This is a genomic window from Pseudomonas sp. PA-7-1E (assembly GCF_021605325.1).
In the GTDB taxonomy this organism is placed as follows: domain Bacteria; phylum Pseudomonadota; class Gammaproteobacteria; order Pseudomonadales; family Pseudomonadaceae; genus Aquipseudomonas; species Aquipseudomonas fluorescens_BV.
The window spans coordinates 1-111,580 of record NZ_WKFA01000018.1 but is presented as its reverse complement, the minus strand read 5'-3'; the positions used below and the strand labels follow the sequence as shown (position 1 = coordinate 111,580).

Below are 111,580 nucleotides of genomic sequence, written 5' to 3'. Positions count from 1 at the left end.
ACACGAATTGCTTGATTCAGTTGTTAAAGAGCGGTTGGTTAAGATCTTTCGTCTCAACCGAGGCGCGCATTCTACAGCAGCCTCATTTGCTGTCAAGTGGTTATTTTCAGAAGTTTTCGAAGATTTCCTCAACAACTTCAACCACTTGCGCTTGCGATCTCTCGTAAGCGGGAGGCGAATTCTACAGCGTTACACGCCGCTGTCAACACCTCTTTTTCAACTTCCTTTTGGCTTCGATGAACTGAAGCAACTTGCTGCCGAAAACTGCATAACTCATTGTTTAACAAGGAGTTTTCCGTTTCGACTGCGCCGGAAGTGGGGCGAATTATAGGCTTCCAGAATCTGCCGTCAACCTTCTTTTTCACATTTCTGTCATATAAGTCAAAAAAGCCCAATAACGCAAAGGCCGGCCCCAAGGGTCCGGCCTTCTGTCTACTGAGCCTTACAGACTAGGAAAGGCGAATTGCGACGCTTCATGGCTGGCCCGCTGCGGCCAACGCTGGGTGATCGCCTTGCGACGGGTATAGAAACGCACCCCGTCCGGCCCATAGGCATGCAGGTCGCCAAACAGCGAACGTTTCCAGCCACCAAAGCTGTGATACGCAACCGGCACCGGCAGCGGCACGTTAACACCCACCATGCCGACTTCAATCTCATCACAGAACAGACGCGCAGCTTCGCCATCGCGGGTGAAGATACAAGTACCGTTGCCGTATTCGTGATCGTTGATCAGTTGCATCGCCGCTTCCAGGCTATCCACCCGCACTACGCACAACACCGGGCCAAAGATCTCTTCTTTATAGATACGCATCTCAGGGGTGACGCGGTCAAACAAGCTGCCACCGAGGAAAAAACCTTGCTCATGCCCGGCAACACTCAAGCCACGGCCATCAACGACCAGCTCAGCCCCCGCCGACACACCGTCTTCTATATAGCCACTGACTTTATCTCGCGCCTGCCCCGTCACCAACGGGCCCATATCCAGCCCGCAAGAAGTGCCCGCACCAATCTTCAACGCCTTGACCTGTGGCACCAGCTTGGCAATCAATGCATCCGCCACCTGATCGCCCACGCACACAGCCACCGAGATCGCCATGCAACGCTCACCGCAGGAACCATACGCCGCGCCCATCAGGGCACTCACAGCGTTATCCAGGTCTGCATCCGGCATCAGCACCGCGTGGTTTTTCGCCCCGCCCAGCGCCTGCACACGCTTGCCACGTTTGGTCGCTTCGGAATAGATGTACTCGGCAATCGGCGTCGAGCCTACAAAGCTCAAGGCTTTGACTTCAGGCGCTTCGATCAATGCGTCCACCGCGCCCTTGTCGCCATGCACCACGCTGAGCACGCCTTTGGGCAGCCCGGCTTCCTGCAACAGCTGCGCGATCAACAGCGTCGAACTCGGGTCGCGCTCTGAAGGTTTAAGGATGAAACAGTTACCGCAGACAATCGCCAGCGGGTACATCCACAACGGCACCATCGCCGGGAAGTTGAACGGAGTAATACCTGCCACCACGCCCAATGGCTGGAAGTCCGACCACGCATCAATGTTCGGCCCTACGTTGCGGCTGTATTCACCCTTGAGAATCTCCGGCGCCGAGCACGCGTACTCCACGTTCTCGATCCCACGCTTGAGTTCACCCGCGGCGTCTTCCAGGGTCTTGCCATGTTCTTCGCTGATCAACTGCGAGATCCGTGCTTCGTTCTGCTCCAGCAGTTGCTTGAAACGAAACATCACTTGGGCACGCTTGGCCGGCGGCGTATTGCGCCAAGCCGGAAACGCCGCCTTGGCTGAGTCAATCGCCTGTTGAATGGTTTCACGACTGGCCAAAGGCACCTGGTGAATCACATGCCCGGTAGACGGGTTATAGACGTCGGCACTACGACCGCTGTCGTTGACCAGTTCACCGTTGATCAAATGCTGGATAAGGCTCATGCAGGGCTCCTGAAAAATTGTTCTATATAGAAGGAGAAATCAGTCGATCTTGTTCAGCACTTCGCCGACCGCGTCAAACAGACGGTCCAGGTCCTGCGGCTTGCTGTTGAAGGTTGGCCCGAACTGCAGGGTGTCGCCGCCAAAACGCACATAGAAACCGGCCTTCCACAACGCCATGCCGGCCTCGAATGGACGCACGATGGCATCTCCATCACGTGGGGAAATCTGAATCGCACCGGCCAGGCCGTAGTTGCGAATGTCGATCACATTCTTGCTGCCCTTCAAACCGTGCAGCGCATTCTCAAAGTGCGGCGCGACTTCGGCTACGCTCTGCACCAGGTTTTCTTTCTGCAACAGGTCCAATGCCGCCAAGCCCGCCGCGCAAGCCACCGGGTGCGCCGAGTAGGTGTAGCCGTGGGGGAATTCCACTGCGTATTCCGGCGTCGCCTGGTTCATGAAGGTCTGGTAGATCTCGCTGCTGGCAATCACCGCGCCCATCGGGATCGCGCCGTTGGTGACTTGCTTGGCAATGCACATCAGGTCCGGGGTCACGCCGAAGCTGTCGGCACCGAACATCGAGCCGGTGCGGCCAAAGCCCGTGATCACTTCGTCGAACACCAACAGGATATTGTGCTGGTCGCAAATTTCGCGCAGACGCTTGAGATACCCCTGCGGTGGCACCAATACCCCAGCGGAACCGGCCATAGGCTCGACAAATACGGCCGCAATGTTCGACGCGTCATGCAGCTCGATCAACTTGAGCAACTCATCGGCCAGCGCGATGCCGCCCAGCTCCGGCATACCCCGGGAGAAAGCGTTGCTGGCCAGCAAGGTGTGAGGCAGATGGTCAACATCCATCATCGCCTGGCCAAACAGCTTACGGTTACCGTTCACACCGCCCAGGCTGGTACCGGCAATGTTAACGCCGTGGTAACCACGGGCGCGACCAATCATCTTGGTCTTCGTGGCCTGGCCTTTCAGGCGCCAGTAGGCCCGCACCATCTTCACCGCCGTATCGGCACATTCAGAGCCCGAATCGGTGAAGAACACATGATTCAGGTTGCCTGGGGTCAGGTCGGTGATTTTTTCCGCCAACTGGAAGGACAACGGATGACCGTACTGGAAGCCTGGAGAGTAGTCCAAGGTGCCCAATTGCTTGGCGACCGCTTCCTGGATTTCCTTGCGCGTATGCCCGGCGCCACAGGTCCAAAGGCCCGACAACGAATCATAGACCTTGCGCCCCTTGTCATCGGTCAACCAGCTACCTTCGGCGGCCACGATCAGGCGTGGATCGCGCTGGAAGTTGCGGTTGGCGGTGTAAGGCATCCAGTGCGCATCCAGCTTCAATTGGCTGGCCAGGGACGATGGGGCGTTTTCGGGCATGTTCATCAGCAAAACCTCGCAGGGCAAAAGGCAGCGTCGGGATTGAAAAAGCGTTGTTGCAGCTAAATTGCCACGGGGATAAAGTCGGTGAAATCCAACTCTTCTAACCTTCAGTCAGGACTTCACTAAACTATGAGCAGCCGTCGTCCCGACCCTTTGGCCCAAGTCAGTGACTTCGATATTCGCCTGCTGCGCATCTTTCGCAGCGTAGTGGAGTGCGGCGGCTTCTCGGCAGCGGAAACCGTTCTCGGCATCGGGCGCTCGGCCATCAGCCAGCAGATGAGCGACCTTGAGCAACGACTCGGGCTACGGCTCTGCCAACGCGGCCGCGCCGGTTTTTCCCTGACGGAAGAAGGCCGCGAGGTCTATCAATCTGCCCTGCAACTGCTGAGTGCCCTGGAAAGTTTTCGCACCGAGGTCAACGGCCTGCACCAACATTTGCGCGGCGAGTTGATCATTGGCCTCACCGATAACCTTGTCACTCTGCCCCATATGCGCATCACCCACGCATTGGCGCAGTTGAAAGAACGCGGCCCGGACGTGCAGATCCAGATCCGCATGATCGCCCCCAATGAAGTGGAGCAAGGCGTACTCGACGGTCGCCTGCACGTCGGTGTGGTGCCCCAGGCCAGCGCACTGTCGGGCCTGGAATACCAGCCGTTGTACAGCGAACGTTCCTTGCTCTATTGCGCGGTCGGCCACCCGCTGTTTTACGCCGACAACAAGCAACTCGACGACGAGCGCGTCGACAGCCAGGACGCCATCGCCCCCACCTTCCGCTTACCTGCGGAAATCCAGGCCCATTACCAGGCGCTCAACTGCACCGCCAGTGCGTCAGACCGTGAAGGCATGGCGTTCCTGATTCTCACCGGGCGTTATATCGGCTACCTGCCCGATCACTACGCCAGCCTGTGGGTACAACAAGGCCGACTGCGTGCGCTGAAACCGGCTACACGTTTTTACGATTTGAGCCTGGCATCGGTCACGCGCAAGGGCCGTCGCCCTCATTTGGTGCTGGAAAGTTTCCTGGAAAGCCTGGCCGCCACCCGCTGATTCGGGCCTCGCGCAAAAAGCTGAGCATATGGACAGCTTTTTGCAAGGACTCAAGGACCTTGAACCGTCCGCCTTGAGTTGACCCGCCATGCCCCCAGAATCCTCCAGCCCCAGCGACCTGATCTACGGCCTCAACGACCGGCCGAAACCACTGCCCGCTTTCCTCGCGGCGCTGCAACATGTATTGGCGGCGTTCGTCGGCATCATCACGCCGCCTCTGATTATTGGCTCCACCCTCGGCCTCACCGCCCACTTGCCCTACCTGATCAGCATGGCGTTGATGGTTTCCGGCGTAGGCACCTTCATCCAGGCACGCAGGCCGTTTGGTATCGGTGCCGGCATGATCTGCCTGCAAGGCACCAGCTTTGCGTTTCTCGGCGCGGTGTTGTCTGCAGGCTTTCTGGTGAAACAACGCGGCGGCAGTCCGGAAGACATTCTGGCGATGATTTTCGGCGTGTGCTTCTTTGGCGCGGCGGTACAGATTGTATTGAGCCGCTTTATCGGCCAGCTGCGCCGCGTGATCACACCGCTGGTGACCGGCATTGTGATTACGCTGATCGGCATCAGCCTGATCAAAGTGGGTATCACCGACCTCGGCGGCGGTTTCAATGCACCGGACTTCGGCGCCCCCGCCAACCTGGCGCTGGGCCTGTTCGTGGTTTTGACGATCATCCTGCTCAACCGCTCGAACACGCCCTGGGTACGCCTGTCGGCCATCATCATCGGCCTGGCCCTGGGCAGCCTCGCGGCGTGGTTCAGCGGTAAACTTGTTCCCCAGGCTTTGCCTGACCTGCCATTGGTCAGCCTGCCTACACCATTCCGCTTTGGTTTCAACTTCGACTGGAGCGCCTTCCTGCCGATTGCGCTGATTTATCTGATCAGCAGCATCGAAACCGTCGGCGACCTCACCGCCAATTGCATGATTGCCCGCCAGCCTATCAGCGGCCCTTCTTATATAAGCCGGCTCAAGGGCGGCGTCCTCGGCGATGGGGTGAGCTGCATGATCGCCGCCACTTTCAGCGCTTTCCCCAACACCACGTTTGCGCAGAACAATGGTGTGATCCAGCTCACCGGCGTGGCCAGCCGTTACGTCGGTTTATACATCGGCGTGTTGCTGTTCTGCCTGGGCCTGTTTCCGCTGATTGGCGCCGTGCTGCAGCAAATCCCCAAGCCGGTGCTGGGCGGCGCGACCCTGGTGATGTTCGGCAGTGTGGCCGCAGCCGGCGTGCGCATTCTCGCCCAGGCACCGCTGGATCGACGCAGCATGCTGATTATCGCCACCTCGTTCGGTGTTGGCCTGGGTATCGCCGCGCAACCTAACCTGCTGCACCTGATGCCGACACTGGTGCAGAACCTGTTCGACTCCGCCATCACCAGCGGCGGTATCACCGCCATCCTCCTGTGCCTGTTACTGCCGGAGGCCAAGGCAAGTACCACCGCCGCAAACCACACCCCGGAACGCGACAGCCTGGAACCGCTTTGACGGTTTTATTGCATCAGGACTTGTCTGAGGCTTGAGGGTGGGTTATCTGTGCACACGTCGTCTCTATCGATCAGCACGGAAACCTCCATGAGCCTCGAAGTTCCTGCCCACAGCAACCACGGCGGTAAACCCGCCAGCCGCATTCGGCAAAAGAATGAACAAGCGATTCTCCAGGCTGCTGAAGATGAATTCGCGCGCCATGGCTACAAAGGCACCAGCATGAACACCATCGCTGCCAGCGCCGGGCTGCCCAAGGCCAACTTGCACTACTACTTCACCAACAAGCTGGGCCTGTACATCGCAGTGCTGAGCAACATCCTCGAACTCTGGGACAGCACCTTCAACGCGCTGACCGCCGAGGATGACCCGGCCGTGGCGCTCGCTCGTTACATCCGCACCAAGATGGAATTCTCGCGCCGCCAACCCCAAGCCTCGCGGATCTTCGCCATGGAGATCATCAGCGGTGGCGAATGCCTCACGGAATATTTCGGCCAGGACTATCGGGCCTGGTTCAGTGGCCGTGCCGCAGTGTTCCAGGCGTGGATCGACGCCGGCAAAATGGACCCCGTCGACCCCGTGCATCTGATCTTCCTGCTGTGGGGCAGCACCCAGCACTACGCTGACTTCGCCACCCAGATCTGCCGCGTCACCGGTCGCACCAAGCTGACCAAGCAGGACATGGAAGATGCCGGCACCAACCTGATCCATATCATTCTCAAAGGCTGCGGCATCAAGCCAGCCCTATAAACGAAGCGATTTATGTCTTTTACGCTCACCGGTTTTTGCGAGTTTCGTGAAGAAATACGCAAGAGCCGCTTTATCACCTTGGCGGCGCCGATTACCAGCCCGCAGGACGCCCAAGCGTTTTTCGAGCAACACAGCGACCTGAACGCCACGCACAACTGCTGGGCCTGGAAGCTGGGCGATCAATACCGCAGCAGCGATGACGGCGAACCCGGTGGCACCGCCGGGCGCCCGATCCTTGCGGCCATCGAGGCCCAGGGCTTTGATCAGGTGGCCGTATTGGTGATCCGCTGGTACGGCGGCATTCAACTGGGCACGGGTGGCTTGGCCCGTGCCTATGGCGGCGGGGCCAATAAATGCCTGCAAAATGCCGAGCGCATCGAGCTGATCAGCCGCGTACCTCTGAGCTGCGCCTGTGGCTTCTCCGAGCTGAACCTGGTGAAGCTGCGCGTCGCTGAACTCGGCGGGATTGTGGTGGAAGAAACCTTCACCGCCAACGGTGTAGAGCTGCAACTCGCCCTGGGGGAGGCGCACATCGACACCCTGCAAACCCAGCTCGCCGACCTGAGCCGTGGGCGCATCCTGCTCGAACGCTGAAACTGCTACTGTTATGCGCTGAACTCCATGAACCGCGATTTCAAAGGAAGCCTTTCATGTCTACGCCAAAAACCGCACTGATCATCGGCGCCTCGCGCGGGCTGGGCCTTGGCCTGGTCAAGCAACTGCTCCAGGACGGCTGGGACGTGACCGCCACCGTGCGCGATCCGAACAAGGCTGATGCCCTGAAAGCCGTGGGGCCGGTGCAGATCGAGAAGTTGGATATGGACGACCAGCAAGCCGTGATCGCCCTGGCCCAACGCCTGAAAGACCGCACCTTCGACCTGCTGTTCGTCAACGCCGGCGTCAAGGGTCCGGCCAACCAGGAGCCCGGCCACGCGACCCTGGCGGAAGTCGGCCAGTTGTTCTTCACCAACGCCGTGGCGCCAATCAACCTGGCCCAGCGCTTTGTCGGGCAGATCCGCAAAGACACCGGCGTGCTGGCCTTCATGAGTTCGGTACTGGGCAGCGTGACCATTCCCGACGGCTCGGACCTGGCGCTGTACAAGGCCAGCAAGGCCGCCCTCAATTCGATGACCAATAGCTTTATCACGCAACTGGGCGAGCCCAAGCCGACGGTGCTGTCGCTGCATCCAGGTTGGGTGAAGACCGACATGGGCGGCGAAAATGCCCACATCGACGTCGAGACCAGCGTGCGCGGCCTGGTGGACCAGGTAAATGCCTACACCGGCAAAGGCGGCCATCACTTCGTCGACTACAAGGGCGACACCATCACCTGGTAACCACCCTCAACTGTAGGAGCGAGCTTGCTCGCGAAGAACGCCCAAGCACTGCGTTAAACCAGACTGCCCGCGTCATCATTGACGATTTTCGCGAGCAAGCTCGCTCCCACAGAGGTAAACTGCCCACCTCGCCCTCCCCGGCGACCCTGGATCAGCAGACAGGGCAACACTGAGCTGGCAAACCTGAACCCATCATTCAGAGGAGCCGGCCAATGCCTGCGACCCGTATCTGGTTAAAAAACCCCCTCGCGATTTTCACTGCCAATGGCCTCGATGCCCGTGGCGGCCTGGTGCTGCAAGACGGTGTCATCACCGAAGTGCTGGCCCAAGGGCAAGCGCCTGCACAACCCTGCGCACAGGTGTTCGATACCCGCGAGCATGTGGTGCTGCCTGGACTGATCAATACCCACCACCACTTCTATCAAACCCTGACCCGCGCCTGGGGCCCAGTGGTCAACCAGCCGCTGTTTCCCTGGCTGAAAACCCTGTACCCGGTATGGGCGCGGCTCACCCCGGAAAAACTCGCCCTGGCCAGCAAAGTCGCCCTGGCCGAATTGCTGCTCTCGGGCTGCACCACGGCGGCCGATCACCACTACCTGTTCCCCGATGGTTTGGAAAACGCCATTGATGTGCAGGTAGGCAGCGTGCGTGAACTGGGGATGCGCGCCATGCTCACCCGCGGTTCCATGAGCCTGGGCGAAGCCGATGGCGGCCTGCCGCCGCAGCAAACGGTGCAGCAAGGCCAGGTGATTCTCGAAGACAGCCAGCGCCTGATCCGCGAATATCACCAGCGCGGTGACGGTGCGCAGATCCAGATCGCCCTGGCGCCGTGCTCGCCGTTTTCCGTCACCCCCGAAATCATGCAAGCCAGCGCCGAGCTGGCCAACCAGCTGGACGTGCGCCTGCACACCCATTTGGCGGAAACTCTGGATGAGGAAGATTTCTGCCTGCAACGCTTCGGGCTGCGTACCGTTGATTACCTCGACAGCGTCGGCTGGCTCGGCCCGCGCACCTGGCTGGCCCACGGCATTCACTTCAACCCGGACGAAATCGAGCGCCTGGGCGCAGCCGGCACCGGCATCTGCCATTGCCCAAGCTCGAATATGCGCCTGGCCTCCGGCATCTGCCCCACTCTGGACCTGCTCGCCGCCGGCGCCCCGATCGGCTTGGGCGTGGACGGCTCGGCCTCCAACGACGCTTCGAACATGATCCTTGAAGCCCGCCAGGCCCTGTACATCCAGCGCCTGCGCTACGGCGCGGAAAAGATCACCCCCGAAGGCGTATTGGGCTGGGCCACCAAGGGCTCGGCGCAGTTGCTGGGGCGCACAGACATTGGCGAGTTGGCCGTCGGCAAGCAGGCGGACCTGGCACTGTTCAAGCTCGATGAGCTGCGCTTCTCCGGCAGCCATGACCCCATTTCCGCACTGCTGCTGTGCGGCGCGGACCGGGCAGACCGAGTGATGATCGCGGGTCAATGGCGGGTGATTGATGGTCAAGTCGAAGGCCTGGACCTCAAGGGCTTGATCGCCGATCACAGCCAGGCCGCGCGCCATTTGATCGCGGGCACCTAAGCCAGGCGCCAATCAAAATGTGGGAGCGGGCTTCTGTGGCGAGGGAGCTTGCTCCCGCTGGGGTGCGTAGCGCCCCCAAAAACCGGCTCCCACATTGGGTCTGCGGCGCCTTTCAAATCGGGTTACAGCCCCAACAGCGACAGCATGATAAAGGTCGCAAACAACACAAAATGCGTCATCCCTTCTATCGCATTGGTTTCACCATCGTTGAGGTTGATCGCGCTGACGATCAGCGTGATAAACACCATCACCGTTTGCACCGGCGTCATCGCCATCTGGAACGGCTGCCCGGTGTAGAGCGCCATGGCTTCCATCACCGGCACCGTCAGGATCACCGTGGACAACGAAGCCCCCAGCGCGATGTTGACCACCGATTGCATGCGGTTGGCCAACGCGGCGCGCAATGCCGTGAGGATTTCCGGAGCGGCCGAGATAGCCGCCACCACAATCGCGGTAATCACTGGTGGTGCGCCTGTGCCTTCCAGGCCCAGGTCGAGGGTCTTGGACATCACCTCGGCCAGCGCGCCAATCACGATCACCCCAAACACCAGGGTCGCAATGGAAAACGTCAGGCTGACAGACGGCGCGTGCTCGTCTTCCGGCTGTTTCTTACGGCGTTTCTCCGGGTAGCTGTAGCTGAAGAAATAACTGTGCGGCCCCACCTGCATGCGCAGGAACAAGGTGTAAAGCACCACCATCGCGCCAATGGTGAAAGCCGAGTAAATTTTCCAGTCCGCTTCGGGGATAAATTCCGGTACCACCATCGACACCCCCATGGCGGTAAGAATCATCACACTGTAGGTGCGCGCCGAGTCATCGTTGTAGGACTGTTCGCCATGCTTGATGCCGCCCATCAGCGCGGCCAGGCCGAGGATACCGTTGATATCGAGCATCACCGCTGAGTAGATGGTGTCGCGCACCAGGGTGGGCGATGGCTCGTTACTCATCATGATCGCCAGGATCACCACTTCCACCAATACCGCGGCGAGGGTCAGGATCATGGTGCCGTAGGGGTCGCCGACTTTTTCCGCCAACTGTTCGGCGTGATGGGCCACGCGCATCGACGCCATCACGATAAACGCGATCAGCGCAAAGCCGGCCAGCAACGCAACCAGTTGGCCGCTGTGGAGCATCCAGTGCTCCAGCGGGTAGGCGGCGATGGCGGCAATCAGCGCCAGCAGCATGAATTTTTCTTGCTTGAGGGATGTGAGCATTCCGGGCCTTTTCGTACAGCGAATCAGTCATTGATGGGGTACAGACTGCGCCGAGCCGCTAACGTTTCGTTACACCTTAGTTCAGGCCGCCCTTGCGTGAGTGACGGAAATACTCTCCTGCTGGTCAGGTTTTGCCGATTATTTCAGCCATGGCCTGTAGAATGCCGCCATTGCACCTGATGAGATTTTAAAAATGTACGATTGGCTCAACGCCCTGCCCAAGGCTGAATTGCACCTGCACCTGGAAGGCTCGCTGGAGCCTGAGTTGCTGTTCGCCCTGGCCGCGCGCAACAAGATTGCGCTGCCATGGAACGACGTCGAAACCCTGCGCAAAGCCTACGCCTTCAACAACCTGCAAGAGTTTCTCGACCTGTATTACAAGGGCGCCGATGTGCTGCGCACGTCCCAGGACTTCTACGACCTGACCTGGGCTTACCTGCTGCGCTGCAAAGCCCAGAACGTGATCCACACCGAACCCTTCTTCGACCCGCAAACCCACACCGACCGTGGCGTGCCGTTCGAAGTGGTGCTCAACGGCATCGCCGCTGCGCTTAAAGACGGCGAGCAGCAACTGGGCATCACCAGCGGTTTGATCCTCAGCTTCCTGCGCCACCTGAGCGAAGACGAAGCGCAGAAAACCCTCGACCAGGCGCTGCCGTTCCGTGACGCGTTCGTGGCCGTCGGCCTGGACAGCTCGGAAATGGGCCACCCACCGAGCAAGTTTCAGCGCGTGTTCGACCGTGCCCGTCACGAAGGCTTCCTGACCGTGGCCCACGCCGGTGAAGAAGGCCCGCCCGAGTACATCTGGGAAGCCATCGACCTGCTGAAAATCCAGCGCATCGACCACGGCGTGCGAGCCATTGAAGATGAACGCCTGATGCAGCGCATCATCGACGAACAGATCCCGCTGACGGTATGCCCGCTGTCCAACACCAAGCTCTGCGTGTTCGACGACATGGCCCAGCACAACATCCTCGACATGCTCGAGCGTGGTGTAAAAGTCACCGTGAACTCGGACGACCCTGCCTACTTCGGCGGTTATGTCACCGAGAACTTCCACGCGCTGCACACCTCCCTGGGCATGACCCAGGACCAGGCCAAACGCCTGGCGCAGAACAGCCTGGATGCGCGGCTCGTGAAACCGTAACTGAATAGACTTGGACTCAACCTGTGGGAGCTGGCTTGCCTGCGATAGCGGTGTATCAGCCAGCCTCTTATTGCCTGACCTACCGCTATCGCGGGCAAGCCCGGCTCCCACATGGCCCCATCAGCTTCAAGCCTGGGTGAGTTCTTCCAGGGTCTTGCCCTTGGTCTCCATCCCGAACAGCCACACCACCAGCGCCGCCACCGCAAAGCACAGCGCGCCCAAGGCAAATACCCCGCCCTGCCCGGTTATCGGGAACACCAACCCGGTCACCAACGGCCCCAGCAACGAACCAACCCGCCCAATCGCCGACGCAAACCCCGAGCCGGTTGCACGTGCCGAGGTGGGATACAACTCCGGCGTGTAGGTGTACAGCACCGCCCACATGCCAAACAGGAAGAACTGCATCAACAACCCCGAGGTGATCAGCAGGCCCACGTTGCCGCCAAACACTGCGCTCTGCCCATACAGAAACGCCATCACCCCGCCGCCCAGCAGGGTCACCACGCACACAGGCTTGCGTCCCCAGCGCTCCACCAACCACGCGGCCATCAAAAAGCCTGGGATTCCGCCCAGGGAAATGATCACCGTGTAATACACCGACTGAGTCACGGCAAAACCCGATTGCTGCAACAACGCACTCAACCACGACGTCAGCCCGTAGAACCCAAGCAGGGCGAAGAACCACACACTCCAGATCATCATCGTGCGTTGGCGGTACTGCGCCGACCACAGCTGCTGGAACGCGGAGAAAAACGTCCCCGGCGTACTCTCTACCCGTGGCAAAGCAACTGGCTCCGGCAAGTCGGCGCCGCCCAGGGAATCGCGCACCTTCTGCTCGATGCCAAGCAAGACCTTGTCCGCCGCCTCATGGCGCCCAGCCTGTTCCAGCCAACGCGGCGACTCCGGGATAAAGAAACGGATGGCCAGCACGAACACCGCCGGTACCGCCAGCACCAGGAAGATGTCGCGCCAGCCAATCACCGGCAACAAGAAGTAAGACAATACGCCCGCAGCCACAAAGCCCAACGGCCAGAAACCATCCATCAAGGCGATATAGCGCCCGCGTCTTTTGGCGGGGATCAGCTCCGACAGCATCGACTGGGCAATGGGAAACTCCATGCCCATGCCAATGCCCAGCAGGATCCGAAACAACGTCAGCGTCTCCACCGTCTGGGCCGTGGAACACAAGTAGCTCGCCAAACCCCAGAGGACGATGCTCCACTGAAACACCGGTTTGCGACCGAATCGATCAGCAAGCATCCCGGACAGCGAAGCGCCCACCACCATGCCGAAAAAACTCGAACTGGCCAGCAACCCGGCCTGGGCCGTGCTCAGGCCAAACTCGGTTTTGATCGAGCCCAACAGGAAGGTCATCATCGCCAGGTCCATGGAGTCAAAGAAAAACGCCAGGGCGATGATGATGAAAATGATTCGGTGGTAACCGCTGATGGGTAACCGTTCCAGGCGTTCCGCCGCGCTATAACCCTGCCTACCCATGCCACACCCCTCGTATGAAAAATCCCTCTTGCGAGTGTGCGGCATCGTTTGCGCCGGCTATTGCTGGATGCGACCTGACGACAGCTGAGAACGACGCCAGCGCCTGTAGGAGCGAGCTCGCTCGCGAAGATCGTCAACGATAACGCGGGGTTTCTGGATAAAACGCGGCGCACTCGAGTTTTTCGCGAGCAAGCTCGCTCCTACAGTTTGGCGATGCGGGCTATGTGCTCAAGTCCCACATCAGTAACAGACAAGGCCCGTGACTCGTTGATCACGCTGATCCAGTTCGCCTGCAGAAACAGTTGCATCAAGCCCGCCCCCAACGCACCGCCCAGGTGGGGTTGTTGCTGGCTCCAGTCGAAACAGTCGCAGGCCAGCGGCGATGCCAATGCCTGGGTAAAAATGCCCAGCTGCGCCAATGCCTGCACGCCATTGGGCGTCACCTCTGTACGCGGCTCATGGCGCTCGATCCACCCGGCCTCAAGCATCCGTTGATACAACTGCGCCGCCAGCTCGCCGCCGAGGTGGCCATGGCACCAGCGGGCACGGCGCAGCAATGGCGGTGCGCGCAGCGCCGTTGGCAAAACATCAGGTGTGCTGCGGGCCGCGCTGGCCATAGTGGTGCTGGCCAGCGCATCAATGGCGGCACTGACATCGGCCGCCGCTACACGAAACAGGCGCTGGCCCCGCCGCGCCTCGATCCGCAACAGGCCGCTGCCGGACAGCCGCGCCAAATGTGCATTGGCTGACGCCGGCGACAGCCCGGCCAGCGTCGCCAGCTCTTCGGAAGTCTTCGCCGAACCGTCCATCAAGGCCCAGAGCATGGCCGTGCGTTTAGGCTCGGCGAGCAAGCTGGCGATCTGACTGATGCAAGGTGCTGCTCCCATGTATTCACTCCCTGTTAAACCATTTTTCTGCTGCGGTTGACGCCCAAGTATAGGTGCGCAGGCAGTAGGTTCCCCGGTGTCTGACGGTGCAAATCAGGACAAGATATGAGTGAAACTTCCGAGCGTGGCGCAGGCTATTGACGAGAAGCCATTCGTCCCGGTCGCTGGGCCGTCAATGTCGCACAACGGGACACGAGCATGTCCCGCAGCAGATTGATGGGTTTACTCAATTGCGCACGGTGGGCGCACAGCAGGTTGAGCGGGGTGCGCTCACCCTGCAGTTCCGGCAGGATCAGACGCAAGCGCCCGGCCAGCACATCGGTGCTCACATCCAGCCAGGACTTGTAGGCGATGCCCATGCCCGCCACCGCCCAGCGGCGCACCACATCGGCGTCATCGCTGAAGCGATCGCCGCTGACCGTCAGGCCCACATGGCGCTTGCCATCGTAAAAACCCCAGTGGTCGTGGACGCGGCTGCCGAGCATGTACAGCAGGCAATTGTGCTGGGCCAATTGCTCCAGATGGCGCGGCTCGCCATGCCGGGCGAGGTAACTGGGGGCGGCGCAGAGTACGCGAATATTGTCCGGAGCAATGGGCAGCGCAATCAGGCTGGAGTCTTCGGGTTCGCCGTAACGCAGGGCAATGTCCACGGGCTGGCGGAACAGGTCGGCGATGCGATCACCGAGCAACAGGCGCACGTTCAGTTGCGGATGCTCCTGCTGGAACGCATCCAGCCACGGCAACAGTTGGTTGCGGCCGAAATCCGAGGGTGCCGACAATTGCAGCACACCACTGACATGATCCTGGCCACTGGCCAATAGGCGCCGCCCTTCATCCAGCGCGCTCAGTGACGCCCGCGCGTACGCAAGGAAGCCCTCGCCTTCGGCTGTCAGGCGCAGGCTGCGGGTGGAGCGCGCCAGCAAGCGCGTACCCAGTTGCTGTTCGATACGCTTGAGCGCGGCACTGGCCACCGCCGGTGACAGGTCCATGACCCGCGCCGCAGCCGACAGGCTACCCAAGTCGGCGGCCCGCACAAACAACTGCAAATCATCAAAACGCAGCATGCATTTCCGCTCATTATCAATATTTGGTTGAAACAGCCTGCTGTTTTAGCCGCTTTTATCGGCGTGGGAAATAGCCAATCATCTGCCCATCCCGTTAGCCCGTGCCCGGAGTCGACTATGTCCACCGCTTTTAATGTCATCGCCACGCTGATCGCCAAACCCGGCCAGCACGCCACCCTGGAAACCCTGCTGCGCGGCCTGCTGGAACCGACCCGCCTGGAAGCCGGTTGCGAGCAGTACGACCTGCACCAGGACCTGCAGCACCCCGAGACCTTCTACATGCTCGAGCGCTGGAGCGACGACGCTGCACTGGCCGACCACGACCAGAGCGCGCATATCCAGAGCTTTCGCGCCAAGGCCGCCGATGTGATCGAACACTTCGAACTCAAGCGCCTGAAATTTCTCGCCTGATCCCGCCTTTTTTTGTAGGAACGAGCGTGCTCGCGAAAACCCCAACGACGAGGCGCGAAACCAGAAACACCGCGTCATCGTTAACGATCTTCGCGAGCAAGCTCGCTCCTACCTTGACCGTATTCACTTGGAGTCATCATGAAAGCCATCGCCTACTACGCCTCACTGCCGATCACCGATCCAGAATCCCTGCAAGACATCGAACTACCAGCCCCCGTGGCCGGCCCCCGTGACCTGTTGGTGGAAGTCAAAGCCATCTCGGTCAACCCGGTGGACACCAAGGTGCGCCAGAACGTCGCCCCGGAAAATGGCGCCGCCAAGGTGCTGGGTTGGGACGTGGCGGGTGTGGTCAAGGCGGTCGGCAGTGACGTGACGTTGTTCAAGGCCGGCGACAAGGTGTACTACGCCGGTTCCCTGGTACGCTCAGGCGGCAACAGCGAATTGCACACAGTTGATGAGCGCATCGTCGGCCATATGCCCCAAAGCCTGGGGTTTGCCGAAGCGGCCGCATTGCCGTTGACCGCTATCACTGCGTGGGAGCTGTTGTTCGAACGTTTGCAGGTGACTGAAGGCAAAGACGATCAAGGCCAGAGCCTGCTGATCGTCGGCGCTGCCGGTGGTGTGGGGTCGATCCTGACTCAGTTGGCCAACCAGCTCACCGCGTTGAAGGTCATCGGCACCGCCTCGCGCCCCGAGACTCACGCATGGGCCAAGGCCTTGGGAGCACACGTGGTGATCGACCACAGCCAGCCGCTGAGCGAAGTGTTGAAACAGGCCGGGCACGGGCAAGTGACCCACGTCGCCAGCCTGACCCAGACCGAGCAACACCTGGACCAACTGGTCGAAGCACTGCAACCCCAAGGCAAGCTGGCGTTGATCGACGATCCCAAGGCCCTGGATGTGAGCAAGCTCAAGCGCAAGAGCCTGTCGCTGCACTGGGAGTTCATGTACACCCGTTCGATGTTCGAAACGCCAGACATGATCGAGCAGCACAACCTGCTCAACCGCGTGGCCGAACTGATCGACGCCGGCACCCTGAAAACCACGGTGGGCGAGCACTTCGGCGTGATCAATGCGGCGAACCTGCGCCGCGCCCACGCCCTACTGGAAAGCGGCAAGGCCAAGGGCAAGATCGTGCTGGAAGGGTTCTGAAAAAACGGCTGTCAGTGTCGTCTGTTATCCACGTAGGTAACGGACGACACCATTAGTCCGAGAGTTGATCCTTGTCATATTTATGCGCCCGTTCAGGTTTATATTGGCCGCCTTTGCCACGATTCTTTTACGTGAGGAAGTCAGCAATGAAAATCCTGATAAAAGCGTTAGCAAAATCCCCCGGCAGCCAATGGCAAGTTCGTCTCGACGGCGAGGCCATCACCTTTCGCAGTGAAGCCGAGGCCCGCGCCTTCGCCGACACGCTGCAGACCCGGATCCAGGCGCCCCATCGCTTCCCCCTCAACCAGCAACGTTCCGCTGGCTAAACCGAACTTCAGACCTGCGCCTGTACGGCCCTTGCCCGTTGCAGGCGCTGGGTCGCCATGGCAATGGTCACCGCCAGCACCCCGCAGAGGCTGATGACCATGGCCATCGGCATCGCCGTGCCGTCGTGCAACACACCGACCAACGACGCCGCCCCTGCAGCCACACTGAACTGAATGCAACCGAGCAACGCCGATGCGCTGCCGGCCCGAGCCCCCTGCCCGCTCATGGCACAGGCCGAGGTATTCGGCAAAATACAGCCCAGACTGGCGATACAGATAAACAGCGGCACCAACAACGGCCATAGCGCTTCAGTGCGCAACGCGGCAATTCCCAACAGCGTCAACGCGGCCGCCACGTACACCCACACGGTACGCGACAACAAAAACGCCGGGCCGCGCTTGGCCAGCAAGCGTGCGTTCAGTTGCGCCACCAGGATAAAGCCCGCGGCGTTGGAGCCAAACAACCAGCCGTAATGCTCGGCCGGTACGCCATAGAGCTTGATAAACACGAAGGGGGAACCGGCGATGTAGGCAAACATCCCGGCAATCGAGATGCCGCCGGTCAAGGCATAGCCCAGGTACACCCGGTCTGACAGTAGCGAGCCGTAGCGGCGCAACGAGCCCGACAACGGCTGGCGCGGCTGATCGGCCGGGAAGGTTTCCGGCAACCCGACCGCCACGGCGATGGCCGCCATCACGCTGAACAACGACAACGCCAGGAAAATCGACTGCCAGCCCCACACGCCGACCATCAGGCCACCGGCCAACGGCGCCAGGATCGGGGCCAGGCCGGTCACCAGCATCAGTTGCGAATACACCTTGGCCGAACCCACGGCATCGCATTTGTCACTGACCACCGCCCGGGAAATCACCATGCCCGCACACCCGCCAAGGGCCTGCACGAAGCGTGCACCGATCAGCCATTCCAGGGACGGCGCATACGCACAAGCGAAAGACGCGAGGGTAAACAGGGTGACGCCGCTGAGCAGCGGCACGCGCCGGCCAAAGCGGTCGGCCAGCGGCCCGTAGATCAATTGGCCAATAGCCAGGCCCGCGAAATACACCGCCAGGGTCAGCTGGATATGTTTTTCGTCAGTGGCGAAGGCCGAGGCCATTGCCGGAAAGCCCGGCAGGTAAAAGTCGATCGCCAACGGCGCGAAGGCGCTCAAGGCGCCCAGAATCAGGATTATGCGAAGGTTCATCAGACACCCAAGTGAGTCGGCAGCTCGACAGTCTAGCCGCGCTTGGGTGCCATGAACATTACGTTAGGTGGCTAACGATCAGAAAAATCACGCCAGCTTGACGCTGTAGCCTTCCTCGGCAATCAGGTCGATCACTTGGTCAGAGGACAGACTGCTTGCCACCCGCACTTCCTTAGCCTTCAAGTCGACTTCCACACTTGCCGCCGAATCCTGGCTCTGTACCGCCTGGGTCACCGCTTTAACGCAATGGCCGCAGGTCATTCCTTCAACGCTGAATATTTGCATGACATGACTCCTTTGATGAGGTTGAGCCCAGTGTCGAGCTTGCCATGATGGCAAGGTCAAGTTCTCAGTATTTCTGCCGGGCTGGTATTCGGCGGCGGCGTCGTCCAAGCTTCAACCTCCCTAGCTGTGAACCATGGAGCATTCGCCATGCGCTGGTCGTTTTTTGCCCTTGCCGGCCTGATGAGCTTGCCTGCCGCTGCGCCCCAGGCCCTGGCAGCTGAAGATTATGCGGTGCTGATTATTTCCCGCGAACGCCTGGAAGTGCCGACCCACTGCGAGATCGGCCTGTATATCCAGGACCAACTGGCCGGGCGTCTGTTCCAGGAGCAGGCCACCTCCTTCAACCTTCCCCCCGGCGATGTGTCGCTGCGCCTGAAAGTGTTGCCGAGTCAGGCCCCCGGCTGTCTGCCAGGCATGCTCGCGCCTCCCGCGCAGAACATCACCTTGAAAGCCGGCGATGTACGCAAATTACGCATTGCACTGGGCCCGGACGGCATGTACCTCAAAGCGGCGAAACTGGAATACTGAGTAACCCCACGATCGTTCCCACGCTCTGCGTGAGAACGCCTCATCGGACGCGCTGCGTCCCGGGTACAAGGCACTACTTCAACGCCAGGGTGACGCGGAGCGTCACGGGCTGTATTCCCACGCAGAGCGTGGGAATGATCGGCGCAGAGCGGGGGAACGATCGGGCTTGACCTTCCCCACAGGTTAAGGTTGATCCTAGTGGCAACTTCTTCTGGAGGACTGCCCCATGAATGGATCCACCACCTTTGACCTGCCCATCGGCGGCATGACCTGTGCCAGCTGTGCCGGGCGGGTCGAACGCGCGCTGGGCAAAGTGCCTGGCGTGCAACGTGTCAGCGTCAACCTGGCCAATGAGCGCGCGCACATCGAAGTACAGGGCCAGATGGACCCCAGCGTGTTGATCGCCGCCGTCGACAAAGCCGGCTACACCGCCAGCCTGCCCCAAAGCGAAACCGCTACCGACGCCGATCAGGCCCGGCGCCTGCGCCGCGAGCGCTGGTCGCTGGTGGCGGGCATTTTGCTGGCGCTGCCCTTGGTGCTGCCGATGCTGGTAGAGCCCTTCGGCCTGCACTGGATGCTCCCCGCCTGGATACAGTTTGCCCTGGCCACGCCGGTGCAATTCATCCTGGGTGCGCGCTTCTATGTCGCCGCGTGGAAAGCCGTGCGCGCGGGTGCCGGCAATATGGACCTGCTGGTGGCGATCGGTACCAGTGCCGGCTACGGCTTGAGTATCTATGAATGGCTCACCGCCGCCCCAGGCGTGACGCCGCACCTGTACTTCGAAGCCTCGGCGGTGGTGATCGCCCTGGTGCTGCTGGGCAAATACCTGGAAAGCCGCGCCAAGCGCCAGACCGCCAGCGCCATCCGCGCCCTTGAAGCCTTGCGTCCGGAACGTGCGATTCGCGTGCAGGACGGCCGTGAAGAAGACGTCGCCATCAGTGCGTTGAAGCACGGCGACCTGGTGCTGGTCAAACCCGGCGAACGCTTCCCGGTGGACGGTGAGGTGGTGGAAGGCCAGAGCCATGCCGATGAAGCCCTGATCAGCGGCGAAAGCCTGCCGGTGCCCAAACAACCCGGCGACGCGGTCACCGGTGGCGCCATCAACGGTGAAGGCCGCCTGCTGGTGCGCACCCTGGCCCTGGGCGCGGAAAGCGTGCTGGCGCGCATCATCCGCCTGGTCGAAGACGCCCAGGCCGCCAAGGCACCGATTCAGAAACTGGTGGATAAAGTCAGCCAGGTGTTCGTGCCGGCCGTGCTGGTATTGGCGCTGATTACCGTAGTGGGCTGGTGGCTGTATGGCGCATCCCTGGAAACCGCCATCATCAATGCGGTGGCCGTATTGGTGATCGCCTGCCCTTGTGCCCTGGGCCTGGCCACACCGACCGCGATCATGGCCGGCACTGGCGTCGCCGCACGCCACGGCATCCTGATCAAGGACGCCGAAGCCCTGGAGCGCGCCCATGCCGTGAGCGCCGTAGTGTTCGACAAGACCGGCACCCTCACCTCCGGCGCGCCCAACATTGCGCATTTGGCGGCCGTGGATGGCGATGAAGCCCTGTTATTGCAACAGGCCGGCGCCCTGCAGCGCGGCAGTGAGCACCCACTGGCCAAGGCCGTGCTGGATGCTTGTCGCGACAGAGGCTTGGACGTGGCCGATGTGAGCGCCAGCCAATCCCTGACCGGGCGCGGCATTGCCGGTACGCTCGACGGTCGGCCATTGGCGCTGGGTAATCGCCGCTTGCTGGAAGAGACCGGCCTGGACGCAGGCGATTTAGGACCGCGAGCCAAGGAATGGGAAGCCGAAGGCCGCACCTTGTCCTGGCTGATCGAACAAGGCGCGCAACCCCGTGTGCTGGGGCTGTTTGCCTTTGGCGACACGCTCAAGCCCGGCGCGTTGCAAGCCGTGCAACAACTCAAGGCGCAGCACATCAGCAGCCACCTGATCACCGGCGATAACCACGGCAGTGCACGGGTGGTGGCCGAGGCCTTGGGCATCGACGATGTGCATGCCGAAGTACTGCCCGCCTATAAAGCCGCTGCCGTGGCCGAGCTGAAAAAAACCGGCGTGGTGGCCATGGTCGGCGACGGTATCAACGATGCACCAGCCCTGGCCGCTGCCGATATCGGCATCGCCATGGGCGGCGGCACCGACGTGGCCATGCACGCCGCCGGTATCACCTTGATGCGTGGCGACCCGCGCCTGGTGCCGGCCGCCCTGGAGATCAGCCGCAAAACCTACGCGAAAATTCGACAGAATCTGTTCTGGGCCTTTGTGTATAACTTGATCGGCATTCCCCTGGCCGCCTTCGGCCTGCTCAACCCGGTACTGGCTGGCGCCGCCATGGCCTTGTCCAGCGTCAGCGTGGTGAGTAACGCCCTGTTGTTGAAAACCTGGAAACCCAAGGAATTGGAGGATCAACGCCCATGAACATCGGCCAAGCCGCCCGCACCAGCGGGCTAAGCGCGAAGATGATTCGCTACTACGAATCCATTGGCCTGCTGAAAACCGCCCACCGCACCGACAGCGGCTACCGGGTGTACGGCCACGACGACCTGCACACCCTGACGTTCATCAAGCGCTCGCGAGACCTGGGGTTTTCACTGGAAGAAGTCGGCAAGTTGCTGACCCTGTGGGAGGACCGCCAGCGGGCCAGCGCCGACGTAAAAGCCCTGGCGCGCCAGCACATCGACGAGCTGAACCACAAGATTCGCGAGCTGGGGCAACTGCGCGATACCTTGCAGGACCTGATGGAGCACTGCCAGGGCGATCACCGGCCCGATTGCCCGATCCTCAAGGAGTTGGCAGCGGGCAACTGCTGCGCCTGACAGACAGCACGCAATGATCGTTCCCACGCTCCGCGTGGGAATGCCGCTTTCGACGCTCCGCGTCACGCTTTAGGACGCAGAGCGTCCAGGGATGCATTCCCACGCAGAGCGTGGGAACGATCAGCGTCGCTGTAAGTTACTGCATCCAAGGCGGCGGCGGTGGCTCGTCCGGCACTTTGCTTGGTGGCGCATCATCCGCCGCGCGAATCGCCTGGCGACGCTCTTCATCCAGCCGCGCCGCTTCGATTTCGCGGATCACACCGCCCACATCCGCCAGTTCTTCCGGTTCGTCGAACTCACCGGTCAATACACTGGCCGGGTGCAAGGTGCCGGCTTCATACAGCGCCCACATTTCCTTGGCGTACTTGGTTTTCTTCAACTCCGGGGCAAAACGCCCGAAGTAGGAAGCCATGTTGCCAACGTCGCGCTCCAGCATGCTGAACGCATGGTTGTTACCCGCCGCATCCACCGCCTGGGGCAGGTCGATGATCACCGGGCCCGTAGGCGTGAGCAGTACGTTGAACTCGGAAAGGTCACCGTGCACCAGGCCGGTGCACAGCATCAGCACGATCTGGGAGATCAGGAAGGCGTGGTATTCGCGCGCCTGGTCCGGCTCCAGCACTACGTCATTCAGACGCGGCGCCGCATCGCCGTATTCGTCGGCCACCAGTTCCATCAACAGCACGCCTTCGAGAAAGTCGAACGGCTGGGGCACACGAACGCCCGCACCGGCCAGGCGAAACAGCGCCGCCACTTCCGCGTTCTGCCAGGCATCTTCGGTTTCTTTCTTGCCGAACTTGGAGCCCTTGGCCATGGCTCGTGCCTGGCGGCTGTTACGGACCTTACGGCCTTCCTGGTATTCGGATGCCTGACGAAAACTTCGTTTATTCGCCTCCTTGTAAACCTTGGCGCAACGCAATTCATTGCCGCAGCGCACCACATAAACAGCTGCTTCTTTACCACTCATCAGAGGGCGCAGCACTTCGTCGACCAGACCGTCTTCGATCAGGGGTTCAATGCGTTTAGGAGTCTTCATCAGCTTTTATTGTGGGTCCTGTATTACCAAACACGCGTGTGGAACTCGTTATACGGCAATCGGCTCGCCGGGGGGAGAGGCTACTGACCTCTGACCCCTTGAGAATGCATTCAATGGGCCAATTTTGTCGGCAATCAGCGTTCGATAATCGCCGTCACGCCTTGGCCACCGGCGGCACAAATGGAAATCAGCCCACGGCCCTTGCCCGCCGCATCCAACAATTTAGCCAAGTTGGCGACGATCCGCCCACCGGTGGCGGCAAACGGATGGCCCGCCGCCAGGGAACTGCCCTTGACGTTGAGCCGGCTGGGGTCGATCGACCCCAGCGGTGCGTCCAGGCCCAGGCGGGTCTTGCAATAGTCGGCGTCTTCCCAGGCCTTGAGCGTGCACAGCACTTGGGCGGCGAAGGCCTCGTGGATCTCGTAGTAATCAAAGTCCTGCAAGGTCAGGCCGTTGCGCGCCAGCAAGCGTGGCACCGCATACACCGGCGCCATCAACAGGCCCTCGGCGCCGTGGACGAAATCCACCGCCGCTGCTTCGCCATCGCGCAGGTAAGCCAGGATCGGCAGGCCGCGCTCCTTGGCCCACGCCTCGCTGCCCAGCAGCACCAGAGAGGCACCATCGGTCAGCGGCGTGGAGTTACCGGCGGTGAGCGTGCCCTTTTCGCTGCGCTCGAAGGCCGGCTTGAGGCTGGCGAGTTTTTCCAGGGTCAGGTCGGGGCGCAGGTTGTTGTCGCGGGTGAGGCCGAGAAAGGGCGTGAGCAAATCGTTGTGCCAGCCTTCGGCGTAGGCCGCCGCCATCTTCTGGTGGCTCTCCAGCGCAAGCTGGTCCTGCTCGGCACGAGGGATCTGCCAAGTCTGGGCCATCAGTTCGCAGTGCTGGCCCATGGACAGACCGGTACGCGGTTCGCCGTTGCGCGGCAGTTCCGGCTTGAGGTGATGAGGACGAAGTTGTAACAGGAGTTTTAATTTATCTGCCAGGGATTTGCTGCGGTTGGCTTGCAGCAGGATCTTGCGCAGCCCTTCATTCACACCAATCGGTGCATCCGAGGTGGTGTCCACCCCGCCGGCAATGCCGCATTCGATCTGGCCCAGGGCAATTTTATTGGCCACCAGCAGCGCCGCCTCAAGCCCCGTGCCGCAAGCTTGCTGAATGTCGTACGCAGGGGTTTGCGGTGACAGGCGCGAACCGAGCACGCATTCACGCGTCAGGTTGAAATCACGGGAATGCTTGAGCACCGCGCCGGCGGCCACTTCGCCCATGCGCAGGCCGTGCAGGTTGTAGCGCTCGATCAGGCCCTCCAGCGCGGCAGTCAGCATCGCCTGGTTGCTCGCCGTGGCGTAGGGGCCATTGGATCGGGCGAAAGGAATGCGATTACCGCCAATGATCGCTACACGGCGCAATTGAGTCATGGAAAGCTCCCTTGTGGTGGTGGGTGGAATCATCAAGCCTAGCCTAGGCTCAATCGAACGACTGCCACCCCAGGGTGGTCAACCTTTGAACCCCAGCCTTCGGAGAGCGTTCCATGTCTGACCGTTATATCGACTTCGCCAACTCAAGCCTCGGCCATCGCCTGGTCGCCGCCATTGGCCTGCCGTCACCGGTACGCCTGGAACGCTGGCAAGCCGGGCGCCTGCGCCCGGTCGAAGGTGCGCTGCTGCTGGGCGGTGGCGCATTGGCTACCCAGGTGCTGGCATTTGCCAACCGACTCACCGACGCCGTCTACAGCTACGGCGCCGAAGCCTCGACAGCACCCGCGTGGATTCCAGGACACGGCCCCAAGCTCAAGGCGGTGGTGTTCGATGCCAGCGGTTTGCAGCACACCGACCAGCTCAAGCAGCTGCGCGAATTCTTCCAACCACTGCTTAAAAACCTCGACCACAGTGCCCACTTGGTGATCCTTGGCCGGGCGCCGGAAAGCCTCAGCGATCCGTTCGCCGCCAGCGCCCAGCGCGCCCTGGAAGGGTTCAGCCGCTCTTTGGCCAAGGAGTTGCGCAGCGGTGGCGTGCTGCAGTTGCTGTACGTGGGCGACGGTGCCGAAGGCCAGTTGGAGGGCGCGCTGCGGTTTTTTCTCTCGCCCAAAAGCGCTTATATATCGGGCCAGGTGATTCGCCTGTCAGCTTGCGACACACCGGTGCAAGACTGGACGCGCCCCTTGGCCGGGCGCAAGGCGTTGGTTACCGGCGCCGCTCGAGGCATCGGTGCCTCCATCGCCGAAACCCTGGCCCGCGACGGCGCCGAGGTCATTCTGCTCGATGTGCCCCAGGCCAAGGCCGACCTTGAAGCCCTGGCCGCACGCCTGAATGCACGCACGGTGGCCCTGGATATCTGCGCCGAAGATGCCGCACGCCAACTGATCGAGCACCTGCCAGACGGGCTCGACATCCTGGTGCACAACGCCGGCATCACCCGCGACAAAACCCTGGCCAACATGACCCCGGAATACTGGGACGCAGTGCTGGCGGTCAACCTCAAGGCTGCGCAAGTGCTGACCAAGGCCCTGCTCGACAGCGGCACCCTGCAGGACAATGCACGGGTGGTGTTGCTGGCTTCCATCAGTGGCATCGCCGGCAATCGTGGGCAAACCAACTATGCCGCAAGCAAGGCCGGGTTGATCGGCCTGGCTCAAGCCTGGGCGCCGCTGTTGAAGGAGCGTGGGATCAGCATCAACGCCGTCGCGCCAGGGTTTATCGAAACCCAGATGACCGCGCATATTCCCTTCGCCCTGCGCGAGGCCGGGCGCCGCATGAGTTCCCTGGGCCAAGGTGGCTTGCCCCAGGACGTGGCCGAAGCCGTCGCCTGGCTGAGCCAGCCGGGTTCCGGTGCGGTCAGCGGCCAAGCGCTGCGGGTGTGTGGGCAAAGTCTTCTGGGAGCGTAAGCATGCAATGGCAAACGTTGGACAGCACCCCGCCCCTACTGCCGCTGTATTGGCGTGCGGCGCTCAAGCGCAAGATCACCGGCAGCTCACTGCCCGAATGTGGGTTGCGCTGCCGGATGAGTATCAACCCCAGCGCCGTTGCCGCGTACCGCAAGGTGTGCGGTTTTGCTGACAGCCCGATGCTGCCGGCGACTTATCCGCATATCCTCGCGTTCGGCCTGCAACTGCAACTGCTGACGGACAAGAGCTTTCCGTTTCCGTTGCTGGGGTTGATCCACCTGCGCAATCGCATCCGTATTCATCGCCCGTTGGGTGGCGTGGGTGACGTGAGTGTCGGTGTCTACGCACGTAATCTCAGCCCCCATCCCAAGGGGGCCACCTTTGACATCGTGACGGTTGTCGAGGATGCCCTTGGGCTCTTGTGGGAGGGCGAAAGCCAAATGCTATGTCGGGGCGTAAAGGTTGAAGGCGAAGCTGCGGACAGCGGATCGCAGACTCCAGGAACGCTTACCGAACTGACGCGCTGGAAAGCCCCCCCTGATATTGGCCGACGCTACGCCCGAGTGTCTGGCGACTACAACCCCATCCACCTCAGTACCCCGACCGCGAAGTTGTTCGGTTTTCCCCAGGCCATCGCCCACGGGTTATGGAACAAGGCGCGCACTCTCGCGGCGCTGGCAGAACACTTACCGGCCGCCAATATTGAAATCGACGTCGCGTTCATGAAGCCGGTGCGCCTGCCCAGTGAAGTGATATTGATGAGCAGCGCGGCCGGTTCCAGCGGGACGTTGGAACTCAAAGGCGCTGGGGATATACAACATATGTTGGGGCAGTGGCAGCCGACTGCCTGAAAACCCTGATTAATTGTATATATACACCCTAAGTTATAGCGGACCTTACGAGGTCCGTCTTTATTTACAACACTTTGATTTTACTAATATAAAAATCCTGAAACACCCTTCCATTACACCTTTGGTATTAGTCATTAAGCCGACGATGGCCGGATGTATATAAATCGTTAATACCAAGTTGAGCGTTGCGTGAAAGAGTGCCCTCGCCTGAGATAGCCACACGGACAAACCTATCGTTATCCGAAGAAGTAACGAAGGTTTGAAACAACCAAGGTTGTACCAGGTGCAAGGAACTCAATCATGAAAACTCAAGTCGTGTTTTGGAAAGCAAGTACCGCGCTGGCCCTGATTCTGGCAATGAGCCTGGGCGGCTGCAGCAGCGGTGGTGGCGGGCATAAATCCAGCGTGGCGGCGTCATCGCCGGATGCAGGTGCAGGTGCCGGAGGCGGTACTGGTGGCGGTGATGGCGGTACAGGCGGTGGTACCGGTGGTGGCACAGGCGGCGGTGACGGCGGCGGCACCGGCGGCGGCACCGGCGGCGGTACTGGCGGCGGCACTGGCGGCGGAACAGGTGGCGGAACAGGTTCGACAACCACCCCACTGGTCACCGGCCAGATTGCCGGCACCCTTGGCACCACTGTGGGCAATGTCGGTACAGCGGTCGGTAACCTGGGTTCGACGTTGAATGGCGTACCCATCGTCGGCGCAACCGCTGGCGGCCTGGTCACCTCGGCAGGCACCGCCGTTAACAGCATCGGCACTGGCGTAACCGCCGGCTTGGGCTCACTGGGCACCAACACCAACTCCTTGGGCACCACGGTGGCAGGCGTAGGTAACGGCGTGGCCGACCTGGGCGGCGGCCTCTCGACCACCGGCCAAACACTCTCAACCACTCTCGGCGGAATACCTGTGGTCGGCGGCGCGACAGGCGGAGTGGGCACTGCGGTAGGTGGCGTCGTGGATAAAGTCGGCACCACCGTCACCATGCTTGGCGATACCCTCAGTACGGCCAGCACCACCGGCCCGCTGGGTTCGTTGACCAACACCTTGGGCAGCAAAGTCGTGGTGCCTGTGGTGTCGCTGGTGGAAAACACCACCGGCAACCTGGGTAACGCAACCGGCCTGGGCACTCCACTCAATGGCGTACTGGATAAGGTCGGCTCGACCGTCACCAGCTTGGGTACTCAAGTCGCCAGCACGGGCGGCACGGGCAACCCGGTCACCGGCGTTGTCGGCACCGTACTCACTGGCGTCGGTGGCACACTGGATAAATCAGGTGGTTATGTCGCCCCAACCGGTGGCACCTCGGCTCCCGGCATTCCGGAACTGGTGGGTGGCCTGGTGGCTAACGTGGGTACCGGCCTAAACGTGGGCAATACCAACGGCACAGTCAGTGCAACGGGTGTGACCGGTGGTGCAGTCGGCGGCACCGTTGCGTCGCTGGGCACTGCGCTGGGTGGCACAGGTGTAGCAAACACCGCAGCTACCGCACCGGTCGCCACCGTAGCGGCCAATGTCGGCGCAGCGCTCAACCCTGTGACCAGCGGCGTCACCAACCTGACCCAAACCATCGGCACCACTACCGGTGTGGGTGCTCCGGTCAATGGTCTGGTGACTCAAGTCGGCGGCGCTGTGAGCAGCGTGGGCACTAACTTGACGGCAGCCAATGCCAACCCGATCACCAACGCGGTAGGCACCACCGTCACAGCGGTCGGCGGCACCGTCGCCTCGGTGGGTGGCCTGGTAACCGGCGGCGCGACTGGCGGCACCAGCGGTGGTTTGCTCGGCGGCCTGAATATCGGCACCACCGCCACAGCAACCGGCACTGCCACCACCACGGGCGGCACTACGGCCACAGGCGGTCTGGGCGGTTTGTTGAATGGCCTGACCGGCAAATAGAAATGCACCTGGCCGATTAGACGGCCTCCCCTACAGCGCCTACGCTTGGTTGAGACGAGAGACCTTTAATAAGTCTCTCGTCTTTTTTATGGGCAGCGACACCTGTGAACAGTCGCCGCCCTCCCGAACCGCGTCCCAGAACCCGGCGGGCCCGAAGCGCTGCTGCAGTTGACCATGGAGTGTCCTATGCGCGTGTTGACCCCGTTGTTATTGCTCACCCTCAGTGCTTACGCCCAGGCCGAGACCCTTCCCAGCTTTCTCAACAGCAACGACACTGTCCGCACCCTGCCGGTACCCAACCTGCCCGCGGACGCCTACCGACCACCCACGTCGAAAACCCAAGTACCCGAGGCGCCGCCGACTGCAGGCCAGCCGCTGTTGATGGACACCAAGGTCACTATTCGAAAGTTGCAGATCGAAGGCGGAACGGTCTACCCGCTCGCCGAGACGGCGCAGGTGTATGCGCCGTTGATTGGACGTGAAACCAACCTTGCGCAACTGATTGAAGCGACCCGTGGCATCACCCGCCGTTATCAGGAGGATGGCTACCTGCTGTCCTACGCCTTCCTGCCGCAACAGAACTTCGAAAATGGCCTGGTCCGCGTGGTACTGGTGGAAGGCTACATCAAGGACTATCAACAAACCGGCGACATTGGTTCGGTGTCGGCCTACGTCGATAAACTCGCGCAAAAGCTCCTGGCCGAACGCCCACTGACTCGCAAGACCTTCGAGCGCTATACCACGCTGATGAGCCGCATCCCCGGCCTCAGCGTACAAGCGCAAGTACCGCCGCCAGGCACCACCGATGGCGCCACGCACATGCAGATCCAGGCCAGCCGCAAACCTTTCACCACCAGCATGAGCCTGGTGCAGAAAAGCCGTGGCGGCACGCAAGCGTTGCTGAGCGCCACCAGCAATTCCCAGACGTCCATGGGCGAGCAGCTCAGCGTCAGCGGCCTGTTCCCACCCGGCGAGGACAAAGAGCATTACTACCGCGTGGACTACAACCAATTCATCAATGCCGAAGGCACCCAACTGGCGCTCGCCGCCGAGCGCTATCGCGCCGACCCCAGCAGCAGCGTGCAACTGGACGGCGGTTTCGAACTCAAGCCGCACCAGTCCATCGACCGCTACTCCATCGGCCTGAGCCACCCGTTCATTGCCTCCCCGACCGAGTCCTTCACCCTGGGCACACGCCTGTACGCGGTCGACCAGACCACGCGCTATAAACTGGTGGGTTACCCGTTGCGTTTCGACATCGAATCCAACCTGCGCGCCCTGGCCTTCGAAGGAGATTGGCGCAAAGCCGACGCGCGACGCCTACGCATCATCAGCGGTGGCCTGTACCAGGGCATCGATGGCCTGGGCGCCAAGGCCCGCAGTGACCTGGACGTGGCTAAACCCGACCTCGACTTCTTCCGCCTGCGCCTCTCCGGCGTGCAAAGCGACAAGTTCTTCGACAACTGGCAAGGCGTACTTTCCGGCGCGCTGTACTGGAGCAACAACACCCTGCCCGACAGCGAACGCGCCACCTTCGGGGGGCAAAATTTCGGCCGCGGCTACCCGGACGACCAAGGCTCGGGCGACAAGGGCTGGGGGGTGGCGTACGAGGTCAACTACAGCTTCAACCGCGCCGGCAACTGGGTGAAAATCCTGCAACCCTACGTAGTGGTCGATCGCGCCAAATCCTGGTTCAACGACCTGCCGGTCAAGGCCAACGACATGTCGTCGGCGGCGGTAGGTTTACGCTTTGGCGACAACAAGTACTACAACATCGCGCTGGAAGCGGCCAAGCCAATGTCGGATATCGCCCTGGACAGCTTCAATCGCAGGCCTCGGTATACGCTGAGCTTCAGTTATCAACTGTGACGAGGGCACCTGTAATCAATGTGGGAGCTGGCTTGCCTGCGATGGCGCTCTTCGGGTCGACCATTTAATTGGGTTGGAATGAGTACATATCTCGGTCTGCCATACCGCCTTCGCGAGCAAGCCCGCTCCCACAGTTGGGTTTCGGAGTGTCAGGCAGTTAGTCGTTGACTGTTCGGCCATCATCGCAGGCAAGCCAGCTCCCACAGGGGTCTGTGTTGCTCACAGAATCAGTGCATGGCACAGATCCCTGCGGCCTGACAGCCGAACCCCCTCTACCTGCGCCCCCGCAATCAAACTGTGGGAGCGGGCTTGCTCGCGAAGGCGGTGTGTCAGTCAATGAATCTTTAACTGAACCACCGCTATCGCAGGCAAGCCAGCTCCCACATTTAATAAGCGGTGCAGGTCCGTTACCGACCAGGTGTAGAGAGGGGAAACAGGCTGTTGAGGGTATCGAGCAAGCGCACCAGGTAGATCGGCTTGCGAAACAAGTCCAGCACCTGCAAGCGCAGCATATCGCTGACATCGTCCATTTCTGCATGGCCAGACATCACGATCACAGGCAAATGCAAGCGTGAGGTATGTTCGCGCAGGCGCTTGATCAAGGAGATACCACTTTCCTCGGGCATGCGCAGATCGGTGATGACCAGGGCGATATCAGGGTGAAGTGTCAATTCTTGCAAGGCGAAGGTGACGGAGGTCGCGGTGAAACAGACAAATCCCTCGTTTTCGAGGGATTCGGCCAACTCCACCAGCGCATCCTCCTCGTCGTCCACCAATAGGATTTGTTGGCGGGATGACGAAGGGTGGGTCATGGGCGGTACCTGATAAAAAGAATCACCGGAACGAAAGAATACCGCAATGACGGCTAAGTCGCCGCTGGCAGCGCATCGGACACTTGGTCGAAGATGCCTTTTATCTTATCGCCAAGCCCAGTACCAATACCGACGATCACCAACGCAACTATCGCGACGATAATCACATATTCAATAGCCGACGCCCCATCTCTGCGGCGCAGGAATAACTGAGCGTGAACATAAAATTTCAAGAACAGGTCAAGGATCATGTTGAGATCTCCTTCATGCGCCACAAAGCGCCGATACAGCTGGCCCGCACAATGATTGCCGTGTGCCACTAGAGCATTGTCAACAAATTTAACACTCACAACTGTAAGAATGAATTAATCATAAAGTATTAGTGGCTCCATGCGCCCTGCAAGTCCGTTGTTTAAAGGCCCGATTCTAAAAACATCGATAAATTTTTCGTTCGGTAATGGCATTTCGTCCTAGCTGAGCTACCTTCAAATAGCCAAATCGTTAGTTGTTCATCACAGCCCAGTTGCGAATTTAACTCGTTTGGATTAACGGGAATAAAAGTAGTGCAACAGGATAGGGAGCGCCGTCATGAACAGTCGCATCAGCATGGTCCTGGCTGGCTTGCTGCTTATCGGAGCCCTGGTGGCAGGGTATTGGGGCCTGGTGCTCAGCCGTCCACCGGCACCTGCCGTAGCACCCTCGCCACAACCTGTCATTTCCGTGGAAAAAACCGTTGCAGTCGTGGAAGACCAGACCCGCCAGCCCGTCGTGGTACTGGTGCACGCGGTTGCGCCTTTTGTGCCCCTCACCGCTGCCGATGTAGCCGTGGAAAAACTGCGCACCGTGCCGGCAGGCAGCCTGACCAGCGTTGACCAGGCCATCGGTCGTACGCCTTTGCGGGCCCTGGGTGCCGGCACCTGGCTCAATGATGAAAGCTTCACCGCCGGCGGCCCCCTGGCCCGCATGATTCGTGCGGATGAACGCGCGCTCGCCGTCGCCGTCGACGAGGTCATCGGTGCCGGTGGCCAGTTGAGCCCCGGCGACTACGTGGATGTCTTGTTGTTCTTGCGCCAGGACAATGCCAATGCCGAGCAATCGGCGCAGGTGGTCATCCCGGCGATTCGCCTGCTCAGCGTCGGCGACCAACTGGGTTTGGCCAACGACGGCAGCCCGGCAGTACCGCCACCCGCCACCGCCGAAGAACGCGCCCAGGCGGCTCAACGTCGCACCGCCGCGCGCAGTGTGGTGCTGGCGGTGCCCGAACAATTGCTGAGTCGGTTGATGCTCGCTTCCCAAGCCGGCACGCTGCGCCTGGCCGTGCGCAGTGCCGACGAACAATTGCTCAGCCGCTACTGGGCCGGTGAAAGCGACACCCCGGACAAGGTGCAAAGCGCCAACCGCGACCTCTACCAATTCACCCAATTGGCCCTCAGCGGCCCGCCGAAAAAAATCACCCCTGCGGTGGCCGTCACCGGCCAGCGTCGGGGTATCGAAGTGATTCGCGGCGCGGCGGCAGCACAACCTACCCCCTGATTGAACAAGGATGCCTTGAATGAGCCAACGCTACGCTCAATTGGCCTTGGCCTTGATGCTGCCGTGCCTGCCCCTGGGCATGGCGATGGGCGCATCGGGCAGCTGCAACGCCCTGGGCCAATTGCCCGCCGTGATCGAGGTAGGCGAAGGCTTGCAGACCGAGCTGCAGTCGCCGGTAGCGATTACGCGCCTGGCTATCGGCGACCCGAAAATTGCCGATGTGCGGGTCAACGGCGACCGCCATTTCCTGCTCACTGGCGTCGGCAGCGGCGCTACCAGCCTGATGGTGTGGACCGGCTGCTCGACCACGCCGCGCCAGAGCATGGTGTTCGTCAAGGGCAAGGCTACTTCGGCGCTGACCAGCCAATCGCTGTCGCCCTCCGAAGACCCGACGCTGCCCAGCCAGGTGCAGACCGATATTCGTTTTGTCGAGGTCAGCCGCACCAAGCTCAAGGAAGCCAGCACCAAGATCCTGGGCATGGGTAAAAACTTCTTCCTCGGCAGCCCCGACTTGCTGTCCCCGTCAGAGGGCATTTTCAAATTGCCGGTGAGTGCCGACAACTTCAACATCGGGTTTGGCGGTGGCCGGGTCAAGGCACTGATCAACGCCCTGGAAAGCAGCGGTTTCGCCTATACCCTGGCGCGCCCGAGCCTGGTGGCCATGAGCGGCCAGAGCGCGACCTTCCTGGCCGGCGGCGAAGTGCCGATTCCGGTGCCCAGTGCCGGCAGCGATACCATCACCATCGAATACAAGGAGTTCGGTATTCGCCTGACCCTCACGCCCACGGTCATCGACCACAACCGCATCGCCCTGAAAGTCGCCCCGGAAGTCAGCGAGCTGGATTACAGCAACGCGATCCGAATCCAGAATATCCAGGTGCCGGCCCTGACCGTCCGGCGCACCGACACCAGTGTGTCACTGGCCGACGGTGAAAGCTTCGTGATCAGCGGCCTGATCAGCAGCACCAACCGCTCCACCATCGCCAAGCTCCCGGGCCTGGGCGATATCCCGATCCTTGGTGCGTTTTTCCGCGACTCCAATATCCAGAGCGAAGAGAAAGAACTGCTGATGATTGTCACGCCGCATCTGGTCCAGCCACTGGCTGCCAATGCGCAGTTGCCGTCGCTGCCCGGCGAAAAACTGCGCACCTATGACCCGAACTGGTTCCGCCTGTTCTTCCTGGAAAACGGCAACTTCGACCGTCGCAGTGGACTTTCCCAATGAGCGATAGCCTGAGCCAGACCTTCCTGGCAATCACCCGTAACAGCACCGACCTGGAATGGCTCCAGGGTGCCCTGGCCCCTCTTGGCCAAGTGATCAACGTGGGCGGCGGCAGCCTGGATGAATTGCTGGCACTGGTGGACGTGACCTTCGCCAACCTGGTGTTCGTGGGCCTGGACCGCGAGCACCTGGTAGCCCAGAGCGCCTTGATCGAAGGCGCCCTGGAAGCCAAGCCGATGTTGGCGGTGGTGGCCTTGGGCGACGGCATGGACAACCAGTTGGTACTCAACGCCATGCGTGCCGGCGCTCGGGATTTTGTCGCCTATGGTTCACGCTCCAGCGAAGTGGCCGGGCTGGTGCGGCGCCTGAGCAAGCGCTTGCCGCCCAGCGCGCCGAACGCCCATCTGGGCGGCCTCACCGTGCTCTACGGTGCCCAGGGCAATACCGATGGCGCCCTGCTGGCGAGCCACCTGGCGATGGTGGTGCAAAAGAGCGGCCAGCAGACGCTGATGCTCGACCTCGGCCTGCCCAGGGGCGACAGCCTGGCGCTGCTGGGCCTGGACAGCACCTTCAATTTCGGCGACGCCTTGCGCCACCTGCGACGCCTGGACGCCACCCTGATCAACAGCGCGTTCACCAGCACCGACGACGGCCTGCGGATCCTTGCCTACGCCGCCAGCGATGACCCGTTGGAAATGACCAGCGCCGCCGAGCTGTACATGTTGCTCAGCGCCTTGCGTCAGCACTTCCAGCACATCGTGGTCAACCTCACCGGGCAAGCGGACAGCGAAGCCCTGCGCACCTTTGTCAGCCACTGCGACAAGCTGCTGTGGTGCACCGACCAGTGCGTACTCGACTGTCGGCGTAACCTGGCGATGCTGAACCTGTGGCGCGAAAAAGGCATGAAGCTCGACCATGCCAAGCTGCTCGTCGATCGCTACGTCAAAGGCTGCGCCCCCGGCACCGAAGCCCTGGAAAAAAGCTTCGGCCTGGAGTGCATCGCCGTGCTGCCCCTGAGCCCCGAAGTGCGCCTGAACGCCAAGAACCAGGGGCAAAGCCTGTTCACCCTGGCCCCCCGCGAAGCGTTGACCCAAGCCCTGCGCCACCTGGGCGAGCGCCTGGCCAAACGCACCGAAGGACTGGATAAACCTTCGACGCGCTGGTTCGAACGCCTTTTGGGAGCGAGTCGATGAACGGCGAAAAACTCTTCGGCGCTCCGGCCCGTGGAAGTACCGCGCACAACGACCACGACGGCCTGAAACTGGTGCTGCATCGCTACATCATCGATGCCATCGAAGAGTCGGGCCAGAACCTGCTGGAAGGCTCGCGCCAATCCCTGGCGCAATTTGTCATCGACAAAGTGGCCGAATACATCACGCGCATGCACCTGGCGATTTCGCGCTATGAGATGGAGCGCTTGGCCGAGGAAATCGTCGATGAGCTGACCGGCTTCGGCCCGCTGGAAGTACTGCTGCGCGATGTGTCGATCACCGAGATCCTGGTCAACGGCCCGCACAGGGTGTTTATCGAGCGTGACGGAGTACTCCACCAGAGCGACCTGCGCTTTATCGACGCGCACCATGTAGAACGCGTGATGCAGCGCATTCTCGCGCCCCTTGGAAGGCGCCTGGATGAGTCGTCGCCGATGGTCGATGCGCGCTTGCCGGATGGCAGCCGGGTCAACGCGATCATCCCGCCGATTGCCCTGGACGGCCCGTGCCTGTCGATCCGTAAATTTCGCAAGGACATGCTCAAGAGCAGCGACCTGGTGGCGATGCAAACCATCGACCACAACATCTTCGAGTTCTTCCAGGAGGCGGTGGGCAAGCGCTGCAATATCCTCATCAGTGGCGGCACCGGCACCGGCAAGACCACGCTGCTCAATATCCTCAGCCAATTGATCAACCCCCATGAACGCCTGGTCACCATCGAAGACGTAGCTGAGCTGCAACTGGGCCACCCCCACGTGGTGCGCCTGGAAACCCGCCCGCCCAATGCCGAGGGGCATGGCGAGGTCAAGGCCAGCGACCTGATTCGCAACGCCCTGCGGATGCGCCCGGACCGCATCATCCTTGGCGAGATCCGTGGCGTCGAAGTGCTCGACGTGATGACGGCCATGAACACCGGCCATGACGGTTCCATGAGCACCGTGCACGCCAACAATGCCCAGGACGCGCTATTGCGCCTGGAAACCCTGGTGGGTCTGACCGGCCGTGTGGTGGCGGAGAAAACCCTGCGGCAGATGATCTGCGCCGCACTGGATGTGGTGATCCAACTGACGCGCCTGCCCGATGGGCGCCGTTGCGTCAGCGAGGTGGTAGAAGTGGTGGGCGTACGCGACGACGTGTATGTCACCAACACCCTGTTCCGCCTCGACCGCCGTACCGGCTTCGGCTTTCTGCGCGAAGCGCTCAACCCGGCCGGCGACAAGCTGCGGCGCGAATCGGCATTGCCGTTGTAGAGAGGGCTCATGACCGGACTTGTCTTGCTGCTCATTTGCATCCTGCTGATCAGCCTGTCCGTCTGGCTGTTCCAGCGAGGGTTGCGCCAGGCCGGCACCGACCGGGTGCTGGAGCGGCTCAGCGACGGCCAGCCGGTGCCCCAGGAGCCGAACGGCAGCTGGGTCGCGCTGGAGCGCATGTTCCAGCGCGCCGGCCTGGGCAAGCCCACCGACCGCCTGGGTTTGTGGCTGAGCGGCTGGGCGCTGGGCATGTTGCTGGGCTATCTGCTGGCCGGCGGGCTGGGACTGTTGGCCATGCTGATCCTGCCGCCGCTGCTGCTGCGGGTGTATATCGCCTGGCGCTACCAACGGCGAGTGCAGCGCATGGTCGAACAATTACCGCAGCTGCTGGACCACAGCGTGCGCAGCCTCAAGTCTGGGCGCACCCTGGCGGACGCTGTGCTGGGCGCGATCGACAGCACCGAAGCGCCGCTCAAGCAGGCCATGAGCCGCATCCAGCGCAACGTGCAAATGGGCGTGAGCCTGCCGGAGTCGGTCAGCGACTTTGCCGAGTTTTACGAGCGCGATGAATTCCGCCTGTTTGCTCTTGGCCTGAAGGTCAACCACCGCTACGGCGGCAACGCCAGCGAGCTGCTGGAAAACCTGATCAAGATGATCCGCGAGCGCGAACAGGGTGCGCGCCAACTCAAGGCCATGACTGGCGAAACGCGCATGACCGCCTATGTGCTGGCGGGTTTGCCTATCGTCATGGTCGGCTACTTCCTGATGGTCAACCCGGGCTACCTGATGAGCATGTGGAATGACGGAACCGGGCGCCACCTGCTGCTGGCCGCGGTGGCGCTCGACATCACGGGCACCTTCGTCATGTGGCGCATGTTGCGGAGTATTTGAGATGGCCATCCTGATTTGCATCCTTTTGTCGCTCGCCGCCGTCGCCTTGATCGTCGGCAACCTGCTAGAGCAAAGGCGCCGACAACGCCTGGTCAGCCAACGCCTGCAAGGCCAACTGACCCGTGAGGACAAACTCGGCAGCCTGATGCGCCAACTGGGCGCCAGCTCCGTGGCCCAGCGCTCGGTCAGCCTGGACAACGAAACCCAGACCCTGCTCAACCGAGTCGGTTGGCGTAAAACCAACCAGCGCTCCATGTTTGCCGCTTTCCAGATCGGCGTGCCCATCGTGTTGCTGGGCTTGACCCTGCTCGGCCAACAGCTGCTGTTTCCCCATGCCGGCTCACCCTGGATTGCCCCGGCGATTGCCCTGGGCATCGGTTACTTGCTGCCCAAACGCATCCTCGCCCTCAGTGCGAAATACCGCCAGGAGCGTATCGCTCGGGAAATCTCCACCTTCATTCCATTACTGCGCATCCTGTTCGAATCCGGCATGGCAGTTGAGCAATCGCTGCGGGTGTTGGGCACCGAAGCCCAGCGCTTGCTGCCAGACCTGACCCATGAACTGCGCCTGATCCTGGCAAGGGTCGACTCGGGCCTGGAACTGTCCGAAGAGCTGGGCAAGACCGCACGCCTGTTGGCCGTGGATGAGTTCACCGACACCTGCATCATCCTTCAGCAGTTGATCCACCAGGGCGGCGGCGCGATGAAATCCTTGCTGGCCCTCAAGCAGTTGCTTGACGACCGCCGCCTGACCCGCCTGCAGGAATACATCTCGAAGATGTCCGCGAAGATGTCCGTGGTGATGATGGTGTTCCTGTTTCCCGCCTTGCTGATCGTGCTGGGGGGGCCGGCCATGATCGCCATCTCCCGAGCCTTGAATAACTTTTGAGGAGCCTGCCATGAAACCACTGATCGTCGCCTTGAGCCTGCTGATGCTGGGCGGCTGTGCCAGCAACGGCCAGGTTCCGTGGGCCGGGTTGCTGGCGCCGGGCAGTTGCCCCAAGCCCAGCTCGGACCAGGAGCTGTCGCTGAACCTGGCCGATGACATGGCCAACGAAGGCAAGCTGCACGCCAGCCTTGCCAACCTGCAGAACCTGCCCAGCGCCCTGCCCCAGGTTCGTCAACGCCAGGCCCGTGCCTATCGCTTGCTAGGCCGTCCTGACGCCGAGCCGTTGTACCGCAGCCTGCTGGGCACCTGCCTGGCCGCCGACGGTGAGCACGGCCTGGGGCAACTGGCGTCGGCCAAGGGCGACAACGGCCAGGCCATGGCTCACCTGCAACGCGCAGCACGGCTGGCGCCCACCGACGAAAAAATCCGCAACGACCTGGGCGTGGTGTACCTCGATCAACGGCGCCTTGAAGACGCGCGCTTTGAATTCATGACCGCCATCGAACTCAAGCAGAGCGATCAATTGGCGGCGGTCAACCTGGTGACCTTGCTGATCTATCAGGACAACTGGGAGCAAGCCGCGAAAGTGGTCGGCCAACTCGGGTTGAGCCCTGATCAGGTGACCCGAGCCCAGGCACGGGCGCAACACCTCAAGGACGCTGGCACGGCACCGCAGCGCCCAGTCAAAGATCAGGTAGCGGCGGTCAGCGATACGCTGCCGGCCTCTGTGAAATAAGGAGTCGATGATGAAATTCCAATACCTCGCCGGCCTTGCATGCCTGGCCCTGCCCCTCCTCGCTTCGGCCATCGAAGCGGGGCCGTCTTCACCCCGGCAGGCCGAAACGGAAAACTGGATGGCACTGCAACTGAGCGGGCGCGCAGCCTCGGCCAACCCCCAGAAAACCACGCCGGCAGAACGCGAACAGGCGCTCAAGCGCTGGCTGGACAGCAACAAGCACCCGATTCCGGAGTTCTTTGATCAGAACATAGGCGGCACTGCGCAAAGTGGAAGCAAGTAAAGCTACTGTGGCGAGCAAGCTTGCTTGCGCTGGGGAGCGAAGCGCCCCCAAGAAAAGCCGACTCCAGCTGCGCTGTCGAGCGGGAGCAAGCTCCCTCGCCACAGAAAGATGGCTCCTGCAAGGTTTGCTTGGGCCTTTAGTGCGCAGTCACCCGCTGGCGCATCGCCGAGTTGCTCGGTGACAACGCCAGCGCCAACTGCGTGCGGTTGTGCATATGGGTCAGGCGCAGCACCTGGGACACGTACAGCTTCACCGTGTTCTCGGTAATCCCCAATTCACAGGCAATCTGATAGTTGGTCTGGCCCTTGCCCACCAGGCGAGCCACATCCAGCTGGCGCGGTGACAGCTGATTGAAAATCGCCGGGATCTCCAACGGCCCGGCTTCATCGGTCGATGGGTCCCCATCATGGTCCTGGAGCGTCGGGTTGCGACGCACTTTGTCCAAGTCCATATACAAGTCATTGATCGATTCGGACAGGTACTGCAACTTCTGGTTGAGCGTGCCCAGCTGCAGGTCTTTTTGCCGTTCCTCCAACGCCGCTTCCTGGCGCTTGAGGCCTTCGAGCAATTCATCGAGGTTGATCGGCTTCTGGTAGTAATCGGCGATGCCCGCACGCAGGGCTTTGATCACATCCTGTTTGTCGGCACGACCGGTGAGCATGATCGCTTCGAACGCACGATGTTTGCCGGCGATCCGTTGCAGCGCCTGGACCAGTTCGATGCCGTCCATGTCCGGCATATGCAGGTCACACAGCACTAAACCAATCTGAAGGTCTTCGCCAAAACGCTGGACCGCTTGCTGGCTGGACTCGCACGGGACACAACGGTACCCGCTGCTTTCAAGAAATTCACAGAGTTCCTCCACGATCAATGGTTGATCGTCGACAACGAGCACTTTTACTGCAGACGTAAGCTTGTTCACGCGCTACTCCATGCCTGGCAAGCCAAATGATGACCTATCCTTTCTGACGAAAACTCCTACACAACTACTCATTAAACGTAGACGTACTTTCCGACTATGTACATAGCATTAATCAACTCGTGCGACTGATGGATCCAAAACCAGCTGCCGGCAAAACCTGTCAAAACGAAGGGCGCAAAGGGCTGTTTTGTTGACGCTTGCCCTGCCCGCTCAACGCGATTTGAGCTAAGCCATTGATGCATAAGTGTCCAGGCCACCATGACGATGCCGGCACCGATCAACGCCCCCAACAGGTAGTCGATATTGGAGGCCAGCCCCAAGGCGGCTAGCAACTTCACATCCCCCGCGCCAAAGCGGCCCAACGCATAGCCCGGCAAGGTCAGTACCAGTGCCAAAGCCAAGGCCAGGCCGCCCTCGCTGCGGGGCGCACCCAGCCAGGTCGAGCCCGCCCATAGCAGGTAAATCAGCGCCAACAGCCCGACGCCCAGGGTCAGCGTATTGGCAATTTGGCGCTGGCGAATATCCTGCACAGCACATACGCCCAACCACAGCACAATCACTAGCGTCTGGATCACGTAAAAAACATCCCTTTTGGCTGAATGATTCTATGCTGATATCAAGTACTCGACTCAGGGTAGACGCAGTCATGAAATCGAGCCTCCCGAGAAAGCAAAAAGGCGCTGCGGCGATCGAGTTTGCCTTGGTCTTCGTGATTTTCTTTGCAGTGTTCTACGGCATGCTCAGCTACAGCTTGCCGCTGCTGTTGATGCAGTCATTTCACCAAGCGGCAGCCGAAGGGGTACGCCGCAGTGTGTCCCTGGACCCCAGCACCGCAGGCTATTCGGCCCTGGTGGTGCAACGCGCCAAGGATGCCGCCCAGGCCCAATTGAACTGGATCCCCGGCTCATTGAAATTCTTGCCCGGCTATATCACCGCCACCTACACCAATAATTTGCTGACAGTGAAGATCACCTACCCCTCGGCCAATATCAAAGCGGTCTTGCCGGCCCTGGTATTGCCCGGGGTGGGCACCGTACCCAACCTGCCCACCAACCTCACTGCTACCTCGAGCCTTCAGTTTTGACGACGGGGGATAAATTGTTCGCACGCCTGCGCGGGCGCACCAGCGCCCTGGCCTTGGACGCGCCAGCAGCACCCGCGTCGGGCCTGCAAGTGCAACTGGACAACCTGGGTGGGGTGCTGAACATCTCGGGCACCTTGAAGCCTTTACTTGCCCAGCATCTTGCCAACGCGCCCAACCCCCCCTTGCAGACCTTGCTGTGTGCCGACAGCGCGCGGAGTGTCGAGGGCACGCCGCAGGAGTGGCAACGACACGGCCTGGACCTCGACTTCCAGGGCGCTGCTGGCCAGGTCCTGCATACCCGCGGCTGGATCGAGCCGGAGGGCGACGGCTGGGCCCTGCACCTGCTGGACATCACTGACCTGCTGGCCGACCGAGTACGGGTGCAGCAACGCGAACAGAACCACCAACTCGCCGCCCTGATGAGCGAACAGCTGCGCGTGTGCAGCCCCAACCGCCTGCCCGAGGTGTTCAGCGAACACCTGCGCAGCGTGGCCCAGCGTTGGCGCATCCCCTGCGTCGCCATGGCACTGCTCGACGAAGATGATCAAGGCTGGCGCATCTACAGTCACTACGCCGCTCACGACGCCCCGGCCTTGTGGCAGACCGGGCAACACCTGGGCACCAGCCTGGACAGCATCAACGGCAACACGCCACTGAGCCTGGACATTACCCAGGGGCGCAGCGACAACCCGCGCCTGCACAGTGTATTTGGCAATGCCGACGGCTTCCTGGTGCCGTACCGCGACAGCCATGGCGCCGCCGCGTGGCTGCTGTGTGGCTTCTATAACGGCCAGGCACACCACACCGGCGAGCGTGACTGGCTGAACCTGTGCGCAGCACTCGCCGCGCCGCTGCTGGGCCGTCTGCGCGAACAGCGTCACCACCAGCAACTGGAACGGGTAGAAGCCCTGCAAGGCCTGCTCGGCACTGGCTGGTGGGAACTGTTGCCCGCTACCCAGGAAATCCAACTGGCGCCACAATTGCTGCGCAACCTGAGCCTGGACGACGGCCCCACCCGCCAACCCCTCGGTACCTGGCTCGAGCTCATCCACCCCGCCGACCGTCAGGCCCTCGACAGCCGCCTGCAAGACCTGCAAGCCCTGGGCAAGCCACTGCTGACCAACGTGCGCCTGCAACGCACCGAGTCCGAGCAGTCGCCCCTGTGGTACCGCATACAAGGCCAAGTGCTGGGAGCCGGCAATGAACGGCGCTGGGTCGGCTTCATGCTCGACATCAGCGACATTCAGAACCAGCAACTGCAAGCCGCCGCCGCCCATGCGCGCCTGGACAACCTGATCGCCAGCTCACCGGCCGTCATCTATGTGCAGCGCTACGTCAACGGCGCGCTGCACCCAGCGTTTTTCAGCGCCAGCCTGTTGCCGCTGCTGGGCTGGACCTTGGCCGATTGCAACCACGACACCCTGGCGGCGCTGATCCACCCCGACGACCGAGAACACTACTTCGAACGCACCCGCCAGCTGCTGCGCGAAGGCAACGTGCGCAGCCGCTACCGCCTGCGCGACAAGCAAGGCAACTACCACTGGCTGCTCGACGAAGCCAAGCTTTTGCGCGACGACCTCGGCTTGCCGGTGGAAGCCGTGGGCCTTTGGCTGGACGTCACAGAGGCGACCCTGGCCGCCGAGCAGGTGCGCCAAAGTGAAGAGCGCTACCGCATCCTGGTGGAAGACTCGCCAGCGATGATCTGTCGCTACCGTCCCGACCTGATCCTCACCTTTGGCAACACGCCGCTGGCCAATTACCTGGAATGCCGGCCCGACCAATTGCCAGGCATCGACTTGGGCCAGTGGCTGTCGGATGAACAGCGCGCCGCCTTTATGCAACGCATTCAGCAACTGACCCCGGAATTCCCGGTGAGCACCGCGGAAATCAGCCTGCAACTGCCGGGGCGCGAACATGCCTGGTGGGTGTGGTCGGACCGTGGCGTCTTCGATGAACAAGGCGCCCTGATCGAAGTGCAAGCCGTAGGGCGCGACAACACCGAAGTACGCCGCTCCCAGCAGCAACTGACCCAAAGCGCGAAAATGGCCACCCTCGGCGAAATGGCCACCGGCCTGGCCCATGAGATCAACCAGCCGCTGAACGTGATGCACATGGCCATCACCAATGTGCTCAAGCGCCTGGGCAATGGCGATGTGCAAATCGACTACCTCACGGAAAAACTGCAGCGTATCGACGCCCAGGTGCAACGCGCGGCACGGGTGGTCGACCATATGCGCGTGTTCGGCCGCCGCTCGGAAATCGAGCAGCAACCGTTCGACCCCGCGCAGGCGCTGGAGGGCACCCTGTCCCTGCTCAGCGAAGGCCTGCGCGGCAAAGGTGTAGACGTGCGCATCAGCCCTGCGGACTTCTCGGTGCAGGTCAAAGGCTATGTCGACCAGCTGGAACAGGTGCTGATCAACCTGATGGTCAATGCCCGCGACGCATTACTCAGCCGGCGAGAAAAAGACCCCGCCCTGCGCCCCTGGATTGCCCTGCACAGCGAGCACGACAGCCGCCATGTGCGTATCTGGGTCGAAGACAACGCCGGCGGGATCGACCCGCGCCTGTTGGAGCGGATTTTCGAACCGTTCTTTACCACCAAGCCGATAGGCGTCGGCACCGGATTGGGGCTCTCGGTGAGCTATGGGATTGTGGAAAACATGGGTGGGCGCCTGAGCGTCACCAACGGCGAGGCCGGCGCGAAATTCTGCGTCGAGTTACCCATCGCGCAAAACTCAATCAGCTAACCACGATGCGAAGCGAGCCGCTCTTGCTCTTGCTCTGCTTTTGATCTTAGGCGCCCCGTCAAACCACGCTGGCCGGAATTCGACAGGGATTTGGGGGGTAAACCGGCAGGGATGCCGGTTTAGCCGCCCCGCGCCATGGATGGCGCGTGGCGGCGGCCCCCCAAATCACTGGCGGATTGCGGGCACACCGAGCCTAGGCGAGGTGCCGAGTGGTGGGGCAAGAGCCTTTTGCTTACTTTTGGGCTCTTTTCAAAAGTGAGCCGCTGTAAAAGCGGAACCCTAAGTGGCCGTTACCGCAGGAATGGATATGTACTCGGTATACCTGTGTCGGCTGTCAGGCCGCCATCGCAGGCAAACCAGCTCCCACATTTGGAACGCGGGGTGTCAGCCAGATAGGCGTCGGCTGTCAGGCCGCCATCCCAGACAAGCCCCCACATTTGGAACGCGGCGCGTCAGATATACCAACAGGCTAAATCACCAGATAAGCCCGGCCCATATGGCAAGAGAGATTGGCACCGACTTCGGCGTTACCCAGGTTGATGCCCAAGGCGCTGAGTAAAGTGTTGACGACGGGGTCGAGAATCGGCGACAGCACGTTCTGGATCAACCCCACCACCGCCGTAGTGATAGTCGCCAACAGCCCGGCGACCCCAGCCAACGCACCATTGGAGACACTCCCGCTGGGTGGTGCGTAAGTCACCTGCAAGCCATTAAGGGTCGCCGCCAGGCTGCCGACGATATTGGCGGTGCCCGGCGCGAACTTGTAGGTGGGCGGCGCATTCATCTCGGCCACCGGCGCAAACACCATCGTGCTGGTTTGCGCGGCAATGGTGGAGTTGGCTTTCAACAGCAAACCACCCCCCACATTGGGTGTACGGTTGGGGCTGCACAGCAGCGTCAGGACCACACAGTAGCGCTGGCCAAAATCGATCAGCCTGACCGGCTGCACATCGACTGCTGCGGAGGAAGAAAAAGCCGCCACCGGATCCACTGTACCGACCGCCAGGGTCGCCAGGGACGTAGTGGCTTTCACCGTCAAGGATTTGGAGGCCGGCGAGTCGCAATTGAAATCCGTGACATTGGTTTGCGCACTGCCGGCTTCGATGTAAATGGCCAGCGATGTGGTGACATCGACGTCAGCCACATTACAGGCCACCAGGCACAACACACCGCCAACCACCGCCGGCAGGTTGAGGTTCAACAAGCCCTTGACCACCTGGGACACCGGCGTGCCCAGGCCCGTCAATATGGACGCCACGCCAGAGACCGCCTTGATGATCGGCGCCTGCACGGTCACCAACGTGCGCACTTGCGCGGTGCGTACAAAAATCTGATCGGTCGGCGGGGTATTCTGCAAGCCCTTCTTGGCCAGCATAGGATTGCCAATGGCCGACAGCTGCGGCGGTTCGATGACCTTGGTCTGGATCGACACATTGCCCACCAGCGGAATCGCGACCTGCGCCGCCGCACTCACCGCATTCTTGCTGCTGGACAACTGCGCCACCGCTTCCAACAGTTGAAACAATTGCACGTTGCTATTCAGCGCCGCCGTCGGCGTGCCGGTGGCGATGTCAATCAGGTCACCCACGGTCAACAGCTTGCTGTTGGGCGCAATGGCTTGAATCGAAATCACGTCATTGACGACCGCTGTGACCGCCGCACCGTTTTTCTGCAAAACCTTCACAGCAGCGTCGATCAGTTGAGTAGCCGAGACTGCGGTACTGAGCAAGGCATCGTAGTCACCGGCCTTCACGTTCAGGTTAATCGCCAGTTGGTCCAAATAACTGAGCAGGTTGACGTTGGTCTGCAGCAAGCCGTTCCAACCCGCCGCCGTGAGCGAAAGGTTGCCGCCGAGCAGGTTGCCGATGACCAGGTTGAGCAGCGGGGATTTGCCTGAATCGACGCTGGCCAGGCTGCTGCGGATCGACAGCTGCGCCACGGGCGGTGGTGTCGCCGCGACGGCGGTGGCGCTCAAGTTGATTTGCGGGGTAATCGGCGCACCACTGAACAGGTTCCACAGCCCATTGGCAACGCTGGTCATCACAGTGCGGGAAGCCACCACGCGGATAGCGTCGCTCTTGGTGGCATCAGCGGTAAACACACGGGTGTTCAGAGCATTGGTCGCCAGGGTGCCGCATGTCACCGCCAGGGTGCTGCCATTACCGACCACAAAACCGTTGCGCGCCGCATTTTGCGTGGCATAGGCGTTTGCGGTGGTGTTGGTACCGCATTGGCCACCGAGACTGGCTGCCTCCAACGCCGAGGTATCGGCGACGGATTGCAGCTTGCGCTTTTCCAAATACAAGCGCCCGCTGTCGACCGCCAGCAACGTAAACACCAAGGCCAAGGCCAAAGTGCCTGCCGCCATCAAGCCAATTGCACCACGCTGTCTGGAGCCGAATCGGGGAGACATCGAAGCACTCCTGCGCTAACTCTCCGTTGCACTGGAGTGTAGACAAGGCTTCGGCAGGTTGCTGGCAACTCGCCACATTGGCGACTGGCGGAGATGCCCTGATACGCCCTGATACTGTAGGAGCGAGCTTGCTCGCGAAAAACCTACAGACGCCGCGTTGATTCAGGAAGTACGCGTTATCGTTGACGTTTTTCGCGAGCAAGCTCGCTCCTACAGTGAGCGATCAGCGCGGGGGGTAGTTGGAAAGGATCTTGGTCACGGTGCTGCGGATGGCTTTGTTGCGTTCCTCGGGGTTCGGCGTGCTGGCCATCATCTGTTCGTCGCTGCCGCGCCACACCAGCTTGCCGTCCTTGCCGTCGAGCAGGTCGATCTGGATGGTCGCGACCTTGTAGGTGATATTGCGGGTTTCGTTGTACATCGGCGCGCCCCAGTAACCATTCCACGGGCCGCCCCAGGCACCGCCATAGTTGGTGGTGACTTGCTGCTGGCGGTCTTCGACGATCAGGTAGGCCTGTACATTCAGGTCAGCCTTGGTGCCCGCCGCCGCAGGACGCAAACCGCGCTGATCCAGCTGTTCGCCCACGGCCTGGCGGATGCGTTGCTCGGTGAGGTCGCTCTTGATCCTCGGGTCATCGGGACGGTACTGCAACGCTGGGTCTTTCCAGGCCCAATTGCGGTAGGCGCCGAAGTCTCGGCTGGCGTCGAAATCGTGGTTGACCTGGTTGCTCTGGCAACCGCCCAGCAACATGACAACAGCAAGCGCAGCGATGCGACGAAGCATGGTGTTCTCCAAAAACAACGTGGGCATGTAATGAGAATAGCTGCTAACTGGGCGGATAGGCAGCCATTGCCTTCTGCATCGCCTTGCGCAAGCTATCGGCGCGTTCGCTCAGGCTGCCCTGGCTAGTGGTTTCGGCACTGGTGCTCCACACCGGCTGGCGGGTGCGCGCATCGAACAGGCTGATACGCGCCACGGCCACTGTCACTTCATAGGTGCGCACCACGGGCACGCTGTTGTACATGCCGTAACCGTTGCCATAGCGGTTATAGCCGCCGTAGCCGTAACCATAATCGTCCTGGACCTGGCGCAGGCGTTTTTCCAGGCGTACATCGGCGCTCACAAGCAGGTCGGGCGCACGCTTGTCATGCAAGGGGCGCAAGCCGCGCTGATCGAGGGCGCCGCTGACCGCCTCGGCAATCTGTGCCGAATCGGCCCAGGCCGTGCCCGCCGGCAACTGACCGTTGAGCCAACCCCAGCTGCGGTAGGCGCCATAGTCGCGCACCGGCGCGGGGTAGGCGCTGGCATCAAAGGTAGTGGCCGCCTGGGCGGGCGCCGGCGGCATCGGTGCCGAACTGGCCACGTAAGGATTGGGGCTCGAGCAGGCCCCAAGGCCTAGAGACAACAGGATTAAACCGAGACGACGCATGTCGACCTCCCACGCTGGGCCGCTTAAACCGGGCGGCAGATCCAGTGCAAATATCGCCCAAGCCCGGCAAAGCTTGGGTGACGACGGTGAGCGAGCTCCATCTCCAACAAGTCCTGCAGGTTGGCGCGAGCCTGGAATTCCACCGGCATATAGTCGTGGAACACCCGCACGCCACTTTGGCTTTCGACCTGCCACAGCCCTTCGAGTTGCGCCGCCAACTCCCGTGGGTCCAGGGGTTGTTGCGGCGTCAGGCTCTGCTTTTCGCCGGCCATGTCGTTCTTGCGCATTTTGCGGAAGTGGCCTTTGAGCAGATTGCGGTAGATCAACGCATCACGGTTGTAGAACGCCAGGGACAACCAGCCACCCGGCAGCGTCAGTTGGTGCAGTACCGGCAGGATGGCGTGGGGCTCGGCCAACCACTCCAGCACGGCATGACACAGCACCAGATCGTAAGGCTCGGTGAGTTGGCCGAGCAAGTCCTGCCACGGTGCATGAATAAAGGTCGCGGTCTGGCCGGCGTCAACAAAGCGCTGACGCGCCCCTTCAAGCATCGGCGCCGCGGGTTCGGCCAGGGTTACCTCGTGGCCCTGCTCGGCCAGCCACAGCGACATGTGCCCAAGGCCTGCACCGATATCCAGCACGCGCAATGGGCGTTGCGGCAAGGTTTCTAACAGGTCGGCCTGGAGCACCGCCAAGCGAATCGCGCCCTTGGCACCGCCGTAGATTTTTTCGGCAAAGCGCGTGGCCAACTGGTCGAAATGACGATCACTCATGGGCAAACCGCCGTTCGCTATCGGCCAGCTTGGCGCGCACCACTTCGTTCATATCCAGCCCCAGCTCACTGCACAGCAACAGCAGGTACAGGACAATATCGCCGACCTCCTGGCCCGCATGGGCGAGTTTATCGGCGGGCAGTTGGCGGGATTGGTCTTCGGTGAGCCATTGGAAGATTTCCACCAGCTCGGCCATTTCCACGCTGGCAGCCATGGCCAGGTTTTTCGGGCTGTGGAACTGCTTCCAGTCGTTGGTATCGCGGATGCGGTGCAGGCGTTCGGTGAGGTGTTCGAGGTTCATGCGGGGGCTCCTGAATGGGTATAGCTTACCCGATCATTCCCACGCTCTGCGTGGGAATGCTTCCAGTGACGCTCCGCGTCGCCTGCGCGGATGACGGGACGCGGAGCGTCCCAGGCGGCGTTCCCACGCAGAGCGTGGGAACGATCAGCAGAGCGTGGGAGCGATCAGTCGACAACGCTGAACTCGAGCCTGGCGGTTTGGCCGGCTTCATCCAATACGCTGAGCTGATAGCGCCCCAGCCGTTCAAAACTGGCGTTGATGCTGTCCTGATTGGCGCTGTCCCCCAACGGCGCGCCATTGAGGAACCACCAACGCCGGCCACTGCCGCCCAGGGCGGAGATGTTCAGGCGCAAGGCTTGCTGACTGGCGGCGGGCAAACGTAATTGATCGCCCTCGCGCACGCCCACGATGGACAACGGCGACGCCGCAGCCAGCGCCGGTGGAGGGCAATCCGGGTCAGGCGCAGGAATGCGCGCTTCCCGGCGTTCAATCCTTGGCAACCAGGGCTCCAGCGGCGCCGGCCACAGCGCGATGTTTTTGGGGGTTGCGCCAGGGCAATGGGCATCGACCCTCAAACCCTTGGGGTTAACCCAGATGCTTTCCATCAAGCCCACGCTCAAGGGTTGATCCAATGCCTGCAAGGTCGGCGGCGTGGTGTTGTCCAGGGTCCAGGCAAAACGCTGGCGGCGGCAATTGGGGTCGCTGCGGCTCATGGGCTGGCCCAGCGGCCAACAAATCGCTGCCACGCCGATATTGGCAGGCACCGATTTGACTGGCGCACTGATGCCGCGCTGGCTGTCGCGGTTGGTCAGCACGTCATGCACCTGCAACATCAATGGTGCTGCCGACGCCAGGCCGAACTGCCCCGGTACCGGCGTGCCATCGGGCCGGCCGATCCATACGCCAATCAGGTAACGCGGGCCCACGCCAATCGCCCAGGCATCGCGAAAGCCATAACTGGTGCCGGTTTTCCATGCCAGCACCGGCCGTTGGACCAGCTCGGCACGCGGGTCGCGGTCGGGCCGCGCTTGGCCGCTGAGGATGCGCCGCACAATCCATGCGGCGCCGGGCGACAGCAACGGCCGCTCCCTGAGCGTATCGTCCGGCTGTAACCGCAGGCTGGCGCTCTTGCCATCGCGGGCCAGGGCGCTGTAACCACTCACCAGATCTTCCAGACGACTGCCCGCACCGCCGAGGATCAGCGCCAGGTTCGGCTCGGCCAATGCCGGCAACGCCAACGGCATGCCACCGATGCGCATCTGTGCGGCAAAGCGCTTGGGCCCGTAGGCTTCCAGCAGTTGCACCGCAGGCAGGTTCAACGAACTGGACAACGCGGTGCTCGCCGGCACCGCGCCAGTAAAACCCATGGAAAAGTTGCCTGGACGGTAATCGCCATAGCGCCGAGGCACGTCCTGCAACAGCGATTCGGAGTGAATCAGGCCGTCATCCAACGCCATCCCGTAGAGAAAAGGCTTCAAGGTGGAACCGGGCGAACGCAGCGCGCTGATCATGTCCACATGGCCAAAGCGCTTGGTGTCATTGATATCCACCGACCCCAGGTAGGCGCGCACCGCCATGCTTTCTTCTTCCACCACCAGGATGGCCGCGGAGGTGTGCTCCGGCAGGCGTGCGCGCCAGCCCAACAGCAGGTCTTCGAGACGGCGTTGCAAGGTGGCATCCAGCGTGGTGCGAATCAGTGGCGGGCTGTCGGGGCGATTCAGGCGACGTGCGAGCAAGGGCGCCAGGCTCGGTTCCAGGCGTGGGGCGTGCAACAGGGGTTCTTCCAAGGCTTCATCCACCGCCGATTGCGGCCATACCTGAAACTCGGCCAGGCGGCGCAGCACTTTGTCCCGGGCCTGCTGCGCGCGCTGCGGATGACGGTCCGGGCGCAAACGGCTCGGCGCCTGGGGCAATACCGCGAGCAACGCGGCTTCGGCGTGAGTCAGTTGTGAAGGCGACTTGCCCAGGTACGCCCAACTCGCCGCCGCCACGCCCTGCAGCGTGCCGCCGAAAGGCGCACGGTTCAGGTATAGGTTGAGGATTTCGTCCTTGGACAGGTGCCACTCCAACTGCGCGGTACGCCACAGCTGGCGTAACTTGCCGTGCAGGGTGCGTGAGTGCGGGTCGAGCAGGCGCGCCACTTGCATCGACAAGGTACTGCCGCCGGAGACCACCCGCGCGCCGCTCAGGTTTTGCCAGGTCGCACGCACCAGCGCCAACGGGTTTACGCCGGGGTGGTGGTAGAACCAGCGGTCTTCATAGGTGAGCAGCGCGTCGAGGTAATAGGGTGAGACTTCGCGGGTTTGTACCGGGTAGCGCCATACGCCATTGGCATCGGCAAATCGCCACAGCGGCGTGCCATCTTCGGCCAGCACTACCCGGGCCAGGTCGTCCTGGGGCAGGGGCAAAGGCCAGATGCGATCGGCCAGCCATAGCAGGGCAACCACCAACACCACACAACCCAAAGCCCAGCGCAATAACTGTGGGAGCGGGCTTGCTCGCAAAAGCGGTGGGTCAGTTGGCAGAGATGTCACAGGCACGCCGCCTTCGCGAGCAAGCCCGCTCCCACATTGGGCGGAGTACATCCAGGTGTGATTAAACTAAAACTCAAACGGGCAAACCTCTATGCTTGCAGGGAACTCGCCTGCGTTATCGACAACCAAAGGCACAGTTACGCCCACCTTCTCATCAGGACACGCACATGCAGGTAGAAAGCTTTTTCGAATGGTTGGGCCAGGCGCTCGGTTCCGTCATCCGTTTTATCGTCGACGGGCTCAGCGGTTTGTTCGGGGCCTTGACCCACGCCGGCGGCAACTTTATCGACGGCCTGTCACGCACCTTGGGCATGGACACCTCGATCATCAGCATCATCACTCTGATCGTCGGGTTGCTCTTCCTGTACTCGGCGGTACGCGCCTTTATGCGGGCCTCGATTATCGTGGGAATCATCTGGCTGATGCTGGGGCTTTGGTTGCTGAGCTGGGTCGTACACTGATATTTCGATCCTCTCCTGTAGGAGCGAGCTTGCTCGCGAAAAACTCACAGACGCCGCGTTGATTCAGGAAGCACGCGTTATCGTTGACGTTTTTCGCGAGCAAGCTCGCTCCTACAGTGTCTTTCAGCGGCCCTTGATCACCATATCCACCGGCGTCTCGCCCACCGCCTGCCAGTTCGGCCGATACATCGACTCTACCTGCGGCGGCGGCACGCGGTAGGTTCCCGGTGTCACCGCACGCGCCAGGTACAACAAGTGCGTGGTGCCATAGCCATCCAGATTCATCGCCGCCACATAGCGATCATCCCTGAACTCCTGGTGCTTGAGCGAGGCATTCTGCATCGACTCGCGCCACTCCTTGACCTGGCTACTGGCGTTCTCCAGGCTCGCTGCGCTTTGTGCCAGGTTCTGGTTTTCCAGTTCCAGGCCGGCGGGCAGCAAGTCCACCACCAGGGCATCCGGCACCCGTTGCTTGGCACTGACGGCCAGGTGCACCAGCACCAGGTCACCGCTGTTGAGGCTGCGCAGATTCAACGGCTGGCCATTCATGCCCAGGTATTCGCGGCGAATACTCAGGTTCTCGCCACCCGGGGCAGGCGGCACTTGTGGGTAACCCGAGATTGTCAGTTGCTGGTAGACCGGCACACCGCTTTGATTGGTCAGGCTCAAATTGCCGGAAAGCAGCTTGCCTTCCAGGTTGAGCGTCGACTGTTGGTTGTTCAGCTCATGCTCCCCGTCGCTGCCATCCAAGAGCACCTTCCACGCCGATTCTGGCTGGGCGAAACCCAGCCGCCCGGCCAGGAACAGCGAGTTGCGCTCCTGGGTCGACAGATAGGGGCTGGCCGCCAACTGGTCCGACAAGGTAAACAGGCGCTCTTCACGCGTGCCCTTGGCCAAGTCATTTTCCTCCAGCAACGCCAGAATCATCGCCTGATCGCGCAACGGGCTGCCGTAGTCGGCCAGCCACTCCTTGGCACTGCGCTGCGCCGCCAACCCGGCCAACAACGCCTGATCCGCACGCGGCTGGTCACCCATTTTCTGCAGGGCAATGGCCAACTGCACCAGCGGCAAGCCGGAGCGTGCGTCGCTGCGCCGTTCGAACAGACTGCGCAACGCACCCAACGGCGCCTGCTGACTGCGCGCCAGCACCATGCCAGCATACGCCTGCACGGCAAACCGGGTGTGTTCGGCGTTGTCGCTGTAATCCACCTCGATCAGATTACGCTCCTGCACATACCGCAACAGGCGCTCGCTGGCCTTCTTCAAGGCTTCAGGCGGTACTGCAAAACCCTGGTCGCGGGCGCGCAGCAGGAAGTCGGTGACATACGCAGTCAGCCAATACTCTTCCTCGCCGTCAGCGCCCCATAGGCCAAAGCTGCCGTTGTAGCGCTGCATGCCCAGCAGGCGCTCGATGCCCAACTCGATCTTGCGCTTGCGCTCGGCATCCGGCTCGCCCTTGATGCTCAGGCGCTTGAGCAGCGCATCGTCGGCATACAGCGACGGGTACAAGCCACTGGCGGTTTGCTCTAGGCAACCATAGGGGTACGCCTTGAGCGCACTGATCTGCGCGCCCAGGTTCAACGGCGGCCGGCTCGACAGGCTCAACAGCGCCTCACGCCCCGAGGCATCGAACTGATCCAGCGCACCCGCCGGCAAGCTCCACGGCTGATCCTTGATCACGGCGCGGTAATGCTTGAGCAAGGCCGGGTACGCCGGGCGTACGCCCAGGGTCCACTCACGGCTGAACGGCGGCAGGTTTTCCCCCGGCAGGTCCAGGCCATTGACCGTAACCTTGACCTTGCCCTGACCGAAACCGCCCCAGGCTTTTACCGGAATGCGCAGGGTGGTGCGCTGGCCTTGCTTGAGTTCAACCGATTGCGCGTCGCTGTTGACCAGTTCCAACGGCCCTTGCGTCGTTAATTGCACATCGAGTTTCTGCGCCTTGCCCGACAGGTTTGAGAGGTCCAGGGCCAGGGTGGTCTGGTCGCCTCCTGCCAGGAAGCGCGGCGCCGACAACTCGGCAATCAGCGGGGCGGCGATCACCGTCTTGCCTTCGGCCATACCGTAGCGATCATCGCTCCAGGCTTGGGCCATCAGGCGTAGTTCGCCGTTGAAGTCGGGGATATTGACGCTGACTTCGCCCTCGCCTTTGTCGTTCAGAGTCACCGGGGCGCTTTGCAGGGCGACGATGGTTACGCTGGTGTCCGGGCGTTTGCCGCCTTTGGCCAACGCCGCGTCGCCACCAAATGCCAGGCTGGCCAGGCGCCCTTGGCCGGCTTCAATCAACTGGCCGTAGATGTCGAATTGGTCGACGCCATAGGCTTTGCGGCCAAACAGGCTGGCGTACGGATCGGGCGTTGGGAATTCGGTGATATTGAGGATGCCCACGTCCACCGCCGCCAGCAGTACGTGCACCTGTTGGGGCACGCTGCCATCGGCGTTCCTGGCGGCGATCTTCACCGTCAGCGGTTGTTTGGGGCGCATTTTTTCAGGTGCAGTGAGGGTCAGGCCGAGTTTGCGCTGGGTGCGATCCAGCGGCAGGTGCAGCAAGCCCACGGCGCGTTTAGGCGTGATATTGGCTTTGCGCTCGCCGGGACGAATCACCAGGGCGCTCACATACAGATCGTGGCGCGACCATTTCGGGTCGAGCTTCACCGCAAAGCTTTTGCCTTCGGCCGGCACGTCGATTTCCTGCCACCACAGCGGGCCTTCGGCAGACTCCACCAACAGGTAGCCTTTACCGGCAGCCGGTGGCGTGACGGTGACGTTGGCGGTGTCGCCATCGCCATAGGCGGGTTTGTCCAACGCTAGCTTGACCTGGTCGGGGCGCACGGCGCCGCCTTCGGTGTTGTCCTGGGCCTGGTAACCGGCCCAGAAACGCAGGCTGCTGACCAGCCCGGTCTGCGGGTCTTCGACCTCCACGCGGTAAGGGCCCCACTCCACCTGGAAGCTGACCTTGGCGGTGTCGCCCGCCTTGATGTTCAGGCTCTGCTCATCGAGGTTGAGGAATTTCTCGTTGAAGTGGTAGCTCCAGCCGTCATTCTCCGAGTAGTTCCAGTAGTAGTCGCGGCGCTCACGCACCAGGCGCACCTTGAGGTCTTGCGCGGCCAGTTTCTGACCGTCCTGGTTGGCCACCAGCACTTCGAATTCCACCGGGCCATCGCCGTTGGTTTCCTTGCCGTCAAACAGGCCACGCAGGCCCGGCAATTGCTCGGCCGGCCAGATCGGCTGCACCAGGCGCCGGGTGATCGGCCGACCGCCGGACTCCTGCAGGCTGGCTTGCACAATCAGTTGCAACGGCGACTTGGCCTCGGCCCACTTGCTTTCCAGGGTCAGCGCTTGCTCGCCATTGGCGTCGAGTACGCTTTCGTCCAGTTCGAAATCCTGGCTCAGCTCTTCTTCAGTGACGGAACCGAACTGGTAGCCCGGCAGGGATTTGACCGCCTCGCGCAGTGGCCGCACGTACACCTGGCCACTGACGCGGTTACCGGAGGCGGGCGCGCCGTAGAGGTAACGACCGTTGACCTGGATGACCGGGTTATCCGCCGGGCTCAACGCCGTGTCACTGCCCTTGAGTTCCAGCGCCAGGCGTTCGGGCAGGAAGTCTTCGACGAGAAATTCATAGAGTTGCGGCTTGCCGTCACCGAGGTCGAACACCAACTGCCAGCGCCCGGTCGGCGCCTCGCCAGCCAGCTGCAACGGGTATTGATACAGGCCCGACGCGTCGGCCTCCCACACGAACTTGCGACTCACCTGTTCATCCGGGCGCCGCACTTCGACGCTCACCGGCTGAGGCTTCACCGCCTTGCCATCCTTGTCACGCAACAGCGCGTTGAGCAGCACGGTTTCGCCGGGGCGATACAAATCACGCGGGCCGAACACAAAGAACTGCAACGGGTGGGACGGTTGCCCGCCGATATCGAACTCCGCCAAATCCAGCGCGGCGCTGTCCAGGCGCAGCAGGCTGGTTTGCTCGCCCTGCTTGGCCAGTAACACCTGGGCTTTTTTCGGCAGCGGCAACTCGGCGTGGCCACCGTCTTCGGTCTTGCCCTGGCCGAGCACGCGGCCTTCGGCATCGAGGATTTCCAGTTCGACGCCGTTGAGTGCCTTGCCGCCTTCCAGGGCCTGGGTAAACACATCCAGGCGATTGGCGTAGCGGTGCACCGACAGGCCGATATCACTCAAGGTGAACAGGGTGGCCGGTTGCGAATAGTTGTAGGTGCCCGAAGCGCGCATCACCGCGAGGTACACGCCCGGCTGCTGCAACTGCTTGAGGCCGGCAATCGGTAGCAACAGGGTTTCGCGGGTATTGCGCGCCGGGTTCAGGTCGAAACGCCCGCCGTACACCAGTTCGGCCATTGGCAGCAGTTCACGGGACTCATAGCTTTGCAGGCTGGTATTACGCCCCCACTGCGCCAGGAATGACGGCAGGGATTCGGGTTTGATCCGGAAGAATTCCACGTCGATCTTGTCGACGTTCAACGCGATCACTGGCAGGCCTTCGGCCAGGCGCGTCGGCAACAGGGTGCCACGGCTGGCGAAGCCGACGGTGGCTTGCAGGTCGCGGGTTTCCAGGCGGGCGCTGTATTCGGCGGCGAGGGTGTTGCCGTTGACCGCCTTCACCCCTGCGTCCACGGTCAGCACCAGTTTGCGCTGCGGTTCAAGGTGGCGCAGGCGCAATTCCATCAGGTTATCGGACAGTTCCCAGGCGCCATCGACCTTGCCGGACTTGCTGTCTACCAGGTGCAGCTTGTCGGCGAATTTCTGATCGGGGTCCAGCGGAATGGAAAAACTCACCGACAGCGTGCTGGCCCCATCCAACTGCACCTCGGACACATCCACCACGCTCAGCTCACGCCCGGCATAGCGTTGCTTCAACGCTGCCACGTCCACCGCCGCTTTCACCGGCTTCGGCGCTGCCGCCACGGTGGGCGCAGGCGGTGCAGCGGGTTTATCGGAAGAATCGCAAGCGCTCAGCAGGGCCAGCGCGCAGGCCAGGAACAGTCCTTTGTTAAGCATGGGGCACTCATAGTCAGAGGGAACCGAGGGGTGAACTATATATCAGCGCCGACCAAGCTGCTGCGGCGCCGGTCACATTGACCGACGGAGGGGCGGTTGGTTCTAGGTGGGCATGAAGCCAAGCCAAATCCCACAGCCACTGGAGATCAAACGGTGGGAGCTGGCTTGCCTGCGATAGCGGTCTTTCAGCCGATATCTTCACTGGCTGACCCACTGCTATCGCAGGCAAGCCAGCTCCCACATTGGTTCTGCTGTGTGGCGGGTTGACGGTTACAATGCCGCTCTACCAAGGAGCCTTCATGACCGCCCTGCTGACCGACTGGCGCCACCGCCCCACCCATCGCCGCGTCTGGGCCCTGGCCGCGCCGATGATCCTGTCGAATATCTCGGTGCCCTTGGTGGCTCTGGTGGACAGCATGGTCATCGGTCACCTGCCCCACGCCCACCAACTGGGTGCCGTGGCTGTCGGCGCCAGCCTGTATACCTTCCTCGCCTGGGCCATGGGTTTCCTGCGCATGGGCTCCACCGGGTTCGCCGCCCAGGCCGCCGGGCGTAACGATGGTGCAGCGTTGCGGCAAATCCTGTTGCAAGGCTTGCTGTTGGCGCTGGGGCTGGCGATGCTGCTGGGTACCGTGGGCATTCCCCTGAGCCATCTGGCCCTGGAATGGATGCAGCCCTCGCCCGAACTGAACCAACTGACCCGCGAGTTTTTCCACACCCGCCTGTTCGGCCTGCCCGCCGCTCTCGCCAGTTATGCACTGGTCGGCTGGTTCCTCGGCACCCAGAATGCACGAGCGCCATTGGCGATTTTGCTGACCACCAACCTGGTCAACATCGCGCTTAACCTATGGTTCGTCCTCGGGCTGGACTGGGGCGTGGTCGGCTCCGCCCGAGCCTCGGTGATCGCAGAGTGGACCGGCGCCCTGCTCGGCCTGGCGCTTACGCAAAAAGCCCTGCGCGCCTATCCTGGGCATATCGCTTGGGCCGCCTTGAAACTGTGGCAAAGCTGGCGCCCGTTGCTGGCGGTCAACCGCGACATTTTTATCCGCAGCCTGGCGTTGCAGTCGGTGTTTTTCATGATCACGGTGCAAGGCGCAAGGCTGGGAGATGCCACAGTTGCAGCCAATGCCTTGCTGCTCAATGGGCTGTTACTGACGGCACATGCCCTGGATGGCCTGGCTCACGCGGTCGAGGCTCTGTGCGGCCACGCCATCGGCGCACGTGACCGGCAAGCGTTACGGCGGTCATTGGTGGTTGCCTGTGGTTGGTCGCTGATCGCCAGCGTGGGTTTCGCCCTGCTGTTCACCTTCGGCGGCCATCTGTTCATCGCCATGCAAACCGATATCCCCAGCGTGCGCGAAACCGCCGATATCTACCTGCCCTACCTCGCGGTATTGCCGTTGATTGCGGTGTGGAGTTATTTGCTCGATGGGCTGTTTATCGGTGCAACGCGGGCGCGGGAAATGCGCGATGGGATGTTGCTGACGGTGATGCTGGTACTGCCGATTGCCTGGGCCTTGCAGGGCTTGGGCAACCACGGACTGTGGATAACTTTTTTGCTATTCATGGCGGTACGCAGCTTGATCCTGGGGGCGATTGCCTGGTGGCTGAGCACGCAGAATCGCTGGCTGAGCGATACCCGCTGACACGAGCCCCTACCTGTTACTTCTGACAGGTTACAAGCCGATTTTTCAAGCGTTGAATAGCGGTGGGCAACCTCCCCTGCTTACGCCAAGGAAAATCGCTATGAATATCAAACGACAAACAGGCATCGTCACCCTTTGGGTAATCGCCACGCTGACTACCGCAGGCTGCACGGCGCCATCGAACTCAACAGCGCAGCCGGCCGGGACACTGCGGGTGGAGAACCAAATGGCCGGTGAGTACACACTCGTGGTGATACATGGGACTGAACAGCACAGAATCACCAAAGGCGAATCAAAGGACCTGACAATCGATGGAAAAGAGGTGCTCCTGTCGCGCCTCAACAGTCAGGGCACAATAACGCAGATAGCCCTCAACGTTCACTCAGAGAGCAAATGCCCAGTGACGCAATGCTTGCTCGTAAGGTGACTTGATCAACGTCGTGCCAATGCGGCCGGCCTCACAGGAACTAAACGAACACTCGCTCAGTTCCGGTGAGGCCGCACGACTCAAGAAGACAAGTAAGAAGAACGAGTCAACCCAAGACGCAACGCATCCAGGAACTGGGTACGCTCGGACGCCGAGATCTTCGCGCTCGCGCACTTGTCGCGGTAGTGCGTCATCAACTCTTCCGGCGACAAGTGCACATAGCGCAGCATGTCTTCGATGGTGTCGTGAGTCTCGATCCCGGCGCTGTACACCGAACCGTCTTCACGCTGGTAGATGTTCACCGAGTCGGTGTCACCGAACAGGTTGTGCATGTCGCCCAGGATTTCCTGATAGGCGCCGACCAGGAAGATACCCAGCAGGTAGTCCTCGCCTTCGTTCAAGCCGTGAACCGGCAGGCTGGTTTCGATGCTCTGCTCGTCGACGTATTGCTTGATCTTGCCGTCGGAGTCGCAGGTCAGGTCTTGCAGCACGGCGCGGCGCAGCGGCTCTTCGTCGAGGCGGTGCAGCGGCAGGATCGGCAAGACCTGGCCGATGGCCCACGTATCCGGCAAGCTCTGGAATACCGAGAAGTTGCAGATGTATTTGTCGGCCAGCTTGTCGTTGAGTTCGTCCAACACCTGGCGGTGCGAGCGCTGGCGGGCTTTCAACGAGTTGTGCAGGCGACGGCACACCGCGAAGTAGCACTGTTCGGCCAGGGCTTTTTCGGCCAGGGTCAGCTTGCCGTCGGCGTACTGGGTGGCCACGTCGCTCATGTAGTGGGTGGCGCGCCAGTAGGTTTCGGTGACCATCTCGATGTCGGTCGGGCCCAGCAGGTCCACCAGCCATTGCACGGTTTCCGGCAGGCTTTCCTTGTTTTCGATGGTCGGGATTTCGTCGTTGTGCTTCTCGACGTCCGTCACCTGCACCACCAGCATGGCGTGGTGAGCGGTCAGGGAGCGGCCGCTTTCGGAGAAGATGTTCGGGTGCGGCAGGCTCTGCGCGTCGCAGAATTCCTTGAGCATGCCCACTACCACGCCGGCGTAGTCGTCCATGTCGTAGTTGATCGAACTGGCGTTGCGCGAGTGCGTGCCGTCGTAGTCCACGCCCAGGCCACCGCCGACGTCGATGTGGTCCACCGGCAGGCCGAGGTTGCGCAGTTCGCCGTAGTAACGAATGGCTTCCTTGAACCCGTGCTGGTAGTCGGCCAGGTTGGCAATCTGCGAGCCCATATGGAAGTGCAGCAGGCGGATGCCCTGGTCCAGGCCGGCTGCGCGGAAGCGCTCGACCACTGACAGCAACTGGGCTGCCGACAGACCGAATTTGGATTTCTCGCCACCGGTGTCCGCCCACTTGCTCGATGCCAGGGACGACAGGCGCACACGCAGGCCCACCTGCGGCTTGACCTTGAGGCTCGCCGCCTCTTCGATCACCAGCCCCACCTCGGACTCTTTCTCGATCACGATGAACACGTTGTGGCCGAGCTTCTGGCCCATCAGCGCCAGGCGGATGAACTCACGGTCTTTGTAACCGTTGCAGACGATGGTGCCGCCCTTCGGCGCCAGGGCCAGCACGGCCAGCAGCTCAGGCTTGGAGCCGGCTTCCAGGCCGATGGAAACGTTCTGGGTGGCAATGATGTTCTCGATCACCGCTTCCTGCTGGTTCACCTTGATCGGGTACAGCGCGGTGTACTTGCTCTGGTATTCCAGGCGCTCGATGTTGGCATCGAAGGCACCGGTCAATTGGCGCACGCGGTCTTGCAGGATATCGGGGAAGCGCACCAGCAGCGGCAACGACAGGCCGCTTTTGCGCAACTCATCGACTTGCTCGTACAGGTCGACGGGCGTGCTGTTCGGGCCGTTCGGACGGACTTCTACGCGACCGGCTTCATTGATCGCGAAATACCCGGCCCCCCAATGGCGAATCCCGTAAACACTGCGGCTGTCCGCAACTGTCCATTGGCTGCCATCGTCTTTGCGTGTGCGTCGTACGGACATCGAAGTCCCCTATTAATGAAGGCGAAGGCGCCACCTCTCGCGGAGGCTGGCGCAGTCTAAAGAATGAAAATGACGATTTGCCTGCAAGGGAAGTAGACCCCACTGGCAGGACAGAGTTTAGCCACAGGTTGGGAAGAGGCTTTCAGCCGCCGGACTTCTTGGCCTTGTACCCGAGCTTGATCAGCTCGGCCAACAGCAACTCGACGTGATCGCCCTGAATCTCGATAACCCCGTCTTTCAACGCGCCACCGGTGCCACAGCGCTTTTTCAGCGAGGTGGCCAATTCCTTCAGGGCTTCTTCAGCCAGGGGCACGCCGGTGATAGTGGTCACCGTCTTGCCGCCACGGCCTTTGCTCTCGCGACGCACGCGGGCAATACCGTCGCCTTCGGGGATCAGGGTCTGTTTGCAGGTGCACGAATCCACGGGCTGACGACAGTCCGGGCAGTGTCGACCTGCGTCGGTGGAAAATACCAGGCCACCAAGGGCGGCGAAGGATGCGGCTTTTTTGGCCACCGGCAATCCTCTTGGGAGGATGAAGACTGATCGGCGCCGCACAAGGCGGTGACCGACCGCGAAGCCCCACTCAGGCAGGGGCAGCGCTACCGAACCGTCAAGGCCACCACCATTGTAGGAGCGAGCTTGCTCGCGAAGATCGTCAACGATAACGCGGGCATTCAGCCAGCACGCGGTGTCTTGGCGTTTTTCGCGAGCAAGCTCGCTCCTACAGGGTGAAACAATAGCGGTTCGGGTGAAAAGGCGCGCAGTGTAACGGCAAAAAGCCAAGTTGCTAAGAGCCAAATGGCGCCAATTTATACAACTTTAGCGACGTGAGGCGAGATACCGCCGCAAGCCCTCTTGGGCGTCCGGGCAATAAGACTTTTGCTCGGCCTCTGCAAGCACCGTTTCAATGGATAGAAAACGCGCTTCCATGACCTCTTCAGGCTGCAAACACAGCGGGCCGTCCCATACAGCAGAGTAGGACGTACACCACAGGCGGCTGTCGCCATCTTCAAAGTAAAAATGATCGTGCTCGACCAACTCCACGCCACTCACGCCCAGCTCTTCCGCCAATTCCCGCTGTGCCGACAGGGCATAGCTTTCTCCCGCCGCCACCATCCCACCCGCCGCCGTATCCCAATACCCTGGATACAGCGCCTTGCTCAGCGTGCGCCGGTGCACACACAGCTCGCCTTTGGAATTGAACAGGAAGATAAATGTGCAACGGCCGATCAAGCCGCGCTGGCGCAGGTCGGACCTGACCAGGTGACCGAGCAGGTGGTCCTGCTCGTCGACCCAGCAGATCAGTTCAGCGTCGGAGGCCGCTCGGTGTGCGGCCTCCTTTTGAGTAGCGTCCATCATCAACCCTGGTTGAGGAGCTGACGCAAGTCGATCACTGCAGCGTTTGCCCGGGAAATATAGTTGGCCATCACCAGCGAATGGTTCGCCAGTACGCCGAAGCCACTGCCGTTAAGAATCATAGGACTCCATACCGGTTCTTGCGAGGCCTCCAGCTCACGAATGATCTGGCGCACGCTGACCGTGGCGTTTTTCTTGGCCAGTACGTCGGCAAAATCGACTTCGATGGCACGCAGCAGATGGGACAGGGCCCATGCCTGGCCGCGCGCTTCGTAGAACACGTTGTCGATCTGCATCCATGGGGTTTCCACCACTTCTTCATCGACCTGCGGCACTTCACCCGGCGCCAGCGCCTCGGTTTTCAGCGCAGTGTTCAACTTGACCCGGCCCACGCTGGCGGACAGACGCTGGGACAGCGAGCCCAAACGTGTGGCCACATCGCCCAGCCAGTTGTTGAGGTTGTCGGCACGCGCATAAAACAGCGCGCCGCGCTGGTTCGGGTCAGACAGGCGCGCTTCGTAGCGGCTCAGAGAATTGATGCCTTCCTGGTATTCCGACTCACTGGATGGCAGCACCCAACTCTTGTTATCGAAGTTGAAGCGCGGCTCGGCCTTGGCCAAGTCAGCGTCTTCAGCCGACTGCGACTGGGAGCGGGCGAAGTCTTTACGCAGGGCGCGGGTAAGGTCACGCACCTGCACCAGCACGCCGTATTCCCAGCTCGGCATGTTGTCCATCCACAAGCCCGGCGGGAAACGATCGTTGGAGATGTAGCCGCCTGGCTTGTTCAGCAAGGTGCCGACCACGGTCTTGAGGGTTTCGACGGTGGTGTAACCCACCACCATCTGCTTGCCTTCCTTCTCGGCGGCAAGCTGGGCATTTTGCTGCACCGGAAACAGCGCCGGCTCTTGGCTCCAGTACCAACCCAGGCCACCGGTGACCAGCAGGTACAAGCCGATGATGCTGAGCAACGCCCGGCTCATCAGCAGGTTGCGAAAATAGCTGCGGTTGGCCGACTTGGGCTCAGGGGCGGGGCCTTCGGCACTGCCTTCGCGGTTTTTCCAGTCCAGCATGGCGATATCCTTTCAATCACTTGAGTTCATGCACGTCAATTGTCCGGGTGCGTTCAGACATTCCGACCACAACCCTACCCCATCGTGCCCATCGGTGCGGGGCTTTTACACGAAACTGGCGCACCAGCGCGCTTGGACTATAAAGGATGCACGCGATTTACGCTGCGCGACCCATTGGTCAATAACTGAATGGCAGGCACGCAGACTTAATTGACGTATGACACTCATCTATCAGAAAAGAGGTGCTAGCATAGAGCCATCAGTCGACCTCAGCATGCACCCTCACAGTAGTCAGGATATGACCGAGTCAGAAGACCCCAGCCGCGAGCGTCTCAAGCAGCACTTTGCCCAGCGGGTAATTCATCAGGCACGTCAAATTCTTGAGATCTGGCAGCGCCTGCAACGCAGCGAGTGGTCGAACGCCGACTTTTCCGAACTCAGCGAAGCCAACCTGCGCCTGCAACGCTTCGCCGAACGCTTCGAACAGCCCGAACACACACAACTGGCACGGCATATCAGTCAATCCTTGCAGGCTGTGGACGAGAACCGTGGCCGTCTGAGCAGCCAACTGATCACCGAGCTCAACCGCTTGATGCAACGCCTGTCCCGCACCGGCCTGCGCCAGGGCGATCAGCTTGAGCAAACCTTCCTGCCGCCGATGCGCAAGCCGATCTATGTGATGCTGGCCGACCATGACCGCGCCGAACGCCTGGCCAAGCAGTTGGAGTTCTTCGGCATGGGCGCCCACGCCCTGGACAGCGTCGCCGCCTTTCGCGCGTCCATGGCCGAGCGTTTGCCGTCGGCGATCGTGATGGACGTGGACTTCTGCGGCACCGGCCTGGGCCTGAAGCTCGCGGCAGAGGCCCAGGAGGGCCTGGAGCAAAAGCTGCCGCTGTTGTTTTTCAGCCTGCACGAAACCGACACCCCGACACGCCTGGCCGCCGTACGCGCCGGCGGCGAAGAGTTCCTGACCGGCACCCTGGAGGCCTCAAGCCTGCTGGAAAAGATCGAAGTGCTAACCTGCGCGGCCCAGTACGAACCGTACAAAGTGCTGATCATCGACGACTCGCGGGCCCAGGCGCTGCACACCGAACGCCTGCTCAACAGTGCCGGCATTGTCACCCGCACATTGACCGAACCGATCCAGGCCATGGCCGAGCTGGCGGATTTCCAGCCCGACCTGATCATCCTCGACATGTACATGCCTGCCTGTACCGGCACCGAACTGGCCAAGGTGATTCGCCACAACGACCGCTACGTCAGTGTGCCGATCATTTACCTGTCGGCCGAGGACGACCTGGATAAACAGCTGGATGCGATGAGCGAGGGCGGTGACGATTTCCTCACCAAACCGATCAAGCCGCGTCACCTGATCACCACTGTGCGCAACCGTGCGTCACGTGCGCGCAACTTGAAGGCACGGATGGTGCGCGACAGCCTGACCGGGCTGTACAACCACACGCATATCCTGCAACTGCTCGAAGATTGCAGCTTCCGCGCACGCCGCGAGAACAAGCCGTTGAGCTTTGCCATGCTCGATATCGACCACTTCAAGCGCGTCAATGACAGCCACGGCCACCCCATGGGCGACCGGGTGATCAAGAGCCTGGCACTGTTTCTCAAGCAGCGTTTGCGCAAGACCGATTACATCGGCCGCTACGGCGGTGAAGAGTTCGCCATCGTGATGCCCGACACCGACCTGGAATCGGCCTGCAAGGTGCTGGACGACATTCGTCGGCGCTTTGCAGAAATCCACTACCCCGCCCAACCGCAGGATTTGTGGTGCACCTTCAGCGCCGGCCTGGTGGAGCTGTGCGACGGTTCCGACAGCTTGATGATGGCCGCCCAGGCTGACGAAGCGCTGTACCGCGCCAAGGACGCCGGACGTAATCGCGTGCAAGCCGCTCGCACATCAAAGCAAAGTGCCATCTTTTCACCAGAATCCACCGATTCGGTCATAACGCTGTAATACAAACGCAATAAATTCAGGCGCTTATCTCTTGCCGTCGGTTGAAACCCCGCATGCGCCTGAAGCTGCTGACCAATCTCAATACCCTTCTGCTGGTGGCTGTGTGCCTGGCCCTCGGGGCGACACTGTGGTGGTCGCAACGGGCGCTGGAGCGTCCGTACTTGTTGATGGAGCGCTACCTCGGGTTGTCCCAGGTCTTTCAAAACCAGGCTGCCCGTAACATCGAGGACTACTTAGCCAGCGGCGATGCCCTGCGCCTGAGCAGTGCAACCCAGAGCCTGGAAAGCCTGCAGCTTCAGCTGGGCGAACTGCCGCCCGACTTGGCGCAAAACCTGCGCCCCAGCCTCATGGACCTGGAGACTTTCAGCAAGACCGACCTGTTGGCCGCCGGTAAATTGGCTGGCGACCCGCAAGCCCTGTTGCTGCAAGCCGAGCGTGAACTGGGCGCGAACCTGGAACAATTGAGCCAGTACGCCAGCGGTGTCAATTCCGCGGAGGCTGCGCATTATATGTCGCCATTGCTCGCAGCCTCACAGCACCTGGGCAAACTGTCCCTGGCCCGCGACAAGCTAGTCAGCAGCGGGCGCGCCGAGTTGGCCGCGGATGTCGAGCGGGAAGTGACCAACCTGCGCACTCAGGCCGACCTGCTTGCGCAGCTGCCCTTATTGGGAATAAAGGCCAGCGCTGAATCCCACACCGATGATTTTTCCGCGTTGATGGGCCTGGAAAATACCGAAAAAACCGAAGCCCAGGACACCGGCGTCGACCTCAAGCGCGAACTCAACAGCCTGTTGACTCGCTACCCCGCCGAACTCCAACGCACCCGTGAACAGATCCAGCAACGCGCCGATCTCGCCGCCAGCACCCACCTTAAAATCACCAACGTACAACAGGCCATCGCCGGCCTGGAACCCGTGGTGCGCGCGCAACACGCGAAGATTCAGGGTGAAGTGCGTGTGATGCAGGGGGTGATGATTGGTCTGATCCTGCTGATCGCATTGCTGATCGATACCCTGCAACGCCGCCTGGCGCGCGTGCTGACCAACCTGGCACCCGCCTTGTCGACCTGGGCCGAAGGCGACTTCAGCCAACCGATTGCCCTGGGCAAGACCAACCGTGAACTGCACGATATCGAGGCCTCCCTTAACCGCCTGCGCGCCTACCTGGTGGATCTGGTCGGCACCATCCGTGGCAATGCCGAAGAAGTGGCAGGCAGCAGCCGCGCACTGGCCGAACTGAGCAGCGGCCTGCACGACGGAGCCGAGCGCCAGGCCGGCGACACCGCGCAAATCCGTGATTCCCTGGGCGAGCTGGAAGCCACCATCCAGCAAGTCGCCGGGGATGCCAGCCAGGCCGCCGGGGCCAGTCGCAGTGCAGGCCAAGCCGTGGAGCAAGGCCAGCGCGTTATCGGCCTGAGCCTCACCGGGCTGCATGCGCTGGTAGGCGAAGTGCAGCAAAACGCGCAGATGATCGAGAAACTTGCCGAAGAGTCCGCCACCATCGGCGGCGTGCTCACGGTGATTCGCTCGATTGCCGACCAGACCAACCTGCTGGCGCTCAACGCCGCTATCGAAGCCGCCCGCGCCGGTGAAGCCGGACGTGGTTTCGCCGTGGTAGCCGACGAAGTGCGCTCCCTGGCCCAGCGTACTGCCGGCGCCACCGCCGAAATCCAGGGCCTGATCGCCGGCCTGCAAAGCGCCGCGCACCAGTCGGTAGAAGGCATGCGCGCCCAGGTCGAACACGCCGAAGCCACCGCCCAGCAGGCCCAGGCGGCGGATGGCGCGCTGGATGAAATCGTCGGGGCGATCCAGACCATCTCGGATACCGCCGTACGCATTGCCGATGTGACCGCGCAGCAGAGTGGCGCCGTGAGCGAGATACGCGACAACAGTGAGCGGATTCATCAATTGGGTGAGGATAATTTGCTGCGCATTGGCCAGGGCCGTAGCCAGGGCGAGCACCTGCTGGTACTGGGTGGGCAACTGACTACCGCCGTGCAAGCCTTCCGCGTCTAACCCGATCCGGCCCTCTATGAAGACCGCAATGTGGCTGATCGTTCCCACGCTCCGCGTGGGAATGTCGCCCCAGACGCTCCGCGTCCCGCTTTAAAGCCGTGACGCAGAGCGTCACTGGATGCGTGCCCACGCGGAGCGTGGGCGCGATCAGCTCCCACACTGACCAAATGCCGTCTCCCAGTCACAAATTTTGCGCAATCCTCGCTAATCGTGCCGGCTACTGCATAGAACTGGACAGTCACAAAGGCTTTGCGGCATAGTCGCCGGGTTCTGACGCACCCACACCAATAACAAGGAACAGCCAATGGCGACCTTACTGGTTCTTCACGGACCCAACCTGAACCTGCTTGGCACCCGCGAACCGGGCGTCTACGGGGCAGTGACCCTGGACCAGATCAACCTCGAACTGGAAAAGCGGGCCCGTGAAGCCGGCCACCATTTGCTCTACCTGCAAAGCAATGCCGAGTATGAATTGATTGATCGCATCCATGCCGCGCGCGGCGAAGGCGTGGACTTTATTCTGATCAATCCCGCCGCTTTTACGCACACAAGCGTTGCATTACGTGACGCGCTGCTGGCGGTGAGCATCCCATTCATCGAAGTGCATTTATCGAACGTGCACAAACGCGAAGCTTTCCGCCATCACTCTTACTTCTCCGACGTAGCGGTAGGAGTGATCTGCGGCCTTGGCGCCAGCGGTTACCGACTGGCCCTGGAGGCCGCCCTGGAACACATTGAAGAACAGGCTAAACGCCCCTGACCGACCCTTGGGAGTTGATGATTCATGGATATCCGTAAAGTTAAGAAACTGATCGAACTGCTGGAAGAATCCGGTATCGACGAGCTGGAAATCAAGGAAGGCGAAGAGTCCGTACGGATCAGCCGTCACAGCAAGACCCCGGCCCAACAGTTCTACGCGCCACAGATGCAAGCACCGGCTCCAGCCGCCGCAGCTCCGGCTGCCGCACCTGCCGCCGCCGCTGCACCTGCCGCCCCAGCCGCTCCTGCGCTGAACGGCTTCGTGGTCAAGTCGCCAATGGTCGGTACTTTCTACCGCACCCCGGCACCGACCTCGCCAGCCTTCGTTGAAGTGGGCAAGGCCGTGAAAGTGGGCGACACCATCTGCATCGTTGAAGCGATGAAAATGATGAACCACATCACCGCGGAAAAAGCCGGCGTCATTGAATCCATCCTGGTAGAAAACGGTCAGCCGGTTGAGTACGACCAGCCGCTGTTCACCATCGTTTGAACCGCGGAGCGCCTTCGATGTTGAAACCTGCGAAGAAACTGCAAAAAGTCCTGATCGCCAACCGCGGCGAGATCGCGCTGCGTATCCTGCGCGCCTGTAAGGAAGAGGGCATCAAGACCGTCGCTGTTTACTCGACGGCCGATACCGAATTGATGCACGTGAAACTGGCGGACGAAAGCATCTGCATCGGCCCGCCACTGGCCACGAACTCGTACCTGAAAGTCTCGAATATCATCGCCGCGGCAGAAGTGACCGGCGCCGATGGCATCCACCCTGGTTACGGCTTCCTCGCGGAAAACGCCGATTTTGCCGAACAGGTGGAAAAATCCGGGTTTGCCTTCATCGGCCCGAAAGCCGAAACCATTCGCCTGATGGGCGACAAGGTCTCGGCCAAGGACGCCATGATCGCGGCCGGTGTGCCCACCGTTCCAGGCTCCGACGGCCCACTGCCTGAAGACGAGGAAACCGCTCTGCGCATTGGTCGCGAAGTCGGCTACCCGGTGATCATCAAGGCCGCCGGTGGCGGTGGTGGTCGCGGCATGCGCGTGGTGCACAAGGAAGAAGACCTGATCGAAGCCGCCAAGCAGACCCGCTCCGAAGCGGGCGCCTGGTTCGGCAACCCGATGGTCTACCTGGAGAAGTACCTGACCAACCCACGCCACGTGGAGGTCCAGGTACTGTCCGACGGCCAGGGCCACGCCATCCACCTGGGTGATCGCGATTGCTCGCTGCAACGTCGCCACCAGAAGGTACTGGAAGAAGCCCCGGCACCGGGCCTGGACGAGAAAGCCCGCCAGGAAGTACTGGCGCGTTGCGTCAAGGCGTGCATCGACATCAACTACCGTGGCGCCGGTACCTTCGAGTTCCTCTACGAAAACGGCCGCTTCTACTTCATCGAGATGAACACTCGTGTGCAGGTAGAGCACCCGGTATCGGAGATGGTCACCGGTATCGACATCGTCAAGGAAATGCTGAGCATCGCAGCCGGTAACGTGCTGTCCTTCACCCAGGACGACGTGAAGATGCACGGCCACTCCCTGGAGTGCCGCATCAACGCCGAAGACCCGAAAACCTTTATCCCAAGCCCTGGCCTGGTCAAGCATTTCCACGCGCCCGGCGGCAACGGCGTACGTGTGGATTCGCACCTGTACAGCGGCTACAAGGTTCCGTCCAACTACGACTCGCTGATCGGCAAGCTGATCACCTGGGGCGCCACTCGCGACGAGGCCATGGCCCGTATGCGCAACGCCCTGGACGAAATCGTGGTCGACGGCATCAAGACCAACATCCCGCTGCATCGGGATCTGGTTCGTGATGAAGGCTTCTGCGAAGGTGGTGTGAACATTCACTACCTGGAACACAAGCTGGCCAACCAGTAAGTGCTCCACCCAACAAAACCGCCTTCGGGCGGTTTTGTTGTTTATGGGCCACCGACCCCTGATCGTTCCCACGCTCGGCGTGGGAACGCCTCTTGTGGCGCTCCGCGCCACGCCTTAACAACGGGACGCGGAGCGTCCGAGGCGGCATTCCCACGCCGAGCGCGGGAACGATCGTCGGCGCAGTCGTCTTCTGGCTTGCTCTCGCGTAAACTTGCGCGCTTTCGCGGCCTGCCCGCCGCACATTCATTTTTTTCAAAGGTGCCCGCCATGCCTTGGCTGCAAGTCCGTCTCGCCATCAGCCCAGAACAAGCCGAAACCTACGAAGACGCGTTCCTCGAAGTGGGCGCCGTGTCGGTGACCTTCATGGACGCCGAAGACCAGCCGATTTTCGAGCCGGAACTCAACACCACGCCGCTGTGGTCCCACACCCACTTGCTGGCCCTGTTCGAGGACGGCACCGACGCCGCCGCCGTGCTGGCCCATATGGAACTGCTCACCGGCGGCCCGCTGCCCGAGCATCACAGCGAAGTCATCGAAGACCAGGACTGGGAACGCAGCTGGATGGACAACTTCCAGCCCATGCGTTTCGGCCAGCGCCTGTGGATCGTGCCAAGCTGGCACGCCGCGCCCGAGCCAGACGCCGTCAACCTGCTGCTGGACCCGGGTCTTGCGTTCGGTACCGGCACGCACCCGACCACCGCCCTGTGCCTGGAATGGCTGGACGGCCAGGACCTGACCGATAGCAACGTGCTGGACTTCGGTTGCGGCTCGGGGATCCTGGCCATCGCCGCCCTGCTGTTGGGTGCCAAGGAGGCCGTGGGCACCGATATCGACGTGCAGGCCCTGGAAGCCTCCCGCGATAACGCCGGGCGCAACAACATTGCCGAAGGCAAATTCCCACTCTACCTGCCTGAGGACCTGCCCCAGGTTCAGGCCGATGTGCTGGTGGCCAATATCCTCGCCGGGCCACTGGTGTCGCTGGCGCCGCAACTGTCGAGCCTGGTCAAGCCGGGCGGGCGCCTGGCGCTGTCGGGCATCCTCGCCGAGCAAGGTGAAGACGTGGCTGCGGCCTACGCCAAAGACTTCGAGCTGGACCCGATCGCCAACCGTGATGGCTGGGTACGCATCAGCGGTCGTCGGCGCTAGAATGAGCGCTTGCCTGAATCGGATGGCCGCATGACCGACAGTTTCGTCACCCAGTGCCCACATTGCCAATCGCGCTTTCGCGTCAACCACGCTCAGTTGAGCGTGGCCCGCGGCGTGGTGCGTTGCGGCTCGTGCCTGCAAGTGTTCAACGCCGCCCGCCAGTTGCTGGAGCAACGGGCCCAGGCGTCTGCGCCGGAACCTGAAGCGCCGACACCCCCCGAACCGATTGGCGAAGCACCTCCCGAGCCACCACGGGCCATCAGCCAGAAACAGTGGACGGCCGAAGAGCTGGACCTGGATAACCTGGACAAGGAACTGGCCAAGCTGGAACGTCGCGAGATCCAACATACCCAGGCCTTGGGTGCGGAACGTCGCCAGCCAGGTGCCGACCGTCGGCAAAAGGAAGAGTCCTTCAGCGCCAGCCGCGATACGGTCAAGGCCGAGGAAGAAAAGTGGGCGGCCAGCCTGTTCAGTGAGCCACCCCAAGAGCGCGCCCAGGCACCAGAAGAAGAGCCCGAGCCGGTTAAGGCACCTGCGTCCAAACAGCGCACCGAACCGTCCATGTCGGCCCACGTCGACGAACTCGATGACGCACCAGCTCTGCACGCCACTACCGTGGATGACGACCTCGACCCGCCGCTGATACCCACCCGCGACGAGCACGATGAACCTGAACCCGAAGACCGCGCACAGCCGCGCCGCAAGCGCGCGCGAACGGAGGCTGGTGTACACGACGAGTTACTCCAGGACCTGGAAGACGACCCCCTGCACCTGTATGCGCAGAAGCGTCCGTCAAGCTGGGGTCGCCGTCTGGTCTGGATATTGTTGGTGGTACTCGCCGCTGCCGGTCTGGCCGGCCAGTACATCGCCTACCAATTCGACGACCTGGCCCGCCAGGACGCCTACCGTCCCTGGTTCCAGGCGTTATGCCCGAAACTGGGGTGCACCGTGCCATCGCGGGTCGACATTACTCACATAAAGAGCAGCAATCTGGTGGTGCGCAGCCACCCCGAATTCGCCGGGGCGCTGGTGGTCGATGCCATCATCTATAACCGTGCGACCTTCTCCCAGCCCTTCCCGCTGCTGGAGTTGCGCTTTGCGGGCTTGAACGGCAGCCTGATTGCCAGTCGTCGCTTCAAGCCCGCCGAATACCTCAGCGGCGAGTTGGCTGGCGTCAGCGAAATGCCCTCGCAGACGCCTATCCACATCTCCCTGGACATTCTTGATCCGGGCAATAGAGCCGTGAACTACAGCCTGAGCTTCCACTCGCCCGAGTAAAACGGCGTGCCCACCGAGGTTTGACGGCGGATTATTGACTTGACCGCCGTCAACCAAACCGATGGCGATAAAAAAGTAACTGTTCAGATTTTATCCAATTCAGCCTTTAACCAGTCATCGAGAGCGGGTATCATGCCAACCCTTTTTCGAACTCTAATGATCCGGCCCCACAACAGGGAAGTCCTATGTCGGCGGTACGCATCGGCCCATACACATTGCAAAACGGCTTGATCCTCGCCCCGATGGCGGGTGTCACCGACCAGCCCTTTCGTCAGCTGTGCAAGCGTCTGGGCGCGGGTCTAGTAGTCTCTGAAATGGTTACCAGCGACATGAGTCTGTGGAACACCCGCAAGTCGCGGATGCGCATGATCCACGAAGGTGATCCCGAGCCACGCTCGGTGCAGATCGCCGGGGGCGATGCGCAGATGCTGGCGGATGCCGCACGGGCCAATGTGGAGCTGGGTGCACAGATCATCGACATCAACATGGGCTGCCCGGCCAAGAAGGTTTGCAACAAGGCCGCCGGTTCCGCACTGTTGAAAGATGAGCAGTTGGTCGCCGAGATCCTGCAGGCCGTTGTTGGCGCAGTGGATGTACCGGTGACCCTTAAGATTCGTACCGGTTGGGACCGGGACAACAAGAATGGCCTGACGGTGGCGAAGATCGCTGAACAGGCAGGCATTACAGCGCTGGCGGTGCATGGCCGTACCCGCGCCGACCTTTATACCGGTGAAGCCGAGTACGACACCATTGCCGCGATCAAGCAGGCCGTGTCGATGCCCGTCTTTGCCAATGGCGACATCGACAGTGCCGAGAAAGCCCGGCGCGTGCTGCACGCGACCGGTGCCGATGGCTTGTTGATTGGCCGGGCCGCCCAGGGGCGGCCGTGGATTTTTCGTGAAATCGAGCATTTCCTGCGTACTGGTGAAGTCTTGCCGGCACCAGAGTTGGTCGAGGTGGAACGTATTCTGCTAGAGCATCTGACCGCCCTGCACGCCTTCTATGGGGACGTGATGGGAGTACGCATTGCTCGCAAGCATGTCGGCTGGTATCTCGCCACCTTGCCGGGCGCCAAGGAATTCCGCGCTCAGTTCAATCGTTTGGATGAAACGCAGGCACAGGTCGCCACCGTTCGTGAGTTCTTCGCCGGACGCGACAAGAGCCTGGGAACAGGGGATGGAGAAGGGGTGGCCGCATGACGATGATGACCGAGACTTTAGTGAGTGGAACAACACCCGTGAGCGACAACGTCAATTTGAAACAGCACCTCAACACGCCCAGCGAAGAAGGCCAGACCCTTCGCGGGAGTGTCGAGAAGGCGCTGCACAATTATTTCGCCCACCTTGAGGGCGCTTCCGTCACGGATGTGTACAACCTGGTGCTCTCCGAAGTCGAGGCGCCCTTGCTCGAAAGCGTGATGAACTACGTCAAGGGCAACCAGACCAAAGCCAGTGAGCTGCTGGGCCTCAACCGTGGCACCTTGCGCAAAAAGCTCAAGCAGTACGATTTGCTGTAAGCATTCAATCAAACCAGAAAGGCGCCCGCGTAAAACCGGTCGCCTTTTTTGCTGACTTCCTTTGCTTTTGATGGAAATTGAGATGACCGACCAGACCACCCGCCTGCCGATCCGCCGTGCCTTGATCAGTGTTTCCGACAAGACCGGGATCCTTGAATTTGCCCGGGAGCTGGAAGCCCTGGGTGTGGAAATCCTCTCCACGGGCGGGACCTTCAAACTGCTGCAGGACAACGGCGTGGCCGCAGTAGAAGTCGCGGACTACACCGGTTTCGCAGAAATGATGGACGGTCGCGTCAAGACCCTGCACCCGAAAATCCACGGCGGCATCCTCGGCCGTCGCGGCATCGACGACGCCATCATGACCGAGCACGGCATCAAGCCGATCGACCTGGTGGCCGTTAACCTCTACCCGTTCGAAGCCACCATCAACAAGCCAGGCTGCGACCTGCCGACCGCCATCGAAAACATCGATATCGGCGGCCCGACCATGGTGCGCTCGGCGGCCAAGAACCATAAGGACGTGGCCATCGTGGTCAATGCCGGCGACTACGCCAACGTCCTGGAAAACCTCAAGGCCGGTGGCCTGACCTACGCCCAGCGCTTCGACCTGATGCTCAAGGCGTTCGAACACACCGCCGCCTATGACGGCATGATCGCCAACTACATGGGCACCGTGAACCAAGCGGCTGACACCCTGAGCACAGAAGGTCGCAGCCAGTTCCCGCGCACCTTCAACAGCCAGTTCATCAAGGCCCAGGAAATGCGCTACGGCGAGAACCCGCACCAGAGTGCGGCGTTCTACGTGGAAGCCAAGCCGGCCGAAGTGGGCATCGCCACCGCCACTCAACTGCAAGGCAAAGAACTCTCCTACAACAACGTGGCCGACACTGACGCCGCGCTGGAATGCGTAAAGAGCTTCGTCAAGCCGGCCTGCGTGATCGTCAAGCACGCCAACCCGTGCGGCGTGGCAGTCAGCCCGGACGCTGAAGGCGGTATCCGCCAGGCGTACGAACTGGCCTACGCCACCGACACCGAATCCGCATTCGGCGGCATCATTGCCTTCAACCGCGAACTGGATGCCGAGACCGCCAAGGCCATCGTCGAGCGTCAGTTCGTCGAAGTGATCATCGCCCCAAGCGTCAGCGAAGAAGCCCGCGCCATCGTCGCCGCCAAAACCAACGTGCGCCTGCTGGCCTGTGGCGAGTGGTCGGCAGACCGCGCCGCGGCCTGGGACTACAAGCGCGTCAATGGCGGCCTGCTGGTACAGAGCCGCGACATCGGCATGATCGGCAGCGATGACCTGAAAGTCGTGACCAAGCGCGCGCCGACCGAGCAAGAGATCAACGACCTGATCTTCGCCTGGAAAGTGGCCAAATACGTCAAGTCCAACGCCATCGTCTACGCCAAGAACCGCCAGACCATCGGTGTCGGCGCTGGCCAGATGAGCCGCGTGAACTCGGCACGTATCGCCGCGATCAAGGCTGAACATGCCGGTTTGCAGGTGGTGGGTTCGGTGATGGCTTCCGATGCGTTCTTCCCGTTCCGTGACGGCCTGGACAACGCCGCGAAAGCTGGCGTGACCGCCGTGATCCAACCGGGCGGTTCGATGCGTGATGCAGAAGTCATCGCCGCCGCTGATGAAGCTGGCATTGCGATGGTCTTCACCGGCATGCGCCACTTCCGCCACTGATTGATCGTTCCCACGCTCTGCGTGGGAATGCAGTCCGGGACGCTCTGCGTTCCAAAGCGTGACGCAGAGCGTCACAAGTAGCATTACCACGCAGAGCGTGGGAACGATCAAGTTAACGAGGTTTTTGAAATGAATGTTTTGATCATTGGCAGCGGTGGCCGTGAACACGCCCTGGCCTGGAAAGTAGCCCAGGACCCACGCGTGCAGAAAGTCTTCGTTGCTCCTGGCAACGCCGGCACCGCCATCGAAGCCAAGTGTGAAAACGTCGCCATCGACGTGCTGGCCCTGGAGCAGTTGGCAGATTTTGCCGAGAAGAATGTTTCCCTGACCATCGTCGGCCCGGAAGTGCCACTGGTAGCAGGCGTCGTCGATCTGTTCCGCAGCCGTGGCCTGGATTGCTTTGGCCCTACCGCTGGCGCCGCCCAACTGGAAGGCTCGAAAGCCTTTACCAAGGACTTCCTGGCTCGCCACAAGATCCCGACGGCCGACTACCAGAACTTCACCGAGATCGAACCGGCCCTGGCTTACCTGCGTGAGAAAGGCGCACCGATCGTGATCAAGGCCGATGGCCTGGCTGCCGGCAAAGGCGTGATCGTCGCCATGACCCTGCAGGAAGCCGAAGACGCCGTGCGCGACATGCTCGCCGGCAATGCCTTTGGTGACGCCGGTTCACGCGTAGTCATCGAGGAGTTCCTCGACGGCGAGGAAGCCAGCTTTATCGTGATGGTCGACGGCAAGAACGTATTGCCGATGGCCACCAGCCAGGACCACAAGCGCGTCGGCAACGGCGACAGTGGCCCGAACACCGGCGGCATGGGTGCCTACTCCCCGGCGCCCGTTGTCACCGCCGACGTCCACCAGCGCGTCATGGACCTGGTGATCTGGCCAACCGTGCGCGGCATGGCGGATGAAGGCAACGTGTACACCGGTTTCCTCTATGCCGGCCTGATGATCGACAAAGCCGGTAACCCCAAAGTCATCGAGTTCAACTGCCGCTTCGGCGATCCGGAAACCCAACCGGTGATGCTGCGCCTGCAATCGAGCCTGGTGCTGCTGGTGGAAGCCGCCCTCGCCCAGGCCCTGGACAAGGTCGAAGCGCAGTGGGACCCACGACCTAGCGTTGGGATTGTGCTGGCGGCCGGTGGCTACCCCGCCGACTACGCCAAGGGCGATGCGATCGAAGGCCTCGACGCCGCCGCTGCGCTGGAAGGCAAGGTGTTCCATGCAGGCACCGCGCTCAAGGACGGCAAAGTTGTAACCGCCGGTGGCCGCGTGTTGTGCGCCACCGCGATGGGTGCCAGTGTCGATGCCGCGCAACAACAGGCATACAAACTGGCGGCGAAAATCGACTGGAAGGGCTGCTTCTACCGCACCGACATTGGCTACCGTGCCATTGCCCGCGAACGCGGTGAGAACAACTGAGCAGCTACACTTGCAGTAGCTATCCGTTCGGTTAGGTAAGGGCCTTTGGCCCTTGCCGTACCCTGTTGCCCCGCGCATAGTTAACCCGTGCATCCACCTACCGAAGGGATTTCGCCGTGCGCTGGCTCAGGATCGCCATAGGTTTCACAATCAGTCTGCTGACCCTGCTCTGCTTGCTACCGGCCCAGGCCGCTGCGCAAGGCAGTGGCTGGGCAGTATTGCTTGATGAACAGGCCGACCTGCAACTGAGCGATATCCGTTCCGCCCGCTATACCAATCAATTCAGCCCCATCGAACTGGACCGGATCACCGCCGCGCAGCCGGACGGTGCGTTGTGGGTGCGTTTCAGGTTGCAGCCCGGCAAGCACGAACAAGTGCTGCGGGTGTTCGCCCCGGACCTCTCCAGCCTGAGCCTGTATGTGCTGGACGGCGACACCCTGGTGGAGCAACAAACCACCGGCACACGCCAACCCCAGGCTGAGCGCTCGTTGCCCAGCAGTGACTTCATGCTGCCGATGCCTCAGAGCCAACGGCCACTGGAGGTATACCTGCGCCTGGTCTCGGAACACGAGCTGCGCCCTTACATCACCCTGGAACCAGCGGTGCTGGCCGCCGCCAACCAGAACCAGACGCTGATCTACGGCCTGCTGTTCGGCGTGCTGTCGATGCTGATCCTGCACAACCTCACGCGCTTCGCCTACCACCGCTCGCGCAGCAGCCTGTGGCTGGCCGCGTGCGAGTTCCTGTTGATGCTCAGCCTGGCGCTGTTGCTCAACCTGGTGGGGCCATGGCTGCCGAACTGGCACGCAATCCAGACCCCCGGTGCCTACCTGGCCCTGCTGCTGACCGCACCCTGTGGGCTGATGTTCGCCTACCGCTTCTTCATGCCCCTGGGCCCGCACCCGCTGAACAAAGTGTTGATGGCCGACATCCTGCTGATCATCCTGTGCGGCCTGCTCCTGTTGTTCGTCAACACCTTGCCGCTGAACATCATCACCTATGCCCTGGTCGCGCTGGCGGGCCTGAGCATGCTGTTTGTCTCGGCCTATCACTGGCAAAAAGGCTACCGCCCGGCGCGCTTGTTCGTGGCGGCCATGGTGGTATTCAACATCGGCACGCTGATCATTCTGCCCGCACTGCTCGGCCTTACCCTGGTGGCGCCACAGGGGCTGATCGTCACCCTGTTGAGCTTTATCTGCCTCAGTGGCCTGCTGATGAGCCTGGCCCTCGGCGAGCGCCAGCGCGCCATTGTCGAAACCCGTTTCAGCCTGAGCCGCGACCTGGCGGCCAGCAATGCCGAAATCGCCGCCAAAGCCGAGTTCCTGGCGAAGATCAGCCACGAAATCCGCACGCCCATGAACGGTGTGCTGGGCATGACCGAGTTGCTGCTGGGCACGCCGTTGTCGGTGAAGCAACGCGACTATGTGCAGACCATCCACAGCGCCGGTAATGAGTTGCTCACCCTGATCAACGAGATTCTCGACATTTCCAAGCTCGAATCCGGGCAGATCGAACTCGATGATGTGCAGTTCGATCTCAATGCATTGATCGACGACTGCCTGAGCATCTTCCGCGCCAAGGCCGAGCAACAGAATGTCGAGCTGATCAGCTTCATCCAACCCCAGGTACCACGAGTGATCAGCGGTGACCCGACGCGACTGCGCCAGGCTTTACTGAGCCTTCTGGAAAACGCCCTGCACAAAACCGATGAAGGCGAAGTGCTGATCGTTGTCGCCCTGGATGAGCGCAGCACCAAGCCACGCCTGCGCATTGCCGTGCAAGACAGCGGCGTGCCCATGGAAGCTGCCGAACGCGACGCCCTGCTGCACAGCGAACTGCACAGCAAGAACTTCCTTTCGGCGACGCGCTTGAGCGGCCACTTGGGCTTGGTCATCGCACGCCAGCTGATCTTGTTGATGAACGGCGAGTTCGGCGTCAAGAGTGGGAGCCACCAGGGCAGTACCCTGTGGCTGACCCTGCCGCTGGACCCGGAACGCCTGGAACACCCGACCAGCGACCTCGACGGCCCGCTCAAGGACGCCCGCGTGCTGGTGGTGGACGACAACGACACCTGCCGCAAAGTCCTGGTGCAACAATGCACGGCCTGGGGCCTGAACGTCAGCGCCGTGCCTTCGGGCAAGGAGGCCCTGGCGCTGCTGCGCACCAAGGCGCACCTGCGTGATTATTTCGACGTGGTACTGCTGGACCAGAACATGCCCGGCATGACCGGCATGCAACTGGCGGCGAAAATCAAGGAAGACCCGAGCCTGAACCACGACATCCTGCTGATCATGCTCACCGGAATCAGCAATGCACCGAGCAAGATCATTGCGCGCAACTGCGGGATCAAGCGCATCCTCGCCAAACCGGTGGCTGGCTATACCCTCAAGACCACCCTGGCTGATGAACTGGCCCAGCGCAGCAAAGGCGCACCCGTGGCACGCCCGGCCCCCAGCGCACCGGCAGCCATGACCGTGCCCAGCGATTTCCGCATCCTGGTAGCCGAAGACAACAGCATTTCCACCAAAGTGATTCGCGGCATGCTCGGCAAGCTCAATCTCGACCCGGACACCGCCAGCAACGGCGAAGAAGCGCTGCAAGCGATGAAAGCCCAGCGCTATGACCTGGTATTGATGGACTGCGAAATGCCGATTCTCGATGGCTTCTCCGCCACACAGCAACTGCGGGCATGGGAAGTCAGCCACCAACGCGTGCGCACGCCAGTGGTGGCGCTCACCGCGCATATCCTGTCGGAACACAAAGAACGCGCACGCCAGGCAGGCATGGACGGGCATATGGCCAAGCCGGTGGAACTGTCGCAGCTGCGCGAGCTGGTGGACTACTGGGTCGCGCAGCGCCAACAGCGCCCTGAGCACAGCACCCTTTCCTGATGATCGTTCCCACGCGTGGGAATGCCGCCCGGGACGCTCCGCGTCCTGCTTGAACGCGACGCAGAGCGTCACTGGATGCATTCCCACGCAGAGCGTGGGAACGATCACACCCACCACTATCGCAGGCAAGCCAGCTCTCACATTTGATCCGTGTCGGATAGACTCCTCCACACTTTCCCCGCCCGCGAGCCGCCCCCATGCTCCATGTGTTATTCAGCGTTTACCTGAAGATACTGGTGCTCTACAGCCCGTGATGATCGTTCCCACGCTCCGCGTGGGAATGCCGCCCGGGACGCTCCGCGTCCTGCTTGAACGCGACGCAGGGCGTCACTGGATGTATTCCCACGCAGAGCGTGGGAACGATCACACCCACCGCTATCGCAGGCAAGCCAGCTCCCACATTTGATCTGTGTCGGATAGACTCCTCCACACTTTCCCCGCCCGCGAGCCGCCCCCATGCTCCATGTGTTATTCAGCGTTTACCTGAAGATGCTGGTGCTCTACAGCCCGTTCTTTGTGCTGTCCTGCTTTATCAGCCTGACCCGTGGCTACTCCAGCAAGGAGCGTCGGCGCCTGGCGTGGAAAGTTGCACTGGCCACCCTGGTATCGAGCGTGCTGCTCTACCTGTTTGGCCGGGTGATTTTCAGTGTGTTCGGCATTACCGTCGACGCGTTCCGTATCGGCGCCGGCAGTGTGTTGTTTATCTCCGCCCTGGGCATGGCCCAGGGCAAGTCGGCGGTGCAGACCGACAACGTGCAGCAGGACGTGACCATCGTGCCGCTGACCATCCCTCTCACCGTCGGCCCCGGCACCATCGGCGCCTTGCTGGTGATGGGCGTCAGCCAACCACACTGGGACGACAAGCTTACCGCCATCCTCAGTATTGCCCTGGCCAGCCTGACGGTAGGCGTGGTGCTGTACCTGTCCAACCGTATCGAACGCATTCTCGGCGACCAGGGCTTGCAGATTGTCAGCCGGTTGATGGGCCTGTTCGTCTGCGCCCTGGCCGCGCAAATCATTTTTACCGGGGTACGCGGCTACCTGGTGCCCTAGATCCGGTATTTGGCGATAGCCATTTCCACTTTGTCACCGGCGCTTTCGCGCATCAGTTGGATGGTTTTCTCGTTGACCATAGAGGTATTGAGCACCAGGCAAGTCTGCCCGCTGAACGCCTCGAACGAGGAGCTATCCCACTCCAGGAAGGGCAGGCCCACCTGTTTATCCACACCATGGGTGCTGTAGGTCACCAGCACCATGATCAACTCGCCGTCTGTTTCAGCGCAGGAGGCCAGGCCGAAATCGCCGCCCTCATGCACCGCGCAATTGCGCTTGAACAGCTCGAAAGACGCTGGCTGACGCTTCAATGCATCCAGCGCATCGGCGGCCAGCTTGGGCAAGGCGCTAAGCAGTGGCCCGAACAGCGCCGTCGACGTCAGCATCGAGGCGATGATATTCAGCGCCGCCAGTTGCACCGTCAGGCCCTTGCCCGCACGCGAGACCCGTTCAAAGCGACTGCGCAGCGGCAGCCACCCCAGGCTGACCATTACCTTGATAAATTCCTCGTACCACGCCTCGCTGCCCCGCTGGACGTTCAGCACATCGCTCACATAACTGCTGGCCAGCAGATAGCTTTTGCGTACGTATTCGCGGTTCAACGCCGACAAGCCTTCGGCAAATGAAATCACCCCGTTGTTGACCACGGCCGCATTGCAATCATCGTCGTGATCCAGCGCGCAAGCGGCCTGACTGGCAGGTGCGCCCGGCAATTTGTAGGCGGCAATCAACTTGCGCCTTTTTTTACTGTTGATCCTTCTGTGACGTCGCTCCATTTTCTGTTCTCCACAAGCACCCCACATGGGGCTTGCTTCCACCCTAGTCCAGGGAGCAGCGGGGTTTCCATGCGATAAACATCCCTTGGACTGCCCCGCCCAAAACCAGCGTCCAGCAATGACAAGGCGCGGCGGGCAGGCGTGCGGTTTTCATCGCATAAAAAAGAAAAAGCCCCGAACAACGCCAGGGGAATCCCTGGGTTATTCGGAGCTTTCCGGCAGCCAACCGGGCTGTTTTCAGGAGTTGGGTTTGTCGCCATACCAACGTGGTGTGTACACCCACTCGCCGCCACCCGCGCGCGGGAACACACAGGTGGTGGATGAACCGATCAGCACCATGGTGCGCATGTCCACCTGCTCGGGCGTCAGTTGCCCCAAGGTAGTGACGCTTAGCGTCTGGCCTGGACGACCGATGTCACGGCCCAGCACCACCGGCGTCTGCGGCGTGCGATGCAGCGCGACGATCTCCAGGGCGCGTCCCAGTTGCCAAGGCCGCGACCTGGAGATCGGGTTGTAGAACGCCAAGGCCAGGTCGGCCTGGGAAGCCAGGTCCAGGCGTTTTTCGATGATCGCCCAGGGCTTGAGATTATCCGACAGCGACATCACACAGAAATCATGCCCCAGCGGCGCGCCCGCCTGGGCAGCGGTGGCCAGCGAAGCGGAAACCCCCGGCAGGATTTCCAGGTCGACCTGATGCCAGGCCGGCTCGCTGGACTCGTGCAGCGCCTCGATCACCGCTGCGGCCATGGCGAATACACCTGGGTCACCAGAGGACACCACCACCACCGAGCGGCCTTGCGCGGCTAGCTCGAAGGCGTGGCGGGCGCGCTGCATTTCTTCGCGGTTGTCAGTGCAGTGTTGCACTTGGTCGTCCCGGAACGGCCCGGCCATGCGCACGTAGGTTTCATACCCCAGCACATCGGTGCAACGCGCCAGTTCCGCCTTCACCGCCGGCACCATCAATTCAGCAGCGCCGGGGCCCAGGCCAATCACCGCCAGACGCCCGCGGGGGCGCCCAACCTGTGACAGATCCAAGGGCTGCTCGGCCACGGTGATACTGATGTCCGCAACGGGTTCCAGTACGGCAAAACGCAGCGGTACACCCAAGGCCGACGCGGCTTCATGCAAGGACGCGTCAGCCATCTGCAGGTCGCTGGCCAGCAGGCAGGCCAGGGATTGCACGGCCACGCCAGCCTCCTGCAACGCCGAGCGCACACGCTCGGCCAACTGCGCACCCGGCCGGCAGGTGGCGTAGACATTCTGCGGGTAAATCAGCAACTCGTTGGCTGCCGGTGTGCGCTCGGCACTGCCCACATGAATCGCCAGGCGCGCCTGTTGATCCTGAGGCAGGTTAGCGTCCTCCAGCCATGGCGCCGCGCCTTCAATGCGCACGCTTTCGCCGGCCAGAAGGTCGCAGACAAAGCGTTTGCCCAGCTCGATGTCGGCCAGTTGATAGCCCGCCGGCGGGTTGAGCAGGCAGGTGCCAAAACGCAACTCGCCGCTGGTGGTGATGGCGGCGGACACGCCGAGCGCTGCCGCAATATCGCGCGCCATGAGGTTCACGCCCCCCAGGCCACCGAGCAACGGCACCACAGCGCTGCCGTCTTCAGCCACGGCCAGCACGGCGGGTTCTTCACCCTTTTCCAGCAGCAACGGTGCCAGGGTGCGAATCACAATGCCCGCGGCGCACAGGGCAATCAGTGGCGTGCCCTGCTGATAGAGCTGACGCAAGGTCGCGCCGAATTCGCTGTAGGTACGGTCTGCCCCCTCAACCCGTGTGGCCAAACCGTGGATCAACGCGCCGGGGTAAACCTGTTGGAGCTTGCGCGCAGTCGCCAGGCTGCCTTGACCCAGAATCACAATCGCCGGGGTCATCAACCTTGCCACCGTTCACCGGGCACGATGATCAGTGAGAAATACGGCGACGACATCGGCTCCACCTGATCCAGCGACACGATCTTCTGGTTGGCCATGGTCGCGCGTTCCACGTACAACGCCCGCTCGGCCAGACCCAGCTCTTCCAACACCTGGCGCACTTTCGGGAAGTTGCGCCCCAGCTTCATGATCACTGCGGCATCGGCATCGGCCAGGCGGCGCTTGAGATCCTCATGGGGCAATACGCCCGAGAGCACCGACAAGCTCTGATTGCGATACACCAACGGCGCGCCGAGTACCGAGGCACCACCGAGCATCGAGCACACACCTGGAATCACCTGGGCCTCGTAGCGCTCGGCCAGGCGGTCATGCAGGTACATGTAGGAGCCGTAGAAAAACGGGTCACCTTCGCAGATCACCGCCACGTCGCGGCCCGCGTCCAGGTGAGCGGCCACGTCGAGGCTGGCATTGTCGTAGAAGTCGCTGATCACCTGCTCGTAGGACAGCGGCGCCGGCAGCACTTCGGTGGTCACCGGGTACACCAGCGGCATCAGGGTCTGTTGCGGCACTAGGTGGTCCTCGATAATGCCGAAGGCGTTGCCCTTCTTGCCTTTGGCCACGAAGTACGCCACCACCGGCGATTCACGCAGCAGGCGCAGGGCTTTGAGGGTAATCAGTTCCGGATCACCGGGGCCGACGCCCAGGCCGATCAAACGTCCGCGCACCTGCATTATTCGACCTCCGTGGCCAGGGCATTGACGGCGGCAGCAGCCATGGCGCTGCCGCCCAGGCGACCTTGCATGATCACGAACGGCACCCCACGACTATCAGCGGCGAGCATGGCCTTGGATTCGGCGGCGCCGACAAAGCCCACCGGGAAACCCAGGATCAACGCCGGTTTCGGCGCGCCGGCATCGAGCATTTCCAACAGATAGAACAACGCGGTCGGCGCGTTGCCGATCACCACCACACTGCCTTCCAGATGCGGGCGCCACAGTTCAAGGGCGGCGGCGGAACGGGTATTGCCCAGTTCCCGCGCCAGCTCCGGCACGCTGTCGTCGCGCAGGGTGCAGATCACTGGGTTATTGGCTGGCAGGCGCGCGCGGGTCACGCCTTCGGAGACCATCCGCGCATCGCACAGAATCGGCGCGCCAGCGGCCAGCGCATCGCGCCCGGCCTTGCCCGCACCTTCAGAAAACTGCAGACCGTCGATGGCCTCGACCATGCCGCACGCATGGATCACCCGCACCGCGAGTTTTTCCAAATCAGCCGGGATGCGGTCCAACTTGGCTTCCGCGCGAATAATGGCGAAGGAGTTGCGATAGATCTCCTGACCGTCGCGGATGTAATCAATCATCGGTGTTGCTCCGTGGACGAGCGCGCAACAGGGCGCCCGCCGCTTCAATGGAAAGAGTGCGCGCGTGCAGCCGGCCAAAACCAGGCTGGGCTGCATCGCGAAAATAGAGGTCGTAGTGGCCGGGGCTCACCGCCAGCAAGGTGACTGGCGCGGTGTGCGCGGCAGCGCAGGAGCGCAGGCAGCCGGACAGATGCACCTCAACGCCCGGTTGCAGAGCGGCCAGTTGCACGGCGTCGGCCTTGGTGTCGGCCAAGCCTTTTGCGCAGCCGCTGGAACCGGTGCAGGCAATCATGCGCGCCAGCGGGTGGCCGAGCGAGCAGATAAAGCCCAGTTGCGCCAGGCGCTCGGTCAAGGCGTGAGGCTTTTCGACGTTGGGCACCAGCACGCCTTGCCAGGGGGTAAAGCGCAAGGTGCCGTCCCCATAGTCACTGGCCAGTTGTGCGGCGCCCTTGAGCATCGCCGGGTTCAGGCGGCCCAATGGCGCGAGGGCGGCGACGTAGAACTGATTCTTTTGCACTTGTGGATAAGTGCCCACCTGGAGCGACGCGTCGCTGGGCGGGCGTATGAAGCCGTCGGCTGGCAGCAACGGCAAGCGCAAATGGTTCAGCACGTTATCCACAGACAAATGGCGCATGCGCGTTTGTTCTGGGGTGGCGAGGTCCAGAAACGCTTCCAGCACGGCCACGACCAACCCATGCCCCTGGTTCAAAGGCACGGCGGCCAGGGGCGCATCCAGGCCCGGACAGCCGGCCAGGCCGAACGCGAGCAGGGTTTCGCCATGGCGTACGAAGGCCGACAACCACAGGTCGTGGTGATGCTCGAGCATCGCCAGGTCTTCGCCGCCATCGAGTTGCACCGCGAACTTGGCCGACAGTTCATGGAAACGCGGATGGTTCTCCAGGGTGGCGAGGATCTGCGCGGCCAGTGGGCGGGTGTCGAACAGCATCTGCGGGTCAATGCCGGCGCTGGGGCTGAGCATCAGGTTGCGCACGTCGTCACCGCCCGCGTTGCTGGGGCCCAGGCCCGCCGCCAGTAGTCGGGCGATCAACGCCTCCTGCTCAGCGCCGATGCCGCGGATCTGCAGGTTGGCGCGGTTGGTCGCCTCAATCACCCCGCCCGCATACGCCTGGGCCGCGTCCGCCACGGCGTGGGCCTGGGCGGCAGTGATCGCGCCGCCCGCCAATTTGACTCGGCAAATGCCACCGTCCAACGCCTGGACAATACGCAGCAACCCCGGACAAGCCGAGGGGCGCAAGGTATTCACAGCGGGCGTTGGGTTCACGGGGCTACCGGTTGACGGGTAAAGGCGCGGTATTATGCCTGCTTTGTCCGGCGGCATGAAAAGCCTGCCCGTCGGATGTCGTTCAAGGAATTGATATGTCGCCCTGGCTGACGGTTGTAGGCATCGGTGAAGACGGCTTCAAAGGCCTGGGCAGAAATGCCCGGCATGCCCTGTTGCGCGCCACGCGGATTATAGGCGGCCAACGCCAGTTGGACCTGTTGCCGGTGTGTATTCGTGGCGAACGCCAGGTGTGGCCGACCCCGTTTTCCCTGAAGCCAGTGTTGTCGCGGCGCGGGGAGCCCGTGTGCGTTCTGGCCAGTGGCGATCCGATGTTCTATGGCGTCGGCGCCAGCCTGGCGCGGCAAGTGCCAGCTGAAGAGTTGTTGATTTTGCCCGCGCCATCGTCGGTATCCCTGGCGGCGGCGCGCCTGGGCTGGCCGTTGCAGGAGGTGGTGACGTTATCCGTGGTGGCTCGTCCGGTGGCGGCACTTAATGCGCATCTGGCCAGTGGCGTGCGCTTGTTGGTGTTGAGCAATGATGCCAGCAGCCCCGCCTTGATTGCCGCGTTGTTGGTCGAACGTGGTTTTGGCTCCAGCCGCATCAGTGTGTTTGAACATTTGGGCGGCCCGGCTGAACGGCGTATCGACGGGCACGCGCAAGCGTGGGAGCACACGGCGGTTGCCGATTTGAACCTGATCGCCATCGACTGCCTGGCGGATGCGAACGCACCGCGTCTGTCGCGTCTTGCCGGCTTGCCGGACTCGGCCTTCAAACACGATGGCCAACTGACCAAACGCGATGTGCGCGCCATGACCCTCGCCCGCCTCGCGCCCATGCCGGGCGAACTGTTATGGGACGTAGGCGCGGGCAGTGGCTCCATCGGTATTGAATGGATGCGCACCCATCCCAGCTGTCGCGCCTTCGCGATCGAAGCCGACGCAGGCCGACAAAGCCTGATCGAACACAACCGCGACGCCCTCGGCGTGCCCGGCCTGCAACTGATTCGCGGCAAGGCGCCGGAGGCGTTAAGCGGCCTGGAAACGCCGGACGCCATCTTTATCGGCGGCGGCGTCACCCGCGACGGCGTGCTCGACACCTGCTGGCAACACCTGCGCCCCGGTGGCCGCCTGGTTGCCAATGCCGTGACCCTGCAAAGCGAAATGACCTTGATGAACTGGCGCGCCGAGCATGGCGGTGAACTGACCCGCATCCACGTGGCCCAGGCGCAGCCCCTGGGCGAGTTCGATACCTGGCGCCAGGCGCTGCCGATCACGTTGCTGGAAGTGATCAAGCCGCTATGAAAAGGATGCTATTACTGGGCGGGGTCACGGAAGCGCTGGCCATCGCCCGTACCCTGGGGCCGCAGCATATCTACAGCCTGGCCGGCGTGGGCCGCGTACCAACCGACCTGAACTGCAAGGTTCGTGTCGGGGGTTACGGAGGCGCTGAAGGGTTAGCGCAGTTTATTCGTGACGAACGTATCAGCCTGATCATTGACGCCACCCATCCGTATGCAGCGCAGATCAGCCAAAACGCGGCCCAAGCGGCGCAATTGAGCGATGTGCCTTGCTGGGCATTGCGACGCCCAGCCTGGCAGCCGCAGCCGGGGGATGATTGGCGAGAGGTCGCCGACTGGGCCGAACTGGTCGAAGCGCTCAAACCCTTCAAGCGCCCGCTGTTCACCTTGGGTCGCGAACCCTTGCAGCACCTCGACGAAATCCCCGCCGAGCAGTTCTGGACCTTGCGCGCGCTGGATGTGTATCCCGGCAACGAGCGCTGTGAGGTGATCGGCGCACGCGGGCCGTTTTTGATCGAGGATGAACGGACGTTATTCGAAGAACGGCGGATTGATGTGCTGATCAGCAAGAACAGCGGCAGCACCGCCACCGAGCCGAAGCTGGAAGTGGCGCGTGAGCGTGGGGTGCCGGTGCTGGTGTTGAAGCGGCCGGTGTTGGCTGCCGTAGATCGAGAGTTCACAGCAGTGCCGGCGTTGCTACAAGCAATCACTCTTTTCTAAACACCACCTATCCAATGTGGGAGCGTGCTTGCTCGCTCCCACACTTTGGAATTGCGTTATCAAATGACGGTAGTAGATCAGCCAGCCAAGGCGCTAGCTCAATCAACTGCGCAACCATTGGCTGGAAAAAGCCCTATACCTGACTTGATCGTTCCCACGCTCCGCGTGGGAATGCATCCTGTGACGCTCCGCGTCACGGCTTTAAAAGCGGACGCAGAGCGTCCAACGCGGCATTCCCACGCAGAGCGTGGGAACGATCAGCCCGCCTGGTGCGCCGCGTCCTTTCTGCAAAATTGGCAAGCGGCCGTTCTCGTCTATCCTCAAACCCAACACTGCGACACCAAACCACACCCGCCCTTTTTACTTATCCCCCCCGATCAGGCTAAATACCCGCCTGATCGTTTAACCCTACGGATTATCCGCCATGGCCCGTCAACGCTTTGCAATTGCCTGGATCGCCTGCCTTGCAGTGCTGTTCAATGCGTTTGCCATGCCGTTGGCCAGTGCAATGCAGCAGACCGATGACCCGGTCAAGCGTCTGATGTGGGGCGGGTTCTGTTCGTCCAATGGCGCGAGCCTCAAGGCGATTGCCCTGGGCAAGCTGGAAATTCCCGCACCGCCGGACGATCACTCCGCCATGCAGCATTGCTGGTGTTGCTCGGGTTCTGCGCCGTTGGTGGCGTTGCCGGGGCATGTGCCGCAGTTGTATGTGACGCGCTTCGAGGCGGTGCAGAACTTGCCGCCGCGCTTATTGCGCAATCCAACCCCGCGCCAGCAATGGCCGAGCCTTAACCCCCGCGCTTCTCCAACGGTCTGATCTTCTTCGCAAGTGAACTGCGTTTAGAACCGTTCTGGAGAACTGCCATGCTTAAATCTTCCCTGCTTCTGGCTGCGTTGCTGCTGCCGGTGTTCAGTGCTGCCAATGCCGAAGACTACAAGGCCGGCGATTTGCTGGTGAGCGACCCCTGGTCTCAGGAGTTGCCACCGAATGCGCCTACCGTCGCCGCCTACTTTGTAATTCATAACACCGGGGCGGCCCCGGATCGCCTGCTCAGCGTTGAAACCAGCGTTGCCGAAAAAGCCGAGCTGCATGAGCACGTGATGCAAGGCGATTTGATGAAGATGCAACAAGTGCCCAGCGTTGCCGTACCGGCCAAGGGTGAACTGACCTTCGCGCCGATGGCCTATCACGTCATGCTGCTTGGCCTCAAAGACCGCAGCCTGCTGGCCGACGGCAAGCAATTCCCGCTGACCCTGACCTTCGAAAACGCCGGCAAGGTCCAGGTGCAAGTGTCGGTGCACAAAGCGCCGCCAATGGCCGGCCACGAGCATATGCACGCCCAGTAAGCCAAACCCGATGGGCGCCCCTCGCGCCAGGTTGTCTCCCCACCGCCGCCTGATGCGCGGCAGTTGGATCAGCCTGTTCGCCATGCTGATGATTTTTATCGGTCCGCTGATTTCCCAAGCGATGCCGATGGATCATCACGCCAGCATGTCCATGACCATGACCATGACCATGGACATGCCCAACTGCCATGGTGAACCTGCGCAGCACAGCAAAGCCCCCGACGAGCATCATGTTCTCTGGGAAAAATGCGGCTATTGCAGCTTGCTGTTCAGTTGCCCGGCCCTGCCCGGCAGCGTCTCCTACGTAACCCTCGGCACCCCGCCGCCCGCCAACGCCCTCACCCCCGCCACGCGCCTGGGCCATGCCCGGCAGAGCATCTTCCCCGGAGCCCGCAGCCGCGCGCCGCCTGTCGTTTCGTAAGCCCTTCACCGCGTTACTTCACCCCGGCCGACTTTAGACAGACAGCCGCAGGCTGCTGGCCGTGTTGTTTACGATTGATTGATGGAATTTGTCATGTCCAGGTTTTCTGCTGACACCCGTTTGGGAAGTACTGCCCTGCTCACCGCCTTATGCGGCGCACTATTGGCTGCCCACGCTCACGCCGACGAGCATGAGCTGAGCCCTACCGTCATCACCGCGATCGCCCCCAGCTCACCGCTGACCGTGGTCACCAACCCCAAAGACCCTCGCCAACCGGTGCCCGCCAGCGATGGTGGCGACTACCTCAAGACCATCCCCGGCTTCGCCCTGGTGCGCAACGGCGGCACCAATGGCGACCCGGTGCTGCGCGGCATGTTCGGCTCGCGCCTGAATATCCTCACCAACGGCGGCATGATGCTCGGCGCGTGCCCGGGCCGCATGGATGCGCCAACTTCGTATATTTCGCCGGAAACCTACGACAAGCTCACCGTGATCAAAGGCCCGCAAACCGTGCTCTGGGGCCCGGGCGCGTCAGCGGGCACCATCCTGTTCGACCGTGAACCCGAGCAATTCGGCGAGCTGGGCACGCGGGTCAACGCCAGCGTATTGGCCGGTTCCAACGGGCGTTTCGACAAGGTCATCGATGCTGCTGCCGGCGGCCCATTGGGCTATGTGCGCGTGATCGGCAACCAGGCCCACGCCGACGATTACAAGGACGGCAACAACGACACCGTCGCCTCGCGCTATGACAAGTGGAACGGTGACGTGGCTGTGGGCTTCACGCCCGACGCCGACACCCTGCTGGAACTCACCGCCGGGCGTGGCGATGGTGAAGCGCGCTACGCCGGTCGCGGCATGGACGGCTCGCAGTTCCTGCGCGAAAGCCTGGGGCTGCGTTTCGAGAAATCCAATATCGGCGAGGTGCTGGATAAGGTCGAGGCCCAGGTCTACTACAACTACGCCGACCATGTGATGGACAACTACAGCCTGCGTGTCCCTTCGGGCACCGGCATGATGGCGGGCCCCATGGCGTCCAACGTCGACCGCCGCACCCTTGGCGCACGCATCAAGGCCACCTGGCGCTGGGCGGATGTGCAATTGATCAGCGGCCTGGATGCACAGACCAATGAACACCGTGCGCGCAGCAGCATGGGCATCGACACGTATAAGGATCTGCCGCGCAATAAGGACGCCAATTTCCACAACTACGGTGTGTTCGGCGAACTGACCTGGTACGCCGCCGACAACGATCGCCTGATCACCGGCGCACGCCTGGACCGCGCCTCGGCCAAGGACTTCCGTCAACGCACCGGCTCGGGAATGATGTCGCGCCCGAACCCGACCGCCGGCGACACCCGCGCCGATACATTGCCCTCGGGCTTTGTGCGTTATGAGCACGACCTGGCGGACAGCCCCACCACGCTGTATGCCGGCCTGGGCCACGCGGAACGTTTCCCGGATTACTGGGAGCTGTTTTCCCCCAACACCGGCGCGGCCGGTTCGGTGAATGCCTTCGACGGCGTGAAGCCTGAGAAAACCACCCAGCTCGACTTCGGTGCCCAATACAAGAGCGCCGACCTGGAAGCCTGGGTGTCGGGCTATGTCGGCCAGGTGCGCGACTTCATCCTGTTCGACTACAGGCCCGGCATGATGGGCACCACCTCCCAGGCGCGCAATGTGGACGCACGCATCATGGGCGGCGAAGTGGGCGCGGCATACAAGCTGAGCCAACACTGGAAAGCCGACGCCAGCCTCGCCTATGCCTGGGGCAAGAACAGCAGCGACGGCAAGGCCCTGCCACAAATGCCACCGCTGGACACGCGCCTGGGCCTGACTTACAGCGAGGACGACTGGAGCGCCGGCGCCTTGTGGCGGGTGGTTGCAGCGCAACACCGTATCGACCCGAACAAAGGCAACGTGGTCGGCAAGGACTACGACAAGAGTGGCGGCTTCGGCGTGTTCTCGCTGAACGCGGCATACCGCATCAACAAGCACTTCAAGGTCAGCACCGGGGTCGACAACCTGTTCGGCAAGGCTTATGCCGAGCATCTGAATCTGGCCGGTAACGCAGGCTTCGGTTACCCAGCCAACGACCCGCAGGCCATCAAGGAACCCGGGCGTACGCTCTGGACCAAGGTGGACATGAGCTTCTAAAAGCATCGCAGGCAAGCCTGCGCCCACAGGTGGATTACAGTCCCCTGTGGGAGCTGGCTTGCCTGCGATGGCGGTGTAACAGACCAAGAAAAATCAAAAGCCTTATGCGGAGCACCCGATGACCACACAAAAAATTTCCTTCTACAACCTGGCCTGGCGCTGGCACTTTTACGCCGGTCTCTTCGTCGCCCCCTTCATGGTGCTGCTGGCCCTCACCGGCATCATCTACCTGTTCAAACCCCAGCTCGACCCGCTGATGTACGGCCACCTGCTCACCGTGCCCGCCGCCGAACACGCGCTGAGCGCCGACGAGCAACTGCAGCGCGCCCAGGCCGCCTACCCCCACGCCGCGATCAGCAAATACCTGCCCCCTGCCGATGCCACTCGCAGCGCGCAGTTCGTGATGCGCAACGGCGCCCACGAAGTGACGGTGTTCATCGACCCCTATCGCGGTACCGTCCTCGGTGAGCAGGACGCAAACAACAACCTGCAAGCCATCGTCCGCGCCCTGCACGGCGAACTGATGATCGGCACCGTCGGCGATCGCCTGATCGAACTCGCCGCCGGCTGGGGCGTGATGCTGGTGGTGTCCGGCCTGTACCTGTGGTGGCCGCGGGGCAAGTCATCTGCAGGCATTCTGTGGCCTCGCTTCAATACCCGTGGTCGGGTGTTCTGGCGTGACCTGCACGCTGTCGCCGGCTTCTGGGGCGCGGCGTTCCTGCTGGTGATGCTGCTCAGCGGCATGACCTGGACCGGGTTCTGGGGCAAGCAATACGCCGACTTGTGGAACACCTTCCCGGCAGCGATGTGGAACAGCGTGCCGCAGTCCGACCAGCAGGCCCGTGTGCTCAACACCGCCACCCAGCAGACCGTGCCCTGGGCCCTGGAAAACACGCCGATGCCAATGTCCGGCGACCACGCCGAGCATATGAATCACGGCGCAATGCACGCAGGCCCGGCCGCACCCACGGTGCGTCTGCAACAGGTGGTCGACCTGGCCAACGCACGCAAGGTCGAGCCTGGCTACAGCATTACCTTCCCCACCACCGCCACCGGTGTATTCACCGTCGCGGTGTTCGCCGACGACCCGCGCAACGACGCCACCCTGCACGTGGACCAGTACACCGGCAAGGTCCTGGCCGATGTACGTTGGGATCATTACAACCTAGTCGCACGGGCCACCGAAACCGGCGTGATGCTGCACGAGGGCAAGATGTTCGGCTGGGTCAACCAACTGATCGTGCTGGTGATCTGCCTGATGATTCTGCTCAGCGCGGTCAGCGGCGTGGTGATCTGGTGGAAGCGCCGGCCACAAGGCGGGCTGGGTGTGCCGCCGCTGCGCCATGACCTGCCCAAGTGGAAAACCGCGATGGCGATCATGCTCGGGCTGGCGATCATTTTCCCGTTGGTAGGGGCTTCGTTGGTCCTGGTGTGGGCGCTGGATCGCTTGTTGCTGTCACGCATCAGCGCAACCGCCTGAAGCATTGTCGCGCAACGCCCTCTTTTGAAGCCTGCCGTGCACTCAACGGCCTCCGTGGCGCCAACCTGGTGCGCCACGGAGCGGCTTTACCTCCCGAACCCGCCGGTAAACCGTGTCTGGCGTAGCAGGCACAGCCTTTGCAAAGCCCTGTGTATCTGCCCCACAACAATTATCGGTACACGGAGATCGCACCATGAAGCGTCGCAGCTTGATCAAGGCTTTCACTTTGTCGGCATCTATTGCCGCCATGGGTTTGACCTGGACCGTCCAGGCCGCCGAGACCATCAAGGTCGGCATCCTGCACTCGCTGTCCGGGACCATGGCGATCTCCGAAACCTCGCTCAAAGACATGGCGCTGATGACCATCGACGAGATCAACGCCAAGGGCGGGGTGAACGGCAAGATGCTCGAACCGGTGGTGGTGGACCCGGCGTCCAACTGGCCGCTGTTCGCCGAGAAAGGTCGGCAACTGTTGACCCAGGACAAGGTGGCCGTGGTGTTCGGCTGCTGGACCTCGGTGTCGCGTAAATCCGTACTGCCGGTGTTCGAAGAACTCAACGGCTTGCTGTTCTACCCGGTGCAGTACGAAGGCGAAGAGATGTCGCCCAACGTGTTCTATACCGGTGCGGCCCCGAACCAGCAGGCGATCCCGGCGGTGGAATACCTGATGAGCGAAGAAGGCGGCAGCGCCAAGCGTTTCTTCCTGCTCGGCACCGACTACGTGTACCCGCGCACCACCAACAAGATCCTGCGCTCGTTCCTGCATTCCAAAGGCGTGGCGGATAAAGACATCGAGGAGGTCTACACCCCGTTCGGCCACGCCGATTACCAGACCATCGTCGCCAACATCAAGAAGTTCTCCGCCGGTGGCAAGACCGCGGTGGTCTCCACCGTGAACGGCGACTCCAACGTGCCCTTCTACAAAGAACTGGCCAACCAGGGCTTGAAAGCCACCGAGGTACCGGTGGTGGCGTTCTCGGTGGGTGAAGAAGAACTGCGCGGCATCGACACCAAGCCGCTGGTGGGCAACCTCGCGGCCTGGAACTACTTCCAGTCGGTGGAAAACCCGGTGAACCAGAAGTTCGTGGCCGACTGGAAAGCCTACGCCAAGAAACACAACCTGCCGGGCGCCGACAAAGCCGTGACCAACGACCCGATGGAAGCCACCTATGTGGGCATCCATATGTGGGCGCAGGCGGCGGAAAAAGCCAAGTCCACTGACGTCGACAAAGTGCGTGAAGCCCTGGGCGGCCAGACCTTCGCTGCGCCGTCGGGCTTCACCCTGACCATGGACAAGACCAACCACCACCTGCACAAGCCGGTGATGATCGGTGAGATCCAGGCCGACGGGCAGTTCTCGGTGGTGTGGCAGACCGAAGCGCCGATTCGTGCACAGCCGTGGAGCCCTTACATTCCGGGCAATGACAAAAAACCGGACTATGCCGTGAAGAGCAACTAACGCCCCCACGGCTCGAATGTGGGACATGGTCACTGTGGGAGCTGGCTTGCCTGCGATGCAAACAACTCGGTGTGCCTGACACACCGCAGCGATGCCATCGCAGGCAAGCCAGCTCTTACACACAGCCTGCTCCCACACTGTCCCCGCATGACCAGGACATTTTTATATGCCCACTGCCCTCCACCGCCTCATCCTCGCCCTGCTGTTGTTGCTGCCCTTTGGCGCACACGCCAGCGACGCCGAAGACTTCCTTGCCGCCAACCCGGTGCAGCAAGCCAAACTCCTGCAGGACTGGGCCGCCCAACCCGACCCAACGCGTATCGAGTTGGTGGATGCCCTTGAGCAAGGCCAACTCACACTCAACGGTGAAACCAAGACCGTGCGCCTGAACAACCGCCTGCGCGGTTTGATCAATAACGTGCAAGCCAGCCAGCAACTGCTCGCCGCCGACCCCAAGGTGCGCCTGGACGCAGCGCGCACCCTGCAAAAAAGCGCGGTGCCTGCACAACTTAAATTCCTCGACCAGCAGGTCGCCGCCGAGACGGATGAGCAGGTGCACAGCGCCCTCAGCCTGGCCCTGGCCAACCTGCAACTGGTCGACCCCGACCCGGTGGTGCGCCTGGCGGCCGTGCGCTTGCTCGGCAGCACCGGCGACCCGCTGGCCCGCACGCGCCTAGAGGCGCTGCTGGCGCCAGGCGTGGAAGCCGACGCCGCCGTACACACCGCCGCTGAGACCAGCCTGGCCCAGGTCAAACGCAAACTGATGATGGGTGAGATCCTCGGCCAGGCGTTCAGCGGCATGTCCCTGGGCTCGATCCTGCTGCTGGCGGCCCTGGGCCTGGCGATCACCTTCGGCCTGCTCGGCGTGATCAACATGGCCCACGGCGAGATGCTGATGCTCGGCGCCTACTCCACCTATGTGGTGCAATTGATGATGCAGCGCTATGTGCCCCAGGCCATCGAGTTCTACCCGTTGATCGCATTGCCGGTGGCGTTTTTTGTCACCGCGGCCATCGGCATGGCGCTGGAACGCACAGTCATTCGTCACTTGTATGGCCGCCCCCTGGAAACCCTACTCGCCACCTGGGGCATCAGCCTGATGCTGATCCAGCTGGTGCGCCTGGTGTTCGGTGCGCAGAACGTCGAAGTGTCGAACCCGGCCTGGCTGTCTGGCGGCATCCAGGTACTGCCCAATCTGGTGCTGCCGTACAACCGCATCGTGATCATCGCCTTTGCGCTGTTCGTGGTGGTGCTCACTTGGCTGCTGCTGAACAAGACGCGCCTGGGTCTGAACGTGCGCGCCGTCACCCAGAACCGCAACATGGCCGCCTGCTGCGGCGTGCCCACCGGGCGCGTGGACATGCTCGCCTTTGGCCTCGGCTCCGGTATCGCAGGTTTGGGCGGCGTGGCGCTGAGCCAGATCGGCAACGTCGGCCCGGACCTGGGCCAGAGCTACATCATCGACTCGTTCCTGGTGGTGGTGCTCGGCGGCGTCGGCCAGTTGGCCGGCAGTGTCATGGCCGCCTTTGGCTTAGGAATAGCCAACAAAATCCTCGAACCCCAGATCGGCGCCGTGCTCGGCAAGATCCTGATCCTCGCGCTGATCATTCTGTTTATCCAGAAACGCCCGCAAGGACTCTTCGCACTGAAAGGACGGGTGATCGACTGATGAACCAGCCATTGATGCTTACGGCCACGCAAAAGGCCGGCCCCAAAGTCACGATTGCAGTCGGTGCAGTCATCCTGCTCCTGCTGCTGGCCTTGCCCCTGTGTTCACTCTTGTCTGCCGACAACCCGCTGCATGTGTCGGCCTACACCTTGACCCTGGTGGGCAAAATTCTCTGTTACGCCATCGTCGCCCTGGCGCTGGACCTGGTGTGGGGTTACGCCGGGATGTTGTCCCTGGGCCACGGTTTGTTCTTCGCCCTGGGCGGCTACGCCATGGGCATGTACTTGATGCGCCAGGCGGCAGGCAGCGAGTTGCCGGCGTTCATGACCTTTTTGTCCTGGACCGAATTGCCCTGGTACTGGGCCGGCACCGACCACTTCCTGTGGGCGTTGTGCCTGGTGGTACTGGCCCCCGGTGTGCTGGCCTTGGTGTTCGGTTTCTTCGCCTTCCGCTCGCGGATCAAGGGCGTGTATTTCTCGATCATGACCCAGGCCCTGACGTTCGCGGGGATGCTGTTGTTCTTTCGCAACGAGACCGGGTTCGGCGGCAACAACGGCTTTACCAACTTCCGCAGCATCTTAGGTTTTGGCATCACTGAACCTGGCACCCGGGCGGTGTTGTTTTTCGCCACGGTGCTGTTGCTGGTGGCCAGCCTCTACATCGGCTGGCGCCTGGCGAAAAGCAAGTTCGGCCGCGTGCTCACCGCCCTGCGCGATGCCGAGAACCGCCTGATGTTCTGCGGCTACGACCCACGCGGTTTCAAGCTGTTCGTGTGGGTGTTGAGCGCAGTGTTGTGCGGGCTTGCCGGTGCGCTGTATGTGCCGCAGGTGGGCATCATCAACCCCAGCGAAATGTCACCGACCAACTCCATCGAAGCCGCCGTGTGGGTAGCGCTGGGCGGGCGTGGCACGTTGATCGGGCCGTTGCTCGGCGCTGGTGTGGTCAATGGCATGAAGAGCTGGTTCACCGTGGCCTTCCCCGAGTACTGGCTGTTCTTCCTGGGCGCGCTGTTCATCATCGTCACCCTGTACCTGCCCAAGGGCGTTATCGGCCTGCTGAAGAAATGAGGAACGTCATGCTTGAACCTATTTTCGACGCAGGCAGCGGCCGCGATGCGATTGGCATCGGCCAGGTCGCGGGCAAAGGGCTCAACACCCGGCACGGCACCATTCTGACCCTGGAAGATATCAGCGTCAGCTTCGACGGTTTCAAGGCCCTCAACGACCTGAACCTGTACATCGGTGTTGGCGAATTGCGCTGCATCATCGGCCCCAACGGCGCGGGCAAGACCACGCTGATGGACGTGATCACCGGCAAGACCCGGCCCAGCCACGGCAAGGCCTGGTTTGGCGAGACCCTGGACCTGACCCGCATGAGCGAAGTGCAGATCGCCCAGGCCGGCATCGGGCGCAAGTTCCAGAAGCCCACGGTGTTCGAAGCCCTCAGCGTGTTCGAAAACCTCGAGCTGGCGCAGAAGACCGACAAGTCGGTGTGGGCCAGCCTGCGTGCGCGCCTGAACGGGGAACAGAAGGACCGCATCGAGGAAGTGCTCGACACCATCCGCCTCACCGCCTCGGTGCATCGCCCCGCCGGCTTGCTGTCCCACGGCCAGAAGCAGTTCCTGGAAATCGGTATGTTGCTGATGCAAGACCCGCAACTGTTGCTGCTGGATGAACCGGTAGCAGGCATGACCGATGCCGAAACCGAATTCACCGCCGAGCTGTTCAAGCGCCTGGCCGGCAAGCACTCGTTGATGGTTGTGGAACATGACATGGGGTTTGTCGGCTCGATTGCCGACCACGTGACGGTGTTGCACCAGGGCAGCGTGCTGGCCGAAGGGTCGCTGGAACAGGTGCAGGAAAACGAGCGGGTGATCGAGGTTTACCTCGGCCGCTAACGCTGACACGAACGGCTGATCGTTCCCACGCTCCGCGTGGGAATGCATACCGTGACGCTCTGCGTCACCGTTGCGCAGCGGGACGCGGAGCGTCCAGCGTGGCATTCCCACGCAGAGCGTGGGAACGATCACACAGGGGAATTGAGGAGAATCGAACATGCTGCAAGTCGACAAGCTGCACCAGTATTACGGCGGTAGCCACATTCTGCGCGGGCTGTCCTTCGACGTGAAGGTCGGCGAAGTCACCTGCCTGCTCGGGCGTAACGGCGTGGGCAAGACCACCCTGCTCAAGTGCCTGATGGGCCTGCTGCCGGCCAAGGAGGGCGCAGTGAACTGGGAAGGCAAGGCCATCACCGGCTTCAAGCCGCACCAGCGCGTACATGCCGGCATCGCCTACGTGCCCCAGGGCCGGGAGATATTCGGGCGGCTGACCGTAGAAGAAAACCTGCTGATGGGACTGTCACGTTTCCCCGGTTCCGAAGCCAAAGAGGTGCCGGCCTTCATCTACGAACTGTTCCCGGTGTTGCTGCAAATGAAGCATCGACGCGGCGGCGACTTGTCCGGCGGGCAGCAGCAACAGTTGGCGATTGGCCGTGCCCTGGCGAGCCGCCCGCGCCTGTTGATTCTCGATGAGCCCACCGAAGGCATCCAGCCGTCGGTGATCAAGGAAATCGGCGCGGTGATCAAGAAGCTCGCGGAGCGCGGCGATATGGCGATCCTGTTGGTGGAGCAGTTCTATGACTTTGCCGCTGAACTGGCTGACCAGTACCTGGTGATGTCCCGTGGGGAAATCGTGCAGCAGGGCCGTGGTGAAAATATGGAACGCGAAGGTGTGCGTGGGCTGGTAACCATCTAATCTGTAGCCTCCTAACGATAAGCACACGCCATGAACCTGCCCGTTACCCCTGCCCTGTTCACGCCCAGCTGGCACGCCGAGCTGGAACTCGGCTACGCGCGTGTCAATGACACCACGCGCCCGGTGCTGCGCCGCCACCTTGGCCCGCTGCGGGTGCAAAAACACCTGTACGCCGAAGGCCCCGAGGTATGCCAGCACATCATCGTGCATCCGCCCGGCGGGATTGCCGGTGGCGATCGCCTGGACATCAGCGCCCATGTGGGCACGGGTGCCTGGGCACAACTGACCAGCCCCGGCGCCGCCAAGTGGTACCGCGCCAGCGGCCCGGCGTTTCAACACGTCAAGTTGACCGTCGAGGCCGGCGCGACGCTGGAATGGCTGCCCCAGGAAACCATCGTATTCAGCGCCGCCCAGGCCGAACTGACCACGCGAGTGGAGCTGTCGGGCGATGCGCGGTTGTTCTACTGGGATGTGGTCGCTCTGGGCCGCCCGGCCAGTGGCGAACGGTTCGACCTTGGCCACTTTCAATCGCACCTGGACATTCGCCGCGACGGCCAGTTGCTCTGGCATGAGCGCCAGCGCATTGTGGGCGCCGATGGATTGCTGGATTCGCCTATCGGGCTGGATGGGCAACCGGTGTTTGCCACGTTGCTGGTGACAGGCGAGATCGACCCTGAACTGCTTGAGCAATGCCGCTCACTGCCCCATGCGGTGCGCGGGGATTTGACCCAATTGCCTGGCTTACTGGTGGCGCGTTGTTTGGCCAGTGAAGCGCTGCTGGCGCGGGGGTGGTTGATTGATTTATGGCGGCTTTTACGCCCGGCGCTGTTTGGGCGTGAAGCAGTCGCACCAAGAATCTGGAGCACATGAAGATGCGCCCTTTTGTAGGAGCGAGCTTGCTCGCGAAAATCGTTAACGATAACGCGGGCATCCTGAATGCACGCGGCGCCCTCGGGTTTTTCGCGAGCAAGCTCCCTCCTACAGGGGTAAGCGCTCGTCTTTTTAACTGCCTTACTACGGACTGAACCATGGACCTGACCCCACGGGAAAAAGACAAACTGCTGATCTTCACCGCAGGCCTGGTCGCCGAACGGCGCCTGGCACGCGGAGTGAAGCTCAACTACCCGGAGACCATCGCCTATATCTCCGCCGCCCTGATGGAAGGCGCCCGCGATGGCCGCACGGTGGCCGACCTGATGCACTACGGCACCACCCTGCTCAGCCGCGAACAGGTTATGGAAGGTATCCCGGAAATGATCCCGGATATCCAGGTGGAAGCCACGTTCCCCGACGGCACCAAGCTGGTCACCGTCCACCAGCCCATTGCCTGAGGCGCAGCCATGATTCGTGATGCAACCGAACACGACCTGCCGGCGATCCGCGCCATCTACAACGACGCGGTGTTGAACACCACGGCGATCTGGAACGAGCAACCGGTGGACCTGGCCAACCGCCAGGCCTGGTTCAGTGCGCGCCAGGCCCAGCAGTACCCGATCCTGGTCACGGTGGACAACGACGAAGTCACCGGCTACGCCTCATTCGGCGACTGGCGCCCCTTCGAAGGCTTCCGCTACAGCGTCGAACACTCGGTATACGTGCGCAATGACCAGCGCGGCAAAGGCCTCGGCCCGCGCCTGATGCAGGCCCTGATCGAGCGCGCCCGCAGCCGCGGCAAGCACGTCATGGTCGCCGCCATCGAAAGCGGCAACCTGGCCTCGATCTGCCTGCATGAGCGCCTGGGCTTCGTGACTACCGGGCAAATGCCGCAAGTGGGCATCAAGTTCGGCCGCTGGCTGGACCTGACCTTTATGCAACTGACGTTGAATCCGGGCGCCGAACCGCCCCAGGAGTGAGATCGATGAGCGCTGCACAACTGCGTCGAGTCAATGCTGAAAGCTTTGCCCATTACCGCCGGGGCTTGATCGAGCTGTTGCTGGACGCGGTACAGCACGGCGCTTCGGTGGGCTTCATGGCCGACTTCGATGAGGCCCAGGCCCGGGACTACCTGACCGGCGTGCAAGCCGGCGTCGAGGACACCAGCCTGCTGCTGTGGGTAGTGGTGCGCGACGAGCAGGTGATCGCCAGCGTGCAATTGGCGTTGTGCCAGAAAGCCAACGGCCTGAACCGCGCCGAGGTGCAAAAGTTGCTGGTGCACAGCAGCGCCCGTCGCCATGGCCTGGGCCAGCAATTGATGAATACCCTGGAACTCGCCGCGCGCCAGCACAAGCGTGGCCTGCTGTACCTGGACACCGAGGCCGGCTCCGGCGCCGAAGCCTTTTACCAGTCGCTGCGCTACACCAAGCTCGGTGAACTGCCCGACTATTGCCAAAGTCCGGACGGGCGTTACAGCCCGACCGCCATCTACTTCAAGACCCTGGGGCAACCTGCATGATTCCTGGTGAATATCAGATCCAGCCTGGCGAGATCGAACTGAATGTCGGCCGCCGCACCCTCATCGTCGGCGTAGCCAACAGCGGCGACCGGCCGATCCAGGTGGGCTCGCATTACCACTTTTTCGAGACCAATGACGCGCTGGAATTCGACCGCGCGGCCAGCCGTGGCATGCGCCTTAATATTCCGGCGGGCACGGCGGTGCGGTTTGAGCCGGGGCAACGTCGGGAGGTGGAGTTGGTGGAGTTGAGTGGTGCAAGGCGGGTATTTGGGTTTGCAGGGCGAGTCATGGGCGACCTTTAGGGCCTCATCGCAGGCGAGCCAGCTCCCACCGTTGGAATGCAATTAGATCGTTCCCACGCTCCGCGTGGGAACGCCGCCAGGGACGCTCTGCGTCCGCTCTTTACGTCGTGACGCAAAGCGTCACAGGATGCATTCCCACGCAGAACGTGGGAACGATCGAGGACACACCCATGAAGATATCCAGACAAGCCTACGCCGACATGTACGGCCCCACCGTCGGTGACAAGGTGCGCCTGGCCGACACCGAACTGTTCGTCGAAGTCGAGCAGGACTTCACCGTCTATGGCGAAGAAGTCAAATTCGGCGGCGGCAAGGTGATCCGTGACGGCCAGGGCCAGAGCCAATTGCTCGCCCATGAAGTGGTCGACACACTAATCACCAACGCATTGATCATCGACCACTGGGGCATCGTCAAGGCCGACGTCGGCTTGAAGAATGGCCGCATCCACGCGATTGGCAAAGCCGGCAACCCGGACATCCAGCCCGGCGTGACCATGGCCATCGGCGCGAGCACCGAAGTGATCGCCGGGGAAGGCATGATCCTCACCGCCGGCGGCATCGACTCCCACGTGCATTTCATTTGCCCACAGCAGATCGAAGAGGCCCTGACCAGCGGCGTCACCACCATGATCGGCGGCGGCACGGGGCCGGCCACCGGCACCAACGCCACCACCTGCACTTCCGGCCCGTGGCACCTTGCGCGGATGCTGCAGGCCAGCGATTCGTTCCCGATGAACATTGGCTTTACCGGCAAGGGCAACGCCAGTTTGCCCGAGCCGCTGATCGAGCAGGTCAAGGCCGGTGCTATCGGCTTGAAGCTACATGAAGACTGGGGCACCACACCCGCGAGCATCGACAACTGCCTGAGCGTCGCTGATGCCTACGACGTGCAGGTGGCGATCCACAGTGACACCCTCAATGAGTCGGGCTTTGTCGAAACCACCCTCGCCGCGCTCAAGGGCCGCACCATCCACACGTACCACACCGAAGGTGCCGGTGGCGGCCATGCACCGGACATCATCAAGGCCTGCGGCTTCCCCAATGTGCTGCCCAGCTCCACCAACCCGACGCGGCCGTTCACGCGTAATACCATCGACGAACACCTGGACATGTTGATGGTGTGTCACCACCTGGACCCAAGCATTGCCGAAGACGTGGCCTTCGCCGAAAGCCGCATCCGCCGCGAAACCATCGCCGCCGAAGACATCCTGCACGACCTCGGCGCGTTCTCGATGATCAGCTCCGACAGCCAGGCCATGGGCCGTGTCGGCGAAGTGATCACGCGCACCTGGCAGACCGCCGACAAGATGAAAAAACAGCGTGGCCCCCTGCCGGGCGACGGCGTGGGCAACGATAACTTCCGCGCCAAACGCTACATCGCCAAGTACACCATCAACCCGGCGATCACCCACGGTATCAGCCATATCGTCGGTTCCATCGAAGTCGGCAAATGGGCCGACCTGGTGCTGTGGCGCCCGGCGTTTTTCGGCATCAAGCCCACGCTGATCCTCAAGGGCGGCGCCATTGCTTCGAGCCTGATGGGCGACGCCAACGCCTCGATCCCGACGCCGCAGCCGGTGCATTACCGCCCCATGTTCGCCAGCTTCGGCAGCTCCCTGCACGCCACCAGCCTGACGTTTATCAGCCAGGCCGCGCAGGCGGCCGGACTGCCCGAGGCCCTGGGCCTGAAGAAGCAGATCGCGGTGGTCAAAGGTTGCCGCGACGTGCAGAAAACCGACCTGATCCACAACGATTACCTGCCGGATATCGAGGTGGACCCACAGACCTATCAGGTCAAGGCTGACGGTCAGTTGCTGTGGTGCGAACCGGCCGAGGTGTTGCCGATGGCCCAGCGGTACTTCCTGTTCTAGAGGATGGCGCGGATCGCTTGATCGGTCAGTGTCTGGTTCAAGGTGATCAGTTCGCCATTGATCCGACCAAAGGTGTCGTCGTAGTCTTGCTGGGACATCAGTTGCCCCGGCTCACTTTCCGAAGCCGGTCGGCCCAGGCGCTGAGCCGACCGGCTGATGGTTTGGCACAGGGCCTGCCTCGCGCTCTCAGGGAGGTTGGCTGCGGCGGCCCATTGTTCCTGCGCGGCCTGATAGTCAATCAGTGCATCGAATTTTGCGGCAATCGACGCGTAGTCAGCTGGATGAGCCCGCTGCAGAAAGTCGGTCCACATCGGTTGCTCCAGCAGGTTGCCACGCAGCAGCTCGCCTTGGTCCAGTAGCTGTACGCGGTTGAATGCCTCCTCGACCATGGGCGCCGTCACATAATCCTCGCGGAACATCATGCTCCGCGATTGCCAGGGCAGGTCCAGACGGGTTGCCAATGGCGTTGTGTACGCCAGGTAGATCTCGACTTCGTCGATATCAGCGATCAAATTGCCGCGGGCATCGTAATGATCGATGCGTGCGCCTTTGGCGTCGTACTCCGGAAACTTGACGCCGTCATCCTGCAGTTGGGACACGCGCTCATGGGCGATACGGCCCAACTCATCGAGCCGCCACTTGCCCCTGGCCAGGTTGAAGACAGTTTTGCGCACGGAGGCCACGTCCTCGCTGAAGTACGCCGACCAATGCAGCACGGCAACGCCCATCGCATTGAACATCTGGGCTCCGGCGTCCACGCAGGCTGCAGGGTCCCGGGCCATCAGGAACAACTGCTCGCGCAATTCGGCGTCTTCGCCCATCGCCTCGAGTATGCGCCAGACCTTGGCGGTCAGTTCCGGCAACCATACGCCGCCCCTGAGTGTCGAGTCCCCGGAGTTTCTGACGGCACGAAGAACATTGAAAAAGCCCTCAGAGCCAAACGAACCTTCAAGCATGTCCCATAACACTTGCCTGGAGGGCCATTCCTGCGCCGAATAACCGGTTTTCCACTGCTCGCTGTCGCGCGCGCCCCTTTTCGGCAATTGGCGATCCGGATCCCGGCCGGCAGCCTCGATGTACCGCTTGAATTGAGCAAGCAGTTCAGGCGTCAGCGTTCCACGGGTGAGGAAGGTTTTCGCCACAATCAATGCCTTATCCGAGCCCGGCGCGAACTCGGGAATCCGCGCTATCGGGTTCTGCCGCATATCCAGAATGAAGTCTTCCGGCCTGGGCACACGGAACACACTGCTAGGCCACTCCACCAGGCTTGTTTCATTGAGCAGCAAGGTATGTAAGCGCGGCATGCGCCCGACATCGGGTGGCAAGCCGAGTGGGTTCATTTCCAAAAATAACTCTTTGAGATGCACCCGATCTTTCAAGCGCAAGACGTCTTCAGGCGTAAGGACAATACTGTTACCGCCCAAATGCAACCGCTCCAAATGCGGCATTTGTTCGATGGCTGACGGCAGGCGTGTCAGTTGAGCGGCCTCGATCCCTAATTGACGCAGACCGCGAAAGTTAGCGAGCAGTGGCCGCACATCCGCATCCGTCAGCTGCGAGCCTTCGGTTCCCACAATGCCCAAGTAGCTGACATGGTCGAAGTTTGCAGTCAGTGCGGGCAAGGTTCGGAGCTGCTGCGCCAGGTCCTCTTCCAACCATTCGATTTTCTGCCCCAAGAGGCGCCCATTTCGATCGTAGTGCCGTGGGCCAACCTTTCTCCAGGCGTCATCCAGCGCCGTATAAATCTTGCGCCTGGCCCTCAGCACCTGGCGTTGCTGGTCACCGAACGCCTCCATGCCCTGGGGCGGTGTGCTCAACCAGTTGTGCAAGGTGGCCTGCAGGGTCTTGTACTCTTGCTCCAACGCACGCAGCCAGCTCAGATCCAGCGCGCCGCGCTCGTTGATCAGGGCGAGCATTTCGTCCCGGGTGATTTCCGGGTACAGGCTGCGGACCCGCTCGCGTGTGATTTTTTCCCACTCAGTGCCACCGCGCCCGCTCAATGGATAGCCGCGACGCTCGCCCGGCAACACGCTCGGCGGTCGAAAAAACGGCAGCTTTTCCGGCGACATGCCCAAGGCTTTGCGCAACGGTGCTCGGCCTAATGCATGTTGCTGGATCAACCCCTTCAATTGCTCACCCTGGCCGACATGGGGCAGGCCAATCGCGTTGCGATGGGCGTCGGTCAACGCGTGCTGCAAGGCGCCATAGAAACCATTGAGGCCATGCAGATCCTGACCGCGCTCATCAAAGGCTTGATAACGTCCATCCTCCGTACGTGCCAGGACCTTGCGATTGCTCGCCTCCTGAGGGCCAAAACTGGCACGCAATGGGCCTTCAAACCGACCCTCGCGCACTTCCAGGCGCAGATTGTCCGACCAGCCGGGCAGCGCCGGCAGTGTGTGGAGGGCCAGGGTTTCGGTGTCTGGGCCGGCCAACGCATCGAGGTACAAGCCTTCATACGCGAGGGTCAGGCGCATTTGCTGCTGCGCCCGGCGCGCCTTTTCAGCGAGGCGCAGGGGAATGCGCTTGGCGCGGCTCATCGTGTCGCGCTCGGTCGGCGTCGCGTCCGCCAGCACTTCGCGCGCCAAAATCGTCGGCACACCGCTGAAGTCACGCTGGATCAGCATAATCGAGGTGTCTGAAGGTGGCTGCTGCTCGACGTAAATACTCTTCATCAACCGCTCGCGCACCTCGATGGCCCTTTGTTCGAGTTTCAATTGCAGGGCCTCGGTTCTCGCCTCGGGTGTGCGGGCGGTGTAACTGCCCACCAGAGCATCGCGCTGAGGTTCGCTGAACGCTTCGATAATGCGTATGGGCAACTGGCCGCTCATCAATTCGGCGCGGTGGACCTGCACGGTGTCCGCCGCCGCAGCCTGCTGATTACCGTATTTGATCGACGGCCCGCTCAACTCGGTGCCGGAAAATGCCTCGATCGCCTTGCTCGCTGGCCATCCAGGCAACTCCACCGCCAGGGATGCGGCATAGCTGCACAGTGCGCTGCTGAGCGAGCCCTGGCGAATACCCTCGGCGACGCTCACCGCATCGCGATACGCCCTGAACTGGCGCAGGGTGTCGAGCAGGATCGCCGGTACCGGCTCGCCTTCCACATGCACGCGGCGCAGCACGTCCTCACTCACCGCCGCAACGCTGCGCACCTGCTCCAACTCGGCATCACTGAAGCCCTCCGTCACCGGGCCCAATCGCCGCATCAACGTGGCGCCTTCCCAGGTGTGCGGGCGTTCCACTTCATGGTTCCAGAGGCCAGCGCCGTTGCTCTTCAATATCGGTTGATAGGCCTCGGCGCGCGTGGGATGGAGGATGCGGTATTGCTCGGTCAGCGGGTCTTGTTGCACGGCATAGCGTTTACCCTCCAATGGCAGCACGGTCTGGCCGTTGTGCCGGTGCAGGCCTTGCTCATCCGCCGCCACTGAAGGTAGGGACGCGGTGTGCTCATAGGTCGACAAGTCGGGTTTCCACAGCCGAGTCTTGCCACTGGGGAGAGTGACGGCCTTGAGCTGCTCGATAAACGGCGACACGGTGAAGTGCACCACGGCTGCCTGCACCGCCAGCGTCGCCAGGTTTTCCACCACGTCGGTGATGTGCGCCCAGCCCTCTTCGCGATCGCCTTCGCTCAGCTCGATGACACCTTCGATGACTTCGTAGAGCATTTGCCCGGCCATCGCCACGGCCATCAGCACGCCAAGCGGTGGCACCGCCATGGCCACCAGGTTGAGACCGAACAGGCCAATGCTCATGTAATGCGCGGCGCGCAGTGAGCGCGAGGCCTCATCGACATCGGCGGTGCTCACCGCACGATGCCGCGCATTCTCGAACAGGCGGGCACGCAGGCTGCCCAGGCGATAGGTCCACAGGTCCGGAACTTGCCAAAGGTCAACGAGGGTATGAGCGCGAATGTTGAATTCAGGGGCAGTGGCATGCACGCGCACGTAGGGATGTGGTTCGCCCAGTGTCGAAGGCGTGGCAAAGGACGGAGAAGTGAGCAGGCGCCCCCATTCGGATCGCAAGGCCTGTGCGCCAAATGGCTGGGGAGGTGCGTCCAGCACCAGTTCGGTCAGCCGTTTGTAGTAGTAGGCGCGGTCTTTGTCGGCAACGAACCGGGCAAAAAAATGCTGGTTCGGCGTAGCCCTCCAGCCTTGAGAGCGGTCAGCTTGCTGGGTGGTTTTCGCGCTCAGGCGCTCGGTCAATGCAGTGCTGAAGTCATTGAAGGTGTCATAACGCTTGATGGGATGGTCGGGGTCATCGGGAATATAAACGATGACCCAGCAGGTGTAGCCAGGCTTGGCGCAAGCGTCGATGACCAGGCAATCATGCAGGTGCAGGTTCATCAGGCTCAGGCTGCGATACACGATGGGCTTGCCGTCGCTGAGAATGTGTTTTTCCCCGGCCGCCACACGCATCAGCAAGGCGTGGTCGCTGTCACCAATGTCGCCCTTGAGCAACGCCAGGTACGCTGCCGCCTTGAAGGCGGCTTTCTGGTGCCGGACATAACGCTCGCGCAGTTCGGCCTGGGACTCGGCGTGGTCAGGTTTCAACTGCGCCTTGAGGTGAGCCTGGTACTGCTTGCCCAGGTCCAGGTCTCGGCACAGCTGGGTGAACGCATGAATCTTCAGGGTCGTGGTGTGGCGCTCGAAATGATCGCGCACGTCCGGTTGGGTGATGAAACCTGAGGCACTGTCGAAATAGCCCTCTCGAGTCTCGCGTTGCTCAAAGTTGCCAAGGGCAGCGTGCAGCAGGGAGAACGTTTTGACCCTGAAGCCACTGGTCTTTACGCCAAAGGCATCTTCCACCGGTACATACAGGCGCAACCAGGTTTGATTGACGTCCAGCTCGTGGCCGATAGCCTTTAGCTTGGCTTCCAACAAGGGTTGGGCAAACGCTTGCTCCGAGTGTATGTGACTGAAGGTTTTCTCCAGTTCGTTGAGCGAATCGCAACGGGCGTCCAGCAACACTTTGAGCTGATCTTTGTGTGCCTGGGAAGCAGCGTCATACCAGCGGGGAATGGCTGGCGGCGTGTCTTTTAGGGCCTTGCGACGGGAGGGCGAACTGTTGACCAGGCAAGTGGGGATCGCCTGTTTGATCAGCTCGTAATGTTGGCCCTGCTCACCGGGAAGCGGCGTGGCGGGGTCGGTGACCTGAAAGTCCGGCATGGGATGACAACCTTTTTCTTGGAAGAGGTTGTCATCCTAGGCACGCCGTTTTTGCGGCTGGCGCTAACTAAATCAATGACCCGTTCAAAACTGCTCGCGCGGGTTGAACGCAGCCTTTTGCGCCAGGGCCTCCCACAATGCCTTGACCTCATCATCCGCCGCCTTGGGCATGACGGCCTTGAGCTGGATGAACAGATAGCCGCGTTGCCCGGCCTTGTTCAGCAAACCATGGCCCTTGGCACGCATGCGCTGGCCGTTCTGGCTACCGGCAGGCACCTTGAGGTTGATCTTGCCGGTGAGGGTCGGCACGGCCACTTCCGTGCCCAGCGCCAACTCCCAGGGTGCCAGCGGCAGGTTGATGATCAGGTTTTCGCCGTCCACCTCGAACCTGGGGTGGGGCGCAAACTTGATGATCAGGTACAAATCACCATTGGCCCCGCCGCCAATGCCAGGCGCGCCCTGGGCCTTGAGGCGAATGCGCTCGCCATCGGCCACACCGGCCGGGATCTTCACGTTCAGGCTTTTGGTGGTGTTGCTCACATGCCGACCGGAGGCATCGTATTGCGGCACCTGGAAGCTGATCTGCTTGGACTCAGTGGACAGGGTTTCCTCCAGGGAGACCGTGAGCTGCATCTCCACATCCTGGCCCTTGCGCCCGGTAGGACGGCGCTGGCCGCCACCGAAAGCATCACCACGCGAGCCGAAGATCGAACTGAAAAAGTCCGAAAAGTCGCCCGCGTCCTGGCCACCACCAAAGCCGCCACGGCTCTGCCAGCCCGGTGGACCCTGGAACGGCTGGCCATGCTGGCCGTACTTGCGCAGTTCGTCGTATTCGGCGCGCTTGTCGGCGCTTTTAAGCGCTTCATAGGCCTCGGACGCATCCTTGAACTTGGCTTCGGCGTCCTTTTCCTTGCTGACGTCCGGGTGATATTTGCGCGCCAGCTTGCGATAAGCCGACTTGATCTCTTTGTCATCAGCCGTGGGCTCGACACCGAGAATCTTGTAGTAGTCTTTGAAATCCATGGGGGCATCACCATCCGTTATCGATATCGCGCAGCCCGCCACACGGCACGCCATGGCTGGCAGCCTGGGAATTGATGTCAGGGCGCGTCATAAGTTAATCGGCGGCACACAGGGTCAGTGCAATCACTGTGTACCGCCTGGATATGCCCACAAGATTGGGGCAAAACCCGCCCTTTCAAGATGGGATATGGCTATTTACGACGACAGACCCTTTACTTACTCGGGTAGGATCAAGCAAACAGGTTTTTTATTGCCCCCTCTGTGTACTGATAATCCATGCGCAGCTCGGCGCCCGCTGAAATGTCTTCAGTGGCAAATACCGCCGTCAGTATCAAATTCTCGCGTTTGGTTCGCGCACCCTCCCCTACCCCCATCCACCTGTCTGCCTCGACATTGAAGCCCACCGCTTCAACGTTGTAGCCACTGGGGGCCTGGCGCAACGGTTTGCCCTGGGCGTCATACTCGAAGAGGGTATTGATTCTGGAAATAATATTATCCCCCGACAGGTGGATCGGCTCTTCTACCAGGGTATTGCCCCGCGCGACCTCCTTGCTTCCTACCCTCATGGTGTACGTCTGCCCGCTGGGTCCGAAGATCCCCATGGGCAATACCGTTCCGCCGTACACGCCGACGATCTCGCCCTTGGCGATACGCCGGTTGGCAACCACCGTGGCCTGGCCTATCAACGCGCTTTCACCGGGCGCTTTCATGTCCTGGGCCGTAAACGAACGTAGCTGGAGTTTCTCTTCATAGCGTGCGCCCACCTGCTCATAGCCCTGAAATTGAATGTAGGGCTTGATCTGCTCCGAGGTGTAGCGCACACCGGGAGCTATCGTGACCGCTTGCTCCAATTCGCGAATGCGGATCGCCCGGCCTTGATAGTCCCTGAGCGGGTATTTGCCGTTATTGGCACGGTTATAACTGCCGATGCGATTGGGGCTGGCCGTAAGGTGGATATCGCGACGCATATGGCGCAGTTCCTCCGCCGTGTAGGGCGTTACCGGCATGGACTCCGACGCGTCGAAAAACTCATCGTCGGAGC

Annotated in this window: 93 protein-coding genes and 2 pseudogenes; 62 read left to right on the top strand and 33 right to left on the bottom strand. The window is 61.7% G+C overall.

Features of this window, described 5'->3' with window-relative positions; all coding sequences use genetic code 11:
• A partial coding sequence (locus GIW79_RS14535) for a hypothetical protein (protein WP_236477382.1) occupies window positions 1-331 on the top strand: 331 nt, incomplete at its 5' end.
• Window positions 332-442: 111 nt separating this feature from the next.
• On the opposite strand, the gene GIW79_RS14530 is transcribed toward GIW79_RS14535, so the two are convergent.
• Window positions 443-1,936 (bottom strand): CoA-acylating methylmalonate-semialdehyde dehydrogenase, encoded by a 1,494-nt coding sequence (locus tag GIW79_RS14530; protein ID WP_236456058.1) that lies wholly within the window; start codon window positions 1,934-1,936, stop codon window positions 443-445.
• A 39-nt stretch (window positions 1,937-1,975) separates the two neighbouring features.
• Window positions 1,976-3,325: an aspartate aminotransferase family protein gene (locus GIW79_RS14525; RefSeq protein ID WP_054918734.1), complete on the bottom strand. Its 1,350-nt coding sequence runs from the start codon at window positions 3,323-3,325 to the stop codon at window positions 1,976-1,978.
• A 126-nt stretch (window positions 3,326-3,451) separates the two neighbouring features.
• Between GIW79_RS14525 and GIW79_RS14520 the strand changes: the two genes are divergently transcribed.
• From GIW79_RS14520 to GIW79_RS14495, 6 genes are all read left to right on the top strand, one after another.
• The gene (locus GIW79_RS14520) at window positions 3,452-4,372 is read left to right on the top strand and encodes a LysR family transcriptional regulator (protein WP_034125912.1); all 921 of its coding nucleotides are present in this window, start codon (window positions 3,452-3,454) and stop codon (window positions 4,370-4,372) included.
• Between the two features lie 88 nt (window positions 4,373-4,460).
• Window positions 4,461-5,855 carry a uracil-xanthine permease family protein gene (locus GIW79_RS14515; protein WP_054918737.1) on the top strand — a complete coding sequence of 465 codons (1,395 nt, stop codon included), beginning with the start codon at window positions 4,461-4,463 and terminating at the stop codon, window positions 5,853-5,855.
• 87 nt (window positions 5,856-5,942) lie between these two features.
• Window positions 5,943-6,602: a TetR/AcrR family transcriptional regulator gene (locus GIW79_RS14510; protein ID WP_034125910.1), complete on the top strand. Its 660-nt coding sequence runs from the start codon at window positions 5,943-5,945 to the stop codon at window positions 6,600-6,602.
• 12 nt (window positions 6,603-6,614) lie between these two features.
• Window positions 6,615-7,196, top strand: coding sequence for an IMPACT family protein (locus GIW79_RS14505; protein WP_236456060.1), 582 nt, complete (start codon window positions 6,615-6,617; stop codon window positions 7,194-7,196).
• Between the two features lie 56 nt (window positions 7,197-7,252).
• A complete protein-coding gene (locus GIW79_RS14500; RefSeq protein ID WP_047712496.1) occupies window positions 7,253-7,939 on the top strand; it encodes an SDR family oxidoreductase in 687 nt (228 codons plus the stop codon).
• Window positions 7,940-8,151: 212 nt separating this feature from the next.
• Entirely contained in the window at window positions 8,152-9,510 is a 1,359-nt protein-coding gene (locus tag GIW79_RS14495; RefSeq protein ID WP_236456062.1) for an 8-oxoguanine deaminase, read from the top strand.
• A gap of 122 nt (window positions 9,511-9,632) precedes the next feature.
• Here GIW79_RS14495 and GIW79_RS14490 read toward each other — a convergent pair whose 3' ends face one another.
• Window positions 9,633-10,724, bottom strand: a complete 1,092-nt coding sequence (locus GIW79_RS14490) for a calcium:proton antiporter (protein ID WP_003188263.1) — start codon at window positions 10,722-10,724, stop codon at window positions 9,633-9,635.
• 193 nt (window positions 10,725-10,917) lie between these two features.
• Between GIW79_RS14490 and GIW79_RS14485 the strand changes: the two genes are divergently transcribed.
• Window positions 10,918-11,871, top strand: a complete 954-nt coding sequence (locus GIW79_RS14485; RefSeq protein ID WP_057977729.1) for an adenosine deaminase — start codon at window positions 10,918-10,920, stop codon at window positions 11,869-11,871.
• A gap of 126 nt (window positions 11,872-11,997) precedes the next feature.
• On the opposite strand, the gene GIW79_RS14480 is transcribed toward GIW79_RS14485, so the two are convergent.
• The 3 genes from GIW79_RS14480 to GIW79_RS14470 form a co-directional block, all read right to left on the bottom strand.
• On the bottom strand, window positions 11,998-13,368 hold the full coding sequence (locus tag GIW79_RS14480; protein WP_054896421.1) for an MFS transporter: 1,371 nt from the start codon (window positions 13,366-13,368) through the stop codon (window positions 11,998-12,000).
• A 200-nt stretch (window positions 13,369-13,568) separates the two neighbouring features.
• Window positions 13,569-14,255 (bottom strand): ArsR/SmtB family transcription factor, encoded by a 687-nt coding sequence (locus GIW79_RS14475; RefSeq protein WP_054896420.1) that lies wholly within the window; start codon window positions 14,253-14,255, stop codon window positions 13,569-13,571.
• A gap of 134 nt (window positions 14,256-14,389) precedes the next feature.
• Window positions 14,390-15,319, bottom strand: coding sequence for a LysR family transcriptional regulator (locus GIW79_RS14470; protein ID WP_034125904.1), 930 nt, complete (start codon window positions 15,317-15,319; stop codon window positions 14,390-14,392).
• A gap of 117 nt (window positions 15,320-15,436) precedes the next feature.
• Between GIW79_RS14470 and GIW79_RS14465 the strand changes: the two genes are divergently transcribed.
• The 3 genes from GIW79_RS14465 (at window position 15,437) to GIW79_RS14455 (ending at window position 17,208) form a co-directional block, all read left to right on the top strand.
• The gene (locus GIW79_RS14465; RefSeq protein WP_003188253.1) at window positions 15,437-15,730 is read left to right on the top strand and encodes a putative quinol monooxygenase; all 294 of its coding nucleotides are present in this window, start codon (window positions 15,437-15,439) and stop codon (window positions 15,728-15,730) included.
• Between the two features lie 138 nt (window positions 15,731-15,868).
• A complete protein-coding gene (locus GIW79_RS14460; RefSeq protein ID WP_236456000.1) occupies window positions 15,869-16,882 on the top strand; it encodes a zinc-binding alcohol dehydrogenase family protein in 1,014 nt (337 codons plus the stop codon).
• A 146-nt stretch (window positions 16,883-17,028) separates the two neighbouring features.
• Window positions 17,029-17,208 (top strand): hypothetical protein, encoded by a 180-nt coding sequence (locus GIW79_RS14455; RefSeq protein WP_236456002.1) that lies wholly within the window; start codon window positions 17,029-17,031, stop codon window positions 17,206-17,208.
• Window positions 17,209-17,216: 8 nt separating this feature from the next.
• Here GIW79_RS14455 and GIW79_RS14450 read toward each other — a convergent pair whose 3' ends face one another.
• Window positions 17,217-18,410 (bottom strand): multidrug effflux MFS transporter, encoded by a 1,194-nt coding sequence (locus tag GIW79_RS14450; protein ID WP_236456004.1) that lies wholly within the window; start codon window positions 18,408-18,410, stop codon window positions 17,217-17,219.
• 87 nt (window positions 18,411-18,497) lie between these two features.
• Window positions 18,498-18,695 carry a heavy-metal-associated domain-containing protein gene (locus tag GIW79_RS14445; RefSeq protein WP_072445975.1) on the bottom strand — a complete coding sequence of 66 codons (198 nt, stop codon included), beginning with the start codon at window positions 18,693-18,695 and terminating at the stop codon, window positions 18,498-18,500.
• Between the two features lie 147 nt (window positions 18,696-18,842).
• On the opposite strand from GIW79_RS14445, the gene GIW79_RS14440 reads away from it, so the two are divergent.
• From GIW79_RS14440 to cueR, 3 genes are all read left to right on the top strand, one after another.
• Window positions 18,843-19,223 (top strand): hypothetical protein, encoded by a 381-nt coding sequence (locus GIW79_RS14440; protein ID WP_034125899.1) that lies wholly within the window; start codon window positions 18,843-18,845, stop codon window positions 19,221-19,223.
• A gap of 226 nt (window positions 19,224-19,449) precedes the next feature.
• Window positions 19,450-21,651: a heavy metal translocating P-type ATPase gene (locus GIW79_RS14435; RefSeq protein WP_057977737.1), complete on the top strand. Its 2,202-nt coding sequence runs from the start codon at window positions 19,450-19,452 to the stop codon at window positions 21,649-21,651.
• Window positions 21,648-22,049, top strand: coding sequence for a Cu(I)-responsive transcriptional regulator (cueR, locus tag GIW79_RS14430; RefSeq protein ID WP_003188242.1), 402 nt, complete (start codon window positions 21,648-21,650; stop codon window positions 22,047-22,049). Before GIW79_RS14435 ends, cueR begins: the two co-directional genes overlap by 4 nt.
• A gap of 136 nt (window positions 22,050-22,185) precedes the next feature.
• Here the strand turns inward: cueR and GIW79_RS14425 are convergent, their stop codons facing one another.
• Together GIW79_RS14425 and GIW79_RS14420 are read right to left on the bottom strand one after the other, a co-directional pair.
• Window positions 22,186-23,085, bottom strand: coding sequence for a PA4780 family RIO1-like protein kinase (locus GIW79_RS14425; RefSeq protein ID WP_014716761.1), 900 nt, complete (start codon window positions 23,083-23,085; stop codon window positions 22,186-22,188).
• 134 nt (window positions 23,086-23,219) lie between these two features.
• The gene (locus GIW79_RS14420; RefSeq protein WP_236456006.1) at window positions 23,220-24,497 is read right to left on the bottom strand and encodes an acetyl-CoA C-acetyltransferase; all 1,278 of its coding nucleotides are present in this window, start codon (window positions 24,495-24,497) and stop codon (window positions 23,220-23,222) included.
• A gap of 113 nt (window positions 24,498-24,610) precedes the next feature.
• Here GIW79_RS14420 and GIW79_RS14415 point away from each other — a divergent pair, with 113 nt between their 5' ends.
• The 4 genes from GIW79_RS14415 to GIW79_RS14400 all read left to right on the top strand — a co-directional run bounded on the left by GIW79_RS14415 (window position 24,611) and on the right by GIW79_RS14400 (window position 30,582).
• Window positions 24,611-25,963: a 3-oxoacyl-ACP reductase gene (locus GIW79_RS14415; protein WP_054896414.1), complete on the top strand. Its 1,353-nt coding sequence runs from the start codon at window positions 24,611-24,613 to the stop codon at window positions 25,961-25,963.
• Window positions 25,964-25,965: 2 nt separating this feature from the next.
• A complete protein-coding gene (locus GIW79_RS14410) occupies window positions 25,966-26,814 on the top strand; it encodes a MaoC family dehydratase (RefSeq protein ID WP_054896413.1) in 849 nt (282 codons plus the stop codon).
• A gap of 300 nt (window positions 26,815-27,114) precedes the next feature.
• Window positions 27,115-28,713 carry a collagen-like triple helix repeat-containing protein gene (locus GIW79_RS14405; protein ID WP_236477381.1) on the top strand — a complete coding sequence of 533 codons (1,599 nt, stop codon included), beginning with the start codon at window positions 27,115-27,117 and terminating at the stop codon, window positions 28,711-28,713.
• Window positions 28,714-28,899: 186 nt separating this feature from the next.
• Entirely contained in the window at window positions 28,900-30,582 is a 1,683-nt protein-coding gene (locus tag GIW79_RS14400; RefSeq protein ID WP_034125892.1) for a ShlB/FhaC/HecB family hemolysin secretion/activation protein, read from the top strand.
• Between the two features lie 407 nt (window positions 30,583-30,989).
• On the opposite strand, the gene GIW79_RS14395 is transcribed toward GIW79_RS14400, so the two are convergent.
• Window positions 30,990-31,394 carry a response regulator gene (locus GIW79_RS14395; protein ID WP_236453589.1) on the bottom strand — a complete coding sequence of 135 codons (405 nt, stop codon included), beginning with the start codon at window positions 31,392-31,394 and terminating at the stop codon, window positions 30,990-30,992.
• 53 nt (window positions 31,395-31,447) lie between these two features.
• Window positions 31,448-31,645, bottom strand: a complete 198-nt coding sequence (locus GIW79_RS14390) for a Flp family type IVb pilin (RefSeq protein WP_236453592.1) — start codon at window positions 31,643-31,645, stop codon at window positions 31,448-31,450.
• 337 nt (window positions 31,646-31,982) lie between these two features.
• Here GIW79_RS14390 and cpaB point away from each other — a divergent pair, with 337 nt between their 5' ends.
• The 8 genes from cpaB to GIW79_RS14350 are packed head-to-tail and all read left to right on the top strand — an operon-like array spanning window position 31,983 to window position 39,409.
• On the top strand, window positions 31,983-32,927 hold the full coding sequence (gene cpaB / locus GIW79_RS14385; RefSeq protein WP_054896412.1) for a Flp pilus assembly protein CpaB: 945 nt from the start codon (window positions 31,983-31,985) through the stop codon (window positions 32,925-32,927).
• 19 nt (window positions 32,928-32,946) lie between these two features.
• Window positions 32,947-34,152, top strand: coding sequence for a type II and III secretion system protein family protein (locus GIW79_RS14380; protein WP_034125888.1), 1,206 nt, complete (start codon window positions 32,947-32,949; stop codon window positions 34,150-34,152).
• Complete coding sequence (locus tag GIW79_RS14375) at window positions 34,149-35,342, top strand: AAA family ATPase (protein WP_034125887.1); 1,194 nt, start codon at window positions 34,149-34,151, stop codon at window positions 35,340-35,342. Before GIW79_RS14380 ends, GIW79_RS14375 begins: the two co-directional genes overlap by 4 nt.
• The gene (locus tag GIW79_RS14370; protein WP_236453595.1) at window positions 35,339-36,610 is read left to right on the top strand and encodes a CpaF family protein; all 1,272 of its coding nucleotides are present in this window, start codon (window positions 35,339-35,341) and stop codon (window positions 36,608-36,610) included. Before GIW79_RS14375 ends, GIW79_RS14370 begins: the two co-directional genes overlap by 4 nt.
• Window positions 36,611-36,619: 9 nt before the next feature.
• Window positions 36,620-37,501 (top strand): type II secretion system F family protein, encoded by an 882-nt coding sequence (locus GIW79_RS14365; RefSeq protein ID WP_034125885.1) that lies wholly within the window; start codon window positions 36,620-36,622, stop codon window positions 37,499-37,501.
• A gap of 1 nt (window position 37,502) precedes the next feature.
• Window positions 37,503-38,390, top strand: a complete 888-nt coding sequence (locus GIW79_RS14360; protein ID WP_236453598.1) for a type II secretion system F family protein — start codon at window positions 37,503-37,505, stop codon at window positions 38,388-38,390.
• A gap of 10 nt (window positions 38,391-38,400) precedes the next feature.
• Window positions 38,401-39,126, top strand: a complete 726-nt coding sequence (locus GIW79_RS14355; protein WP_034125883.1) for a tetratricopeptide repeat protein — start codon at window positions 38,401-38,403, stop codon at window positions 39,124-39,126.
• A 10-nt stretch (window positions 39,127-39,136) separates the two neighbouring features.
• Window positions 39,137-39,409 carry a DUF3613 domain-containing protein gene (locus GIW79_RS14350; RefSeq protein WP_236453600.1) on the top strand — a complete coding sequence of 91 codons (273 nt, stop codon included), beginning with the start codon at window positions 39,137-39,139 and terminating at the stop codon, window positions 39,407-39,409.
• Window positions 39,410-39,545: 136 nt separating this feature from the next.
• Here the strand turns inward: GIW79_RS14350 and GIW79_RS14345 are convergent, their stop codons facing one another.
• Both GIW79_RS14345 and GIW79_RS14340 read right to left on the bottom strand, forming a co-directional pair.
• The gene (locus GIW79_RS14345) at window positions 39,546-40,331 is read right to left on the bottom strand and encodes a response regulator transcription factor (RefSeq protein WP_236453603.1); all 786 of its coding nucleotides are present in this window, start codon (window positions 40,329-40,331) and stop codon (window positions 39,546-39,548) included.
• A 71-nt stretch (window positions 40,332-40,402) separates the two neighbouring features.
• Window positions 40,403-40,906, bottom strand: a complete 504-nt coding sequence (locus GIW79_RS14340; protein ID WP_181124992.1) for a prepilin peptidase — start codon at window positions 40,904-40,906, stop codon at window positions 40,403-40,405.
• Between the two features lie 71 nt (window positions 40,907-40,977).
• Here GIW79_RS14340 and GIW79_RS14335 point away from each other — a divergent pair, with 71 nt between their 5' ends.
• Together GIW79_RS14335 and GIW79_RS14330 are read left to right on the top strand one after the other, a co-directional pair.
• Complete coding sequence (locus GIW79_RS14335) at window positions 40,978-41,415, top strand: TadE/TadG family type IV pilus assembly protein (protein ID WP_003188217.1); 438 nt, start codon at window positions 40,978-40,980, stop codon at window positions 41,413-41,415.
• Window positions 41,412-44,162: a PAS domain-containing sensor histidine kinase gene (locus tag GIW79_RS14330; RefSeq protein ID WP_236453607.1), complete on the top strand. Its 2,751-nt coding sequence runs from the start codon at window positions 41,412-41,414 to the stop codon at window positions 44,160-44,162. The genes GIW79_RS14335 and GIW79_RS14330 overlap by 4 nt, the downstream gene beginning before the upstream one ends.
• A gap of 469 nt (window positions 44,163-44,631) precedes the next feature.
• On the opposite strand, the gene GIW79_RS14325 is transcribed toward GIW79_RS14330, so the two are convergent.
• The 6 genes from GIW79_RS14325 to pbpC all read right to left on the bottom strand — a co-directional run bounded on the left by GIW79_RS14325 (window position 44,632) and on the right by pbpC (window position 51,553).
• On the bottom strand, window positions 44,632-46,575 hold the full coding sequence (locus tag GIW79_RS14325; RefSeq protein ID WP_236453610.1) for a pilus assembly protein TadG-related protein: 1,944 nt from the start codon (window positions 46,573-46,575) through the stop codon (window positions 44,632-44,634).
• A gap of 223 nt (window positions 46,576-46,798) precedes the next feature.
• Complete coding sequence (locus GIW79_RS14320; protein WP_034126431.1) at window positions 46,799-47,356, bottom strand: DUF4136 domain-containing protein; 558 nt, start codon at window positions 47,354-47,356, stop codon at window positions 46,799-46,801.
• 43 nt (window positions 47,357-47,399) lie between these two features.
• Window positions 47,400-48,002 carry a DUF4136 domain-containing protein gene (locus tag GIW79_RS14315; RefSeq protein WP_003188213.1) on the bottom strand — a complete coding sequence of 201 codons (603 nt, stop codon included), beginning with the start codon at window positions 48,000-48,002 and terminating at the stop codon, window positions 47,400-47,402.
• Window positions 48,003-48,025: 23 nt separating this feature from the next.
• A complete protein-coding gene (locus GIW79_RS14310) occupies window positions 48,026-48,775 on the bottom strand; it encodes a methyltransferase domain-containing protein (RefSeq protein ID WP_057977750.1) in 750 nt (249 codons plus the stop codon).
• Complete coding sequence (locus GIW79_RS14305) at window positions 48,768-49,076, bottom strand: MazG-like family protein (RefSeq protein ID WP_003188211.1); 309 nt, start codon at window positions 49,074-49,076, stop codon at window positions 48,768-48,770. Before GIW79_RS14305 ends, GIW79_RS14310 begins: the two co-directional genes overlap by 8 nt.
• A 164-nt stretch (window positions 49,077-49,240) precedes the next feature.
• A complete protein-coding gene (gene pbpC / locus GIW79_RS14300) occupies window positions 49,241-51,553 on the bottom strand; it encodes a peptidoglycan glycosyltransferase PbpC (protein WP_268934291.1) in 2,313 nt (770 codons plus the stop codon).
• Window positions 51,554-51,777: 224 nt separating this feature from the next.
• Between pbpC and GIW79_RS14295 the strand changes: the two genes are divergently transcribed.
• Complete coding sequence (locus GIW79_RS14295) at window positions 51,778-52,071, top strand: hypothetical protein (RefSeq protein WP_003188208.1); 294 nt, start codon at window positions 51,778-51,780, stop codon at window positions 52,069-52,071.
• Between the two features lie 123 nt (window positions 52,072-52,194).
• Here GIW79_RS14295 and GIW79_RS14290 read toward each other — a convergent pair whose 3' ends face one another.
• Entirely contained in the window at window positions 52,195-57,090 is a 4,896-nt protein-coding gene (locus tag GIW79_RS14290) for an alpha-2-macroglobulin family protein (RefSeq protein WP_236453613.1), read from the bottom strand.
• A gap of 299 nt (window positions 57,091-57,389) precedes the next feature.
• On the opposite strand from GIW79_RS14290, the gene GIW79_RS14285 reads away from it, so the two are divergent.
• Window positions 57,390-58,736 (top strand): MATE family efflux transporter, encoded by a 1,347-nt coding sequence (locus tag GIW79_RS14285; RefSeq protein ID WP_034126425.1) that lies wholly within the window; start codon window positions 57,390-57,392, stop codon window positions 58,734-58,736.
• A 100-nt stretch (window positions 58,737-58,836) separates the two neighbouring features.
• A complete protein-coding gene (locus tag GIW79_RS14280; protein ID WP_054896399.1) occupies window positions 58,837-59,163 on the top strand; it encodes a hypothetical protein in 327 nt (108 codons plus the stop codon).
• Between the two features lie 80 nt (window positions 59,164-59,243).
• Here GIW79_RS14280 and speA read toward each other — a convergent pair whose 3' ends face one another.
• The 4 genes from speA to GIW79_RS14260 form a co-directional block, all read right to left on the bottom strand.
• The gene (speA, locus tag GIW79_RS14275) at window positions 59,244-61,157 is read right to left on the bottom strand and encodes an arginine decarboxylase (protein WP_034126423.1); all 1,914 of its coding nucleotides are present in this window, start codon (window positions 61,155-61,157) and stop codon (window positions 59,244-59,246) included.
• A gap of 142 nt (window positions 61,158-61,299) precedes the next feature.
• Entirely contained in the window at window positions 61,300-61,671 is a 372-nt protein-coding gene (locus GIW79_RS14270) for a translation initiation factor Sui1 (protein WP_003188201.1), read from the bottom strand.
• Window positions 61,672-61,977: 306 nt separating this feature from the next.
• Entirely contained in the window at window positions 61,978-62,514 is a 537-nt protein-coding gene (locus GIW79_RS14265; protein ID WP_054918781.1) for an NUDIX hydrolase, read from the bottom strand.
• A gap of 2 nt (window positions 62,515-62,516) precedes the next feature.
• Window positions 62,517-63,584, bottom strand: a complete 1,068-nt coding sequence (locus GIW79_RS14260) for a DUF2333 family protein (RefSeq protein ID WP_236453616.1) — start codon at window positions 63,582-63,584, stop codon at window positions 62,517-62,519.
• Between the two features lie 298 nt (window positions 63,585-63,882).
• Between GIW79_RS14260 and GIW79_RS14255 the strand changes: the two genes are divergently transcribed.
• The 13 genes and pseudogenes from GIW79_RS14255 (at window position 63,883) to GIW79_RS14195 (ending at window position 81,192) form a co-directional block, all read left to right on the top strand.
• On the top strand, window positions 63,883-65,553 hold the full coding sequence (locus GIW79_RS14255; RefSeq protein WP_034126420.1) for a response regulator: 1,671 nt from the start codon (window positions 63,883-63,885) through the stop codon (window positions 65,551-65,553).
• 1,499 nt (window positions 65,554-67,052) lie between these two features.
• A pseudogene (locus GIW79_RS29820) lies at window positions 67,053-67,568 on the top strand (methyl-accepting chemotaxis protein); the annotation flags it as partial.
• A 304-nt stretch (window positions 67,569-67,872) separates the two neighbouring features.
• Window positions 67,873-68,328, top strand: coding sequence for a type II 3-dehydroquinate dehydratase (gene aroQ, locus GIW79_RS14245; RefSeq protein WP_054918786.1), 456 nt, complete (start codon window positions 67,873-67,875; stop codon window positions 68,326-68,328).
• Window positions 68,329-68,352: 24 nt separating this feature from the next.
• On the top strand, window positions 68,353-68,817 hold the full coding sequence (accB, locus tag GIW79_RS14240) for an acetyl-CoA carboxylase biotin carboxyl carrier protein (protein WP_054918788.1): 465 nt from the start codon (window positions 68,353-68,355) through the stop codon (window positions 68,815-68,817).
• Between the two features lie 17 nt (window positions 68,818-68,834).
• The gene (gene accC, locus GIW79_RS14235; RefSeq protein ID WP_003188188.1) at window positions 68,835-70,196 is read left to right on the top strand and encodes an acetyl-CoA carboxylase biotin carboxylase subunit; all 1,362 of its coding nucleotides are present in this window, start codon (window positions 68,835-68,837) and stop codon (window positions 70,194-70,196) included.
• A 267-nt stretch (window positions 70,197-70,463) separates the two neighbouring features.
• Complete coding sequence (gene prmA, locus GIW79_RS14230) at window positions 70,464-71,342, top strand: 50S ribosomal protein L11 methyltransferase (protein ID WP_034134793.1); 879 nt, start codon at window positions 70,464-70,466, stop codon at window positions 71,340-71,342.
• Between the two features lie 30 nt (window positions 71,343-71,372).
• Window positions 71,373-72,620 (top strand): DUF3426 domain-containing protein, encoded by a 1,248-nt coding sequence (locus tag GIW79_RS14225; RefSeq protein WP_236453619.1) that lies wholly within the window; start codon window positions 71,373-71,375, stop codon window positions 72,618-72,620.
• 185 nt (window positions 72,621-72,805) lie between these two features.
• The gene (gene dusB / locus GIW79_RS14220) at window positions 72,806-73,819 is read left to right on the top strand and encodes a tRNA dihydrouridine synthase DusB (protein WP_181124984.1); all 1,014 of its coding nucleotides are present in this window, start codon (window positions 72,806-72,808) and stop codon (window positions 73,817-73,819) included.
• Window positions 73,816-74,136, top strand: a complete 321-nt coding sequence (fis, locus tag GIW79_RS14215; protein ID WP_002555375.1) for a DNA-binding transcriptional regulator Fis — start codon at window positions 73,816-73,818, stop codon at window positions 74,134-74,136. Before dusB ends, fis begins: the two co-directional genes overlap by 4 nt.
• 82 nt (window positions 74,137-74,218) lie before the next feature.
• Window positions 74,219-75,826, top strand: a complete 1,608-nt coding sequence (gene purH / locus GIW79_RS14210; RefSeq protein ID WP_057977756.1) for a bifunctional phosphoribosylaminoimidazolecarboxamide formyltransferase/IMP cyclohydrolase — start codon at window positions 74,219-74,221, stop codon at window positions 75,824-75,826.
• Window positions 75,827-75,955: 129 nt separating this feature from the next.
• A complete protein-coding gene (gene purD / locus GIW79_RS14205) occupies window positions 75,956-77,248 on the top strand; it encodes a phosphoribosylamine--glycine ligase (RefSeq protein WP_003188167.1) in 1,293 nt (430 codons plus the stop codon).
• A 116-nt stretch (window positions 77,249-77,364) separates the two neighbouring features.
• Window positions 77,365-80,139, top strand: a complete 2,775-nt coding sequence (locus tag GIW79_RS14200) for a hybrid sensor histidine kinase/response regulator (RefSeq protein ID WP_034126413.1) — start codon at window positions 77,365-77,367, stop codon at window positions 80,137-80,139.
• 456 nt (window positions 80,140-80,595) lie between these two features.
• The gene (locus tag GIW79_RS14195; RefSeq protein WP_003171467.1) at window positions 80,596-81,192 is read left to right on the top strand and encodes a MarC family protein; all 597 of its coding nucleotides are present in this window, start codon (window positions 80,596-80,598) and stop codon (window positions 81,190-81,192) included.
• Here GIW79_RS14195 and GIW79_RS14190 read toward each other — a convergent pair.
• From GIW79_RS14190 to cobG, 5 genes are all read right to left on the bottom strand, one after another.
• Window positions 81,189-81,968: a hypothetical protein gene (locus tag GIW79_RS14190; protein ID WP_181124983.1), complete on the bottom strand. Its 780-nt coding sequence runs from the start codon at window positions 81,966-81,968 to the stop codon at window positions 81,189-81,191. The genes GIW79_RS14195 and GIW79_RS14190 overlap by 4 nt on opposite strands.
• A gap of 237 nt (window positions 81,969-82,205) precedes the next feature.
• Entirely contained in the window at window positions 82,206-83,843 is a 1,638-nt protein-coding gene (cobJ, locus tag GIW79_RS14185) for a precorrin-3B C(17)-methyltransferase (RefSeq protein WP_054918797.1), read from the bottom strand.
• On the bottom strand, window positions 83,843-84,574 hold the full coding sequence (locus GIW79_RS14180) for a precorrin-2 C(20)-methyltransferase (protein WP_054896393.1): 732 nt from the start codon (window positions 84,572-84,574) through the stop codon (window positions 83,843-83,845). The genes cobJ and GIW79_RS14180 overlap by 1 nt, the downstream gene beginning before the upstream one ends.
• On the bottom strand, window positions 84,574-85,200 hold the full coding sequence (locus GIW79_RS14175; RefSeq protein WP_034126410.1) for a precorrin-8X methylmutase: 627 nt from the start codon (window positions 85,198-85,200) through the stop codon (window positions 84,574-84,576). Before GIW79_RS14175 ends, GIW79_RS14180 begins: the two co-directional genes overlap by 1 nt.
• Window positions 85,193-86,539: a precorrin-3B synthase gene (cobG, locus tag GIW79_RS14170; protein ID WP_197900132.1), complete on the bottom strand. Its 1,347-nt coding sequence runs from the start codon at window positions 86,537-86,539 to the stop codon at window positions 85,193-85,195. Before cobG ends, GIW79_RS14175 begins: the two co-directional genes overlap by 8 nt.
• 38 nt (window positions 86,540-86,577) lie before the next feature.
• Here cobG and cbiE point away from each other — a divergent pair, with 38 nt between their 5' ends.
• The 18 genes from cbiE (at window position 86,578) to ureC (ending at window position 104,347) form a co-directional block, all read left to right on the top strand.
• On the top strand, window positions 86,578-87,783 hold the full coding sequence (cbiE, locus tag GIW79_RS14165) for a precorrin-6y C5,15-methyltransferase (decarboxylating) subunit CbiE (RefSeq protein WP_197900131.1): 1,206 nt from the start codon (window positions 86,578-86,580) through the stop codon (window positions 87,781-87,783).
• Window positions 87,780-88,499, top strand: a complete 720-nt coding sequence (locus tag GIW79_RS14160) for a cobalt-precorrin-6A reductase (RefSeq protein ID WP_054896389.1) — start codon at window positions 87,780-87,782, stop codon at window positions 88,497-88,499. The genes cbiE and GIW79_RS14160 overlap by 4 nt, the downstream gene beginning before the upstream one ends.
• Before the next feature lie 424 nt (window positions 88,500-88,923).
• Window positions 88,924-89,316: a DUF2946 domain-containing protein gene (locus tag GIW79_RS14155; protein ID WP_034126406.1), complete on the top strand. Its 393-nt coding sequence runs from the start codon at window positions 88,924-88,926 to the stop codon at window positions 89,314-89,316.
• Between the two features lie 47 nt (window positions 89,317-89,363).
• The gene (locus GIW79_RS14150) at window positions 89,364-89,846 is read left to right on the top strand and encodes a copper chaperone PCu(A)C (RefSeq protein WP_236453622.1); all 483 of its coding nucleotides are present in this window, start codon (window positions 89,364-89,366) and stop codon (window positions 89,844-89,846) included.
• Between the two features lie 10 nt (window positions 89,847-89,856).
• Window positions 89,857-90,267 carry a DUF2946 domain-containing protein gene (locus GIW79_RS14145; protein WP_236477380.1) on the top strand — a complete coding sequence of 137 codons (411 nt, stop codon included), beginning with the start codon at window positions 89,857-89,859 and terminating at the stop codon, window positions 90,265-90,267.
• Window positions 90,268-90,360: 93 nt separating this feature from the next.
• Window positions 90,361-92,421, top strand: a complete 2,061-nt coding sequence (locus tag GIW79_RS14140) for a TonB-dependent copper receptor (RefSeq protein WP_198791518.1) — start codon at window positions 90,361-90,363, stop codon at window positions 92,419-92,421.
• A gap of 118 nt (window positions 92,422-92,539) precedes the next feature.
• Entirely contained in the window at window positions 92,540-93,901 is a 1,362-nt protein-coding gene (locus GIW79_RS14135; RefSeq protein WP_198791517.1) for a PepSY-associated TM helix domain-containing protein, read from the top strand.
• 193 nt (window positions 93,902-94,094) lie between these two features.
• Window positions 94,095-95,360 (top strand): urea ABC transporter substrate-binding protein, encoded by a 1,266-nt coding sequence (gene urtA, locus GIW79_RS14130; RefSeq protein WP_003188149.1) that lies wholly within the window; start codon window positions 94,095-94,097, stop codon window positions 95,358-95,360.
• A gap of 166 nt (window positions 95,361-95,526) precedes the next feature.
• Window positions 95,527-97,029 (top strand): urea ABC transporter permease subunit UrtB, encoded by a 1,503-nt coding sequence (gene urtB, locus GIW79_RS14125; RefSeq protein ID WP_054896384.1) that lies wholly within the window; start codon window positions 95,527-95,529, stop codon window positions 97,027-97,029.
• Window positions 97,029-98,096: an urea ABC transporter permease subunit UrtC gene (gene urtC / locus GIW79_RS14120; RefSeq protein ID WP_034126400.1), complete on the top strand. Its 1,068-nt coding sequence runs from the start codon at window positions 97,029-97,031 to the stop codon at window positions 98,094-98,096. Before urtB ends, urtC begins: the two co-directional genes overlap by 1 nt.
• Complete coding sequence (gene urtD, locus GIW79_RS14115) at window positions 98,093-98,926, top strand: urea ABC transporter ATP-binding protein UrtD (RefSeq protein ID WP_014716710.1); 834 nt, start codon at window positions 98,093-98,095, stop codon at window positions 98,924-98,926. Before urtC ends, urtD begins: the two co-directional genes overlap by 4 nt.
• A 157-nt stretch (window positions 98,927-99,083) precedes the next feature.
• Window positions 99,084-99,782, top strand: a complete 699-nt coding sequence (urtE, locus tag GIW79_RS14110; protein WP_060764603.1) for an urea ABC transporter ATP-binding subunit UrtE — start codon at window positions 99,084-99,086, stop codon at window positions 99,780-99,782.
• A gap of 30 nt (window positions 99,783-99,812) precedes the next feature.
• Entirely contained in the window at window positions 99,813-100,652 is an 840-nt protein-coding gene (locus GIW79_RS14105) for an urease accessory protein UreD (RefSeq protein WP_054896382.1), read from the top strand.
• Window positions 100,653-100,810: 158 nt separating this feature from the next.
• Complete coding sequence (gene ureA / locus GIW79_RS14100) at window positions 100,811-101,113, top strand: urease subunit gamma (RefSeq protein WP_003171437.1); 303 nt, start codon at window positions 100,811-100,813, stop codon at window positions 101,111-101,113.
• 9 nt (window positions 101,114-101,122) lie between these two features.
• The gene (locus tag GIW79_RS14095) at window positions 101,123-101,635 is read left to right on the top strand and encodes a GNAT family N-acetyltransferase (protein ID WP_054918823.1); all 513 of its coding nucleotides are present in this window, start codon (window positions 101,123-101,125) and stop codon (window positions 101,633-101,635) included.
• Window positions 101,636-101,640: 5 nt separating this feature from the next.
• Complete coding sequence (locus GIW79_RS14090) at window positions 101,641-102,174, top strand: GNAT family N-acetyltransferase (RefSeq protein ID WP_034126396.1); 534 nt, start codon at window positions 101,641-101,643, stop codon at window positions 102,172-102,174.
• The gene (locus GIW79_RS14085) at window positions 102,171-102,476 is read left to right on the top strand and encodes an urease subunit beta (RefSeq protein ID WP_054918825.1); all 306 of its coding nucleotides are present in this window, start codon (window positions 102,171-102,173) and stop codon (window positions 102,474-102,476) included. The genes GIW79_RS14090 and GIW79_RS14085 overlap by 4 nt, the downstream gene beginning before the upstream one ends.
• A gap of 170 nt (window positions 102,477-102,646) precedes the next feature.
• Window positions 102,647-104,347, top strand: a complete 1,701-nt coding sequence (ureC, locus tag GIW79_RS14080) for an urease subunit alpha (protein ID WP_054896378.1) — start codon at window positions 102,647-102,649, stop codon at window positions 104,345-104,347.
• On the opposite strand, the gene GIW79_RS14075 is transcribed toward ureC, so the two are convergent.
• From GIW79_RS14075 to GIW79_RS14065, 3 genes and pseudogenes are all read right to left on the bottom strand, one after another.
• Entirely contained in the window at window positions 104,344-109,515 is a 5,172-nt protein-coding gene (locus tag GIW79_RS14075) for a dermonecrotic toxin domain-containing protein (protein WP_236455414.1), read from the bottom strand. The two genes, ureC and GIW79_RS14075, sit on opposite strands and share 4 nt — an antisense overlap.
• Window positions 109,516-109,599: 84 nt before the next feature.
• Entirely contained in the window at window positions 109,600-110,538 is a 939-nt protein-coding gene (locus GIW79_RS14070; RefSeq protein WP_034126393.1) for a DnaJ C-terminal domain-containing protein, read from the bottom strand.
• A 230-nt stretch (window positions 110,539-110,768) separates the two neighbouring features.
• Window positions 110,769-111,580: pseudogene (locus GIW79_RS14065) on the bottom strand (hypothetical protein); the annotation flags it as partial.

Bases quoted from the DNA above. Each gene is read 5' to 3' on its own strand.
- GIW79_RS14445 (WP_072445975.1), bottom strand. From the start codon at position 18,695: ATGCAAATATTCAGCGTTGAAGGAATGACCTGCGGCCATTGCGTTAAA.
- GIW79_RS14435 (WP_057977737.1), top strand. From the start codon at position 19,450: ATGAATGGATCCACCACCTTTGACCTGCCCATCGGCGGCATGACCTGT.
- GIW79_RS14460 (WP_236456000.1), top strand. From the start codon at position 15,869: ATGAAAGCCATCGCCTACTACGCCTCACTGCCGATCACCGATCCAGAA.
- GIW79_RS14310 (WP_057977750.1), bottom strand. From the start codon at position 48,775: ATGAGTGATCGTCATTTCGACCAGTTGGCCACGCGCTTTGCCGAAAAA.
- GIW79_RS14425 (WP_014716761.1), bottom strand. From the start codon at position 23,085: ATGAAGACTCCTAAACGCATTGAACCCCTGATCGAAGACGGTCTGGTC.
- GIW79_RS14090 (WP_034126396.1), top strand. From the start codon at position 101,641: ATGAGCGCTGCACAACTGCGTCGAGTCAATGCTGAAAGCTTTGCCCAT.
- dusB (WP_181124984.1), top strand. From the start codon at position 72,806: ATGTCGGCGGTACGCATCGGCCCATACACATTGCAAAACGGCTTGATC.
- purH (WP_057977756.1), top strand. From the start codon at position 74,219: ATGACCGACCAGACCACCCGCCTGCCGATCCGCCGTGCCTTGATCAGT.
- GIW79_RS14075 (WP_236455414.1), bottom strand. From the start codon at position 109,515: ATGCCGGACTTTCAGGTCACCGACCCCGCCACGCCGCTTCCCGGTGAG.
- GIW79_RS14070 (WP_034126393.1), bottom strand. From the start codon at position 110,538: ATGGATTTCAAAGACTACTACAAGATTCTCGGTGTCGAGCCCACGGCT.
- fis (WP_002555375.1), top strand. From the start codon at position 73,816: ATGACGATGATGACCGAGACTTTAGTGAGTGGAACAACACCCGTGAGC.
- ureA (WP_003171437.1), top strand. From the start codon at position 100,811: ATGGACCTGACCCCACGGGAAAAAGACAAACTGCTGATCTTCACCGCA.
- urtE (WP_060764603.1), top strand. From the start codon at position 99,084: ATGCTGCAAGTCGACAAGCTGCACCAGTATTACGGCGGTAGCCACATT.
- GIW79_RS14155 (WP_034126406.1), top strand. From the start codon at position 88,924: ATGGCCCGTCAACGCTTTGCAATTGCCTGGATCGCCTGCCTTGCAGTG.
- GIW79_RS14515 (WP_054918737.1), top strand. From the start codon at position 4,461: ATGCCCCCAGAATCCTCCAGCCCCAGCGACCTGATCTACGGCCTCAAC.
- GIW79_RS14350 (WP_236453600.1), top strand. From the start codon at position 39,137: ATGAAATTCCAATACCTCGCCGGCCTTGCATGCCTGGCCCTGCCCCTC.
- GIW79_RS14485 (WP_057977729.1), top strand. From the start codon at position 10,918: ATGTACGATTGGCTCAACGCCCTGCCCAAGGCTGAATTGCACCTGCAC.
- GIW79_RS14160 (WP_054896389.1), top strand. From the start codon at position 87,780: ATGAAAAGGATGCTATTACTGGGCGGGGTCACGGAAGCGCTGGCCATC.
- GIW79_RS14315 (WP_003188213.1), bottom strand. From the start codon at position 48,002: ATGCGTCGTCTCGGTTTAATCCTGTTGTCTCTAGGCCTTGGGGCCTGC.
- GIW79_RS14500 (WP_047712496.1), top strand. From the start codon at position 7,253: ATGTCTACGCCAAAAACCGCACTGATCATCGGCGCCTCGCGCGGGCTG.
- GIW79_RS14410 (WP_054896413.1), top strand. From the start codon at position 25,966: ATGCAATGGCAAACGTTGGACAGCACCCCGCCCCTACTGCCGCTGTAT.
- GIW79_RS14105 (WP_054896382.1), top strand. From the start codon at position 99,813: ATGAACCTGCCCGTTACCCCTGCCCTGTTCACGCCCAGCTGGCACGCC.
- GIW79_RS14450 (WP_236456004.1), bottom strand. From the start codon at position 18,410: ATGAACCTTCGCATAATCCTGATTCTGGGCGCCTTGAGCGCCTTCGCG.
- GIW79_RS14490 (WP_003188263.1), bottom strand. From the start codon at position 10,724: ATGCTCACATCCCTCAAGCAAGAAAAATTCATGCTGCTGGCGCTGATT.
- GIW79_RS14465 (WP_003188253.1), top strand. From the start codon at position 15,437: ATGTCCACCGCTTTTAATGTCATCGCCACGCTGATCGCCAAACCCGGC.
- GIW79_RS14175 (WP_034126410.1), bottom strand. From the start codon at position 85,200: ATGATTGATTACATCCGCGACGGTCAGGAGATCTATCGCAACTCCTTC.
- GIW79_RS14225 (WP_236453619.1), top strand. From the start codon at position 71,373: ATGACCGACAGTTTCGTCACCCAGTGCCCACATTGCCAATCGCGCTTT.
- GIW79_RS14365 (WP_034125885.1), top strand. From the start codon at position 36,620: ATGACCGGACTTGTCTTGCTGCTCATTTGCATCCTGCTGATCAGCCTG.
- ureC (WP_054896378.1), top strand. From the start codon at position 102,647: ATGAAGATATCCAGACAAGCCTACGCCGACATGTACGGCCCCACCGTC.
- GIW79_RS14360 (WP_236453598.1), top strand. From the start codon at position 37,503: ATGGCCATCCTGATTTGCATCCTTTTGTCGCTCGCCGCCGTCGCCTTG.
- GIW79_RS14255 (WP_034126420.1), top strand. From the start codon at position 63,883: ATGACCGAGTCAGAAGACCCCAGCCGCGAGCGTCTCAAGCAGCACTTT.
- GIW79_RS14495 (WP_236456062.1), top strand. From the start codon at position 8,152: ATGCCTGCGACCCGTATCTGGTTAAAAAACCCCCTCGCGATTTTCACT.
- GIW79_RS14370 (WP_236453595.1), top strand. From the start codon at position 35,339: ATGAACGGCGAAAAACTCTTCGGCGCTCCGGCCCGTGGAAGTACCGCG.
- GIW79_RS14290 (WP_236453613.1), bottom strand. From the start codon at position 57,090: ATGCTTAACAAAGGACTGTTCCTGGCCTGCGCGCTGGCCCTGCTGAGC.
- purD (WP_003188167.1), top strand. From the start codon at position 75,956: ATGAATGTTTTGATCATTGGCAGCGGTGGCCGTGAACACGCCCTGGCC.
- urtC (WP_034126400.1), top strand. From the start codon at position 97,029: ATGAACCAGCCATTGATGCTTACGGCCACGCAAAAGGCCGGCCCCAAA.
- cobG (WP_197900132.1), bottom strand. From the start codon at position 86,539: ATGCCGCCGGACAAAGCAGGCATAATACCGCGCCTTTACCCGTCAACC.
- GIW79_RS14380 (WP_034125888.1), top strand. From the start codon at position 32,947: ATGAGCCAACGCTACGCTCAATTGGCCTTGGCCTTGATGCTGCCGTGC.
- GIW79_RS14480 (WP_054896421.1), bottom strand. From the start codon at position 13,368: ATGGGTAGGCAGGGTTATAGCGCGGCGGAACGCCTGGAACGGTTACCC.
- prmA (WP_034134793.1), top strand. From the start codon at position 70,464: ATGCCTTGGCTGCAAGTCCGTCTCGCCATCAGCCCAGAACAAGCCGAA.
- GIW79_RS14325 (WP_236453610.1), bottom strand. From the start codon at position 46,575: ATGTCTCCCCGATTCGGCTCCAGACAGCGTGGTGCAATTGGCTTGATG.
- accC (WP_003188188.1), top strand. From the start codon at position 68,835: ATGTTGAAACCTGCGAAGAAACTGCAAAAAGTCCTGATCGCCAACCGC.
- GIW79_RS14470 (WP_034125904.1), bottom strand. From the start codon at position 15,319: ATGCTGCGTTTTGATGATTTGCAGTTGTTTGTGCGGGCCGCCGACTTG.
- GIW79_RS14395 (WP_236453589.1), bottom strand. From the start codon at position 31,394: ATGACCCACCCTTCGTCATCCCGCCAACAAATCCTATTGGTGGACGAC.
- GIW79_RS14145 (WP_236477380.1), top strand. From the start codon at position 89,857: ATGGGCGCCCCTCGCGCCAGGTTGTCTCCCCACCGCCGCCTGATGCGC.
- GIW79_RS14525 (WP_054918734.1), bottom strand. From the start codon at position 3,325: ATGAACATGCCCGAAAACGCCCCATCGTCCCTGGCCAGCCAATTGAAG.
- GIW79_RS14135 (WP_198791517.1), top strand. From the start codon at position 92,540: ATGACCACACAAAAAATTTCCTTCTACAACCTGGCCTGGCGCTGGCAC.
- aroQ (WP_054918786.1), top strand. From the start codon at position 67,873: ATGGCGACCTTACTGGTTCTTCACGGACCCAACCTGAACCTGCTTGGC.
- urtD (WP_014716710.1), top strand. From the start codon at position 98,093: ATGAGGAACGTCATGCTTGAACCTATTTTCGACGCAGGCAGCGGCCGC.
- cbiE (WP_197900131.1), top strand. From the start codon at position 86,578: ATGTCGCCCTGGCTGACGGTTGTAGGCATCGGTGAAGACGGCTTCAAA.
- GIW79_RS14420 (WP_236456006.1), bottom strand. From the start codon at position 24,497: ATGACTCAATTGCGCCGTGTAGCGATCATTGGCGGTAATCGCATTCCT.
- GIW79_RS14305 (WP_003188211.1), bottom strand. From the start codon at position 49,076: ATGAACCTCGAACACCTCACCGAACGCCTGCACCGCATCCGCGATACC.
- GIW79_RS14390 (WP_236453592.1), bottom strand. From the start codon at position 31,645: ATGATCCTTGACCTGTTCTTGAAATTTTATGTTCACGCTCAGTTATTC.
- GIW79_RS14510 (WP_034125910.1), top strand. From the start codon at position 5,943: ATGAGCCTCGAAGTTCCTGCCCACAGCAACCACGGCGGTAAACCCGCC.
- GIW79_RS14095 (WP_054918823.1), top strand. From the start codon at position 101,123: ATGATTCGTGATGCAACCGAACACGACCTGCCGGCGATCCGCGCCATC.
- GIW79_RS14405 (WP_236477381.1), top strand. From the start codon at position 27,115: ATGAAAACTCAAGTCGTGTTTTGGAAAGCAAGTACCGCGCTGGCCCTG.
- urtA (WP_003188149.1), top strand. From the start codon at position 94,095: ATGAAGCGTCGCAGCTTGATCAAGGCTTTCACTTTGTCGGCATCTATT.
- GIW79_RS14140 (WP_198791518.1), top strand. From the start codon at position 90,361: ATGTCCAGGTTTTCTGCTGACACCCGTTTGGGAAGTACTGCCCTGCTC.
- GIW79_RS14190 (WP_181124983.1), bottom strand. From the start codon at position 81,968: ATGGAGCGACGTCACAGAAGGATCAACAGTAAAAAAAGGCGCAAGTTG.
- GIW79_RS14455 (WP_236456002.1), top strand. From the start codon at position 17,029: ATGAAAATCCTGATAAAAGCGTTAGCAAAATCCCCCGGCAGCCAATGG.
- GIW79_RS14355 (WP_034125883.1), top strand. From the start codon at position 38,401: ATGAAACCACTGATCGTCGCCTTGAGCCTGCTGATGCTGGGCGGCTGT.
- GIW79_RS14505 (WP_236456060.1), top strand. From the start codon at position 6,615: ATGTCTTTTACGCTCACCGGTTTTTGCGAGTTTCGTGAAGAAATACGC.
- speA (WP_034126423.1), bottom strand. From the start codon at position 61,157: ATGTCCGTACGACGCACACGCAAAGACGATGGCAGCCAATGGACAGTT.
- cueR (WP_003188242.1), top strand. From the start codon at position 21,648: ATGAACATCGGCCAAGCCGCCCGCACCAGCGGGCTAAGCGCGAAGATG.
- cpaB (WP_054896412.1), top strand. From the start codon at position 31,983: ATGAACAGTCGCATCAGCATGGTCCTGGCTGGCTTGCTGCTTATCGGA.
- GIW79_RS14475 (WP_054896420.1), bottom strand. From the start codon at position 14,255: ATGGGAGCAGCACCTTGCATCAGTCAGATCGCCAGCTTGCTCGCCGAG.
- GIW79_RS14415 (WP_054896414.1), top strand. From the start codon at position 24,611: ATGTCTGACCGTTATATCGACTTCGCCAACTCAAGCCTCGGCCATCGC.
- GIW79_RS14260 (WP_236453616.1), bottom strand. From the start codon at position 63,584: ATGCTGGACTGGAAAAACCGCGAAGGCAGTGCCGAAGGCCCCGCCCCT.
- GIW79_RS14400 (WP_034125892.1), top strand. From the start codon at position 28,900: ATGCGCGTGTTGACCCCGTTGTTATTGCTCACCCTCAGTGCTTACGCC.
- GIW79_RS14295 (WP_003188208.1), top strand. From the start codon at position 51,778: ATGCAGGTAGAAAGCTTTTTCGAATGGTTGGGCCAGGCGCTCGGTTCC.
- accB (WP_054918788.1), top strand. From the start codon at position 68,353: ATGGATATCCGTAAAGTTAAGAAACTGATCGAACTGCTGGAAGAATCC.
- cobJ (WP_054918797.1), bottom strand. From the start codon at position 83,843: ATGACCCCGGCGATTGTGATTCTGGGTCAAGGCAGCCTGGCGACTGCG.
- GIW79_RS14520 (WP_034125912.1), top strand. From the start codon at position 3,452: ATGAGCAGCCGTCGTCCCGACCCTTTGGCCCAAGTCAGTGACTTCGAT.
- GIW79_RS14440 (WP_034125899.1), top strand. From the start codon at position 18,843: ATGCGCTGGTCGTTTTTTGCCCTTGCCGGCCTGATGAGCTTGCCTGCC.
- GIW79_RS14285 (WP_034126425.1), top strand. From the start codon at position 57,390: ATGACCGCCCTGCTGACCGACTGGCGCCACCGCCCCACCCATCGCCGC.
- GIW79_RS14265 (WP_054918781.1), bottom strand. From the start codon at position 62,514: ATGGACGCTACTCAAAAGGAGGCCGCACACCGAGCGGCCTCCGACGCT.
- GIW79_RS14530 (WP_236456058.1), bottom strand. From the start codon at position 1,936: ATGAGCCTTATCCAGCATTTGATCAACGGTGAACTGGTCAACGACAGC.
- GIW79_RS14180 (WP_054896393.1), bottom strand. From the start codon at position 84,574: ATGCAGGTGCGCGGACGTTTGATCGGCCTGGGCGTCGGCCCCGGTGAT.
- GIW79_RS14320 (WP_034126431.1), bottom strand. From the start codon at position 47,356: ATGCTTCGTCGCATCGCTGCGCTTGCTGTTGTCATGTTGCTGGGCGGT.
- urtB (WP_054896384.1), top strand. From the start codon at position 95,527: ATGCCCACTGCCCTCCACCGCCTCATCCTCGCCCTGCTGTTGTTGCTG.
- GIW79_RS14195 (WP_003171467.1), top strand. From the start codon at position 80,596: ATGCTCCATGTGTTATTCAGCGTTTACCTGAAGATGCTGGTGCTCTAC.
- GIW79_RS14335 (WP_003188217.1), top strand. From the start codon at position 40,978: ATGAAATCGAGCCTCCCGAGAAAGCAAAAAGGCGCTGCGGCGATCGAG.
- GIW79_RS14085 (WP_054918825.1), top strand. From the start codon at position 102,171: ATGATTCCTGGTGAATATCAGATCCAGCCTGGCGAGATCGAACTGAAT.
- GIW79_RS14375 (WP_034125887.1), top strand. From the start codon at position 34,149: ATGAGCGATAGCCTGAGCCAGACCTTCCTGGCAATCACCCGTAACAGC.
- GIW79_RS14150 (WP_236453622.1), top strand. From the start codon at position 89,364: ATGCTTAAATCTTCCCTGCTTCTGGCTGCGTTGCTGCTGCCGGTGTTC.
- GIW79_RS14280 (WP_054896399.1), top strand. From the start codon at position 58,837: ATGAATATCAAACGACAAACAGGCATCGTCACCCTTTGGGTAATCGCC.